Raw genomic sequence first — 114,798 nt, 5'->3', positions numbered from 1 at the left:
CCCTGACCCGGCTCGAACGGGAGTACCTCGACGCGGGATCCGCCCAGGTCAGACGGCGGACCCGGGTCCGCCGCGCGGTCACCGCGACGCTCGCCCTGCTCCTGGCGGTCTCGCTCGGCGCGGTGGCCTTCGCCGAACGGCAGCGCCGTACCGCCGTGGAACAGGGGAACCAGGCGCTGTCCCGGGTGCTGGCGGCGCGGGCCGACGACGTCAGGGCCGACGAGCCCGCGGTCGGCATGCTGCTCAGCGTGGCCGCCTGGCGCACCGCGCGCACCGTGGAGGCGTGGTCGAGCCTGGTCGCGTCCGCGGCCCAGGTCGAGCGGGCCCTCCTGCCCGATCCGGACCAGACCACGGCGGGCGAGCGTATCTGGAGCGGCGACCGCACGACCTACGCGGACGTGTCGCACGACTCGGTGAGGATCGTGAACGCGGAGACGGGACGGCAGGTCGGCGCGTTCGCCCACACCGCCGAGATCCCCGTCCACGCGGCCCTGGACCACCACGGCAGGATGTTCGCGGCCAGGGCGAAGGACGGCATCCGGCTGTGGGACGCCGCCACGGGCAAGCCGGTCGGCGTGCCGTTCGCGCCCGGCTGGTGTCCGGAGAGCTTCAGCCGTTCCGGCGCGCTGGCGGTGCTGACCGCCTGCACGGACCCCGGCCGGTGGCGGCTGTGGGACATGCGGGCGCGCGAGCCGGTCAGGACTTGGAGCGGCGTGACGGCCCTCGTGCCGAGCCCCGACGACCGGCACGTGGTGGTCCAGAGGTTGGACGGCTCGTCCCAGGCGTGGTCACGGCACGGCGGGGCCACCACGACCCTCGCCCGCGGCCGGGTGTCGGCGCCCGACGAGCCGAGCGCCGCCTTCAGCGGCGACGGCAGGCTGCTCGCCGTCGGCGCGGGGGAGTCGGTCCGCCTGCTGCGGGCCGGCAGCTGGAAGCCCGTGCGCGAGGACATCCCGGCACCCCTCGTCGACCTCGCCCTCGACGCCGACGGCGGCTTTCTGGCCGGGGCCGAGGAGACCACGCTCACGCTGTGGCGGGTGGAGGACGGGACGCGGCTGCTGTCCTACCCCACCTCCCCGGTCAGCCGGCGGCAGTTCCCCCAACCGGCCTTCACGGCGGACGGCCGCCGGCTCGTCTTCGACCGCCTCTCCGGCCTCTACGGCACCCTGGTCCTGGACGTCGAGCCGCTGACCCGGCCGCCGTCGCTGCCGGGCACCGGCGACTGCGACCCGGCCGGCGACGGCGAGCGGCTCCTGCTGGTGTGCCCCCGGCCCGAGTCGCGGCGCGTAGAGCTGCTGCGCCTGCCGTACGGCAAGCCCGCGGGTCCGGTGATCGACGTGGGCGAGCTCCAGCCGGAGGCCGAGCTTGAGTCCTGGAGCCGCGCCCTGCTCAGCCGGGACGGCGGCACGCTCCTGCTCGACCTGAACGCCGAGGCGCAGTCGCGGCTGGTGTTCTGGGACCTCGCGCGATGGCGTCCCGGCCGGTCGCTGCGGCTGCCCGGCGCGTCTCCTGAGACGATCGCCGTGAGCACCGACGGCCGCCTGCTCGCGACGGCTTCCGGCTCCCCGCGGGGGCCCGTGGTCGAGCTGTGGGACGTCGCGCGCGGCGTGCGGACGCGCACGTTCGGCCTGACCGACGACGTGGCGCGACAGGAGGACGGGACCCGTGCCGAGCTCGCCGAGTTCAGTCCCGACGGGACCACCCTGGCCGTGCACGCGGGCAACCGCACCGCCCTGCTGCGCCTGGGGACGGGGCAGGTCCTCTGGCTGGACCGCCGCCCCATCCTCGACCTGGCCTTCAGCCCGGACGGCCGCACGCTGGCGACGGCGGGATACGGGCCCGTGGTCCTGTGGGACACGCGCACGGGCCGGCGTGCCGGAAGGCCGCTCGCCGGCGGCGACCGGGTCGTCTTCTCTCCCGACGGCAGGCTCCTGGCCGCCGTCGAGGAGGGCGACTACCGGAAGGCACGCCTGTGGCACCTGGCCTCCGGCCGCCAGCTCGGCCCCGTCGTGGCGAGCCCGGCCGAGTTCACCTCGGCGATCGCCTTCGACGCCCGCGGCGCCTGGCTCACGCTGACGGGACCCTCCAGCGGCGAGCGCGCGACCTTGCTGACCCGGCACGTCGTCGACCCCGACCTGGCCGTGGCCCAGGCGTGCGCTCGCGCGGGCCGCGAGCTGACCCCGGAGGAATGGCGGCGCTACGCTCCCGAGCTCGCTCCGGAACGGCTCTGCGCGCGGCGCTAGGCGGAGCGTCCCGAGCCGTTTCACAAGCCGGGCCTGGTGGGGTACGGCGCCGCGCCGGGTCAGCGCCTCACAGCGCCGGCTTGCCGGGCTTGAAGAGCCAGGCGTCGAACAGCGCGTCGAGCTGCCTGCCGGACACGCGCTCGGCGAGGGCGATGAAGGCGGCCGTGTCGGCGTTGCCGTACCTGTGCTCGGTGGCCCAGGCCTTGAGGATCGCGAAGAACGCGGTGTCACCGACCGCCTCGCGCAGCACGTGCAGGGTCATCGCGCCGCGGTCGTAGACGGGGTCGTGGAAGAGGTTCTCCGGGCCGCCGGGGTCGGCGGTGGGCGTTTGCCAGAAGGCGTCGTCGGCCGGGGTGGCGTAGGCGGCGTCGAAGGAGGCCTGGACGGTGCGGGTGCCGGTCTTCTCCTGCCAGAGCCACTCGCCGTAGGTGGCGAAGCCCTCGTTGAGCCAGATGTCCTGCCAGCGGGCAGGCGTCACCGAGTTGCCGAACCACTGGTGGGCGAGCTCGTGGGCGAGCAGGCGCTCGGAGGGGACGACGGGGTAGATCGGGCGGGTCTGGGTTTCCAGGGCGTAGCCGACGTTCGGCTCGTGGTCGATGATCCCGCCGGTGGAGGAGAAGGGGTAGGGGCCGAAGAGCCCGCTGAAGTAGTCCAGGACGGGGGCGTGGCGCTGGGCGAACGCCGTGGCCTTGTCGGCCAGCTTCGGGTCCACCGCGGTGATGACCCTGAAATTCCCGACCTTCTCGTCCTTGAGGTGGAACTTCCCGATCGAGACCGTGGTGAGGTAGGAGGCCATCGGCTCCCTGGCGTCCCAGACGTACGTCGTGCGCCCGCCGCCCGAGCTCCTGGACGTCAGGTCGCCGTTGGCCACGGCCACCCTGGTGTCGGGGACGGTCACGGTGAAGCGGTAGGTCGCCTTGTCGGTCATGTGGTGGTTGCCGGGGTACCAGGTCATCGCGCCCTGCGGCTCGTTGGCGTTGTAGACGCCGTCGCTGGTGCGGATCCAGCCGTCCCGCGAGCCGTCCGGGTCCACGACGTGGGTCGGCTTGCCGTCGTAGCGGACCACGACCGTGAACGCCTGTCCATTGGGCAGTGCGGTCGCCGGGGTGACGACGAGCTCGGTGCCGCTCTGGGAGAAGGCCGCCGCCGCGCCCTGGACGGTCACGGACCGGACCGTGAGGTCGTCGACGAGGTCGAGGTTGAACCGGCTGAGCTCCTCGGTGGCGCGCGCGTTCATCGTCGCGACGCCGAGGAGCGCGTCGGAGCTGGGGTTGTAGTCGAGCGCCAGGTCGTAGTGGAGGGCGTCGTAGCCGCCGTTGCCCTGGGTGGGGAAGTACGGGTCGCCCGCGCCGGGAGCTCCGGCGGTCGCGGCGGAGGAGGGGACGGCGAGGGTGAGGGTGAGGAGCGTTGCTACGGGGAGCGCCAGGAGTCGCTTCATGCAGGATTTTCGGGCATTTGGTGGAAAGTGTTACGGCATTCCCGATTTTGAGGATGATCGTCGCCGGTTCTCCGTGTGCCGGGCGCCTGCCCGCCCCCGTGAAAGGCAGGCGCCCGGCGCCGATCACTTGACCGAACCGGCCATCATGCCCTGGACGAAGTACCGCTGGAAGGCGAAGAACAGGATCAGCGGGATGATGACCGAGATGAAGGCCCCGGGGGCGAGGATGTCGACGTTGGTGCCGAACTGCCGCATCTCCGACTGCAGCGCCTTGGTCATCGGCTGCGACTCGGTGTTGGCGAACACCAGGGCGATCAGCATGTCGTTCCAGACCCACAGGAACTGGAAGATCCCCAGCGAGGCGATCGCCGGCTTGCCCAGCGGGAAGACGACGGTCGAGAAGATCTTCCACTCGGTGGCCCCGTCCATCCTGGCGGCCTCCAGCAGCGAGGCGGGGATGCCGACGAAGAAGTTGCGGAGCAGGAATATGGCGAACGGCAGGCCGAAGGCGACGTGGAAGAGCACGACGCCGGGGATGGTGCCGAAGATGCCGAGCCCGCCGTACAGGGCGGCGATGGGGATCAGCGCGATCTGGATGGGCACGATGAGCAGGCCGACGACGATGAGGAAGAGCGTGTCGCGGCCCGGGAAGTCGATCCAGGCGAAGGCGTAGGCCGCCATGGCGGCGATGCCGATGACCAGGACCGTCGTGGGCACGGTGATGAACACCGTGTTCCAGAAGGACGCGGTGAAGCCCGTGGCGAGCAGGTTGGAGTAGTTCTCGATGGTCAGCTGGGCGGGCTTGGTGAAGACGGTCCACCAGCCCTCGGCGTTGTTGACGGCCTCGTCGCGGAGGGAGACCACCAGCAGGCCCAGCGTGGGCACCAGCCAGAACAGGCCGATGAGCACCATGACGACCTGGACCACGCCGCTGCCGAGGGCGTCCACCAGCCTGCCGACGACGCCGCGCTTGATCTCGCCCGCGTGCCTGGGCGCGGGCCGGTCGACCGTCGTCGCCGTCATGACGCCTCCTCGGCGGGGCTAGGAGCGATGCTCATGACTGCTCCCTCCTGAACCGGCGGATGTTCATGATCATGAAGGGCAGCACCAGCACGAGCAGGAAGATCGCCAGCGCGCTGCCGAGGCCCTGGTTGTTCCCGCCGCCGAAGGACACGCGCCACATCTCCAGCGCGATCACGTTGGCGTTGGGCTGCACCGAGGGCGGGGCGATGATGAAGACCAGGTCGAAGACCTTGAGCGTGTTGATGATCATCGTGACGAAGACCACCAGCAGGACGGGGGAGAGCAGCGGCACGGTGATCTTGCGGAACACCTGCCACTCGGTCGCCCCGTCGATGCGGGCGGCCTCCAGCGCATCACGCGGGATCGCGGACAGGCCGGCCGCGATGAGCACCATGGCGAAGCCCGCCCACACCCACACGAAGGCTCCGATGATCGCGGGTGTGATGAGCGTGGGGCCCAGCCAGCTCAGGCCGTTGAAGGGCGCCTCGAAGTTCGAGCGCGGCAGCCGTACCTCATAGGGGCCGTTGACGCCCTCGAAGCTGAAGGTGCCGTCCTCGGCGGTCGTGGCGGTGGCCACCACCCTGCCGTTCTGCACGGCCTCCACCGTCATGCCGGGCAGGCCCTTCTCGGTGCCGTCGATCTGGCCGTTGCGCCCGCCGCCGCCGGGGGTGAAGTCGAACCAGACCGTCCCCGAGCCGCCCGGCTTGGCGGGCTGGGCGTTCGGCGGCATGTCGGCGGCCTTGATGCCGACGAGGGGGATCAGCGCCGGCTGGCCGGTGGCGACCACGCCGCCGTCGGCCGCCCTGACCGTGTCGCCCTCCCGGGGCCGGGCGTCGGGGTAGCCCTGGCTGGGGGAGAAGGTGTCGCGCACGGTGGTGAGGATCGCGTTGGCCACGCCCTTGTCCGGGTCCTGCTCGTAGACCAGACGGAAGATGACGCCGGCCGCCATGAGCGAGACGGCCATCGGCATGAACACGATGAGCTTGAAGGCGGTGGCCCACCTGATGCGCTCGGTGAGCACCGCGAAGATCAGTCCCAGCGTGGTGACCAGGATCGGCGCGACGACCACCCAGATGAGGTTGTTGCGGATGGTGGTCAGCGTGCCGGGGTCGGTGAAGATGGTGCCGTAGTTGGCCAGGCCGACGAAGGACTGGCCGGAGGCGTCGAAGAGGCTGCGATACAGGGAGTAGCCGATCGGATAGATCACCCAGACGCCCAGCAGCAGCGCCGCCGGGAGCAGGAAGATCCAGGCGATCATCGGTGAGGGGCCCAGGCGTCCGCGGCGCGTGGCCACCGCCGTCGGGGCGGCGGCCCCGGCCGTCGCGACCTCGGGGGCCGCCTGGGGCGTGCTCGCCGTACCGGATTCGGGGGGTGTGGCGCCGGGGCCCGCGACGGCGGAACCCTCGGCGTCAGAGGAGCGTGACGGTCCGGGAGGGGGCCCGTCGTCGGACGACGGGCCCTGCGGGCCGTTCAACCGTTCGGTCACGGCCGTCCCTTCCTACTCTTTCCAGGCCTTCTTGGCCTCGGATTCCAGGGCCTCCTGGGCCCCCTTGACGTCGGCCGGGTTGCGCAGGAAGTCCTGCAGCACCTTCCACTCGCCCTTGCCGTCGGTGCCGCCGAAGGCGCTGGGCGCGAGGTCCGACATGTCGTAGCGGACCGACTCGCCGGCCGAGATGATCGTCTGGCCGAGCTGCTTGGTCAGCGGGTCGGGGTAGTTGTCGGGCGAGACGTTGCGGTTGGGCGACAGGTAGCCGGGCAGCTTGGCCCAGATCTCGCCGCCCTCCTTGGAGGCCAGGAACTCCAGCAGCGCCATCGCGCCGGGGGTGTCCTTCAGCGCCACGGCGATGTCACCGCCGAGCACGACCGGCGTGGTGTCGCCGACCTTGGGGAACGGGAAGGTCTTGGCGTCCTCGCCCACCTTGGCGCCGGACTCCACCGCCGAGACCGCGACGAAGTCGGCCTCGATCACCATCGCGGCCTTCTTCTGCCCGTAGACCTGGGTCACGCAGGTCGGGAAGTCGGTCTGCAGGGCGCCGGAGGTGCCGCCGTTGATGAACTCCTTCTTGGTGAAGATCTGCGCCATCTTCTCCAGCGCGGTGGTGACCGAGGGGTCGGTCCACGGGATCTCGTGCTTGGAGAGCTGGTCGTACTTCTCCGGCCCCGCGGTGGAGAGGTAGACGTTCTCGAACAGGTCGGTCAGGGTCCAGCCGGAGGCGCCGCAGAAGGAGAACGGCGCGGTGCCGGAGTCGGCGATGGTCTGGGCGGTCTTGAGGAGCTCGTCCCAGTTCGTCGGCGGCTGCACGCCCGCCTCGTCGAAGGCCGGCTGGCGGTACCAGACCAGCGACTTGTGGGCCGCCTTGACCAGCACGCCGTACACCTTGCCGTCGGCGGAGCCCAGCTCCTTCCAGTAGTCGGTGTAGTTGGCGTCGAGCTGCTTGATCACGGCGTCGGACAGCGGCTTGAGCGCGTTCTGGTCGGCGTACTGCTGGACCAGGCCCGGCTGCGGGAGGATCGCGATGTCGGGCGGGCTGCCGCTCTGGATGCGCGGGCCGAGGTAGGCGCCGGTGTCCTCACCGGTGGAGGCGTAGGTGACCTGCGCGCCGGTCTTGTCGGAGAAGGCCTTGAGCACCTTCTCGAAGTTCTGCTGCTCGGCGCCGGTCCACTTGGCTGCCACCTCGATCTTGACGCCCTGGAGGGACTGGCCGCCGGTCGGCGCCGCGCCGGTGGCGGTGGGCTGCCCCGGCGTCGTGGTGGGGGCGTTGCCGCAGGCGGCGATGGCCAGGGCGAGCCCCGCCGCGGTGAGTGCTTTTCTCATGGTGCCTCACTGGTTCACTGGGTTTTCAAGACCTCAGAGAGCTCCGCCGTCAGGGATGCCGCTACGTCGTCTGAGGTGTACGGCGAGGCGAGGGCCTTCGCGACGTTGCTGGCGATCACCAGGCTCAGCTGGTTGTAGTTGGCGTTCGCCGGGCGTCGCTTGGCCGCGAGGATGCTCTCCTTGAGCACGGGCAAATAGGGGAATCTCTTGATGAGGTCGGGATCGTCGTAGAGCTCGCTCCACACGGGCGGGAAGGAGCCCTCGGTCAGCACGCGGCGCTGGTTGTCCAGGCCGGTGAAGTAGTGGATGAACTCCTGCGCGGTCTGCTGGCGCCGCGAGTAGGCGCTGATGGCGAGGTTGACGCCGCCCAGCACGCTGGGCCCTGGCAGCCTGGTCACCGCGAACCTGCCCCGCACCTGGGAGGCGGGGAGCGTCGCGGGGCCGTAGGCGTGCGGCCAGTTGCGCGCGAAGGCCAGCCGTCCCTGCTGGAAGGCCAGGCGCGTCTCCTCTTCCTTGTACGTCAGCGACTCCTTCGGGATCCAGCCCTCCCGCAGGCCCTGGGTGAGGTACCCGAGCGCGGTCTTGGCCTTGTCGAGCTCGAGCGTCACCTGGGTGCCGTCGGGATTGAGGATCTGCCCGCCGGCCGCCTGGACGGCCTCGGAGAAGTTGACGGTCAGACCCTCATAGGCAAGGAACTGCCCCGCATAGCCTCCGATATCGTGCTTCTTGGTTATCTCTAGGGCCTGTTGGCGAAGTTCTGCCCATGACCTGGGCGGCCGCTTGACCAGGTCGGTGCGGTAGTAGAGCAGCCCGGCGTTGCTGGTGTACGGCACCGCCCAGAGCTTGCCCTGGTAGATCGCGGTCTCGACGACGGGCGGCAGGAACCTGTCGAGCGGGAAGGCCCCGCGCTCCAGGGGGATGATCCAGCCGTTGTCGGCGAACTCCGCGGTCCACACGACGTCGAGCCCGAGCACGTCGTAGCGGTCGCTCCTGGCTTGGAGGTTGGCCACCATCTGCGCCCGTTGCTCGTCCGCGGCCTCGGGCAGCTCGAGCAGCGTCACCTTCTCGGCCGGGTGGGCCTGGTTCCAGCGATCCAGCAGGGGTTGCAGGTACGCCGTGGTGTCGCGCCCGGTGGCGAACGTGATCGGCCCGCGTCCCCCGCCGCCCGTGCCGTCGCCGTCTGCGCCGCCGCCCTGTTCGCCCGCCCCCGCGCACCCCGCGGCCACCACCAGGGCGAGAGCCACGGGGAGCAGGCGAAACACCGCGTTACCTCCGTATTACATACGTGTTAGGTAGATGCATTCATGTTATGCACAGCCGTAAACTGGCCGTCAACGGAGGGTGGCGTAACGCCTGCATAACAGGGAGGTGACGGGTGCGGTTTCACCTCCTCGCGCTTCTCGCCAAGGAACCTGCCCACGGCTACGAGCTCAAGCAGGCCCTGGAGCAGACCTTCGGGGCGGCCTACCCCTCCCCGAACATCGGCCAGATATACGTGACGCTGAACCGCCTCACCCAGGACGGCCTGGTCAGGGCGGTCGACGTGGAGCAGTCCAACCGGCCGAACAAGAAGGTGTACTACCTGACGGCCAGGGGCCGCGAGGCGCTGACGACGTGGGTGGAGGAGCCCACCGAGGGGCCGCGGGTCCGCGACGAGTTCTACATGAAGCTGATCCTGGCCCCGCTCACCGGCATCGCCGACCGCATGGCGCTCATCAACCGGCAACGGCGCCACTACCTGGGCCTGATGCGCGAGCTCAACGAGCTGGCCGAGCGCACCGACCAGGCCAACAGGGTGGCGCTGCTGCTCATCGAGGGGGCCATGCTGCACCTGCAGGCCGATCTCGACTGGCTGCAGCGCTGCCAGGAGGAATTGTTGTGAGCGTCGTGCTCAAGGCCGTCAACCTGGTGAAGGTCTACACCGACAGCGGGGTGCCGGTGCACGCCGTACGCGGGGTGGACCTGGAGATCGAGGCGGGCGAGTTCGTGGCGATCATGGGGCCCTCCGGGTCGGGCAAGTCCACGCTCATCCACATGCTGGGCGGCCTGGACGCCCGCACCAGCGGCGAGATCTGGCTGGACGGCAGGCGGGTGGACACGCTCTCGGAGAGCGGCTGGGCGCTGCTGCGGCGCCGCAAGGTCGGCTTCGTCTTCCAGAACTTCAACCTCGTCGCGAACATGACCGTGGCCGACAACGTCGAGCTGCCCGCGCTGCTGGCGGGGGCCTCGCCGCGGGAGGCGCGCGAGCGCCGCGAGGACCTGCTCGCCCGGCTCAACCTCACCGAACGCGCGGACGCGCCGCCCGGGCAACTGTCGGGCGGCGAACAGCAGCGGGTCGCGCTCGCCCGCGCCCTGGCCAACCGCCCCAGCCTGCTGCTGGCCGACGAGCCCACCGGCAACCTCGACAGCCGCAACACGCGCGACGTGCTGCGCCTGCTCGGGGAGGTGCACCGCGACGGGCAGACGATCGTCATGGTCACGCACGACGCGAGGGTCGCGGCGCTCGCCGACCGGGTCGTCTCGCTGCTCGACGGCGAGATCGTCGACGACGGCCGCATCCCGCGCCGCCGCCCGGCCACCGGCACCGCGGGCGAGGTGATCGACCTGCGATGAGCACAGTCCGTGCCGGCAGCCGGTGGATCCGGGCCGACCTGCGGGCCAGGAGGGGGCAGGCCCTGCTGACCGTGCTGGCGGTCGCCGGGATCGTCGCCGCCCTGCTCACCGCGGCCACCCTGCTGGAGGAGGGCACCAACCCGTGGCGCGGCCTGTTCGCCCAGACCAACGGCGCCCACGTCTGGGCCCACACCCGTGACCAGCCCGAGCTCGGCAGGCTTCTCGCGCTCGACGGCGTGGCACGGGCGGCCGGGCCGTACCGCTCGGCGCCGGTCACGGTGGTGCAGGAGGGCAGGAAGGATCCGGCCGCGCTGCGGGCGGTCCCCGCGACGCCGCCCGAGGTCTCCCGGCCCGTGATCGTGGAGGGCCAGTGGCTGAGCACGGCCCAGCCCGACGGCGTGGTCGTCGAGCGCTCCTTCGCCCGCTCCCTCGGCCTGCGCCCCGGCGAGCCGCTGGCCATGAACACGCTGAGCGGCGCCCGCAGGGTCCTGTACGTGCGCGGCATCGCCGACACCGCCGACCAGGGCTTCTACCCGGAGTGGACGCCCGGCCTGGTGTGGGTGCTGCCGGTCACGCTCGACCAGGTGGAGCCCAGCCTCGGCCGCAGCGAGTGGGTGACCGGCCTGCGGCTGAAGGACGAGGACGCCACCCAGGTCGTCGCGCAGCGCGTCGTCGTCACCCTGGACGAGCAGCTGCAGCGCGTCCACACCTGGCGCGAGGTGCGGGCCGCGATGGAGCTGGACAACCGGCTCCTGGGCACGCTGCTGGCGCTCTTCGGCGTGGTCGGCCTGGTCGCGGCGGCGCTCGCGCTGGCCAACGCGGCCGGCGGGCGGGTGCTCGGCCAGCTGCGGGACCTGGCCACCCTGAAGTCGCTCGGCTTCACGCGGCGCCAGGTCGCGTTGCTGCTCATCGTCGAGCACGGGGCGCTGGGGCTGCTCGGCATCGGCCTGGGCACCGTCGGCGGGCTCGGCGTCACGATGGCGGTCTTCGGCTCCACGTCGCTGGCGCCGCTGCCGGTGGTGGCCATCGCCGGGGGGACCGCGCTGGTGGTGCTGGCCGCCGTGGGCCTGCCCGCCTGGCGGGGCGGCCGCACGCCGCCCATCCCCGCCGCCCCGGCCGCGCCGCCGCGGGGGCACCTGTCGCGGCTGGCGAGGCTGGCTTTGCTGGTACGGCTGCCGCCGGCGCTGGTGCTGGGGACACGTGATGCGTTCACCCGGAGGCTTCCGGCGTTCCTGACCGTGTTCGGCCTCGCCGTTCCCATGATGATGATCACGATCGGGCTGGGCGTGTGGGCGACGCTCGACAATTTCCTGAAAAATCCCGCTCAAGTGGGACAAACGGCGAGTTTGATCGTTAAAAAGGGCAAGCTGACGCCCGCCGAGGCCGAGCTCTTCGTCTCCCGCGACCCCGACGTCCGGCACGCCTACCCGGGCAGCACCGTGAACGCGCTCGCCCCCGGCGAGGCCCGCTCGGTGCGGGTGCGGGCCATCGGCACCTCCACCGAGCGCTACCCCTTCCCGGTCGCCGAGGGCCGCATGTACACCCGGCCCGGCGAGGCCGTGGCGGGCCAGGGCCTGCTGGACCTGCTCGGCGTCAGGATCGGCGACCGGGTACGGCTCACCGTCGGCGGCTCGCCGCTCATCGTACGCATCGTCGGCAGGGCGGTGGAGCCCGACCTGGACGGCGAGGTGCTGTCGCTGGGACTGGACAGCCTGGCGGCCAAGGACAGCGTGCCGCCCGGCTTCTACGCGCTCCACCTGCGCGAGGGCGCCGACCCCGACGAGGTGCGGGCGCGCCTGCTCGCGGCCTCGGGCGAGGGGCTGGAGGTCCAGCGGGTCGTCAACCCGGCCGAGCGGCTGACCATCCTGCGCGTGGTCATCGTGGCGCTGATCGCGGTGCTGGCGCTCATCGGGCTGGCGAACCTGCTCACCGCGAGCGCCCTCGGGCTGCGCGACCACGCATCCGACCTGGCGGTGCTCAAGGCCATGGGGCTGACGCCGCGCCAGGTGACGGCGACGCTGGTGACGGCGACGGGACTGCTCGTGGTCCTGGGCGTCTTCCTGGGCACCGCGCTGGGCGCCCTGTTCGTCAGGGGTCTCATCGACCTGCAGGGCCATGCGAGCGGCGTCGGCGCCGGGATCGGCCGCGCGCCGCAGCCGGTGACGCTCGGGCTGGCGGTGCTGGCGGCCGTCGGGGCGGCCCTGGCGGTCGCGCTCATCCCGGCCCGCCGGGCGGCCCGCGTGCCGGTGACGGCCCGCTGACGGCATGGTCCTCCACGAGTGTGGCCAGCCCCAGAGTGCAGTGACTTGAAGACTCACGAGGTGACACGTAGAGATCACATGCGCCTCATCGGTGGATTCTCTAATCTATGACCAGAGGAGGTGGCGATCGTGCATGCGCGCACGGGCGGACCAGGGACTGGCCTGATCAGCGATTTCCGCTATGTCACCCCGCTCTACACCAAGGCCGAGGCAGCCGATCTGATCGGGGTGCCCAGGCAATCGTTCCGCAACTGGGCTGTGGGCTATGCCTACAAGCGGATGGACGGCGTGGTCGTGGCAGCCGAGCCCCTCGTGACGACGGCCGGGGCGAGCGGACCTACCGTGCCATTTGTGGGGCTGGCCGAGGCCTACATGCTGGCGGCATTCCGCAGCGCAGGAGTCCCGATGCGGCGCATCCGGCCCGCGATCCGATGGCTGGAGGAGAACATCGGCCTTGAGCAGGCATTGGCCAGTGAGCGGCTGATGACCGACGGAGCCGAGGTGCTGTGGGATTTCAGGGAACAGACGACCGATCCCGCGGAGCGAGACGCAGTGGACGGGCTCGTCGTGGTGACCAGCGGTCAGCAGGTGTTCCGTCCTGTCGTCCGAAACTACCTTCGGCGGGTCACCTATCAGGACGGATGGATAAAAAGTATCCATCTGCCTAGATATGAGCAGGTGGAGGTCACCGTCGACCCCTGGATCAACGGCGGTCAGCCGACGCTGACACGGCGGGGCATACGTGTTGCCGACGTGTTGAGCCGCTTGGGCGCCGGAGAGGACAGCCGAGATGTCGCCGAGGACTACGACCTCGATCTGAGTGAGGTCGAGGCCCTTCGTCTCCAGGCGGCCTAGAGGAGCTCCATGGCGGGTGAGGCGAAGGAGTCCGGACTAACGTTCTTCCTCGACCGGGGGCTTGGTTCCCGCATTGTGCCGTGTGCCCTGCGAGCTGCTGGGTGGCTTGTCGAAACCATGGACGAACGCTACGGGAAGCTGAATCCCAGCGCGTCGAGGACATTCGATGGATTGAAGAAGCGACCTTACGCGGGGACATCCTGCTGTGTAAGGACCTGGCTGTAACCCGTAATCCTCTCGAGGCGCGGGTGATCTACATGAGTGGTGCCCGGATCTTCGCACTGGCGAATGCCGGCGTCGTGGGTACGGAGATGGCTGAGATCTTCCTCCTGAACGAAGCCAAGATCGTTCATGCTGCCCGCCGGGTCACTGAACCCTTCGTGTTCGCCGTGGGGCGTGACGGTCTACGACGCACCCGTGTGCGCTACCCGATCGAAGGGATGGACTTCTGAGGCGCGAACCGCACGGCCAACGGCTGGCCCCCAAGGAAGATCTCGAGGGGCCAGCCCGCTGACATGAGCGTTACTCCACGTGGAGCTGGGTCCACCGTGGCGGAGTGCCCTCATGCATGAGGTCGACGCACTGGCAGTTGCCACACCCAGGAATCACGGATCCTCCTCGCCTCGGGGAAGAGGGATGTTCCCGGTCGCGGTCGCTCCTACGCTGACCGCGACGGCGCACTGCCGTACCTCGGAGACCGCGGAAACCTCTCACACCCGGCGCAGCGCGAACCAGTAGAACCCGTGCCCCGGCAGGGTCAGCACGTACGGCGCGGCCCCGATCACCGGGAACCGCACCCCGCCGCGGGCCTCCACCGGCGTGAGCCCCTCGAACCGCCGCAGGTCCAGCTCCACCGGCTGCGGGTGCCCCGACAGGTTGTTCACGCACAGCATGATGTCCTCGCCCTGCTCCCGGACGAAGGACAGCACGGCGGGGTTGGACGACCACAGCTCGGTGTAGGCGCCCGTGCCGAACACCGGGTGCTGCCTGCGGATCTGCAGCATGCGCCGCGTGAAGTGCAGCAGCGACGCCTCGCTGCGCAGCTGCGCCTCCACGTTGACCGCGTGGTAGCCGTAGATCGGGTCCATGATGACCGGCAGGTAGAGCCGCCCGGGGTCGGCGGTGGAGAAGCCGGCGTTGCGGTCGGGCGTCCACTGCATGGGCGTGCGCACCGCGTCGCGGTCCTCCAGCCAGATGTTGTCGCCCATGCCGATCTCGTCGCCGTAGTACATGACCGGCGATCCCGGCAGCGACAGCAGCAGGGCCGTGAACAGCTCGATGCGGTCGCGGTCGTTGTCCAGCAGGGGCGCCAGGCGCCGCCGGATGCCGAGGTAGGCGCGCATGCGCGGGTCCTTGGCGTACTCCTTGTGCATGTAGTCGCGCTCTTCCTCGGTGACCGTCTCGAGCGTGAGCTCGTCGTGGTTGCGCAGGAAGATGCCCCACTGGGCCTTCTCGGGGAGCTTGGGGGTGCGCGACATGATCTCCGAGATCGGCTCGCGCGACTGCTTCTTGACCGCCATGTAGATGCGCGGCATGAGCGGGAAGTTGAAGGCCATGTGGCACTCGTCGCCGCCGGTGGTGGGGTCGCCGAAGTACTCCACGACGTCCTCCGGCCAGCCGTTGGCCTCGGCGAGCAGCACCCGGTCGGGGTAGAGGCGGTCGACCTCGGCCCTGACCTTCTTGAGGTAGGCGTGGGTCTCCGGCAGGCCCGCGCACGCCGTGCCCTCGCGCTCGAACAGGTACGGCACCGCGTCCAGGCGGAAGCCGTCGATGCCCAGGTCCAGCCAGAAGCGCAGCACCTCCAGCATGGCCTCCTGCACGGCCGGGTTGTCGTAGTTCAGGTCCGGCTGGTGGTGGAAGAAACGGTGCCAGTAGTACTGCTTGCGCACCGGGTCGTAGGTCCAGTTGGACTCCTCGGCCCCGACGAAGATGATCGGCGCGTCCGGGTAGCCGGTCGGCTCGTCGGCCCAGACGTAGAAGTCGCCGTAGGGGCCCTCGGGGTCGTGCCGGGAGGCCTGGAACCACGGGTGCCGGTCGCTGGTGTGGTTCATCACCAGGTCGGTGATGATGCGGATGCCGCGCTGGTGGGCCTTCTCGACCAGCTCCACGAAGTCCGCCAGGTCGCCGAAGTCCGGCAGGATCTTCATGTAGTCGGAGATGTCGTAGCCGCCGTCGCGCAGCGGCGACTCGTACAGCGGCAGCAGCCACAGGCAGTCGACGCCGAGCCACTGGAGGTAGTCGAGCTTCTCGATCAGGCCGCGAAGGTCGCCGGTGCCGTCTCCGTTGGAGTCCTTGAACCCCCGGACCAGCACCTCGTAGAACACCGCCCGCTTGTACCAGAGCGGGTCCTCCGAGACGAAGGACTCGCTCACCGGATCTGGCGACGGGGATGCGTTGCTCATGTGGACGCTCACAGAAGGAGATGTGGGCAGGACGAAGTCACCGGTTGCACCGGTTTCAGTTGTGTGGTGACCGCGCCGCCTGGAGTCGTCATCCCTGCGATCTCCGTGCCCGTTCCGGGTGTCGCCCGGTTGTTCGCGGCGCTTACGGGCCGAACACTATCAGGCCCCGGGGTATCCGGAACCCAATATCGTCTCGAGCCCGTCATACCCGCGAGACGTGGACGTAACCGGCCGGTTACCCAGCGTTTCCCTCGCTGGATCCGCTCGCGCGGCGCGGCCTGTTCCCTCACCATGGGACCGTGACAACGGGCGAGGAGTTAGGCGGGATCGAGCGGGTCTGGCGGTTGCAGAGCGTCTGGTCACAGGCCGCCAACCGGGCCAAGGCGGCCATCGGCCGCAGCAGGCTGGCCACCCTGGCGCTGGGGGTCGCGGCCGCCGTGCTGAGCGTGGCCGCCGCCCAGGTCAGCGCTGTGAGCTCCGGGGCGGGCCGGGCCATGGCGCTGGCCGCCGCGGTGGCGGTCGGGCTCGGGCCGCTGGCCGCCCGCGGCGCGTCGGCGGCAGCCGTACGGGACCAGACCAGGCTCCGCTCGGTGGCGGAGGCGTTGAAGGCCGACGCCTACACCTACCTCGCGGGGGTGGCGCCGTTCCGCGGGGAGGACCGCGACCGGCTCCTCCTCGACCGCGCCAAGGCGCTCCTGGACAAGGTCGGCGACCTGCGGGAGCACGTGGCCGACGTCGAACCGGCGGACCGGCCGCCGCCGCCCGTCCACGACGTCCCCTCCTACCTGGAGCACCGCGTGGGCGGCCAGATCGACGGCTACTACCGCCCCAAGGCCCGCGAGATGCGCGAGCGCCTGCGTGTGGTCCGGCTGGCGGAGGTGACGCTCGGCGCGGTGGGCGTCGTGCTCGCCGCGGCGGCGGCCGTGCTGGAGATCAGGGGACTGTCCGCCTGGGTGGGCGTGGTCACCACGGTGTCCGGGGCGGTCCTCGCGCACGCCGCGGCCGAACGCCTGGCCTTCCAGCAGATCGAGTACTCCAGGACCGCCGACGAGCTGGAGGACCTGCGGGTGCGGCACCTGACCACTCCCGTCTCGGAAGACGACCTCGTCAGGGACTGCGAGCAGGTCATCTCCATCCAGAACGACGCCTGGATGGCCCGGCTGAGCGGCGCCGAGGAGCGCCAGGAGGGACAGGACGTCCCTTGAAGCCGAAGCTCTTCATCAGCCACAGCGCCAGCAAGGACCCCTACGCCGCGGCGGTCCTGGACGAGCTGACCGAGCTCATGAAGCGCAAGAACTACGACGTCCTGGTGGACAGGGAGCGGCTGCGGGCCGGCGAGCGCTGGGCCGCCTGCATCTACCAGTGGCTCGGCGAGTGCGACGCGGCGGTCGTGTTGCTCAACCGGCGGGCGGTCGAGGCCAGCCCGTGGGTGCAGCGGGAGGTCAACATCCTGCTGTGGCGCCAGGCCCTCGGCTCGCCCGTCTACATCGTGCCCGCGCTGCTCGGCGACCTGACCAGCAAGGACGTCGACATGGGCTTCAGCGAGCTGAAGCCGCTGGAGTTCAGCCGGGTCGACGGCCCCGACCCGGCCGAGCTGGCCAGGCACATCGCCGACCGCTTCGCCGAGGTGCCGACCGCGGCCGTGAGCTGCGACCCGATGCGCGAGTGGATCGAGCGCATCGAGACCTACCTGCGGGAGGTCAAGGACGAGGACCCGCTGGTGGACTCGGCGCGCGCGCTGGGCGTGCCCGAGCCGGACCTGGAGCAGGTCAGGCTGGTGGGCGGCCGGATGTTCCTCGCCCACCAGTTCCTCGCGGGCGACCTGGGCCCCAGGACGGTTCAGGCCCTGTCCAAGCTGACCACGCGCATCCCCTACGGCGACCCGCGCAGGTACCTGGTCAAGGAGGTCATCCCGGTCTGGGTGGACGGCGCGCAGGCGCGCCGCCTCCTGCCCGGCAGGAGCCGGCCGCACCGGCTGGTCATCCTGCTCAACGCGGTCAAGCAGGAGACCGCGGTGGACTACCTGCACCGGGCGACCTGCCTGGCCGCGACCGGCTACGACTTCGTCCAGGTCACGTCGGTGGCGGGGGAGGACCCCGTGACGGAGCTGACCGCCGCCTACGAGCGCGCCGTCGAGGACATGCTGGGCGGTGACCTGGCAGCCTACGGGATGACGCTGGAGACCGTCCCGTGGGACGAGATCGGCAGCCACCTGTTCCTCATCGTCGACCCGGGAAGGGCGCCGATGAAGGCGGTGGCGCAGGCCGTAAGGAACCTGCACGATCGCGCGCCCAGGGTGGTGGTCGTGCTGCTGACCGGGCGCCGGCTGCCGGACGAGCAGGCGGTGCGGGCCCTGGGCCTGGCGGACGCGGCGCGCGTGGACACCGGCCTGGAAGGCGACGCGGAGTTCCTCGGCAGGACCTACGTCAACCAACTGATCGCCCTGGTTAAGGGGAAATGAGATGAACAGCGAGCTCGACGGCGGGACGTCCCGGGTGGCCGACCGGCGCGACGGCCTGGTCTACGTGCTGCCCGACCGGGTGGAGCTGGCCGTTCGCGTGGCGCTGGCGACCGGCCGCCCGCTGCTGCTGCGCGGCGAGCCTGGCTCGGGCAAGTCCTCACTGGCCGCCTACGTCGCCAGGCAACGCGGCTGGCGGTACTACGAGCTCGTGGTCACGTCCAAGACCCAGCCACGCGACCTGCTGTGGTCCTTCGACACCGTCAGGAGGCTCGCCGACGCCCAGGCCGAGACGCTGCTCGGCGACGCCGACTACGTCGAGCCGGGCATGCTGTGGTGGGCCTACGACCCGGACTCGGCCAGGCGGCGCGGCATGCCCGAGGGCCTCACGCCGACCAGGCCGCCGGTGGAGCCCATGGCGGAGGTCAACCGGGACCGCCACGCCAAGCGGTCCGTGCTGCTGATCGACGAGATCGACAAGGCCGACCCCGACGTGCCGAACGGGCTGCTCGTGCCGCTCGGCTCGAACGAGTTCACGGTGGCCGAGACCGGGTTCACGGTGCGGAAGACCGGCTCCCAGCTCGTGGTCATCACCACCAACGAGGAGCGCGAGCTGCCCCAGGCGTTCCTACGCAGGTGCGTGGTGGTCGCGCTGACCGCCCCGGACGAGGACGGGCTGGTCGAGATCGCCAGGCAGCACACGATCGTGGAACGGAAATGGACCAAGCGGGACGCCGAGCTGGCCGCCGCCGTCGCGCACCAGCTCGGCGTCGCCAGGACCGAGGCCCGGCAGCGCGCCCTGCGCCCGCCCAGCACCGCGGAGTTTCTCGACGCCTTCCGCGCCTGCGGCGAGCTCGGCATCGGGGTGGCCGACGAGGCCTGGTCGGACCTGCGGGACTTCGTGCTGCTGAAGCGAGGCGAGGACGTGAGCGCGTGAACTGGCTCGGAGACCTGCTCCGCGCCTGCGCCGCCGTCCCGGAGGCCGACCCGGGCGAGATCGCGGCCCTCCTGGGACTGGCCCGGCACCGCCCGGCGCATCCCCCCGCCGAGGAACCTGCCGGCGCCGCCGAGCGCCCGCCTGGACACGCCGACCTGCCCGGCGACCTGCGCGACCCGCCCCGGCACGCCCCACGTGCCAGGCCCGCGCGCCGCCCCGGCCCGCCCGCGTCGGTGCCCGCCGGGACGCGGCTGCTCCAGCCGGTCACGCACGAGCCGCCGCCGGAGCTGCCCTGGAGTGTCCCGCCGCTGCCGCGGACGGCCCCCGCCCGCCCCGCGCCGCACATGCCGCTGTTCGCCCCGCGCTCGGCGGCCGGGCTGATCCAGGCGCTGGCCGCCCGGCCGGTCCCCGAGGGGCCGGTGGACGTGGTCGCCGCCGTCGAGCGGCTGGCCCGGGGCGAGCCGCTGGAGAGGCTGCCCCGCACGCCGGAGCCGAGCCTGCGGTACGGCGTGCAGCTGCTCATCGACAAGGGGCCCGGCATGCAGCCGTTCGCCCGCGACCAGGCCGAGCTGGCGCGCAGGGTCCAGGCGGTGGTGGGGCGGGAGTCCACACAGGTCAGGTTCTTCGCGTACGCGCCGCTGCGTGGCGCCGGTCCCGGCCCGGTGTGGACCTGGAAACCGTACGTCCCGCCCGACCCCGGCACCCGCGTGATCGTGGTGTCGGACCTGGGCCTGGGCGGCCCGCCGTACGATCCCCGGGTCTCGCGCCGAGAGGAGTGGGAGGCGCTGGCCAAGCTGCTCGCCGAGCATCGCTGCGGCGCCGTGGGGCTGACTCCTTACGGGCCCGGCCGCTGGCCGCGGTGGCTGCGGCAGCTGTTCCCCCTGGTGCAGTGGGACCGCACGGTCACCGCCGCGAAGGCGAGGCCGCGATGACACCCGGCCTGGCCGTCCTCGACGAGCAGCGCGCGGAGGTGCTGGACCTGGCCATGGCGCTCAGCGTGGCCACGAGCATCGAGCCCGAGCTGATCCGCGCCATGCGGCTGATCGTCGTACCCGCCGCCGACGCCGCGGCCGAGGCGGACCTGTGGTGGGGCGACATGGTCGCCGCCCGGCGCCCGGACGCCATCGTGCTGGCTCCCGAACTGCTGCCCGAGCTGCGCCGACGGCTGGCCGCGCGGCTGCGCGAGGCGCCGCCCACCCATCCCCTGCACGGGATCTGGCAGGTGATCGAGCGGGTGCACGCCGGGATCCCGCCCGCGCTCTTCCTGGAGGAGTACGCCACCTGGCTGGCCGTCTCCGGCGGGGAGGCAGGTGTACAGCAGGCGGACCTGCTGCTCAGGCAGGCCCTCCGGGCGCTGGTCGAGGAGGGGCGCACCGGGGTGTCGGACTGGTTCGCGGGGGCCTGGGAGCGGCTGCCGGAGGAGCTTCGCACCCGGCGGACGTCCTGGCAGCTCGCCCAGCTGTCGCCGGACCTGCTGCCGGAGGCCGGGCCGGCGCTGGCGGCGAACATGCCGCACCTGACCGTGGAGGACGCCGCGGTCGTCGTGGAGCCTCTGCCCGACGTGGCCCTGGGCGTCCGGCTGACGGGGGCGGAGCTGGAGCTGGGCGGTCAGGCCGAGCAGGCGGTCCTGGTGCCCGACACCCGTCCGCGGCTACTCGAGGTGCTGGTGCAGGGCCGGCAGCCGCGCCTGGTCGCGGTGCCGGAAGGGGAGACCGTCCGCGTGCGGGCCGGGCGCGGACCGGTGCGGCTGCGGACGGCGCGAGGTGTGGTCTACGAGCTCGGTACGGCGGAGCCTGTGCTGCTGCGCAGGGTGGCGGAGGACCGGCGGCCGTCCCACGACAGGGTCGTGCGGATCTACGGCACGACATGGCTGGGGACCGGCTACCGGGTGGGCACGAACGTCCTGACAGTCGCGCACGCGGTCATGGGCCGGGAGCCGCTGTCGGTCGAGACCGGCGGGACCAGGGCCGCGGCCAGAGTGCTTTGGCGCGACGTGAGGGCCGACGTGGCGGTGCTGGAGGTCTTCGGCGCCGAGGCGGCTCCCCGAGCCGTGCGCTGGGGTGAGTGGTGGGGGTTGCGCGATGCCTATCCCGCCCAGGTCTGGGAGGGGACTTCCGGGGTGCTGAACGCCACCGTCGGCGGAGAGGGCGAGTTGCGGCTGGAGGTGCCCAGCGTGTATCCCGGCATGTCGGGCGCGCCGGTGTTCGCCGGGGATCTGCTGGTCGGCCTCGTCAGGTCCGCGACGGAAGTGGTCCCCCTGCGAGAGGTGACGCAGACCAAACTATTCCGCAGCGCGTTCGGACGGGCACCGCTGGCGAGCGTGGACCTGTGGGAGCTGTTCGGCAGGACGGAGCTCTCGGTGCTGCCCGCCACGCCCGCCGGGCTCCTGGATCCCCATGCCGCGGTCGTCGGGTTCACCGGGCGCGAGTGGGACCTGAGCCTCCTCACCGATTGGTGTGAGAACCCCGACGACTTCGCGGTGCGGCTCCTGGTGGCTCCGGCAGGCGAGGGGAAGACCCGCCTGGGGGCCGAGCTCGTCGCCAGGATGCGCGAGGCGGGATGGGAGGCGGGCTTCCTGGCGGACGCGCCGCCGGAGGAGGCGCTGACCGCGCTCGCGGAGCGCCGCCGCCCCGTGCTGCTGGTGGTCGACCATGCCGAGACGCAGGCCGAACGGGTGGCCGGCCTGCGCGCCCTCGCCCGGCCCGACCGTCCGCCGCTGCGCCTGCTGCTGCTCGCCCGCAGCGCCGGGGAGTGGATCGCCGGACCGGAGTCGATCGAAATCCACCACCTGCAGCCTCTGTACCCGGACCACGCCGCCCGGGCGGGCGCATGGCCGGCGGTCGTGCGCCAGCTCGGCTGGGCGGTCTCGACGCTGCCCGGCTACGACACGGCCGAGGGGTGGGACCGCTTCGTGAGCACCACCGCGGCGGCCGTGCCGGACCTGGCCGACGACGCCTTCGCCAATGCCCTCGTCCTGCAGATGGCCGCCCTCGTGGCGCTCACCGAGCCGTTCCCCCACGACCCGGCGGACGTGGATCCCGCGCTGGACAGCCTCCTGGCCATCGAGGAGGGGTACTGGCTCCAGGCGGCCTCGCGGTTCGGTCTTCCCCTCGACGCGGCCGCCTGCCGGACCTGGGCCGCGTCCGCGGCGCTGTGGGGCGCGCGGAACCAGGAGGAGGCCGGTGCGGTCGTCGACGATCCCTCGGTCGTCGAATGGCTGGCCCACCTGTTCCCGCAGGAGGGCAGGCTGTGGGGACGGCCTCGCCCCGACCAGCTTGCCACGTTGCTGGTCGTGAGCGAGCTCGGGCGGAACGCCGACACCATTCTGTCGCCGCTGGACCGGGTGTCTCCTTGGCAGCTGCACCATGCCGTGACCGTCCTGGCGCGGGCTGCGGGCTCTCATCCGGCGGCCGAGCCGTACCTGAGGCGGGTGGTGGAGCGGAGCCCGTCCGCAGGGGTGCGGGTGGCGCTCGAGATCGAGAACCCCGCCTCGCTGGTCACCTGCCTCTTCCAGCTGATCGAGTCGGCGGAGCTGGACGAGCTGCGCCGCCTGCGTGCCGCGCTCCCGACCCAGACCACCCTCCTGGCGGAGTTCGCGGCCCAGTCGACCTGGGCTCTCGCCGCGGCGCTCATCGACCGCGACCTGGCCGAGGAGCGCCCGGAGCTGGCGTCCGTCCTCAACGACCTGGCCATCCGGCTGGACAAGGTGGGCAGGACGAGCGACGCCGCGAGCGTGGCCACCTTCGCGTTGGAGCTGTACCAGGAGCTCGCGGCGACCGACCCGCTCGGGCACGAGCCCGGCCTGGGCCGTGCCCTGATCAATGCCGCCGCTCGCAGCCAGGACCTGCCCGAGCGGGAACGGGCCGCGGAAGCGGCGGTGGCGCTCTACCGCCGCCTGTCGGCGAGCGATCCGGAGGCCCACCTGCCGGAGCTCGCTCTCGCCCTCCACAACCTGGCCGTCTGCCTCAGCGACGCGGGCAGAGCGGCGGAGGCGTTGGCGGCCGGCCAAGAGGTGCTGGTCCTGCTTCGACGGCTGGCGGAGCAAAGTGACGCCTACCTGCCAGATCTCGCGATGACCCTCAACAACCTCGTGGGCTATCTGAGCGAACTGGACCGCGACGAAGAGTCGCTCATAGCGGCGGCCGAAGCGACGCGCATCTACAGGGAACTGGCCGCGGCCAATCCCGACGCCTACACCGAGCACGCGGCGATCGCGCTCGCGAACCACGCGCGAGTGCTGGCCGACGTCGGCCGCGTAGCCGAAGGCGCGGCAGCCGCGGCGGAGGCCGTCCGCATCATGCGATCGCTCGTGGAAACGGGTCCCGAAGCCCATGCGCCGACCCTGGCTGCCATGCTCCACCTCCTCGCCTATACGCTGACCGAAACCGGCCGCTTCGAAGAGGCTCTGTCGTCCCAGACGGAGGCGGTGACCCTCCTCCGGAGGACGGGTGGACACCGGTCGGCGGCGGACCTGGCCAGCTCGCTCCGTGGCCTGGCCGTGATCCTGCTGGAACTCGGGCGCGGCGAGGAGGCGCTGGAAGCCTCTCAGGAAGCCGTCGCGATGGCACGGGACGGCGACGACCCGGTCGAGCTGGCGGAGGCGTTGTCGGGCCTCGGCGACTGCCTCGGCAGGCTGGGGCGCTTCGAGGAGGCGGCAGAGGCAGCGCACCTGGCGGCGTCGGCATACCGCGAGCCCGCGAAGGACGACCCCGAGCGTTTTCTCGGGCCGCTCATCATGTGCCTGGCGAGCGAAGGCGAGTATCTCAGCCAAGCGGGGCACGCCGGCCGCGCCCGCGAGGCCGACGAGACGGCCAAGACCCTCTACGACAACGCGCCCCAGAACGTGCGGACGCAGGTGCGAGACGTGATGGACGCGATCTTCGCAAGGAGCCCGGAAAGGATCGGCGAGGAGGCCCGGCAGCTCCGCCTCCGCGGATCCCTGGGGTACAGCAACATCATCGGCGATGCATGGTCACAGACCCCGGATGACCCTAGCTGAACGGCGGTGTCAGCCCGTCCGGCTCCATGTCCCGCAACCACGCCCCGAACAGTGTCAGCCCCCGCACCCAGAACCGGTCGTTCCACCCGTGGAAGCGGGCCAGCGCGTCCGGCCCCTCGGCGATGACCGCGTGCAGCTCCTCCGACAGCAGCGGCGGCACGCGCTCGGCCACCACCGACAGCATCGAGTGCGAGTACGCCCGCGCCCGCGCGGCCGTGGAGCGCAGCGGGACCCGGCGCAGCGGCTGCTTGACCACGTTGGTGGACGGCAGGGCCGCCACGCGCGGGTTGGCCGCGTGGAGCAGCTCGCGGTAGAAGCGGCCCTTGTCCTTGCGGGCGACGCCGACCGACAGCGCCGCGTCGAAGAAGTCGGGGTGGATGAACGGCGCGGCGAAGGAGGCCTCCGGGCCGACGAGGTTGACCGCAGAGCGGGCGATGCCGCGCACGGTGCGGGTGTGCAGGACCGACAGCGGCAGCTCGGCCCGGTGGCCGTGGAGCATGGAGGTGGCCTCGGCGAAGGCCGCGCGGACGGTGTCGGCCATCCACTCCAGGGCCTGCGGCGACAGCATCGGCATGGACGGGGCGCCCAGCGACAGCGACTCCAGCAGCGCGGCCGTGCGCTGCTCCTGGGTGGCGGCGGTCAGCGCCGAGCCGCTGACCATGAAGTTCTTCAGCAGCGGGCCGCCCGCCAGGCCGTCGACCAGGATCCTGCCGGCCTTGTGGACCTCCTTGGCGAAGGGCGCGTACCAGGCGTGGTGCGGCGTCAGGTACTCCAGCCGCCGCGCCACCTCCAGGGCGTCGCGCGGGTAGCCGGCGGCGTCCTGGCCGATGATCCGGTGCGGGATCCCCAGCTCGCGGGTGATCGCGCGGGCGAAGGCGATGTCGGTGTCGGTGCCGTCGTCGGGGCTGGTGGTCCACGACTCCACGTCGAAGCCGCGCGCCACCGCCACGCTGGCCAGCAGGCGCGAGTCGTAGCCGCCCGAGACCGGCACGAGCAGCGGCCGCCCCTCGTAGTCCTTGTAGACCTCGTGCAGGATGTCGAGCAGCTCCGCGGCGCTGGTCCAGGCCTCGTACGGCTCCCGCCGCAGCCAGCGGGGCAGCCGCCGCTCCACCGACACGCGCCCGCCTTCGAGCACCAGCGCGCTGGAGCCGGCCAGGCGCCTGATCCGGGTGTACGGCGTGGCGTCGCCGAGCGGGAAGGTCACCTGGATGATCGACGCCCACGCCGTCCAGTCGATCTCGGGCTCCGCCAGCGCCAGCAGCGGCCGGATGAGCGAGGAGAAGTAGACCGCGTCGCCGTGCCGTACGTAGTAGACGTCCACCAGGCCCAGCGCCCCGGCGTGCAGCACGACGCGCGAGGGCGAGCCGATGAGGCCGGGCGTCTCGTGGGTCTCCGCGACCGTGATCCAGTCGTCGATCCAGTCGTCGGACACGGACGGCCTGCGCTCGCCCCAGGCGAAGGCGAACTGCTCGCCGGAGCGGTGGTAGGGCGGCAGCGGCTGGCTGCTGAACAGGGCCGCCTCGGCGGTGCGCAGGGCGGGCCTGGCGCGCGGACCGGCGGCCGTGAGCCGGTCGAGCAGCGCGTCGTCGATCCGGCCGAGGGCGCCGCAGACGTAGGGCCGCACGATGAACTGCACCGAACTGTTTCCCTTCGAGCCGACTTCCCGCAAAGAGTATCCTTCGTGCCCGTGAGCATGGAGCTTGAGAGCACTCGCCGGGCCCTTCGCGAGGCCGTCGCGCAGGCCGAGCACGCGGCCGAGCTGGAGCGGCTGCTGGGCGTCGCCCAGGAGCGCCTGGCCGAGGCCGAGCGGGCCGCCGAGGAGGCCAAGGCGCTCGCGCTCCGGCTCCAGGAGGTCACCGAGGAGCTGGAGCGCGAGCGCCAGGCGGCCGACCGGCTGCGCAAGGAGCTGGCAGAGCAGCGCTACCAGGCCGAGGTCGCGCAGTGGAAGCTGTCCTCGATGAAGGTGGCCCGCTGGACCCGCATCGGCGACGCCATCAAGTCGGGCAAGAGCAACCCGGTGCGGCTGGCCAAGGGCCTGCGCACGGCCGCCAAGCCGGTCAAGCGCCCCGCCGCGCCCAAGCGCAAGCCGATCCCGGTCGCCAGGAAGGACGACCGGCCGGGCGCGGAGTTCCAGGCGACCCGCTCGACCCGGACCGTCGGGGGCGCCTCCTTCCGGCTCAAGCCGTTCCGCATCCCGACCGGGCCCAACACGCGCCCCCACCTGACGGCCGCGGTCATCGCCGACCCGCACGTGGAGGCGCTGCTGCGCTACGAGTGGCGGCAGACCGTCGGCTTCACCCCGCGCGACTTCCACCGGGTGCTGCCCCAGGAGACGCCGCACCTGCTGGTCGTCGAGTCGGTCACCGGGGGGCCCTGGGCGGAGGAGATCGTCGGCGAGCCCGGCGAGGGGCTGCGCGCGCTGCTGGCCTGGTGCGCCGATCGCGGCATCCGCACGGTGTTCTGGCACACCAAGGGCAGCATCGCCGACTACGCCGCGGCGGCCGAGCTGTTCGAGCACCGCTTCACCACCGAGACCGCCTCCGGCTGGCCGCGCCTGCCGTTCGGGATCCAGCCGCGCGTCCACAACCCGCTGCCGCTGTCCGGCGGGCGGATCGACCGGGTGCTCACGCTCGACCAGCTGCTGCCCGAGGGCCTGCCGTACCCCGACGTGCTGACCTCCTACCGCTGGCCGGCGGCCGTCGAGGCGCCGCCTGGCACGCCGCAGTGGCTGCTGGCGGAGATCGCCGCCTGCGGCACGCCCATCGGCCCCGAGCCCGACTCGCGGCGCGCCCACGTGGCGCTGCGGCGCGCCTACGCCTCAGGGACGATGACCGACCGCGTCGACGAGCTGCTGGAGGCGGTCGGCCTGCCCAGCCACCGGGCCACGCTGGATGTGTCGGTCATGATGGTGCTGCCCGACGACTTCGGGACCGCGCTGGCCCAGGTCGCGCGGCAGTCGGGCGTCACGCAGCTGGTGCTGTTCGGCCCGCGCGAGGCGGGGGAGCAGGCGCGCGAGGCGATGCCGGGCGTCGAGGTCGTGTGCCGTGACCGCGACCCGTCGCTCACCACGGGCGCAATGCTCAACCGGGGCCTGGACCTGTGCGAGGCCGACCTCGTGGCGATCATGGACGCGCGCGACGTGTACGGCAGGCACTATCTGTCCGACCTCAGGCGCGCCTTCCTCTACACCACCGCCGACATCGTCGGCAAGGCCGCCTACTACGCCCACCTGCGCGGCCCCATGGCCACGCTGCTCAAGCAGCCGGAGGCCGAGTACTCCTACCTGCCGGAGATCACCGGCGGCACCGTGCTCGCCCGCCGCGGCGCGCTGCGCGAGCTGGGCATCGCCGACCTCACCGACGGCTGGGACCAGGTGCTCATGCGCCAGTGCCGCGCCGACGGCGTCAGGGTCTTCTCCGCCGACCGGTTCGGCTACGTCAAGGTGCGCGAGGAGGACCGCTGGCTGCTGGGCGCCGCCCAGCTGGTGGAGTACGGCTCCGCCGAGCCGTACGCGCTCATCTAGTGCGGCGCCTGGCGGCCCTGCTGGGGGAGCCGCCCGTGCCGGAGGGGACGTGGGCGGAGGAGGCGGTCTACCTGTCCGCGGCCGCGCTGCGCCGCCGGGTCGACCCGCGCGAGCTGGCCGGGCGGATCCCGGGGGCGAGCGTGTTGCCCAACGGCATGCTGCGGATCGTGGTGGAGCGGCCGGGCGAGCTGGTGGAGGAGGTCGAGCCGGTCCGCCCGCCGGACGAGTGGCCGGACCTCCCGCGCACGTGGGACAACCCCGGCTTCGTCGTGAGATACGGGCACGTGCGGGCGTGCTGGACCGAGCGGTGGGCGCGCGACCTCGGCGTACCCGAAGGACCCTTCCTGCCGGAGCTGCTCGACCATCCCCTCGACCGCAAGGTGCTGCGGGTGCTGGCCGAGCTGCCCGCGCGCCGGCTGAGCCGCGACCCCGCCTGGGAGAGCTACCTGGTACGGCTCGCGCTGGCCTACCACGACGCCTTCGAATGCGCCCCGGCCCTGCCGAAGGGGGACGAGGCGATCAAGCCGCTCCACACGGCACGAGTACGGCTCGCGGGCGCCGTGAGCAAAGTCCTTCCTGGTCCGGGCTGGTTGTGATGGAAATCCTTCGGTTTGACCGTCTCGACAGATGGTCACGGTGTCCACGGTTCGCCGCAGGTCGGATAGCCTGCTTCGGGTGAGTCGATTCGCCCATCCCGCCGGGGACCGGCACGCCGAGATGCTGCCCCACGAGCGGCCTCCCCAGCCGCCCGCCGACCTCAACCGGATCAACCCCGCGATCTGGCCCCGAACGTCCGGCCGGGCCGGCGGCGCGCTCACCGTCGGCGGTGTGGACGTCCGCGACCTGGCCCGGGAGTACGGCACGCCGCTGTTCGTGATCGACGAGGAGGACGTGCGCTCGCGGATGCGCGACTACGCCGAGGCGTTCGCGGGATCCGACGTCCACTACGCCGGCAAGGCGTTCCTGTGCAAGGAGATCGTCCGCTGGTTGCGCGACGAGGGCCTGGGGCTGGACGTGGCCAGCGGCGGCGAGCTCGCGGTGGCGCTGAGCGTGGGCTTCCCGCCCGAGCGCGTCACCATGCACGGCAACAACAAGTCCGTCGCGGAGCTGTCCAGGGCGCTGGAGGCGGGCGTGGGCCGCATCGTGGTCGACTCCTTCGAGGAGATCGCCCGCCTGGGCTTCCTCGCCGGCGAGCGCGGCGTGCGCCCCAAGGTCATGATCCGCGTGACCACCGGTGTGGAGGCGCACACCCACGAGTTCATCGCGACCGCGCACGACGACCAGAAGTTCGGCCTGTCGCTCAACTCCGGCGCCGCCGCCGAGGCCGTCCACCGCGTGCTCGCGCTGCCGCAGCTGGAGCTGGTGGGCCTGCACTCCCACATCGGCTCCCAGATCGTCGACACGGCCGGGTTCGAGGTGGCCGCGCGGCGCCTGGCCGCGCTGCTGGTGCAGATCAAGGACGAGCACGGCGTCGTGCTGCCCGAGCTGGACCTGGGCGGCGGGTACGGCATCGCCTACGTCGAGGGCGACGACGCGCCCGACATCAAGGAGATCGCCGACTCGCTGCGGGAGATCGTGGCCAAGGTCTGCACGGACGCGGGCCTGCCCGTGCCGCGCCTGACCGTCGAGCCGGGCCGGGGCATCGTCGGCCCGGGCGGCATCACGCTCTACGAGGTCGGCACCGTCAAGGACGTGGAGCACCTGCGCACCTACGTCAGCGTCGACGGCGGCATGAGCGACAACCTCCGCACCGCCCTGTACGGGGCGGAGTACACCTGCCTGCTGGCCTCCCGCGAGTCCGCGGCCGAGCCGATGCTCAGCCGGGTCGTCGGCAAGCACTGCGAGAGCGGTGACATCGTCGTGCGCGACCACTACCTGCCGGCCGACCTGGCGCCGGGCGACCTGCTGGCGGTGGCCGCCACGGGCGCCTACTGCCGGTCCCTGGCCAGCAACTACAACTACCTGCCCAAGCCTCCCGTCGTGGCGGTGCGCGACGGCCGGGCGCGGGTGATCGTGCGGGGGGAGACCGAAGAGGACCTGTTGAGGGGGCAACTGTGAAACCCTTGAAAGTGGCGCTGCTCGGGTGTGGCGTGGTCGGCTCGCAGGTCATCAGGCTCATGCGCGAGCAGGCCGACGACCTCGCCGCCCGCATCGGCGCCCCGCTGGAGCTGGCGGGCGTGGCCGTGCGCCGCATCGGGCGCAAGCGCGACGTCGAGGTGCCCGCCGACCTGCTCACCACCGACGCCGAGGCGCTGGTCACCCGCGACGACGTCGACATCGTGGTGGAGGTGATCGGCGGCATCGAGCCCGCGCGCACGCTCATCCTGGCCGCGATGGCCAAGGGCAAGGCCGTCGTCACCGCGAACAAGGCGCTGCTGGCCGAGGACGGCGCGACGATCCACGCGGGCGGGGGAGACCTGTACTACGAGGCGAGCGTCGCCGGCGCCATCCCGCTGCTGCGCCCGCTGCGCGAGTCGCTGGCCGGCGACCACGTCAAGCGCGTGCTCGGCATCGTCAACGGCACCACGAACTACATCCTCGACAAGATGGACACCACGGGCATGTCGTTCACCGACGCGCTCGAGGAGGCCCAGTCGCTCGGGTACGCCGAGGCCGACCCGACCGCCGACGTCGAGGGCTTCGACGCCGCCGCCAAGGCCGCGATCCTGGCCTCGCTGGCCTTCCACAGCCGCGTGACGGCCGCCGACGTGCACCGCGAGGGCATCACCGAGATCACCGCGGCCGACGTGGCCAGCGCCAAGGCCATGGGCTATGTGATCAAGCTGCTGGCCATCTGCGCCAAGTCCGACGACGGCCGGTCGATCGGGGTCCGCGTCCACCCGGCGATGATCCCCCGGACGCATCCGCTGGCCGGGGTCCGCGAGGCGTACAACGCGGTCTTCGTCGAGGCCGAGTCGGCCGGGCAGCTGATGTTCTACGGCAAGGGGGCGGGCGGCGCGCCGACCGCCTCGGCGGTGCTCGGCGACATCGTCGCGGTGGCGCGCAACCGCCTGGCCGGCACCCGCGGCCCGGAGGAGTCCACCTACGCGGAGCTGGCCGTCCACCCCATGGGCCAGACGATCACGCGCTGCCACGTGGCGCTGGACGTCGCCGACAAGCCGGGCGTGCTGGCGCGGGTGGCCGAGGAGTTCGCCAAGCACGACGTGTCCATCCAGACCGTCCGCCAGGAGGGCCACGGCGACGACGCCCAGCTGGTCATCGTCACCCACCGGGCCACCGACGCCGCGCTCACCGCGACCATCGAGGGCCTTCGCGAGCTCGACATCGTCAGGGCGGTGGCCAGCGTCATGCGCGTGGAGGGCGACGACTGACCGCTCTCACCCGCGTCTGGCGAGCGCGAGCCGTACGGCTGCCGCCAGCAGCAGGGCCATGGCGGCCAGGACGCCCATGTCCGTCAGCCACGTGGACGCCTTGTGGTCCCACAGGGCGTCCCGCAGCGGTGAGACGTCCACGCGCTGGAGGTCCACGGTGGCGGCGGCAGCGGCGTAACCCCACCGAGTGGGGACGAACCAGGCGATCTGCTCCAGCCCGGCGCGTCCCACCACCTCGATCAGCTTCCCGATGAACACGAACTGGGCCATGATGAGCACCACCATCGCCATCATGGCCTGCTCGTTCGTCGACACCAGGGCGCTGACCAGCAGGCCGAGCACGCTGCATGCGAAGGCGACCAGCGACACGACGGCGACGATCTCGACGGGGCCGAGCACCAGCGGGTCGGCGGGCGGCTTGCGGCCGATCAGGCTGAGCTGCACGAACACCGCCGCCTGCGCCACGTTGACGACGCCGAGGACGAGCAGCTTGGACAGCAGGTAGGCGGCCGGGGACAGGCCGACGGCGCGCTCCCTGCGGTAGATCGGCTTCTCCTTGACGATCTCGCGGATCGCCCCGATGAGCCCCATGAGCGCCGCGCCGAAGATCAGGATGATCAGCAGCGTCCCGGCCTCCTCCGTGCGTCCCTTCGGCACGCCCAGACCGTCGGAGCCCTCGATCACGCGGGTCATGAGGGCGAGCGCGATCGGCAGGCCGATCATCGACAGCGCGGCGAGCCGGTCGGACCTGATCACCGCGGCCATCCGCCGGGCGAGGATCCCGAACTGCCGGGCCAGGCTCTGCTTCGGCGGGGGCGGGGCGGGCGCCGGCTGCGCCACGTGGGCGGCGGACCGCCCGGGGGCGCCGCAGTAGCGGGCGAAGTACGGCGAGCGCCGGAACCGCTCGGCCCACCGGTCGGGTTCCTCGGAGACCATCTTGAACACGTCGGCGTACTCGCTGACGCCGAAGAAGCCCAGCAGCTCCCCGGGCGGGCCGAAGTAGCCGATCTTGCCGCCCCGGCACAGCACCAGCACCCGGTCGCACACGCTCAGGTGCAGCACGCTGTGGGTGACCACCACGACGGTCCTGCCGTCGTCGGCCAGGGCGCGCAGGGTGTTCATGACCTCCTTGTCCAGCGAGGGGTCCAGGCCGGAGGTCGGCTCGTCCAAAACCAGCAGCGAGGGCTTGGTGAGCAGCTCCAGCGCCACGCTCGTGCGCTTGCGCTGGCCGCCGGAGAGCCGGTCCACGCGCAGCCCGCGGCGCTCGTCGAGGTCCAGCTGGCCCAGCACCTCGTCGATGCGCCGCTGCCGTTCGGCGCGCGAGACGTCCTGGGGGAAGCGCAGCGCCGCCGAGTAGGCCAGCGCCCGCTCGACCGTCAGCTCCTTGTGGAGGATGTCGTCCTGGGGGACCAGGCCGATGCGGTGGCGCAGGTCGTCGTAGCAGGCGTACAGGTCGCGGCCCTCGTACAGCACCCGCCCCTCGGTGGCGGGGCGGAAGCCGGTCAGCGCGCCCAGCAGCGTGGACTTGCCCGCGCCCGAGGGGCCCACGACGGCCATCAGGCTGCGGGCGTCCAGCCGCAGGCTGACGCGGTCCAGCAGCACGCTCCGGCCGGCCCGCACGGTGAGCTCCTCGGCGTGCAGCGAGACGGCTCCCGACTCGTCGTGGACGGCGACGCGGTCGCCTAAGAACACCAGCCGGTGGTGGCCTGCCGAGATCGTGTCGCCGGGCCGCAGGGACGCCTCGGCGACGCGGTGGCCGTTGACGTAGGTGCCGTTGCGGCTGCGCAGGTCGCGCACCACGTAGCCGTGGGGCGCGCGGGTCAGCTCGGCGTGGTGGCGGGAGACCAGCAGGTCGTCGGGCAGCGGCAGGTCGTTGCCGGGCGCGCGGCCGACGCGCAGGCGCGCGCCGAGGGGCAGCGTGCGCTGCGGCGGGCCGCTGGGCAGGCCCGGGTGCGTGGGCTTGCCGGTCATCGTGACGGGCATGTCGGGCACCGGGCGCGGCGTGCCAGGTGTGGAGGGTGCAGGGGGCGGCGTGCCGGGCAGGGCGCGCGGCTCCAGGCTGACGAGCGGTCCGTGGTCGGGGCCGCCGAGCCGTACGGCACAGCCCCCGGTCACCTCCACCTCGAAGACGCGGCGCTCGCCCAGGTAGGTGCCGTTACGGCTGCCGAGGTCGCGCAGGAGCCAGCGGCCGCCCTGGAAGAAGATCTCCACATGGTGCCGCGACACGCGGGCGTCGACGATGACCACGTCGCCCTCGCGCCCGATGACCAGACGCTGCCCGGGCGCGAGCTCCACCCGCCCGCCCGGGCTCCCCACCACAAGCCCCGTCATGTGCCGTTCCCCAACGTCGGTGAAGGTTCAGGATGACGGGCCCGGACGCCGGACGAAAGAGGTCAGCCCGATTTTGCGCGCCGCCCGCCGGAACACCGTGCGCTCCCTGCGCACGGCCTCGCGGCGCCAGTTCTCGGCCTTGGCGCGCCACCGCTCGGTGTCGCGCTTGCCCTTGGCCGCCTCGCGCCGCAGCCTGGCCACCTCGGCCTGCAGGGCGGCGTTGCGCTTGCGCAGCCGGGCCAGCTCCTTGTCCTGCGGCGTGGGCTCGGGCTGCCGGCGCCTGCGCGGCGGGTAGACCTTGGGCCGCCTGGCGAAGCCGTAGCCGGGCCCGTCGACCCACTCGACGCCGAACAGCTCGTGCACCACGTCGTCGACGTGCTCGTCCGGCTGGGCCAGGTGCCGTGCGCGGGACAGCGCGGCCGTGCGCTCCAGCCGCGCCGTCATCACCCCCTCGCGGGTCTCCTCCAGCACCGCGCACAGCACGCCGCCGTCGGTCTCCTCCAGCCGCTCCACGAGCCTGGCCACGGTGTCGGCCCCCGCCGTCCACCCGGCCGGGCACCGCAACACGAACGGCGCCACCGCGCCCACCGTGCCCACCGTGCCCGCCCCGCCGGCCTTTCCGGGCAGGGCCTCGCCGGGGAGCGGCTCGTCAGGAGCGGCCAGCCGTACCCGGGGGTCGTGCTCGAAAGCCGCCCTGACCAGCCGCAGGTCCAGGTCCGGGTCCCGCAGCGGCGAGCGCCGCTCGCGGCCCAGCGAGCCCCACGGTCCCACGACCGTCACCCGCAGGTCCGGCACGCTGGAGGCGAGCAGCGAGTCCACCGTCGCCCGCACGTCCTCGTACCCCGCCGCGTGCACCACCGCCTCCACGTACGGCACCAGCCACTGCCGCCCCGGATCGGTCCGCAGGTAGCGCCGGTACGGCACGCGATCGGCCACATAGGGGTCGTTGTGCCGCTTCAGCGCCGGGTAGTCCCGCATCGCGGTCGGCAACCCGACGTGCCAGGCCCGCGCCGCCGGGTCCGGCACGAACACCGCCCCCGCCTGCGTGAGGCGATAGCCCAGCTCCGTGTCCTCCGCCAGCACCAGCGAGACGTCCAGCCCGCCGGCCGCCCGCAGCAACCACGTCGGATACGACGCGCTGGCCCCCACGTGGACGTGCCCCGCCAGCGAGCTGGGCGCTTTGCGCAGCCCGTCGTGGGCCTCGATGAGGGCCTCCGCCCAGTCGTGCCGCTGCGGCGCGAGCCGGAACAGCTCGTCGTACGGCTTGCGCGCGACCTCCTCGGGCGTCGGCAGCGGCGAGTCCGTGAAGTCCAGCCAGCCCAGCACCACCACGTAGTCGGCCTGGTGGTGCCAGCGCAGGTGCGCCTCGACGTGCTGCGGGTGCGGCACGATGTCCGCGTCCAGCACGAGCGTCACCTCGCCCGAGGCCGCGTCGAGCCCCGCCTGCACGGCCCAGGCCCGCCCCCACCCGCCCGACGGCGCCCGCAGCACGGTGACGCCCGCGGGGGCGCGCAGCGGCTGCGGGCTGCCGTCGTCCACGACGACGACCTCGATCAGCTCCCGCGGGTAGGTCTGCGCCGACAGCGCCGCCAGCGTCAGGTCCAGCGTCCGCTGGCAGTCGTGCGCCGGGATCACCACCGAGACCCTCAGCGCGGGCTCCCACGAGCCGAGCTCGGGCACGGGCAGCACCCCGTAGTCGTTGTGCCTGATCCTCATGTGAGCTCCATCAGCCGGCTGGGGTGGAAGCCGCGCCATTGCCGCTTGTTGCGCTGCAGGAACGTGCCGATGGGCTCCTGCCAGGTGTGGTTGGCCGCCGGGCCGCGGCGCAGGATGTAGCCCAGGCCGTGGGTGCGGTAGATCTGCCCGCCCGCGGCCTGCAGCGCCTCCTGGAACTGCGTGTCGACCGACCGGGGCAGCGGGCGGAAGCCGCCGACCGCCTGGAAGGCCGAGCGCTCCACCAGGATCGTGCCGCCCGCCACGAAGCTGGTGATCTGCTCGGTGATCTGCTGCCGGTGCACGGTCACGTCGATGGAGGACAGATAGACGAACTCCGGCACGGTGCCGACGACCTGCGCGCCCGAGTAGGAGTGGGCCAGCAGCAGGTCGGCCAGGAAGTCGGGGCCGTACCAGTCGTCGTCGTCCATCTTCAGCAGGAACGAGCCGGAGGCGCGGGCGGCGGCCTGGTTGAGCACCTCGCCGAAGACCGACCGGCTCTCGAAGACGGTGATGGGCCGCTCGAAGCGCTTGACCGCCTCGGCCACGTCGGGATGCCGGGCCGAGACGCCGTGCAGGGCCAGGACGACCTCCAGCTCGGCGCCGCGCTGCCGCGCGACCTGCTCCAACGCGAAGCCGACCATCTCGGCGCGGCGGGTGGCCAGCAGGACGGAGGTGAGCTGCGGCGTGGGCGGGGGAGCGCCGAGCTGCCGCCAGCGGGCGGCCACGGAGTGCGTGCGCAGGGCCTCGCGGCGCAGCCGGATGCTGTACTCCTCGCGGCGCAGGTCGTCCTCCAGGTCGGGCCCGGAGGTGATCAGCTCGACCAGGGGCTCGCCGAGCGCCCTGGCCCACAGCGGCGCGGAGTCGGCCACCAGCGGCACGCCCGCGGCGGCCAGGCCGGCGAGCACGCGGACGGCGGCCAGCGGCCCGCTGTGGGCGTGCCGCCAGTCGATCCGCACGCCGCGGATCTGCCGCAGCCTGGCCACGTCGGCGTCGGTCACGCCGCCGGACTCGGCGAAGGCGACCACGACCTGCCCGTCCAGGACGACCGCCCAGCGGCCCGCCCGCTCGGCGAGCGAGGCCATGCCGCGGGCCGGGGTGGTGACGAACCCCTGCGGGTTGACCAGCCGCTCGTCGACCGGCGGGATCATCGACGGGTCGCCCAGGACCTCGGGGTCGGCCAGCTCCCTGCCCCCGGGCCGGCCCAGGCTCTCCCAGCTGGCCGCGGCCGGGGTGGGCCGGTCGATGGGGTCCTCCTCCCCGGCGAACTCCGGCTCGCCGGGCACGTCGAGGGTGCGCAGCACCACGTCGCCGCCGGGGGCGCCGACCCGCTCGGGCACGGGCCCGGCGGGCTCGGCGGGGGTGGCGTTGGGGTCGCCCGGCCGCCAGTCGGCCGCGCCCACCCCGGCCAGCGCGGCGGCGGCCGGGACGCCGACGACGTCGAGGCGGTGCCCGGCGAAGGCGCGGGAGGTGGCGGTGAGGAGGCGGCCCGCCGGGGTCGGCTTGGAGAAGACCGCCTCGACCACCCACACGCGCTGGCTGGGCTGGTGGACCCGCAGGTCGGTGAGGGCGCGCCAGCGGTGCGCGGGCGTCGGCGTGGGCACCGGCGCCGGGTGCGCCGGCGGCGTGTCGAGCACCGCGACGACCACGTGGGTGGCCTCCGGGAGCAGCTTGTGGAGGGTCGCGGCGCGCCGCAGGTCGGCCGGGGTCCCGGCGAGCACGAGCACCTCGCGCGCCCGCCCCGCCGACGGGTCCGGCAGCTCGCGGTCCAGGTCGGTGCCGCCCGTGCCCGCCTGGCCGCCGCCTGTGCCCGCCTGGCCGCCGACCTCGACGCCGACGGTGAAGACGCGCGCCTTCGGCAGCCGCGCCAGCAGGTCGGAGACGGCGCTCACCCGACGCTCCTCAGCTGCCGGAACAGGGCCTTCAGCGGGCTGTCCGGCGTGCGGGCCGACAGGCGCTCCAGCTCGGCGCGCAGGCGCTCGATCTCCTTCTGACGCTCGGCGGCCACGGCCCGCCACTTGGCCGGATCGCCCGCCAGCGGCTCGGGCTCGGCGGCGAAGCCGTACTCCTCACCGCTCACCCACATCGAGCCGAACAGCGCGTCCACCACGTCGTCCGGGCGCCCGTCGTGGAAGCGGGCGCGGGCGAACGCGGCGGTGCGCTCCAGCCGCGCGGTCACCACCCCCTCGGGCGTCTCGGCCAGGGCGACGCTGACCAGGCCGAGCGTGTCCGCCTCGGCCAGCCGTACCAGCCGGGCCAGCGTGTCGGCGCCGAGCGACCAGCCGGTGGGCAGGCGCAGCAGGTACGGCGTGGGCGCCACGCTCGCGGGCGGCGACTCGGCGAAGCGGACGCGCGGCTCGTGCGTGTACAGGTGCCGGGTGAGGCGCAGGTCCAGCAGCGGCTCGTCCAGGCACTCGCGCCGCCCGCCGGGCAGCGAGCTCCACGGCCCCACGAGCGTGACGGCCACGTCCGGGACGGTCCCGGCCAGGGCGGAGTCGACGCTGGCCCGGGTCTCCTCGTAGCCGCCCGCCTCGACCACCACCATGACGTACGGCACGAGCCACTGGCGGCGCGGATGGCCGCGCAGCCACCGCAGGTCGGGGATGTAGTCGCCCAGGTAGGACCAGTTGTGCCGGTGCACCTCCTGCTGGCGGCGCATCACGGTGGACTCCCCGACGTGCCAGGCGCGCGCCTCCTCGTCGGGCACGAACACCGCCCCCGCCTGCGCCAGCCGGTAGCCGAGCTCGGTGTCCTCGGCCATGTTGAGCGAGGCGTCCACCCCGCCCGCGGCCCGCAGCAGGGCGGCGCGCACGGACGTGGTCGCACCGGTGTGCAGCAGGTAGGCGCTGCCGCCGGCGTCCCTGAGCCGCCGGGTGGACTCCAGCATGTCGGCGGTGTACCGGGGCTTGACCTCCTCCGGTGTGAGAAACGTCACATCGCCGATGACGACTACATAAGGCGTGAGGTGGTGCCAGCGCATGTGCGCCTCGATGTGGTCCTCGGCCAGCATCATGTCGGAGTCGAGCCAGTGGATCACCTGCCCGGACGCCGCGTCGGCCCCGGCCTGCCGCGCGGCTCCGCGGCCCCAGCCGTTCGCGACGCGCACGACCCTGGCGCCCTCGGCGCGCAGCGGCGGGTCGCTGCCGTCGTCCACGACCACGACCTCCATGAGGTCGCGCGGGTAGGTCTGCTCGGCCAGCGAGGCGAGCGTGCGCTCCAGCCCTTCCTGGCAGTTCCGCGCCGGGATGACCACCGACACGGTCAGCTCCGGCTCCCACGTGCCCAGCGCGGGCGGGTCCAGCGAGCCGTAGTCGTTGTGCCTGATGAGAACGCTCACAGCCGTTCCTTGAGCATGGCGCGCAGTTCCATGGCGTAGACGCGGTCCTCGCCTATGGAGGCGAGGATGGCGCGCAGGTCCTCGTTGCGCTGGGCCGCCGCGTCGGCCATGGCTACTTCGAGCCGGTCCAGCCTGTCCTCCACGCGCTTGAGCGTCTCCTCGTGCCGCTTGGCCCGCAGCTCGGCGCGGTGGGCCTTGGCGTCGAGGCGGCGGGCGAGCATCACGAGGTAGGCGAGGGCGAGCAGCGTCGCGCCGAAGGCGACGGCTTGGCCGTATGAGAGCACGCCGGTGAGGGAGCACACGACGGCGAGCGACGCGAGTGCGGCGAGCGCTCCGACGAATGCGGCCAGTCGGCGGGGCGTGACCATCCGCACAGACCTTTCGGTTGACTCCGGAGGGAAGGGATATTTACACCTTAAACAACTCCAACCTCATACTTCCTCAGAAGACGCTGAAAGCCTCCTGGCAGCTCAGGGCCGGGGAGGGTTCGGGCGTAAGGTAGGCGAGTCCCAGTCAACACGAGGAGCTCACCCCCCATGACCGCGCCTGTTGGCTTCGTCCGCACGCCGGAGAAGGGCATGGCGGCCCTGCGCTGGACGCCCGGCGGATGGCGGGTCGACGGGCGGGCGCCCGACCCGGCGGAGCTGCGGGCGCTGCGCGGCCTGGAGGTCGAGTGGCCCGCCGAGCCCGCGCCCTTGGCGGAGGTCCTGAGCCTGGCCGCCGCGGGCGTGCCGCTGACCGCCGAGACCGCGCCCGCCTGGGTACCCGCCGACCTGGCCGCCCTGCTCACCGACCGCTCCTGGCTCGCGTGCGAGCCGGACGGCACCCTGCGCTGCGTCGCCGACCTGCGCCGCGAGGAGCACAGCGTACGGCTGCGCCGCCTGGCCGCGCCGCCGACCGGCCGGCCCAGGGTCAGCGTGGTGATGGCCACGGTCCGCCCCCACCTGGTCGCCTCCGCGCTGGCGCAGATGGCCCGCCAGAGGCACGTCGAGGTCGAGGCCGTCGTCGCGCTGCACGGCGTGACCCTGGACTCCCGCGCCGCGCCCTTACCGGTGACCTGGGTGGAGGCGCCCGCCGAGCTGCCCTTCGGCGAGGTGCTCAACCTGGCGGCCGAGCGGGCCGCCGGCGACTACGTGACCAAGTGGGACGACGACGATTGGTACGGCCCCGAGCACCTGGCCGACCTGATCAGGGCCATGCGCGCCACCGGCGCGGACATCGTGGGCACCACGGCGGAGTTCTTCTACCTGGAGCGGCTGGACACCACGATCCGGCGGGTCCGCTTCGCCAGCGGCGCCTCCTACCCCAGCGAGGTGTGGGCCGACCACGTGGCGGGCGGCACGATCCTGCTGGCGCGCGACCGGCTGCGCGAGCTCGGCGGCTTCCCGGCCCTGCCCAGGGCGGTGGACAGGCACTTCCTCCAGGCGGCGAGCGAGGCGGGCGCGCGGATCTACCGCACCCACGGGCTCGGCTACGTGCTGCGGCGGGCGGCGGCGGAGGAGCACACCTGGCGGCTGCCGCTGGCGCACTTCCTGCGCGTGCAGGCCAACCAGTGGCACGGCTTCCGGCCCAGCCGGCTGCTGGAGCACGCAGAGCCCGACCGGTCGCCGAATCGGCCGCCAGACCGCGTGCGGGCCAACGACTACCGCACCCTCCGGCCGCCCCGCGGCGACTGGACGCCCACGCTCAGGGTCAGCGTCGTCATCCCCGCCTACGGCGCGCAGGACAAGCTCGACCTGGTCCTGGCGGCGCTGTCCCGGCAGACCTACCCCGCCTCGCTGACCGAGGTGATCGTCGTCGACAACGGCAGCGAGCCGCCGCTGCGCGTGCCGCCGTGGGTCAGGCTCGTGCGGTGCCCGGCGCCGGGCCGGGCCAACGCGCGCAACGCCGGGCTGGCGGCGGCCACCGGCGACGTGATCCACTGGCTCGACTCCGACGTCGTCCTCACCCCCGGCGCCGTCGAGGCGCACATGCGCTGGCACCACGCCGCGCCGTACCTGTCGGTGACCGGCACCATCCGCTTCACCTCCGCCCCGGTGCCCGCCGAGCTGCCGGAGGACCTGGAGGCCGCCTTCGAGCCCGCCGAGCCCCACGGGTGGATCGTCGACCTGCTGGACCGCACCGACGGGCTGACCGGCAGGACCGAGCGGCCCTTCAGCATCCACGTGGGCGGCGCGACGTCCGTCAACGCCGCGCTGCTGCGGGCCGCCGGGCCGATGGACGAGGAGCTCATCCTCGGCCAGGACACCGAGATGGGCTACCGCCTGGCCCAGGCGGGCGCGGTCTTCGTCCCCGAGCCGTCGGCCCGCGCCTACCACCTCGGGTCGACCATGCGCATGCGCGACAAGGCGCCCATCGACCGGGTCAGCCATGCGTTCGTGGCCGACCGCATCCCGACGTACCGGTGGCTGCGCTCGCATCCGGCGCGGCAGTGGAAGGTGCCGTACGTGACGGCCGTCGTGCGGGCCGGGGGCTACGAGGAGACCCGCGCCACGGTCGACGCGCTGCTGGCGGGGACCGTGCCGGACGTGTCGGTGGTGCTGGCGGGGCCGTGGGAGAGCCTGGCGCGCGAGCGCCGCGCGCCGCTGCGCGACCCCGGGCTGGACCTGGTGCTGCTGCGCGGGCACTACGCGCACGAGGGCCGGGTACGGCTGGCGGCCACCGAGGAGGCGGACCCGGCGGTGCCGTACGTGCTGCGGGTGCCGGCCGGGTGGATCCCCGGCGAGGACACCCTGGCGCGGCTGCTCGACCTGGCCCGCGGCCAGGAGCTCGGCATGGTCGCCGTCCTGCTGGAGGAGTCGCCCGTCGTGGCCGCCCGGCTGGAGCGCACGGCCGCCTTCGCCCGCGCCGCGCTGCTGGCCCGCCCCGGCGAGGCGCTGGAGGACGTCGTGGACGACGTGTTCGGGGTGTGCTGGGTCGAGGGCCAGGAGTACGGCTGGGCCCGCGAGGCCGCCCCGCCCACCGGCCGCCGCAGCGCCTACCGCGCCCGCGTCCAGGCCGAGGCCGAGGCGGCGCGCCTGGCCGCCGAGGTCGAGCGCCTGCGCGGCCAGGTCGCCCGGTGGCGCGAGGAGGCCGCGCAGTGGCGGCGCAAGAGCGTGGACCTGCGGCGCGAGGTCGGCGCCTTACGGCGCGAGCTGGGCGCCCTGCGGCGGCCGAGCTGGCGCGGCGTGGCCGCCTCGGTGAAGCAGATGATCCGCCGGGGCGTCCACGGTTAGCATCCGTCGCCATGCCGCACGGATTCCACCACGACGTGCAGCGGGAGTACTTCGAGCAGCCGTGACCCCGGTCAGTTCTGGCGCAGGGCGGAGCGCAGGCGGCCCAGCAGGCCCGGGGCGGGCTCGGCGATGCGGACCGCCGGCTGCGGCTCCCGGGGCTTGGCGGGCTGTTTCGGCGGGGAGGCGGGAGGCCAGTAGCGGTCGGGGGAGGCGTGGCGGACGCCGTGCGTGGCCTCGATCGTGCCGTCGAGGTCGGCGTCGAGATCGGTGGAGCCCAGCAGCAGCGCCCGGCCCAGCGCCGAGGTGCGCTCCAGCCGGGCCGCGCGCCCCTCGGGCAGCTCCACGACCAGCACGCCGCTCAGGTCCTCCTGGATCGTCTCGACCATGCGCTCCAGCGTCACCCGGTGCAGCGGCACCTCCACCGGGCCCCGGTAGCGGAAGGGGATGGGCGCGGGCGTCGGCGCCGCCTCGTCGATCAGCCTCACCCGCTGGTCGTGCAGGTAGAGGTCGCGCAGCCGGCGCAGCTCGAAGTCGGGGTCGTCCAGCACCGGGCGCCGCTCCTCGCCGAGCTTCGACCACGGCCCGACCAGCGTGACCACCACGTCGTGCAGCTTGCCGTCGAGCGCGGCCGACACCGCCTGCCGTACCGTCTCGGCCGGGACGCCCGCGACCTCGTAGACGATCTCGATGTACGGCACCAGCCAGCTGCGCCCGCGCTCCTTGCGCAGGTCGCGGCGCAGCGGCACCCGGTGGGCCAGGTACGGCTCGACCGCCCGCACCGCGCGGTCCCTGTCGCGGTGCTGCGCGGGCAGCCCCAGGTGGACGGCCTGGGCCTGCGGATCGGGGACGAACACCACGCCGTGCATGGCCAGCCGGTAGGCGAACTCGGTGTCCTCGCCGCGCAGCACGGCCGGATCCAGGCCGCCCACCGCGTGGAAGACCTCGCGCCGCAGCGAGACCGTGGGGCCCGTGCACACGTGGTAGGGGTTGCGGCTCCTGCGCAGGCCGTCGGTCTTGGCGATGGTGGCCTCGGTCGAGCTGGGCACCGCCGACTCCAGGTCGAACAGCTCGCCGAGGCTCCCGGCCGCGCGCACCCGCGCGGGCGTCAGCGCGGGCGGCTCGACGAACTTCTTCATGCCGATCCCCACCACGTAGTCGGCCACGTGGTGCCAGCGGGCCAGCGCCTCGATGTGCTCGCGGCAGGCCACCATGTCCGCGTCGAGCCGCTGGATGATCTCGCCGTCGGCCTGCCGTACCCCGGCGTTGACCGCGCAGGAGATGCCCCAGCCGGGCCCGGCCGGCACGATGCGCGTGTTGGCCGGGCGGATCTCCGGCAGCCGCGGCGGCGGATCGCCGCCGTCGTCGACCACCAGCACCTCCAGCAGGTGCGCCGGGTAGGTCTGGGCCGCCAGCGCCGCCAGCACCAGGTCCAGATGCGGCGCGTTCCTGGCCGGGATGACGACGCTCACCGGCAGGCTCGGCGTCCACGCCCCCAGGCGGGGCGGTGTCAGAGGCGAATAGTCGTTCTGCCGCAGCAGCATGGTGATGACCCCCTGCGCAGACCTTAGCGGTAGTTGCTGGGCGTTGCCTGAGGGATGGCTGTGGGAGGGAATGTCCGAGCTGTGGACCGTCCGTCTCGGACCGCGGCCGATGGGCCTACACTCGGTGCCCAACACCGCAGGTAGCATCCTAGGAGACGATCATGGCCAGGGCATGGCGGGGCCTCATCGAGGAGTACCGAGACAGGCTTCCGGTCACCGCGAAGACCCCCGTGGTCACGCTCCTGGAGGGCGGCACGCCGCTGGTCCCCGCCAAGCGCGTCTCGAAGCTCACCGGGTGCGAGGTGTATCTCAAGGTCGAGGGGGCCAACCCCACCGGCAGCTTCAAGGACCGCGGCATGACCGTGGCCATCAGCAAGGCCCTGGAGGAGGGCGCCAAGGCGGTCATCTGCGCCTCGACCGGCAACACCTCCGCCTCGGCCGCCGCCTACGCCGTGCGCGCCGGGCTGACCTGCGCGGTGCTGGTGCCGCGCGGCAAGATCGCGATGGGCAAGCTCGCCCAGGCCCTGGTCCACGGGGCCACGCTGCTGCAGGTCGAGGGCTCCTTCGACGACTGCCTGGAGATGACGCGCAAGCTGTCGGAGAACTACCCGATCGCGCTGGTGAACTCGGTCAACCCGTTCCGCCTGCAGGGGCAGAAGACGGCCGCCTTCGAGATCGTCGACGCGCTCGGCGACGCGCCCGACATCCACTGCATCCCGGTCGGCAACGCGGGCAACATCTCGGCGTACTGGATGGGCTACAAGGAGTACCACGCCGACAAGCTGGCCGCGCGGACCCCGCGCATGTTCGGCTTCCAGGCCTCCGGCGCGGCGCCCATCGTCAAGGGCGCGCCCGTCACCCACCCGCACACCATCGCCACCGCCATCCGCATCGGCAACCCGGCCTCCTGGAAGCTCGCCGAGGCGGCCCGGGACGAGTCCGGCGGGCTCATCGACTCGGTGACCGACCGGCAGATCGCCGCCGCCTACAAGCTGCTGGCCCAGGAGGAGGGCGTGTTCGTCGAGCTCGCCTCGGCCGCGAGCGTCGCCGGGCTGCTGCAGGCCCACTCGCGGGGGCTCCTCCAGGCGGGTCAGCGCATCGTGTGCACGGTGACCGGCAACGGGCTCAAGGACCCCGACTGGGCCATCTCCGGCGCCCCGGCCCCGGTGACCGTCCCCATCGACGTGCACGCCGCCGCGTCGGCCCTGTCGCTGGCGTGACATCGCCGCCCAGCACCGAAGAAGGAGACGAATGACCACCAGCAGGGTCGTCGTGCGCGTCCCGGCCACGTCGGCGAACCTGGGTCCGGGCTTCGACGCCCTCGGCCTGGCCCTGGGCCTGTACGACGAGGTGGAGGCCGAGCTCTTCACTCCCCAGAGCGGTCAGCGGGTCGTCAAGGTGACCGTGGACGGCGAGGGGGCCGGCGAGCTGGACCTGGGGGAGGGGCACCTCATCGTCGAGGCGATGCGCGCGGCCTTCGCCCGGATGGGCGCCCCGCAGCCGGCGGGGATCAGGCTGCACTGCAGGAACGCGATCCCGCACGCCCGCGGCCTGGGCTCCTCTTCGGCGGCCATCTGCGCCGGTCTGCTGGCGGCCGGGGCGTTGGCGCGGCAGCCGTACGCGGCCCTGCCGCATCCGGACGGCCCGCACGCCGAGGCGGCGCTCGGCTCTCAGCGAACACGCGAGCTGTCGGATGACGAGGTGTTCGCCCTGGCCACCGAGATGGAGGGGCATCCCGACAACGTCGCCCCCTGCCTGGCCGGCGGGCTGACCGTCGCGTGGAGCGACCACTCCGGCGCGCCGCGTATGGTGAAGCTGGCGCCGGACCCTCGGGTGCGGCCGGTGGTCCTCGTCCCCGCGTTCCGCCTGTCGACGGAGACGGCGCGAGGGCTGCTGCCGAAGGACGTGCCCCACAAGGACGCGTCGTTCAACGCCGGCCGGTCCGCCCTGCTCGTCGCGGCGCTGACCCAGCGTCCGGAGGCGGGGCTGCTGCTCGCGGCGACCGAGGACCGGCTCCACCAGACCTACCGCGCGCCGGCCATGCCGCAGACGGCCGACCTCGTCGGGCGGCTGCGTGCCAAGGGCGTGGCCGCCGTCGTCTCCGGCGCGGGCCCGACCGTTCTTGCCTTTTCCATGCCGGAAACGCAGGATTTGATCGCGCCCGAAGTGGGTAATGACTGGCACATCCAGCATTTGGACGTCGACCCAGATGGTGCGAGCGTTCGGTTCCCCGAGACACGCTAAATTCTTTCGACCTCCAGGGAATAGCCGTGTGCGCTGGTGATGTTAGGCTGATAGCCGCACCAGATGCCCCCATGACGGGTGCGTGCTTGTCAGCCGGCCATCGCTGCATCATGCTTCACGTCGCGAGGCGTGAGCGGCACGGCTGTCTCCCCGGAACACGTCGCCTCCGATCGGCCCACACCCGGTTGGCCCGACACGAGGCGGCGACGACGGGGCTGCACGGTTCGAACCATCTGGCGACAGCAAATCTGGGGGGTTTTCCATCACGCGCTTCGTCCTGCGGCGCGCGTGGACAAGCCCCTCCCCACAAGTGGCGGTCATCCGCAGCGGTGACCGAAGATCACAGATGTGCACCCCGACCCGGTTTGTCCTGCCGGATCGGCAGCACCTCCGGGACGACCGGTGACAGCAGCCGGCGCCCGACCCCTGGGAAGGACCTTTAGTTGAGCGACACCACCGAACTCCTCTCCGACGCAAGCGCGTCCGGCGACACCCCCACCCGCGCCGCGGCCAAGCCTCGCGCGCGTCGCTCCGGCACCGGCCTGTCCGCCATGGTGCTGCCCGAGCTGCAGAAGATGGCTGCCGAGCTCGGCATCAGCGGGACCGGCCGGATGCGCAAGAGCCAGCTCATCGCCGCGATCCAGGAGAAGACGGGTGAAGGGGCCCCAGCGCCCGCCGAGGCGCCCGCCGCCCCGGCGGCCGAGCCCGCCGAGCGGCCCACCCGCAGCCGCCGGGAACGGTCCCGCGCCAAGAGCGAGGAGGCGACGCCCGCCGCGGTCGCGGCCGAGCCCGCCGCCGCTCCCGCCGCGGCTCCCGCCGAGCCCGTCGCCGCCGAGCCCGCGCCCGCCCCCGTGGCGGAGGCGCCGCCGGTCGTCGAGCAGCAGCCGTCCGACCTCGCCCAGGGTGAGTCCCGCGACCGTGGCGAGAGCCGCCGCGAGCGTCGCAACCGCCGCGAGCGCGGCGAGCGGACCGATCGCGCCGAGCGGGGCGACCAGCAGCAGCGCGGAGCCGAGCGCCAGCAGCCGCAGGCCGCCGACCAGCAGCGCGGCTTCGGCGAGCGGCAGCAGCAGCCCGCCGCCCAGCAGGGCGTCGCCGTGGAGGAGGACGAGCGCGGCGGCCGTGGCCGCCGCGGCCGCTTCCGCGAGCGCAACCGTGGCCGTGGCCGCGACCGCTTCGACAGCAACGAGCCGGTCATCTCCGAGGACGACGTCCTCATCCCGATCGCCGGCATCCTCGACATCCTCGACAACTATGCGTTCGTGCGCACGAGCGGCTACCTGCCCGGCGCCAACGACGTGTACGTCTCGCTCGCGCAGATCCGCCGCCACGGTCTGCGAAAGGGTGACGTCGTCACCGGCGCCGTCCGCCAGCCGCGCGACGGCGAGCGCCGCGAGAAGTTCAACGCCCTGGTCCGCCTCGACACCGTCAACGGCATGGACCCGGAGCAGGCCCGCAACCGGCCCGACTTCAACAAGCTGACGCCGCTGTACCCGCAGGAGCGCCTGCGCCTGGAGACCGAGCCCAACATCCTGACCACGAGGATCATCGACCTCGTGGCGCCCATCGGCAAGGGCCAGCGCGGCCTCATCGTCTCCCCGCCCAAGGCCGGCAAGACGATGGTGCTGCAGGCGATCGCCAACGCGATCACCCGCAACAACCCCGAGTGCCACCTGATGGTCGTGCTCGTGGACGAGCGGCCGGAAGAGGTCACCGACATGCAGCGGTCGGTCAAGGGCGAGGTCATCCACTCGACCTTCGACCGCCCGGCCGAGGACCACACCACGGTCGCCGAGCTGGCCATCGAGCGCGCCAAGCGCCTGGTGGAGCTGGGCCACGACGTGGTCGTGCTGCTCGACTCCATCACCCGCCTGGGCCGCGCCTACAACCTGGCCGCCCCGGCCTCCGGCCGCATCCTGTCCGGCGGTGTCGACTCGACGGCGCTGTACCCGCCGAAGAGGTTCTTCGGCGCCGCGCGCAACATCGAGAACGGCGGCTCGCTGACCATCCTCGCCACCGCGCTGGTGGAGACCGGGTCCAAGATGGACGAGGTCATCTTCGAGGAGTTCAAGGGCACCGGCAACATGGAGCTGCGGCTCAACCGCTCCCTGGCCGACAAGCGCATCTTCCCCGCGGTCGACGTCGATGCGTCGGGCACGCGCAAGGAGGAGATCCTCATGGCCAAGGAGGAGCTGCAGATCGTCTGGAAGCTGCGCCGGGTGCTGCACGCCCTGGAGATGCAGCAGGCGCTGGAGCTGCTCCTGGAGAAGATGAAGGAGACCAAGTCCAACGCCGAGTTCCTGCTCCAGGTCCAGAAGACCACGGTGAGCAACGACCGCGACTAGTTTCCTCCAGCGGTACGGCACGGCGCCCCGGGACCAGGTCCCGGGGCGCCGCTTTCGCATGGGCAGAGCGTGCGCCGCCTCCGGTCCGAGGCGGACCGGCCCTTTCGCGCGAGGCGCCGACGTCGCCGCACTTCAGGCACGCCGGCGCCGCCCCTTTTCGCGCGGGGGTGGGGGTATCCCTACCTCCGAGACACATGGTCGCTCCATTCACCGCGCCGCCCACGCCGGGCACGCTGGAAGGGTGGTGGAGAAGAGACTCGCGGGACCGCTGGGCGTCATCGCGGACCCCACGGCCTGGCGGGCGGCGCCGTACCTGCTGCTGAGCCTCGCCTTCGGCCTCGGCTGGTTCGTGGTCCTGTCCGTCGGGGTGTCCGTGTCGCTGTCGACGGTGATCGTGTGGGTCGGGGTGCCGCTGCTGCTGGCCACGATGCTGCTGTGGCGGGGCGGGGCGATGCTGGAGCGGCGGCTGCTCGGGCTGGCGCTCGGCGTGCGGATCGCCGACCCCTACCGCCCCCGGCCGCCGCGGGGCTTCCTCAAGTGGCTGTTCACCGACCCGGCGACGTGGCGCGACCTGGGCTATCTGCTGCTGCTGTTCCCGCTGAGCCTGGTGGAGTTCACCGCCTCGGTGGTGCTGTGGGCGCTGACGCTGGGGCTGATCGGCGCCCCGCTGCTGTACGGCGCCGGCGCCGAGATCCGGGTCCTGGGCCTGGTCGACGGCTGGCCGGAGGCGCTGGCCTGCTGCCTGGCCGGAGTCGTCATGCTCGTGGTGACGCTGCACGCCGTACGCGGGATGGCCTGGTTGCACGGCTCCCTCGCGACGCTGCTGCTCGGCGGTGCCCTCGACGGCAAGGAGGCGGCCCGGCTGCGCGCCAGCCGCGCCCGCGGGGTGGACGCCGCGGAGATGGAGCGCCGCCGGATCGAACGGGACCTGCACGACGGCGCCCAGCAGCGGCTCCTGGCCGTGGCGGTGGACCTCGGGCGCGCGCAGGCCAAGCTCGACACCGACCCGGAGGCGGCGCGTCGGCTCATCGCGCAGGCCCACAGCGGCGCCAAGGCCGCCATCGCCGAGCTGCGCGACCTGGCCAGGGGCATCCACCCCGCCATCCTCACCGAACGCGGCCTGGACGCCGCCCTGTCGGCGCTGGCCGCCCGCTCGCCCGTCCGCGTCGACGTCTCGGTCGACCTGCCCGAGCGCCCGCCCGCCGCCGTGGAGAGCATCGCCTACTTCATCGTCGCCGAGGGGCTGACCAACATGGCCAAGTACTCGCAGGCGCGCGAGGGCTCCGTGCGGGTCGTCAAGGAGGGCCGCCAGGTAGTGGTCGAGGTCTACGACGACGGGGTGGGCGGCGCGGAGGTACGGCCCGGCGGCGGGCTGGCGGGCCTGGCCGACCGCGCGGCCACCATCGACGGGATCCTCATCCTGCACAGCCCCGTGGGCGGTCCCACGCTGCTGCGTGCCGAGCTGCCCTACGAGTGGTGACCATGCGGGTGGTCATCGCCGAGGACTCCGTGCTGCTGCGCGAGGGCGTGGCCCGGCTGCTGGCCGACGACGGCATCGAGACGGCCGCGACCGTGGGCGACGGCGCCTCGCTGCTCCCGGCGATCGAGTCGACCGGCGCGGACCTGGCGATCGTGGACGTGCGCATGCCGCCCACGCACACCGACGAGGGGCTGCGGGCGGCGCTGGAGGTGCGGGCCGCCCGGCCGGGTTTCCCGGTGCTGGTGCTCTCGCAGTACGTGGAGGAGCGCTACGCGGGCGAGCTGCTCGGGCCGGCGATGGGCTACCTGCTGAAGGAGCGGGTGGCGGACGTGGCCGACTTCCTCGACGCGGTGCGCCAGGTGGCGGCCGGCCGTACGGTGATCGACCCCGAGGTGGTCGCGCAGCTGCTGAGCAGGCAGCGGCGGGGCGCTCCGCTGGACTCGCTGTCGCCCCGGGAGCGGGAGGTGCTGGCGCTGATGGCCGAGGGGCGGTCCAATGCGGCGATCGCCGCGCGGCTGGCGGTGACCGAGGGGGCCGTCGAGAAACACATTTCCGGAATTTTCCAGAAACTTCACCTCGAACCGGCCCCCGACGATCACCGCCGGGTGCTCGCCGTCCTGGCCTACCTGGGCACGGCGAGCACGCGGCTCACCTGACGTCGACGAAGTCGGTGGCCGAGGACTTCTTGGTCTTGCTGGTGCCCGGCACGACGACCTTCCAGTAGCCGTCGGCCTTCTGCTTGACCTTCTTGGCCCACACGCCGGTGGAGGTGGTCTTGGCGAAGCCGTAGAAGACGAAGGACTTGCCGCCCTTCTTCTTGAAGTACAGCTCCAGGACCTTGCCGCCGTAGCCCTTGGTGCCGCGGTAGGCCTTGCCGTACACCTTGAAGGCCTTGCCGCCCTTGACCTTGGCCGGGGCCTTGATCGTCACGCGCGACTTGGCCTTGGGGGCGACGCCGCCCTTGGGGGCCAGGACGGTGAAGTCCATGCCGCGGGCTTCGATCTTCTCGCTGTTCCGCTCGGCGTGGATGACGAGGTACCAGCTGCCCGGCACCGTGTCGTCGGCCATGTAGGCGGTGTAGCGGTAGACGCCGTCGCTCTCCTTGTAGAGCGGGACGCGGATGTTCATCGAGCCGTCGGCGTGGTTGAGGTCGGCGTAGACGTTCTTGGCGTTCTTGACGGTGGCGAAGACGCGGACGGGGACGTCGGTGCCGGTCTTGAGCTGCACCTGGGCGGGGGAGACGCCGCCGGAGACGGCCGAGGTCTTGTCGTCGACCTGCAGGTCGAAGGTCTTCCTGTCCTCGGTGTCGACGCGGAACGCGGTGACGTTCAGCTTCCAGACGCCCGCCTTGTCGGCCTTCGTGATCTTGAAGGAGCCCGTGAACGTCAGGTAGCCGGGGAGGCTGGGAGTGATCGTCGCTGTGGGAGACGCCGACGGCGTGGGATACGGCGTCGGCTTGGGCGGCACAGTGGTGGGAGAGAGCGGGATGCTCGTCTGCGTGGTCTCGCCCGGTTTCTGGAGTGATGCGGAGACTCCGGCCAGATCGTCGTTGGCCTTGTAAGGGGAGTTGATCTTGATGGTGAACGCGACCTCGTTGTCCTTCTCCAGGGGGACGACCAGGTCGGAGGAGCCGAGATCGAGCTCGATCGGGTCGACCGCGGCGCTCAGCGCGGGCATGGACGCGGCCGCGGCGGCGACGAGGCCCGCGCCGCTCACGAAGACCGCCGCTCCGGCGAGGGCGGCGAGCCGAGACCGAAGCCTCTGGACCATGTGGGGTTCCTTTATGTGCGGATGAGGGGAATGGTGCGGTTTGGCGAGCCTATTGTGACGCAAGTGACCCGTCCAGATCATGAAAGCCCGGGAATGTGTCCTGGCCTGGAGTGGTTCAACGATCTGGCACACTGGTAGCTGAACCGTCGCGGTACCGGTTCCCGCCCGTCGAGCGACCCGGCGACCGCATCTCGAAAGGACATCCATGAAGAAGGACATCCACCCCGAGTACCACGTGACGCAGGTCACCTGTGCCTGTGGCAACTCCTTCACCACGCGCAGCACCGCGAAGAACGGCGTGATCCACGCCGACGTGTGCTCGGCCTGCCACCCCTTCTACACCGGCAAGCAGAAGATCCTCGACACCGGCGGCCGCGTGGCGCGCTTCGAGAAGCGGTTCGGCAAGAAGGCTTAGCTTCCACGACGCCGGCCCGGTGGCACAGACGTGCCCCCGGGTCGGCGTTGTTGGTGATGGAGCCCATCGAAGAGCGAAGGACGGCACGGTGAGGGAGTGCCGTCGTCTGGACTGAGGAGTGGTGAGGACGCGAAGCGTCCTCGCCACGACGAGGGAAGACGGCGGCCCCAAGGCGACCGAACCCGCCGAGCGGAGCGAGGCAGGACAACACAGTGAACCTGGACGAGTTGCTCAAGGAGCACGCGGAGCTGGAGACGCAGCTCGCGGATCCCGCCGTGCACGCCGACCAGAACAGGGCGCGCACGCTGGGCAAGCGCTACGCCCAGCTGACGCCCGTCGTCGCCACCTACCGCGAGCTGGAGTCGGCCCGCAACGACCTGGCCACGGCCAGGGAGCTCGCGAGCGAGGACGAGAGCTTCGCCGAGGAGGCCGCCGAGCTGGAGCAGCGCGTCCCCAAGCTGGAGGAGCGGCTCAAGCACCTGCTCATCCCGCGCGATCCCAACGATGACAAGGACATCATCATGGAGATCAAGGCGGGCGAGGGCGGCGAGGAGTCGGCGCTGTTCGCCGGCGACCTGCTCAGGATGTATCTGCGCTTCGCCGAGCGGCAGGGCTGGAAGACCGAGATCATCGACGCGCAGCACTCCGACCTGGGCGGCTACAAGGACGTCACCGTCGCGATCAAGGCGAAGGGCGACGAGGGCGTGTGGAGCCGGCTGAAGTACGAGGGCGGGGTCCACCGCGTGCAGCGCGTGCCCGTCACCGAGTCGCAGGGCCGCATCCACACCAGCGCCGCCGGCGTGCTCGTCTACCCGGAGGCCGAGGAGGTCGACGTCCAGATCGACCCCAACGACCTGCGCATCGACGTCTACCGGTCCAGCGGCCCCGGCGGCCAGTCGGTCAACACCACCGACTCGGCGGTGCGCATCACGCACCTGCCCACGGGCGTGGTCGTCTCGTGCCAGAACGAGAAGAGCCAGCTGCAGAACAAGGAGTCGGCGATGCGCATCCTGCGCGCCCGGCTGCTGGCCATGGCGCAGGAGGAGGCGGAGGCCGCCGCGCAGGCCGAGCGCAAGTCGCAGGTGCGCACGGTCGACCGGAGCGAGCGGATCCGCACCTACAACTTCCCGGAGAACCGCATCTCCGACCACCGGGTCGGGTTCAAGGCCTACAACCTCGACCAGGTGCTCGACGGCGACCTGCACGCCGTCACCCAGGCCCTCATCGACGCCGAGATGGCGGAGAAGCTCGCCGCACACTCATGACATTCCTACTGGACGAGATCGCACACGCCACTGCCCGGCTCGCCGAGGCGGGAGTGCCCTCCCCGCGCACCGACGCGGAGGAGATCGCGGCCTTCGTCCACGGCGTCCGCAGGAGCGAGCTGCACACGGTCAAGGACTCCGACTTCGACGCCCGGTTCTGGGAGGGCGTCGCCCGGCGCGAGGCGCGCGAGCCGCTGCAGCACATCACGGGCAAGGCGTACTTCCGCTACCTGGAGCTGAACGTCGGCCCCGGGGTGTTCGTGCCGCGCCCGGAGACCGAGGTCATGACCGGGTGGGCGATCGAGCGGCTGCGCGAGATGGACGTGGCCGCCCCGGTCGTGGTCGACCTCGGCACGGGCTCGGGCGCCATCGCGCTGTCGATCGCCCAGGAGGTGGCGCTGGCCGAGGTGCACGCCGTGGAGGTGGACCCCGAGGCGTACTCCTGGGCCAAGCGCAACATCACCGAGCTGGGCCAGGGCCGCGTCCACCTGCACCCGGAGGACCTGGCCGACGCGCTGCCCGAGCTCAACGGCAAGGTCGACCTGGTGATCTCCAACCCGCCCTACATCCCGCCGGGCGCGGTGCCGCGCGATCCCGAGGTGCGCGACTACGACCCCAGGCGGGCCCTGTACGGCACGGGCGACGACGGCCTCGGCGAGGTCAGGGCGGTGGAGCGGACGGCGCGGCGGCTGCTCAGGCCGGGCGGCTGGGTGGCCGTCGAGCACGCCGACGACCAGGGCCAGGCCGTCTACCTGCTGTTCCCCGAGTCCAACGGCTGGCAGGACACCCGGCTGCGCCAGGACCTGACGCGCAGAGACCGCTTCGTCACGGCCAGGCTGGGCCAGGACCAGGACTAGGATTTCCGCGTGGCACAACGATTCGACTGCGCTGACCCCGACCAGCGAGCCGCCGGACTGATCGAGGCGGCGGCAGCCGTACGGCGTGGCGAGCTGGTCGTCCTGCCGACCGACACGGTCTACGGCATCGGCGCCGACGCCTTCACCCCGGCGGCGGTGACCGCGTTGCTGGAGGCCAAGGGACGCGGCCGTGACATGCCCTCGCCCGTGCTCGTGGGCACCGTGCGGGCCGCCACCGCGCTGGTGGAGGACCTGGGCCCCTACGGGCAGGACCTCATCGACGCCTTCTGGCCGGGCCCGCTGACGGTCGTGTGCAAGGCCAACCGGGCGCTGTCGTGGGACCTGGGCGACACCAAGGGCACGGTCGCGATCCGCATGCCGTTGCACCCGGTCGCGCTCGAGCTGCTCAAGGAGACCGGCCCGATGGCCGTCTCCAGCGCCAACCGCTCCGGCGCGCCCGCCGCGACGACGGCGCAGGAGGCCGAGGAGCAGCTGGGCGACTCGGTGGCGGTCTACCTCGACGGCGGTCCCTGCGCCGACAACGTCCCCTCCACGATCGTCGACCTGACCACGCCGATCCCGCGGCTGCTGAGGAAGGGCGCCATCCCGGTGGAGAAGCTGCGCGGCATCGTCGGCTACGTGGCCACCGACGCCTGAGGCATACCTTCTGCTTATCCCTCGGGGCCGCGGCCCCGCCCGGCCCCTACCGTGAGGGCGTGGCCAAGTTCGACGGGATGGATCCCAAGCTCGTCCGCGAGCTGCTGGCGGAGGTACGGCACGCGGCGACGCGGATGCGGCAGATCGAGGGGCGCGTCGCCCAGCTGACCGGGGCCGCCGGGGTGGCGGTCCGGACGACGCACCGCCCCTCCCAGGTGGCCGACGCCTGCGACGAGATGGTCCGCGACGTCACGGCCCGGCTGGCGCTGCTGGAGAAGCGGGAGGACGGCCGCGCCACGACGCCGCCCGCCTCCCGCGAGACCCCGCCTGCCGAGACGCCCGCCGACACGTCCGCCGAGACATCCGGCAAGGGCACCCCCAAGGACGAGGCGCCACGGGAGCAGGCTCCCAAGGACGGCGCTCCCAAGGACGGCATTCCGAAGGAGGAGGCGCCCAAGGGCGACCGGGAGGCCGAGGGCACCCCGGACGAGGGCGGGCGCGCGGTTCCCCGGGTGGTCGAGGTCGACGGGGTCAGGATGCTGCAGGTGCCGCTGGACTCGCCCGTCGCCCAGCAGGTCTCCGACCTCGTGGCGCGGGACCCCGAGTCCGTCGACCTGGACGTCCGCGTCGAGGACGGCGAGGTGGTGTCGGTCGAGGTCACCCCGCCCGCCGACGAGGAGGTGGCCCGGACGCTGCGCGACAGCCGCGAGGTCCCGCCCGCCGACATGCCCTCGGCCGAGGACCCCCGGGGCGGGCCGCAGGACGCCGAGCCGGACGGCCGGCCCGGCACGGTCACGGCGACCGCCGGAAATGTGGTGGTGCCGGACGGTGGCGTGGTGGTGTCGGTCGAGGTCACCCCGCCCAGCGACGCCTGGGTCGCCGAGATCCTCAAGAACAGCCGCGACGTGGAGCCGATGGACATGCCGTCGGTGGAGGTGCCCAAGGGGGAGTGGGGCAGTGGCGAGTGGGCGCCCAAGGACGTCAAGCCCGACGGTCCGCCCGGATCCGTCGAGCCCGGAGCACCTGGAGGAACCGCCTAGATGTACGCCGATCCCCCCGCGCCGCAGCCGCGCCAGCCCGGTGAGATGCCACCCAGCGCGGGCACCGCAGGGCCGCTGGACGGGCAGCCGACCGCATGGCGGTTCAACCCCGAGTACGAGCGCCTGGTGACCCTGTGGCAGAGCGTCCTGCCGCTGCTGGAGGAGCTCACGGGCGCGCTGGACAAGGCCTACCAGCTGGCCAGGAGCCCGCAGACGTGGGACGCGCCGGTCGGCTCGCGCTACGTCGAGGACCTCGGGGAGTGGCGCACGCGGCTGCGGCTGTACCGGCAGGCCGTGCTGACCTCCATCAGCGACGAGGCGGCCGACACCCCGCGCTGGGTGCCGGTCACGACGGGCGCGCCGCATGCCTTCTCGTAACCCGGACCTGGGCATACAGTCATGAAGTGCCCTTCTACGGCCCCGACTTCGCCCGGCTCCAGCGCCAGGACCCTGAGGTGGCCAGGATCCTGCTCGACGAGCTGGCGCGGGTGCGCGGCGGGTTGCAGCTCATCGCGAGCGAGAACTTCACCTCGCCCGCCGTGCTGGCCGCGCTCGGCTCCACGCTGACCAACAAGTACGCCGAGGGCTACCCCGGGCGGCGCTACCACGGCGGCTGCGAGGTCGTCGACCGGGCCGAGTACCTGGCGATCGAGCGGGCCAGGGCCCTGTTCGGCGCCGAGCACGCCAACGTCCAGCCGCACTCGGGCGCCAGCGCCAACCTGGCCGCCTATGCCGCGCTCCTCCAGCCGGGCGACACGATGCTGGCCATGGCCCTGGAGCACGGCGGGCACCTCACCCACGGCTCGAAGGTGAACTTCTCCGGCCGGTGGTTCGACGTGGTCGCCTACGGGGTGCGCCGCGACACCGAGCTCATCGACTACGACGAGGTCAGGGACCTGGCGCTGCGGCACCAGCCCAAGGTCGTCGTCTGCGGGGCGACCGCCTACCCGCGCCTGATCGACTTCGCGGTCCTGCGCGACATCGCCGACGAGGTGGGCGCCTGGCTGCTGGCCGACGTGGCGCACACCATCGGGCTCATGGCGGGAGGCGCGATCCCGTCGGCCGTGCCGTACGCGGACGTGGTGACCTTCACCACCCACAAGGCGCTGCGCGGGCCGCGCGGCGGCGCCATCCTGTGCACGGCGGAGCTGGCCAGGCGGATCGACCGGGCGGTGTTCCCCTTCGTCCAGGACGGGCCGCAGATGCACACGATCGCCGCCAAGGCCGTGGCCTTCGGCGAGGCGCTGCGCCCGGAGTTCGCCGCCTACGCGGCCGCCGTGGTGGCCAACTCGCGGGCGTTGTGCGAGGCGCTGGCCGCCGAAGGCATGCGTCCCGTCACCGGGGGTACGGACAACCATCTGGCGCTGTTCGACCTGCGCCCGCTCGGCGTGAGCGGCGCGGAGGCGGAGCACCGCTGCGCGGCGGCCGGCATCACGCTGAACCGGAACGTGATCCCCTACGATCCGGAGCCGCCGTCGGCCACGTCCGGGATCCGGGTGGGGACGCTGTGCGTCACCACGCAGGGCATGGGCCCGGAGGAGATGAAGGAGGTCGGATCGCTGGTGGCGCGGGTGGTGCGCGATCGGGAGAGCGCGGCTGCCGTACGGGCGCGGGTTTCCAGTATGGTAGCCATCCACCAGCCATATCCCAGCGATTTATAAGCCGAGTCTGTGCCGTTTTCCGGTCACAGCGAGCGGGAAGATCGAGGAAACTGGGTCCGTGCGCGAATACCTCTACATGGCGCTTGTCGCGGCGGTGGTGACCTACCTGCTGGTCCCACTGGTCCGCCGCTTCGCCATCCGCATCGGTGCCATGCCGGAGGTGCGAGACCGGGACGTGCACACCACCCCGACACCGCGCCTGGGCGGCCTGGCCATGTACGGCGGGCTGGTCGCGGGGCTGCTGGTGACCGGGCAGCTGGCGCACACCGGGGCCGCGCTGGCCGAGGGGAAGACCGCGCTGGCCCTGATCCTCGCCGGCGCGATCATCGCGTTCACCGGGTTCCTCGACGACTGGTGGGGCATGGACCCGTTCATCAAGATGGGCGGGCAGGTCGCGGCGGCGGGCGTGCTGGTGTACTTCAACCTGCGCCTGACCTACATCCCCCTGCCGCGCAACTGGGGCGAGTCGATGATCATCCTCGACCAGCTCTCCAGCGCGGTCCTGACGATCCTCGTCGTGGTCGTGGTGATCAACGCCGTGAACTTCGTCGACGGCCTCGACGGGCTGGCCGCGGGCATCGTCGCCATCGCGGCCATGGCGACCTGGGCCTACTCGATCCGCCTCGACCAGGTGCTGGAGGACAACCGCATCAACGTCACGGCGGCGATCACCGCCATCCTCATCGGCGTGTGCCTGGGCTTCCTGCCGCACAACTTCCACCCGGCGAAGATCTTCATGGGCGACACCGGCGCCATGCTGCTGGGCCTGGTGCTCGCCACGTCGCTGATCAGCGTGACGCCCGCGGCCGATCCGACGCTGATCCCCGACGACGTCAACAAGTTCGGCGCCCTGGTGCCGCTGCTGGTCCCCCTGTCGGTGCTGGTGCTGCCCCTGGTCGACCTCATCACCGCGGTCGTGCGGCGCACCTCCTATGGCAAGTCGCCCTTCGCGCCCGACCGCGGGCACCTGCACCACCTGCTGATGGACATCGGCCACTCCCACCGCCACACGGTCCTGATCATGTACGCCTGGACCTTCATCTTCGCCTTCGGCCTGGTGGGCATGTCGATGCTGGGCGTTCCGCTGCTGTTCTTCCCCGCCATGATCCTGCTGGCGCTCGGCGTGCTGGTGCTGATGGCGGCGCCGCGGTGGCGCAGCCGTGGGTCGCACGCCTCCGGCCGGCGACGGGTGCCCGACGATGACGACGGGCCGCCCACCGGCCCGATGCCGCCCATCACGGCGGAGTCCTCGGCGCTTCGCTGACCTCCCTCTGACCTCCCTAGAAAAGGCAGGTAAAAGCGGGCATCCCAGAGCTTGTGATATCTTTCACGAGCAGGGGTTCCCAAGCCCAATGGGAAGCAACCGCTCGCTTGACAACCTGTGCTGGAGACCACATGCAGCCCAATGACGTGCGCGTGCTGAAGATGGCGGCGCTGCCCACTCTCGCGGTGGGTGTCGTGGCCGCCGTCGTGGCCGCCGTCGTGGCGGGTGGCAAGGGCGCGCTCGGCGCGGCCCTCGCCGTACTGCTGGTGGGTGTCTTCTTCAGCATCAGCGTGGTGGCCGTCTCCTACGCCTCGCGAGTCTCGCCCCAGATCATGGCGATGGCCGCCGTCGGCAGCTACATCGTCAAGGTCGTCGTCCTGATGATCGTGCTGCGCGCGTTCGGCGACACCACGGCGTGGAACCCCAAGGCCTTCGCCTGGGCCGTGATCGTCTGCACGATCGTGTGGACCGCCGCCGAGGTGCGGGGATTCGTCAAGACGAAGATGCTCTACGTCGACCCCGACGGGAGCAGGCCATGAGCCGCGACGCAGTGACGGGGCTCGATATGACTAGCCCTTCGTCCGCCTGCTATCGTCGGGGCCGCGATGAGCGAACAGGAACGCCGACCGGAAGACGACGGTCGCGACTTCGCCGACGCCGCGTGGTCGGTCCCCAGCTATCTGCTCGCCGGGATGGCTATCTACGGCGGCATCGGGTGGTTGCTCGACCGTTGGCTGGGCACGTCCGCGTTCTTTCTCATAGGCATCGTCCTGGGCACCGTGCTGGCCGGCTACCTGTGCTATCGGAAGTTCGGCCGCTAGCCCAGGCCATCCTTGTGATCACCTACCACCTTGAAGGGAACGCCGCGTGACTGCGCTGACGCTCCTCGCCGCCGATCCGGACAAGTTCACGCCTCCGACCCCCCAGGAGCTGTTCGAGCTCGCGCCGATCGCAGGCATCGGCTGGCTGACCAAGCCCGTCCTGCTGGCGATCCTCAGCTCGATCATCGTGATCGCCTTCTGCTGGAGCGCCTTCTCCAAGCCCAAGCTCGTGCCGCGCGGCATCCAGAACGTCGCCGAGATCGGCTACACCTTCGTGCGTGACCAGGTCGCCCGGCCCTTCCTGGGCAAGGACGCCGACCGGTGGATGGGCCTGCTGCTGACGCTGTTCTTCCTCATCTGGGTCTGGAACCTGATGGGCGTGGTTCCGGTGCTGCAGTTCCCGGTGGCCTCGCACATCGCCTTCCCGGCCATCCTGGCGCTCACGATCTACGTCCTCAAGATCTACCTGGGCATCAAGCACCAGGGAGCGATCGGCTACTTCAAGAACATGATGTTCCCGCCCGGCGTGCCGAAGGCGATGTACATCCTGCTCTCGCCGCTCGAGTTCGCCTCGAACATGATCCTCGCGCCCTTCACCCACGCGGTGCGACTGTTCGCCAACATGTTCGCCGGCCACATGCTGCTGGCCTTCTTCAGCCTCGTGGGCTTCTGGTTCCTGTTCGAGCAGCTCACGCCGCTCGGCGCGCCGATCGGCGTGCTGGGTGTCGTCATGACCATCGTCTTCACCGCCCTGGAGCTGCTGATCCAGTTCCTGCAGGCGTTCCTGTTCGCCATGCTGGCCGCGATGTACATCGGCGGCGCGCTCCACCCGGAGCACTAAGAACCACCTGAACAAGTGTCCAGACCGGTGAGACGACCAACTCACCGGCCGTCCAGAAAAGGAAACACAATGAGCCTTCTCGCTCAGGTCTCCGGCAACGTCACCGCCATCGCCTACGGTCTTGCCGCGATCGGCCCCGGCATCGGCGTGGGCATCATCTTCGGTCAGGGTGTCCAGGCCATCGCCCGCAACCCCGAGGCCTACGGCCTGATCCGCCAGAACATGCTCCTGGGCTTCGTCCTCACCGAGGCCCTCGCCCTGATCGGTCTGGTCGCGCCGTTCATCCTCGCCGGCGTCGGCTCCTGATCCCTCATCGAAGAACCCTGACGAAAGGCTGCACCCATGATTAAGGCAGCTACGCTCCTCGCGGCACAGGAGGGCGAGTACAACCCGCTCCTGCCGCATGCCTACGAGCTCGTCATCGGGACCCTGGCCTTCGCCGTCGTCGCGTTCGTCCTGATCAAGGTCCTCACGCCGCGCATCCAGAAGACGCTGGCCGAGCGGACCGAGGCGATCGAGGGCGGCATCAGGCGTGCGGAGGAGGCCCAGGCCGAGGCTCAGGCGCTGCAGCAGCAGTACCGTGAGCAGCTCGCCGAGGCCCGTCAGGAGGCCGCCCGGCTGCGTGAGGAGGCCCGCGAGCAGGCGGCGCAGCTCAAGGCCGAGCTCCGCGAGGAGGCCCAGGCCGAGGCGCGCCGCATCATCGAGGCCGCCCACGCCCAGATCGAGGCCGACCGGCAGCAGGCCTTCGCCCAGCTGCGCACCGAGATCGGTCGCCTGTCGACCGAGCTGGCCGGCCGCATCGTCGGCGAGTCCCTCGAGGACGAGGCGCGGCAGCGCCGTACGATCGACCGCTTCCTCGACGAGCTGGAGGCCTCCAGCCAGCAGGCGGTGCGGTAGATGCGCGGTCTGAGCAGGAGCTCGCTGGCAGAGGTCGAGGAGCGCTTCAACGCGGCGGCCGGCAGCGCCGACCTCGGCACGCTCTCCGACGAGCTGTTCGCCATCGCGGATCTGCTCGACCGCGAGCACGGCCTGCGCCGGGCGCTGTCGGACGCCGCCCGGCCCGCCGAGCAGAAGGCGCAGGCGCTGCGCGTGCTGCTCGAGGGCAAGGTCGGCGAGGCCGCGCTGGCCACCGCCGAGGCGGCGGTCCGCGCCAAGTGGTCCAGGGCCGGCGACCTGCCCGACGTGCTGGAGCGGCTCGGGGTCGTGGCCGCGAGCGCGGAGGCGGAGAGCCAGGGCACGATCGACGACGTGGAGGACGAGCTCTTCCGCTTCGGCCGCATCGTCGCCGCCAACCCCGACCTGCGCCGCGTGCTGTCCGACCCGGACACGCCCGCCGACCGCAAGGAGCAGCTGCTGCGCTCGCTGCTGGAGGGCAAGGTGGCGCCGTCCACCCTGCGGCTCGTCACGCAGGTGGCGGTGCGTCCCAGAGGGCGTAGCCTGGAGGCAGGGCTGGAGGAGTTCGGACTGCTCGTCGCGGAGCAGCGTCAGCGCCTGGTGGCGGTGGTGCGCAGCGCCGTGGCTCTCACCGAGGAGCAGAAGGAGCGGCTGAGCGCGTGGTTGCGTGCCTCCTACGGCCGTGACGTACACCTGAACGTCGAGGTGGACCCGCGAGTGATCGGTGGATTCTCGGTCCGCATCGGCGACGACGAGATCAACTCTACCGTTGTGGCACGTATCGAAGAAGTCCGCCGCCGGTTGGCCGGCTAGGCGATTTAGGGAGACAGAGAAGAGATGGCGGAGCTGACGATCCGGCCGGACGAGATCCGGGACGCGCTTGAGCGCTTCGTCCAGGCGTACGAACCGGAAGGCGCCGCGCGCGAGGAGATCGGGACCGTCGTCGACTGTGGCGACGGCATCGCCCATGTCTCCGGCCTTCCCTCGACGATGGCGAACGAGCTGCTGGAGTTCGAGGACGGCACGCGCGGCCTGGCGCTGAACCTGGACGTCCGGGAGATCGGTGTCGTGATCCTGGGCGACTTCAGCAGGATCGAGGAGGGCCAGACGGTCCGCCGGACGGGCGAGGTCCTGTCCGTGCCGGTCGGCGACAACTTCCTCGGCCGCGTGGTCGACCCGCTGGGCAAGCCGCTCGACGGCAAGGGCGCCATCGAGGCCGAGGGCCTGCGTGCCCTGGAGCTTCAGGCTCCGTCGGTCGTCCAGCGGCAGCCGGTGAAGGAGCCGCTGCAGACCGGCATCAAGGCGATCGACGCCATGACGCCGATCGGCCGCGGCCAGCGCCAGCTGATCATCGGCGACCGCGGCACCGGCAAGACCGCGATCGCCGTGGACACGATCCTCAACCAGCGCGACAACTGGCTGTCGGGCGACCCGACCAGGCAGGTGCGCTGCATCTACGTCGCGATCGGCCAGAAGGGCTCGACGATCGCGCAGGTCAAGGGCCGCCTGGAGGAGGCGGGCGCGATGGAGTACACCACCATCGTCGCCGCGCCGGCCTCCGACCCGGCCGGTTACAAGTTCCTGGCGCCCTACACCGGCTCGGCCATCGGTCAGCACTGGATGTACCAGGGCAAGCACGTCCTGATCATCTTCGACGACCTGACCAAGCAGGCCGACGCCTACCGCGCGGTCTCGCTGCTGCTGCGCCGTCCCCCGGGCCGCGAGGCCTTCCCCGGCGACGTCTTCTACCTCCACTCCCGCCTGCTGGAGCGGTGCGCGAAGCTGTCGGACGACATGGGCGGTGGCTCCATGACCGGCCTGCCGGTCATCGAGACCAAGGGCAACGACGTGTCGGCCTTCATCCCGACCAACGTCATCTCCATCACCGACGGCCAGTGCTTCCTGGAGACCGACCTGTTCAACGCCGGTGTCCGCCCGGCCATCAACGTCGGTATCTCCGTCTCCCGAGTCGGCGGCTCGGCGCAGATCAAGGCGATGAAGAAGGTCGCCGGCAACCTCAAGCTGTCGCTGTCGCAGTACCGCGACCTGGAGGCCTTCGCCGCCTTCGCCTCCGACCTGGACGCGGCCTCCCGCGCCCAGCTGGAGCGTGGCCAGCGCCTGGTCGAGCTGCTCAAGCAGCCGCAGTACACCCCCTACCCGGTCGAGAAGCAGGTCGTCTCGGTGTGGGCCGGCACCACCGGCGAGCTCGACGACGTCCCGGTCGAGGACGTCCGCCGCTTCGAGGCCGAGTTCCTCGACTACCTCGCCAGCAACAACAAGGGCATCCTCGACGGCATCCGCGAGACCAAGGAGCTGCCGGACGACACGGTGACCGCCCTCAAGGACGCCATCACGGAGTTCAAGAAGGGCTTCACCACCTCCTCCGGCGAGCTGCTGATCCAGGACGAGCCCGTCGCGCCGCTGGGCGCCGACGAGGTCGGCCAGGAGAAGATCAAGAAGGTCGTCCGCCCGGCGGAGAAGAAGTAGGCCATGGGAGCCCAGCTCAGGCTGCTGCGGCGGCGGATCAACTCGGTCAAATCGACCGCGAAGATCACGCGCGCCCAGGAGCTCATCGCCTCTTCGCGGATCGTGCGGGCGCAGCAGCGGATGCAGGCGGCGCTGCCGTACGAGCGCGAGATCACTCGCGCCGTCACCGGCGTCGTCAGCAACACGGTGAGCGTCGACCACCCGCTGACCGTGGCGAAGGAGAACCCCGCCAGGGCGGGCGTGCTCATCGTCACCAGCGACAGCGGCTTCTGCGGCGGCTTCAACGCCAACGTGCTGCGCGAGGCCGAGGCCCTGCGCGGGCTGCTGGAGGGCCGCGGCCTGGATGTCACGCCGTTCGTCACCGGCCGCAAGGGTGTCACCTGGCACACCTTCCGCGGCCGGGACATGGGCGGCCAGTGGACCGGCTTCTCGCGCAAGCCCGCGTACGCCGACGCCAAGGAGATCGCCGACACGCTGATCGGGTCCTTCAAGGACGAGAACGGCATCGACGAGATCCACATCGTCTCCACCGAGTTCGTGTCCATGCTGACGCAGAACGTCGTGGTCAAGCGGATCCTCCCGCTGGAGATCGAGGAGACCGAGGCCACCGACACCAGCACCATCCCGCCGTACTTCGAGTTCGAGCCGAACGCGGACGAGGTGCTGGAGTCGCTGCTGCCGCGCTACGTGGAGTCCCGCATCTTCACCGCGCTGCTGCAGTCGGCCGCCTCGGAGGAGGCAGCGCGCCGCCGCGCGATGAAGTCCGCGACCGACAACGCCAACGAGCTGATCCGGGTCCTGACCCAGGACATGAACCAGGCTCGCCAGGCCGAGATCACCCAGGAAATCAGCGAGATCGTCGGTGGCGCCAACGCGCTGGCTGACGCCGCAGCGGGGAAAGAGTGAAATGACTGCAGAGGCTGTTGAGACTGTAGAGACCCCGGCGGCCGGGGGCACAGGCCGCGTGGCGCGCGTCATCGGCGCCGTCGTCGACGTGGAGTTCCCCGTCGAGGCGATGCCCGACATCTACAACGCGCTCAAGGTCGAGGTCGCCCTCGGCGGCGAGACCAAGACCCTGACCCTCGAGGTCGCCCAGCACCTGGGCGACAACCTCGTCCGCGCCATCTCCATGCAGCCGACCGACGGCCTGGTGCGCGGCGCCGAGGTGACCGACACCGGCGCCCCGATCTCCGTACCGGTCGGCGACGTGGTCAAGGGCCACGTCTGGAACGCGCTGGGCGAGACGCTCGACGTCAAGACCGCGTCGCTCCAGATCACCGAGCGGTGGCCCATCCACCGCCCGGCGCCCGCCTTCGACCAGCTGGAGCCGCGCACCGAGATCCTCGTCACCGGCATCAAGGTCATCGACCTGCTCACGCCGTACGTGCGTGGCGGCAAGATCGGCCTGTTCGGCGGCGCGGGCGTCGGCAAGACGGTTCTGATCCAGGAGATGATCCGCCGCGTCGCCCGCCAGCACAAGGGCACCTCGGTGTTCGCGGGCGTCGGCGAGCGCACCCGTGAGGGCAACGACCTGTGGCTGGAGATGGCCGAGGCCGACGTCCTCAAGGACACCGCGCTGGTGTTCGGCCAGATGGACGAGCCGCCGGGCACCCGTCTGCGCGTCGCCCTGTCCGCGCTGACGATGGCGGAGTACTTCCGCGACGTGCAGAAGCAGGACGTGCTGCTGTTCATCGACAACATCTTCCGCTTCACCCAGGCTGGTTCCGAGGTCTCCACGCTGCTGGGCCGCATGCCCTCCGCCGTGGGTTACCAGCCCACGCTGGCCGACGAGATGGGTGTGCTCCAGGAGCGCATCACCTCGACCCGTGGTCACTCGATCACCTCCATGCAGGCGATCTACGTGCCCGCGGACGACATCACCGACCCGGCGCCGCACAACGCCTTCGCGCACCTCGACGCGACGACCGTGCTCTCGCGGCCGATCTCGGAGAAGGGCATCTACCCGGCGGTGGACCCGCTCGACTCCACCTCGCGCATCCTCGACCCGCAGATCGTGGGCGAGGAGCACTACGCCGTGGCCCAGGAGACGAAGCGGATCCTGCAGCGCTACCGCGAGCTGCAGGACATCATCGCCATCCTCGGCATCGACGAGCTGTCGGAGGAGGACAAGGTCACCGTCAACCGCGCCCGGCGCATCGAGCGGTTCCTGTCCCACCCGATGTACGCCGCCGAGGCGTTCACCGGCCAGCCGGGCGAGTTCGTCCCGCTGGAGGAGACCATCGCCTCCTTCAAGGGTCTGTGCGAGGGCAAGTACGACCACCTGCCCGAGCAGGCGTTCTTCATGGTCGGCGGCATCGAGCAGGCCGAGGCCAAGGCCAGGGAACTCGCCCGCTAACCGGAAGGGAAACCTACGTGGCCAAGCTACGAGTAGGTGTCGTCTCACCAGAGCGTGAGATCTGGTCGGGCGAGGCCGACATGGTGATCGCCAAGACCGTGGAGGGCGAGATCGGCATCCTCCCGCGGCACGCGCCCGTGCTCGGCGTCCTAGTCGAGGGCGGCGTGCTGCGCGTGAAGCGGGAGGGCGAGGACGACCTCGTCGCCGCGGTGCACGGCGGCTTCATCTCCGTCGCCGACAACGAGGTGTCCGTGCTGGCCGAGGTGGCCGAGCTCGGCTCCGAGGTGGACGTGGCGGCCGCGCGCGACGCGCTCGCGCGCGCCCAGGCCTCCATCGAGGCCAACCAGGAGGACGCCGACGCGGCGATCCAGGCCAAGCGCGCCAGGGCCCGCCTGCGGGCGGCCGGCGAAGAGGTATGACCTGACGGCTCACGCGAAAGGGCGGCGATGGGGGCGGCACTGACGATCCTGTCCATTTGTCTGGTGCTCCTGCTGCTCGTCGCCCTCCGCCGTTTCCTGATCTCCCGTGCCTCCGTGCCGTGTCGCCTCAGCGCCGGCACGCGGGGCTGGCGCAGCGGGGTGGCCCGATACTCCGCCGGCGAGCTCCACTGGATCCCCCTGTGGGGGGTACGGCTCAGGCCGCGTCACGCGATCGCGAGGCGCGGCCTGACTGTTTCCGCCCGCCGCCGCATCGAGGGCGGCCTGTGGGCGGTGGACTGCGGCGAGGTGTCGCTGGCGATGAGCGAGGACGCGATGACGGGCTTCCTGGCGTGGCTGGAGTCGGCCCCGCCGTCCTCGCACCTGGACCCCTCCCCGCATCGCTGAATCGCCGGACGTGCATGCAGTGCGCATGTTAGCGTTGAGGTGTGATGGCTGAGACTTTCCAGATCAGGAACGTGCCTCCGGAGCTGCACGCGGCCGTGGCCAAGCGCGCGCGCGAAGAAGGGCTGACGATCTCGGAGTACCTGTTGCGCCGTATCGCGCAAATTGAGGGGAAGCCACCCATCGGCGAGGTACTCAGAGCGGCTCAGGAGAGAATGCGAGGGAAGAAGCGTCCTCGGCCCGGGCTCGCCGCCGAGCTGATCAGGGAGGACCGGGACCGGTGAGCTCGCTGGTCGTGGATGCCTCGGCGGTGGTTGACGCACTGACGGGGGAAGCGGATGACGTCCGAGAGCTGAATCTGCTGCTGAGCAGCGTGCCGTGGATCAGCGCGCCGTTTCTCATCGACTACGAACTGCATGCAGTGCTCCGGAAGATGGCGCTACGCGGGTCGCTGGAGGCGGAGAGCGTAGCGGATGTCTTGGAGCTCTATCGCAGCCTCAGGCTGAGTCATCATGCGGTGACGCCGGAGATGTCGCGCCGCATCTGGGACCTTCGCCATTCGCTGTCGGCCTACGATGCGGCCTACGTAGCGCTCGCGGAGGTGTTGGACGTGCCGCTGGTGACGCACGATCTCCGCCTGGCCAAGGCCGCCCAGGCGCTCGGCACGGTAGAGGTCGAGACCCCCGACCTGAACTAACGGGTGCCGCCGGGCTTCCAGAGGACCTCGGTGCCGTCGTGCGCCACCCGGCACAGGATGAACAGCAGGTCCGACAGGCGGTTCAGGTACTTCGCGGTGAGCGGGTTGACGTCGTCGTGGGCCTGCAGGGCCGCCCACGTCGTGCGCTCGGCTCGCCGTACGGTGACCCGCGCGACGTGCAGCTGGGCGGTGGCGGGGTCGCCGCCGGGCAGGATGAAGCTGCGCAGGGGCTTGAGCCGGGCGTTGAAGCGGTCGCACTGGGACTCCAGCCATTCGATGGAGGACGGCTCGACGCGCAGCGGCGGGAACTCCGGGTCCGGGCGGACGGGCGTGGCCAGGTCCGCGCCGAGGTCGAACAGCTCGTTCTGCACGCGGCCCAGCACCTGGGCGATCTCCGGCGCCAGCGTCCCGAAGGACAACGCCAGCCCGATGTGCGCGTTGGCCTCCTCCACGTCGGCGTAGGCCGCCAGCCGGGGATCGGTCTTCGCCGTCCGGCTCATGTCACCCAGGGCCGTGGTGCCGTCGTCGCCCGTCCTGGTGTAGATCTTGGACAGGACGACGGGATTGTCCTTGTCGGCTCGCGTCATGCCCCCACTCTAGAGTCACGAGATCGCCCCGGCCCCTACAGGGCCAGCCACGCGATGCCCAGCAGGATGGGAATCGCGATCCGCACCCACGGCCATGGCCCCGCCGGCGCGAAGGACAGGCCCCGCCAGCGCAGGACCCCGCCGGCGAGCAGGCCCGCGCCCAGCGCCCACGCCACCGGCGGAAGGATCGACCACGGGCCGACCGCCCATGCCAGGAGCAGCGAGAACAGTCCCCACAGCACCTTGGACGCGGCGGCCGTCAGCTCGTGCGGCCGGCGCCCGAACCACGCCTCCAGTCCTGGGCTGAACGTCAGCACGAGCGTGACGAGCAGCATGAGGATAGGCAGGGAGTCCTCCCGGTCCGACGGGTCGGCGCCCAGCAGCCGCAGGGCCAGCGCGTCGACGCTCGCGTCGGTGTTGCCGAGGACGACCACGCCGCGCCCCGCCGCGCGGTCGAAGCCGGCGAAGCCGCTGAAGCCGCCGGTCCCGCCGTTGTGCCAGGTGACCTGCCTGCCGCCGAAGTCGGTGGTGAACCACCCGTAGCCGACGCGCTGCTTGGGAGTGTCGGCGAAGCGGGGCTCGGCGGCTTCCGCGCCGGGCGCGGAGCCGTCCATCACGGCCTTGACGAGGACCGCGAGATCGCGTGCGGTGGACCAGACGCCGACCCCGGCCGGGTTGTATCCGTGGCCGCGCCAGGGATCCATCGGCATGCCGTTGGCCTTGGACCCGTGGGCGCGACCGGCGGGCAGCGGGTCGCCGGGGCCGAGGACGGCGGTGGCCGACATGCCGAGGGGCTGGAGGATCCGCGTCCGTAACAGCTCGCCGTACGGCACGCCCTGCGATTCGGCGAGCGCCAGCCCGAGCACGGCCATGCCGATGTTGGAGTAGGAGACCTGGCCCCGCTCCGAGGCCGAGGCGCTCGCCGCGTCGGCCAGCAGCTCCCGGGGGCCGGTTCCCCGGTAGGGGTCCAGGCCGGTGAGGTTGAACAGGTAGCTCAGCGCCAGCAGCTTGGGCGTCGTCGGCACGCGCGGCAGCCCGGCGCGGTGGGAGGCCAGCTCGGCGAGCGTGGCGTCGGCGACCTCGCGGTGTTCGAACCGGACCGCGGGCAGCAGCTCGCTGATCTTGGTGCCGGCCGGCACCTTCAGCTCGGCCAGCAGCATGCCGGTCATGGCCTTGGTGATGGAGCCGATCTCGAAGGCCGTGGTCGCCGACACGGGCGAGGAGGCCGGCCCGCCGGTGACGCCGACGCCTGCCAGCCGGATCCGCCCGTTCTCGATCAGGGCCACCGCGAGCCCGCGGTGGGCGCCGCCGTCGGCGGCCTGCCGTACGGCCCGGGCCAGCGCGGCGTCGCCGGTGGTCTCGGGCCCGAGCGACGGGGGCCGGGGGGACAGCAGGAAGGCGACGGCGCTCACCGCGACGACGGCGGCCAGAAGCCGCCACTTCGTTGAAGTTTGTGTCATGTCTATGGTTAGAAGCCAAAAGTTCGAGGACAACGAAGCTACCAGGGGCCTCGGCGGCGTGCGGGAGACCCCTCCACCGCGAGAGAGGCGGCCCTTTCGTGTCGCCGACGTTTCGCCGCCGTTTCCCTTGGCGAACGCCGGTCGGCGTGCCAGCCTTGTGGCGTGCCGCCATCCCGCCGAGCGTTCCTGCTGCTGAGCCTGCTGGGGATGACGGGATGCGCCGCCGAGAGGCCGAACGCGGGCAGGCTGCGGCTGGTGACGGGGACCGCGGGCGGGCTGTACGAAGCGCTGGGCAGCCGGTTCGCCGCCGAGCTGACCGCAAGCGGGCTGACGACCACGGCGATCCCGAGCACGGGCAGCGTCGAGAACCTCACCAAGCTCGCGGACAACCACGCCGACCTCGGGCTCGCGCTGGCCGACAGCGCCGACACGTTCGTCCGCCACCGGCGCCGGCCCGTGGCGGCCCTGGCCAGGATGTACATGAACTACGTGCACCTGGTCGTCACCGCCTCCTCGCCGATCACCAGGGCGAGGGACCTGGCCGGGAAGAAGGTCTCCGTCGGCCTGGAGGGCTCGGGGACGCAGCTCACCGCGCTGCGAGTGCTGGAGATCATGGGGCTTCGGGTCCAGACCCGCAACATGGGCCTGGACGAGTCGCTCGACGCCCTGCAGTCGAAGGCGATCGACGCGGCGTTCTGGTCGGGCGGCGTCCCCACGCCCGCCCTGGCGGCACGGCGCGGCCTGCGGCTGGTGCCCCTGGGCGACGTGGTGGGCCGGCTGCGCAGGACCTACGGCATCGTCTACGAGACGGCTTTGGTGCCCACCGGGGTGTACGGCTCGCCGGAGCCCGTCCAGACGGTGGGCACGCCGAGCTACATGGTGTGCCGCGTCGGGCTCCCGGAGGACGTCGCCTACGACGTCACCAGGGTGCTGTTCGAGAGCCGCGACAAGATCGGCGCGCCCAACGCGCCGGGCATGGTGCTGGCCAGGCGCTACGCCATCGGCACCGGCGTCGTGCCGCTGCACCCGGGGGCGGCCCGCTATTACCGGTCCGTCTACGGCTGAGAGAACTCCACCACCAGGCCACGGGGCTCGGCGGGCAGCAGCCGCAGCGTGCCGCCGCACAGCTGGGCCAGCTCGGCGGCGATCGCCAGCCCGAGGCCGCTGCCCGGCACGTTCGCGTGCTCGGCCGACCGCCAGAACCGGCTGAGCGCGTCGCGCCGCTGCTCCGCGTCGAGTCCCGGCCCGTCGTCCTGGATGCGGAGCGTGCTACCCGACAGCGTCACCGACACGGTCCCGCCCTCCGGGACGAACTTGTGCGCGTTGTCCAGGGCGATGTCGGCGATCCTGATCATCGCCTCCGGCCCGGTCCAGGACGCGGGCAGGTCGGCGGTGAGCGTGAGCCGCTTGGCCGCGTACACCTCGCGCCACGTCCTCAGCCGGGCGGCCAGCTGGGCGGCCACGTCGGTCTTCTTCACCACGCCGACCGCCTCGATCCTCGCGAGGGCGAGCAGGTCGTCCACGAGCTGGGCCAGCCTGGACGCCTCGGCCAGCGCCTCCTCGTACTCCTCCCTGCCCGACTCCTTCAGGTAGGGCTCGAGGTTCTCCATCCGCAGGATCAGCCCGGTCAGCGGGGTGCGCAGCTCGTGCGAGGCGTCGGCCACGAACGCCCGCTGCCGCTCCATCGCGGCGGACACGGCGTCGGCCATCGCGTTGAAGCGCTCCTCCAGCTCGCGCAGCTCGGACGGGCCGGCCTCCGGTACGGCGCGCGTGTCGAGCTTGCCCTCGGCGATCGCCTGCGTCGTGCGGTCGAGCTCGATCACCGGGCGCATGATCCACCGGGTGAGCCGCCTGGCCGCCAGCACGCCGTACCCGAGCGAGATCACCGCGGCCAGCGCCAGCGTTCCCCACACCACGGCGACCTCGCTCCGGGCCTGGGTGGCGGGGGCCTGGAGGAGCACGACGCCGGACAACTGCGAGTCGCTGCCGACCGGTTCGGCGATCAGCACGGTGGCGGGGCCGAAGGGGGTGATGGCGGGCAGGTCCTCGGTCGTCCTACCGGACAGCGCCAGCCGTACGGCCTCGCGGTGGTCGGCGGTCATGACGCCGGCCTGGGCCAGGACGCCGCCCTCGCGGTCGAGGACCCTGACGGCCGCGCCGTACAGCTCGGCGTAGCGGGTGATCTCCTCGGCCAGGGCGGTGGGCTCGCCGTCGCGGACGCTGAGGTCGGCCAGCTCGGCGAAGCGGGTGGCGTCGGCCCGCCGGTCGAGCAGGAGCCGGTTGGTGCGGTGGGTGGAGTAGGCCAGGCCGAGCGGCACCGCCAGCGACGCGATCATGAGCACGATCAGCGTCGTGAAGGTGACGACCAGCCGGCGCCTCACGACACGCCTAGGCGGTATCCGGTGCCTCGGAGCGTCTCCACCAGGCCGGGACGGCCGGTCTTGGCGCGCAGGCCGGCCACGTGCACATCCAGCGAGCGCGAGGCCGACAGCAGCGGGTCGCCCCACACCTCGTCGAGGATCTCCTCGCGGCTGCGCACCACGCCCGGCTGGCGGGCCAGCATCGCCAGCACCTCGAACTCCCGCCGGGTGAGCGTGACCGGCTCGCCCGCCACGCTCACCTGCCTGGCGGCCAGGTCGATGCGCACGTCGCCCACCGTGACCACCTGGTCGGTCCGGGGCAGCGGGCGGGTGCCGCGGCGGACCACCGCCTCCATGCGGGCCAGCAGCTCGCTGGTGCGGAACGGCTTGACCAGGTAGTCGTCGGCCCCGCTGCGCAGGCCGCGCAGGACGTCGCGCTCCTCGGAGCGGGCGGTGAGCACGATGACCGGGACGGTCGACACCCGGCGCAGCCGTCGCAGGAGGTCCACGCCGTCCATGTCGGGCAGGCCCAGGTCCAGCAGGACGAAGTCGGCGTCGCCGGCCAGGCGCAGGGCGTCGGTGGCGCGTGCCACCCGCCGGACCACGATGGCGTGCCGCTGGAGCGCGGTGGTCAGCGCCGCGGCTAACCGATCATCGTCTTCGACCAGAAGAACGCGCACGGAGCCAGTCTAGACACGGGCCGGTCTTCGCTCCGAGGCCCTTCCCGCCGGGCCCCGCTGTTCTCCCTGACCCCCGTGGCGGAGCGGATCGCCGGCGGGACGGGTGGCTCCCCGGGCGTGGGCTCTCTACGATCGACACTCACCAAGCGGTTCTCCGAGAAGCTGTGGAGCCTGCGTGGCCGTCCCTGGCAATGCCTATCCGCCCGAGCTGTCCCGCTTCACCGTGCCCGGCGGGGGCGTGCGCGTGCCGTACGGCGAGGAGCCCGACCAGTACGGCGAGCTGTGGCTGCCGCGGGCCGGCACGCCGCCGCACCCCGTCGTGGTGCTCGTCCACGGCGGCTTCTGGCGCAGCCGCTACCGCCTGGACCTCATGCACGCCCTGGCGCACGACCTGGCCACGGCCGGCTTCGCCGCGTGGAACCTGGAGTACCGCAGGGTCGGCGACCCCGGGGGCGGCCTGCCGGGCACCTTCGCCGACGTCGCGGCCGGGCTGGAGGCGCTGGCGGAGCTGGCCGCCGCGTACCCGCTCGACCTGGCGCGCGTCGGCGTCGTCGGCCACTCGGCCGGCGGCCACCTGGCCGCGTGGCTGCCGGCCAGGACGCGCACGCCGTGGGGCGCCGGCGGGAAGGTGCGGCTGCGCGTCGTCGTCGGGCTCGCGCCCGTCGCGGACCTGCGGCTGGCCCACGCCTGGAGGCTGTCGGACGACGCGGCGGCCGAGCTGGTCGGCGCCACCGCCGAGGAGGCGCCCGAGCTCTACCGGCTGGCCTCCCCGGCGGAGCTGCTGCCGCTGGGCGTGCGGCAGATCCTCGTGCACGGCACCGCCGACGACTCGGTGCCCTACGAGATGAGCGTCCGCTACCACCGGGCGGCGCGGGCGGCGGGCGACGACTGCGAGCTGATCGGCCTGCCGGGCGCCGGCCATTTCGAGGTCATCGACCCGGGCAGCCAGGCGTGGGCGACGACGCGGCGGCGCCTGGCCCAGGCCCTCGGCTGATCCGGGCCCCTGGGGGCGGGGCGGCGTCCATGACAGATGTCATGGGCGAGCTCCGCGCTCCTCATCCCGAACCGCTGACATCGGCGACTACCTGCGAGATCGCGCCTCGACCAGGATCGAGGCCATGAACGCCATCGAGGTCGAGGAGTTGCGCCGCAGCTACGGCGGCTACCAGGCGGTGAGGGGGATTTCGTTCGAGGTGGGCTCGGGGGAGCTGTTCGCGTTGCTCGGGACCAACGGCGCGGGCAAGACCACCACGATGGAGGTCCTGGCGGGGTTCGCCAGGGCAGACGGGGGCCGGGTCCGGGTGCTGGAGCTGGACCCGTATCGCGACCGGCGCGTGCTGCGGCCGCGGATGAGCATCATGCTCCAGGAGGCGGGCTTCTTCGGCGACCTGACCACGGCGGAGACCATCCAGCTGTGGCGGGGCATGTGCGCCGACACCGGCCGCGCCCCGCTGGAGGAGGATCCGCTGGAGCTGGTGGGCCTCACGGCGAGGGCCAGGACGAAGGTCAGGCAGCTGTCGGGCGGCGAGAAGCGCCGCCTGGACCTCGCCATGGCCGTCGTGTCCCGGCCGGAGGTGCTGTTCCTCGACGAGCCCACGACCGGCATGGACCCCGAGGCGCGGCTGGCCACCTGGGAGGTCATCGGCAAGCTCCGCGCCGAGGGCGCCACGATCCTGCTCACCACGCACTACCTGGAGGAGGCCGAGCGGCTCGCCGACCGGCTGGCGATCATGCACGAGGGCGTGATCCACGCCTACGGCACGGTCGAGGACGTCGTGGCCGGGAGCGGCGACCGGATCGCCTTCCGGATCCCGCAGGTGCCGCCTCCGGCCCTGGGCGGCGTCGCGCCGGTGGTCAACGGCAGGCAGGTCGTCTACACGCTCCCGGGCGGGGCGCACGACGCCCTCCGCCGGCTGTTCTCCTGGGCCGACGAGCACGGGGTGGCGCTCGACCGGCTCCAGGTGCGGCCGGGGACGCTGGAGGACGTCTTCCTCGGCGTGGTGAAGGCGGGCAGGCGATGAGGATCGAGATAGGGACCGGGATGGTGAGGACCGAGATCCTGCATGCCGTACGGCTGGCGCGCGTCGACCTGAGGCTGCTGGGACGCAACCAGACGGCGCTGTTCAACGCGATGCTGATGCCGCTGCTGCTCGGCTTCATGTTCGGCATGGGGGCCGAGGGGCCGCAGGGGCTGTTCGTGCTCACCGGCCTGCCGGGGATGATGCTGGTGTTCGCGGTGTTCCTCAACCTCGTGAGCTCCTTCACCAGCAGGCGGGAGGAGCTGGTGCTCAAGCGCCTGCTCGGCGGCCAGCCCTCCCCGGTGGCGATCATGGGGGGTGCCGGGCTCGGCGCGCTGGCGGTCTACGCGGTGCAGCTGGCCGTGCTGGCGGTCTGGATCCACCACAAGACCGGCGAGCTGCCGGTCAACGTCCCCCTGATGATCGTGGCCGCGGTGCTCGGCGTGGCGGTGTTCGAGCCGCTGGCCGCCGCCTTCTCCGGCATCTCGCGCAACGCCGAGCTGGCGCAGCTCGCCGTGACGCCGGTCATCCTGCTGGCCCTGTTCGTCTCGCCGGTCATGGTGCCTCTGGGGGACATGCCCACGCCGATGCGCGTGGCCGCCGAGATCCTGCCGTCCACCCCGATCGTGGGGCTGATGCGGATGGCCTACTCGGGTGTCACTCCGAATGGTGACAAAGTGGATATTGTGCACCAGTGGCTGGCCGCGCTTCCTTCTTTCGGCGCCCTCGTGGCGTGGCTGATCGTCGCGACGCTGCTGGCGAGGTGGCTGTTCCGGTGGGATCCGAGACGCGGATGACCCGGCAGTTCGAGCGGCTCCGGCGGGCGACCCTGTGGTCGGTCGCCGGGGTCGTCGTCATGCCCTGGATGGGCCTGGCGGTCTACCTGACGGACAAGCCGGACAATCTGCTCCTGGGGTTCGCGGTGGCCGTCCCGGCGCTGGCGCTGTTCAGCCATCTCTATGTGCGGGCCGCCAGGGCCGCCGTCGCCGGGCGCGTCGCGATCAGGGAGCTGGCCGCCACCGCGGCCATCGCCGTCGCGCTCATGGTGGTCTTCAACCGGGAGCCGATCCCCATGGGGCTGCTGGGGATCTGCTGGGGGGCGCTGGCCGTGCTGAACACGACCCGCCTCGTCGCCGTCCTCGTCTACCTGGGCACGCTCGCCGTCAGCTACGCGCTGTCGCCCGGCGAGGGCGTGCTGTTCTTCTACGGCGTGGTCGGCGGCATCACCGTGCTGGCCAGCCGGTTCCAGTTCTGGTTCTGGCAGGTGGTGGCGGCCGCCCAGGAGGGCCGCGAGGCGCAGGCCAAGCTGGCGGTCACCGAGGAGCGGCTGCGGTTCTCCCGCGACCTGCACGACGTGGTGGGGCACAGGCTGTCGGCCATCGCGGTCAAGTGCGAGCTCGCCGCCCGGCTGGCCGGAACCGACGCGGCCGCCGCCGAGACGCAGATGAGGGAGGCGCGCGGGCTGGCCAGGGAGGCGTTGCGCGAGATCCGGGAGGTCGTGCAGGGCTACCGCACCGTCGACCTGGCCGCCGAGCTACGCAGCGTGCGGGCCGTGCTGGAGGCCGCCGGCATCGCCTGCCGGCTGCGGCTGCCCGGCCAGGAGCTGCCGCACGAGGTCGGCACGGTGCTGGCCTGGCTGGTGCGCGAGGGCAGCACCAACGTGCTGCGGCACGCCGACGCCACGTGGTGCCGCATCACGGTGGCCGCCGCGCCCGACCGCGTGGAGCTCACGCTGGCCAACGACGGGATGCGGGGTCCGGCCGGCACGGCGGGCAGCGGCGTGATCGGGATGACCGAGCGCGTCACCGCCCTGGGCGGCACGCTGACCGCCGGACCGGGCCCCAGGCCCGGCGAGTACGTCCTGTCGGCCAAGATCCCGTACGGCGGCCCGCCGCGCCGCCCGGAGCACGGTGAGCACGGTGGAGAGGTTGGGTAAGTGATCAGGATCCTGCTCGCCGACGACGAGCACCTGGTGCGGGAGGCCATCGCCACCCTGCTGGGCCTGGAGCCGGACCTGGAGGTGGTCGTCCAGGTCGGCAGGGGGGACGAGGTGGCCGCCGCGGTGGAGCGGCACGGGCCCGACGTGCTCGTCCTCGACATCGAGATGCCCGGCAAGGACGGCATCGCGGTGGCCGAGTCGCTGCCGCCCGGGCACGCCGTCGTCATCCTCACCAGCTTCGGCCGCCCCGGCTACCTGCGCCGGGCGCTGGCGGCCGGGGTGCGTGGCTTCATCCCCAAGGACGCCCCCGCGGCCGAGCTGGCCAACGCGATCAGGAAGGTGCACGCCGGCGGCCGCTACCTCGACCCCGAGCTGGCCGCCTCCGCGATGATGGCCGCGCAGAACCCGCTGACCGAGCGTGAGCGCGACGCCCTGGCGCTGGCCGCCGCCGGTTCGTCGGTCGGCGAGATCGCGCGGGCCATGCACCTGACGGAGGGCACCGTCCGCAACTACCTGTCCAGCGCCATGACCAAGCTGGGCGCGGGCAACCGGATCACGGCGATCCGCATCGCGGCTGACATGGGATGGCTGTAACGGGGTAGCCCTAAGGAAGTAAGTGCACCGCCTGAGGGTGTATGGCTACGCCGCGTGACGACCGCGGCGTAGATGAGGAGGAGGCATGCGAGTTCGCGGTACTCCCGGAGCGCAGGTGGTCGTGATCGGATCGCGGCTCGACGCCGGAACCGTCGCGGGAGTGCGCCAGAGGCTGCACGAGGCGGTCGACTCCGGCGACGGAGATCTGGTGGCAGACCTGTCCGCGGTGGAGATGATCGACGCCACCGGCCTGGGTGTGCTCGTGGGCACGCATCGGCGCGCACTTGGCGCGCATCGCCGCCTCGTGCTCCGCAATGTGCCGCCGCGGGTGATGCGGGTGCTGGCCGTGACCCGGCTGAATCGGGTCCTGTGCGTGGAGGCGTCCGCGGCAGCGGCGGCGTGAGGGCGGTCTCCGGTGGGTTCGGGAGTGCGCCGGAAGCCGATAGACGAGGGGCAGGTGGCGATCAGCCGCTCCTGCCCCTCCCTCATGCCGGGTCGCCGGCCGGCAGGTAGGCCCTGTGGAAGATGTGGACGGCCACCTCGGCGAGCTGCTCCACCGGCGGCGGCGGATCGTTGACGACCCACTCGATGAGCAGCTCCTGGATCGCTCCTATGAGCGCCAGGGCGAGCAGGTGGGGGTTGATGCGAGGGGAAGGCGCGGTGTCCTTCATCGTGTCCTCGATGAGCTGGGCGAAGGCCTCGACGCCGCGTTGCCGGGCGTTGGTGAGGACATGTCCGGACCTGCGCACCTCCAGGTGCAGGATGCGGGCCCGCCTCCGGTCGGAGGTCGCGAACGCCATGTACGCCTCGATGCCCGCCCTGATCTGCTGGTCTATGCCCTCGTCCGAGGCCTCCTGTAAGGCCTGGGACACCACGGCGAGGCTTTCTTCCATGCAGCGGCTGTGGACCGCTTGAAGCAACTCCTCCCTGCTTCCGAAGCACTCGTAGAAGGCGCGGTTGGAGATGCGCGCCTCCGCGCAGAGCCTTTCGATCGTCGTCGCGGCGAAGCCCAGGCTCGCATACAGCGTGTATGCGGCCGACATGAGCCGCTCTCGTCTGTCGGCCAGCCGTTGTTCAGCTGACATGCCCCGGTAGGACCGGTTCATCCGCACCCCGTCCGTCGTGATCGTGGGCCCCCAGAACCCACCATTATCGACGGATGATCCAATTTGGAAAAGACTTACCTTTTCCGGCGGCCGTGGATGAACGTGACCAGCTTCAACAAGCGCTCCATCTCCGCCTCACCGCGGGTGAAACTGGTCAGGTTCATGCCGGGAACGGCGAAGCGCTGCCGCGAGATCGCCTTGGGCCGGGCGAACTCCCGCAGCCCGTCGGCGCCGTGGATGCGGCCGAAGCCGGAGTCGCCGACGCCGCCGAAGGGCAGCGCGGGGATGGCGGCGAAGGAGATCACCGAGTTGATGGCGGTCATGCCGCTGCGCATGAGCCTGGCCAGCTCCGTGGCCCGCCGGGCGTTGCGCGAGAAGATCGTGCCCGCCAGGCCGTACGACGAGGCGTTGGCCAGCTCCAGCGCCTCCTGCGCGTCCCGGGTGCGGCGCACGGTGATGGTCGGCCCGAAGGTCTCCTCGCGCACGGCCGGGGAGTCCTCGGGGACGTCCTCGACGATGACCGGGTCGACGTACGGCGCGCGGACCGACTCCGGGCCGCCCAGCACGACCTTCCCGCTCTTGGCGGCGGCGTCGATGTGCCGCTTGATGACGTCGAGCTGGCCCGGCATGGTGATGGGCCCGTACTGCTCGCCCGCCTTGATCCCCGCCGCCTTCTCGCGCAGCGCCTTCATGAACGGCTCGTACACCGCGTCGACGACGTAGACGCGCTCGACGCCGACGCAGGTCTGCCCGGCGTTGGACATCGCGCCCCACAGGCAGGCGTCGGCCGCGGCCGCCACGTCGGCGTCGGCGTCGACGATGAAGGCGTCCTTGCCGCCGCACTCGGCCACGATGGGCGTGAGGTTCTCCGCGCAGGCGGCCATGACGCGCTTGGCGGTCGCCGTGGACCCGGTGAAGGCGATCTTCTTGACCCGCGGGTCCCCGGCCAGGTGCGCCCCGGTCTCGCCCAGGCCGGTCACCGTCTGGAAGACCGGCTGCTCGGGCACGGACTCGCGGAACAGCTCGGCCAGCCGTACGCCGACACCCGGGGTGTACTCGCTGGGCTTGAAGACCACCGCGTTGCCGGCGGCCAGGGCGTAGCCGATCGAGCCCATCGGGGTGAAGACCGGGTAGTTCCACGGCCCGATGACGCCGACGACGCCCAGCGGGAGGTACTCCAGCGTGGCCGCCATGTTGAGGGTGACCAGGTCGGTGCGGACGCGGCGCGGGCCGAGCACCTTGCGGGCGTTGCGGGCGGCCCAGTCCAGGTGCGTGACGGCCAGGACGATCTCCAGCGCGGCGTCGCCCACCGGCTTGCCCGTCTCCTCGTGGACCAGCCGGGCCAGCGACCGCGCCTCGCGGGTGAGGACGGCCTTGAAGTCCAGCAGCCGCAGCCTGCGCTCGGCCCAGCCGAGGTCCGCCCACCACCGGGCCGCCTCCTCCGCCCTGCCGACGGCCTCGCGCACCTCCTCGGCGGTCTGCTTGGGGTAGCTGCCCACGACCTCGCCGGTCGCCGGGTTCGTCGAATCGAAGGTCGTTGATTCGGAGGTCACCGTCATGCCGTCACGATAATGCCGTAAGGCAACGCTTACTAGAGCAACCCTCTGTCCATGGCCGTGGTGACGGCGGCCGTGCGGTCGGAGACGCCGAGCTTGCCGAAGATCCGCAGCAGGTGGGTCTTGACCGTCGTCTCGCTGATGAACAGCGCCCTGCCGATCTCGCCGTTGCTCATGCCCTTGGCCACCAGCGCCAGCACCTGCGTCTCGCGCGGGGTCAGCGACTCGGCCGCCGGGGCGCGCATGCGGCTGACGAGCCTGGTCGCCACCGAGGGCGACAGCACCGTCTCGCCGCGCACCGCCGCGGAGACCGCGGCCAGCAGGTCGGCCGTGCTGGTGTCCTTCAGCAGGTAACCGGCCGCGCCCGCCTCGACGGCGCGCACGATGTCCTGGTCGGTCTCGTAGGTGGTCAGCACGATCACCCGCGTCTGCGGCCGGTCGGCCAGGATGCGGCCGGTCGCGCTCACCCCGTCGCCGCCCGGCATCCGCAGGTCCATGAGCACCACGTCGGGCCGCAGGTCGCGGGCGCGCACGACCGCCTCGCCGCCCGAGGCGGCCTCGCCCACGACGGTGATGCCCGGGTCGGCCTCCAGCATGCCGCGCAGTCCCTCCCGCACGACGGGATGGTCGTCGACGATCAGCAGGCGGATCACGCGGGCACCTCCACCGTCACCGTAGTCCCTTCCCCCACGGCGCTGCGCACCTGGAGCGTGCCTCCCGCCTGGGCGACCCTGCTCTGCATGGTGCGCAGGCCGAACCCCTCGGTCGCGCCGGGGTCGAACCCCGCGCCGTCGTCGCCGACCTCCAGCCGGACCAGGCGCTCGCCGTACTCCAGCACGACCCGCACCTCGCGGGCGGCGGCGTGCTTGCGCACGTTGGCCAGCCCCTCCTGGAGCGCGCGCACGAGCGCGATGTCGACGCGGGTCGGCAGTGGCCGGGCGGCGCCGCGCACCTCGAAGCCCACGTGCGCGCCCAGTTCCTCGCCGGTCCTGGCCGCGATCCGCCGCATCGCCTCCACCAGCGAGGAGGACTCCAGCGGCGCGGGCGTCAGCGCCGAGATGAGCGCCCGCGCCTCGGCCAGGTTCTCCTTGGCGGTCTGGACGGCCAGCGCCAGGTGCCGCGAGGGATCGGCCTGGGTCTGCGCGGCCTGGATGAGCATGATGATGCTGGAGAACCCCTGGGCCAGCGTGTCGTGGATCTCCCCGGCCAGCCGTTCCCGCTCCTCCTGGGCGCCGCGCTCGGCCGACAGCCGCGCCAGCTCCGCCCTGGTCGCCTCCAGCTGCTCGATCAGCTCGGCCCGCTCCTGGCTCTGCTGGGTGATGCGCTCCACCCAGATGCCGAAGGCGGTGGAGAAGAACACCGCCGTGATGAGGATCACGATCACGTCGAAGAAGGCGCCCACCGGCTCCTCCTCCGACAGGGCCACGAGTGCGGGAGGCAGGCTGAGCGCGACCACCCCGAAGACCGCCCGCCGGGCCGGCAGGACGAAGAACCACTGCGGGCACAGCCCGAACAGCGTGAACGTGGTCTCGGAGAAGTGCAGGACGCCGACGGTGTACAGGACGGTCACCAGCGCCAGGTAGACCAGGCCCGTGCGCCGGTCCTCCCTGGCGATCGCCGGGCGGCCCATGAAGGCGTACAGCGGCAGGATCGCCAGCAGGCAGCAGGCCACGATGGCCTTCTCTCGCGCGGGCAGGTCGCCGAGCAGGGCGAACACGACCGGGACCACCACGGTGACGAGGAGCAGCAGCTCCCAGCCCCACAGCTTCTCCCAGGCGTGCCGCCCGGCCCGGCTCATCCCTCGCGCCGGCTCTTCCAGCGGAACGTCGTCAGGCACAGCACCAATCCTCCGATGATCCACAGTCCCAGGACGAGGGCCACCCGGTCCAGCTCGTAGCCGCCGGACCGTTCCAGCACCGCGCCCGCCTCGCCCAGGAACACCGACCGGAAGCCCTGGCACATCCAGCTCAGCGGGAAGACGTAGCCGACCGTGGCCAGCCAGTCGGGCAGCTGGTTGAAGGGGATGTAGACCCCCGAGACGAACTGCAGCACGATGAACGGCAGCGTGATGACCGCGGAGGCGCTCTTGTCGGACCTGGCCAGGCTGCTGAGGGCGATGCCGAGCAGGCATCCGGCCGTCAGGCCGAGCACGAACACCCAGGCGAAGGTGAGCCAGCCGGCGGCGTCGGAGGGCAGGCGCAGGTCGTACATCGTCACGCCCACCGCCAGCAGCAGCGCGACCTCGACGACGCCGATGACCAGGACGCTGAGGATCTTGCCGAGGAAGTAGGCGGTCCGCGGCATCGGGGTGCCGGACAAGCGCTTGAGCATGCCCTGCTCCCGTTCGATGGCGATGGTGATGCCGAGGTTCTGCATGCTCACGCTCAGCACGCCCGCGCCGATCAGCCCGGCCGTGTAGAGCTGGGAGACGCTGACGCCCTCCATGGTCCCGGCGAAGATCGAGCCGAGTAGCACGAGGAAGACGATGGGGAAGGCGAAGGTGAAGACGACCTGGTCCTTCTCGCGGAAGAAGACCTTCAGCTCGTAGGCGGCCCGGGACAGGCCGATGCTCAGCGTGGACGGCATCGGCGCGGCGACGGTCGTCATACCGCCTCCTCGATCAGGCGCAGGTAGGTGTCCTCCAGGGTGGGGCGGGTCACGGTCAGGCCCGGGATGTCGCCGCCGTAGCGGGCGGTGAGCTCGGCCACGGTCGCGGTGGGGCTGTCGGTGCGCACCTCGCCGTCCGCCCACCTCACGAGGGTCTTGGCCTGGGCACGGCCGCCCAGCGTGGCCGGGTCGCCCTCGCCCACGACCCGGCCTTTGGCGATCACCGCGACGCGGTCGGCCAGGACCTCGGCCTCCTCCAGGTAGTGGGTGGTCAGCACCTTGGTGCCGGGCAGCCGCTTGATGAGGTCCCAGAACCGGCGGCGCGCCTCGGGGTCGAACCCGGTGGTGGGCTCGTCGAGGAAGAGCAGCTCGGGCCGGCCGACCACGGCGAGCGCGACGTCGAGCCGCCGCCGCTGGCCGCCCGAGAGCCGGCTGACGCGCCGGTCCGCGCTCTCGGTCAGGCCGGCCTGCTCGATGACCTCGTCGGGGTCGAGAGGATCGGGGTAGAACCCGGCGAAGTGCCGGACGGCCTCCCGCACGGTCACCTCGGCCACGTCCTGGGCCTCCTGGGGGACGATGCCGATCCTGGCCCGCCATCGCCGGGTGGGCCGCCGCGGGTCCACGCCCAGCACGCGCACCTCGCCGCCGTCCCTGCCGCGGTGCCCCTCCAGGATCTCCACCGTGGTGGACTTGCCGGCTCCGTTCGGGCCGAGGATGGCGAAGGTCTCCCCGGCCCGGATCTCCAGGTCGATGCCGCGCACCGCCTCGACCTGCCCGTAGCGCTTGGTCAGGCCGCGCACGCTCACTGCGATCTCCATGCCTCAACGGTGCCGGGAGGACGGGTGGCGGCGGCACGTGCGACGGATGGACACCGGTGTCCACCGATCGACGGACACCCTTCCGGCGCGCTCCGGGAAACCAGCGGAAATCCACCGGGACTCGATCCCGCCTGCCCATCGTGGGGGCGTGACGTACCGCCTGCTCGACCTCGGCGCGGCGGGACTCGGCCCACCGCCGCGGGCGGCCTCCTAGGCGATGGACGCCAGGACGCTGGGCCGCCACGGCCTGGTCTCCTCGGCCATCGGCCTGGGCACGGCGGCGTTCACCGGCGCCTACGGGCCCGCGGACGCCCGGGAGAGCGTCCGCGTCATCCGCCACGCCCTGGATCTCGGCGTCACCATGCTGGACGCGACCGCGCGGTTTCCCGGCAGCTTCCCCGGCAGCGAGGTCGAGCGGCTGGTGGGCCGGGCCATCGCCGGGCGCCGCGACCGGGTCGTGCTCGCGGCGCTGGCCCGCGCGGACGGGCGGCGGCAGGGCCTGGCCGGGGCGTGCGACGCGGCCTTGCGCCGGTTCGGCGTGGACCACATCGACGTGTACTACCTGGACTGCGCCACGTGGCGGCGGCCGGTCGAGGAGGGCGTCGGCGAGCTCGCCGCCCTGGTCGCGGCCGGGAAGGTCCGGCACATCGGGCTGTCGGAGCCGTCGGCCGAGCAGATCCGGCGCGCCGCCGCCGAGCAGCCGGTCTCGGTGATCGCGTGCGAGTACTCGCTGTGGCGGCGCCAGGCCGAGCTGGACCGCCTGCCCGCCGCGCGGGAGCACCGGATCGGCGTGGTGGCCTGCCGCCCGCTGGGGCGGGGCTTCCTCGCCGGGACCATCCGCTCCGCCGCCCAGCTGGCCGAGGGCGACGTACGGCACGGCGACCCCCGCTTCGAGCCGTACGCGATCGAGCGCGGCCTGCGGGCTCTGCGCCCGGCCGAGGAGACGGCCGCCCGCCTCCACCTGGGCCTGGGCCGCCTGGCCCTGGCGTGGCTGCTGGCGCGGGGCGGGGACGTCGTGCCGATCCCCAGCACCCGCAGCCGGGTCCACCTGGAGATGAACGTCTCCGCGGCGGCCGTCGACGCCGACCTGGCCGGCCTGGACGGCCTGTTCCCGTGGGACTGAGCCCCCTCACGGGTGGGTGGACGGCGGCTTGATGAGGTTCGCCGCCACCGCCTTGTTCACCGCGTCCACCCGCGACACGGCCCCCAGCTTGACGAAGACGTTGCGCAGGTGCCGCTTCACGGTGGCCTCGGTGAGGCCCAGCCGGGTGGCGATCTGCCCGTTGCTCAGCGCCTCGGCCACCAGCTCGAGCACCTGCTGCTCGCGCGCCGACAGCGGGGCCGCGGCGGCGCCCTGCACCTGGGCCAGGCTCTCCCGCGAGACCGCCAGGATCACCCGGTCGTGGTCGGCCCGCGCGGCGTGGACGGCCGCGAGGAGCTCCGCCCGCCGTACGCTCTTGAGCAGGTAGCCGCGGATGTTCTGGGTCAGCAGGCGCTGCACCAGGTACGGCCCGTCGTACATGCTCAGGATGATCACTTGGGAGCGCGGGGAGGCGGCCTGGATCCGGCTGACCGTGGTGGTGACGTCGTCGCCCGGGATCTCCACATCCAGCAGCACGACGTGCGGCTTGTGCCGTTCGGCCAGCGCGACGGCGGCGGCGCTGTCGCCCGCCTGGCCCACCACCGCGATGTCGCCGTCGCCCTCCAGCAGCTCCTGCAGGCCCTCCCTGAACAGGGCGTGATCGTCCACGATGAGGACGGTGGTGCGGTCATCCATCACGACGCTCCGACAGCGGTACGACGAGTTCCATGTGGGTGCCGCGGTCGACCTGCGTCGTCACCGTGACCCGGCCGCCCAGCAGCTCGGCGCGCTCCCGCATGGAGGCCAGGCCCACGCCCGAGGAGTGGCGGACCCGGCTGGGGTCGAACCCGCGCCCGTCGTCCTCCACGGTGGCGTGCAGCTCGTGCGGGGCGATGTCCACGCTGACCAGCAGCATGGAGGGGGAGCCGTGGGTGACGGCGTTGCGCACCGCCTCCCGGATGATCAGGAACGCCTCGTCCCGCACCGCCGGGGAGGCCCACGCCTCGTCGCCGTTGACGCGCAGCCGTACCCGCGTGTCCTTGGGCGCGATCGTGTCCATGAACGTCCTGAGCGCCTGCTCCAGGCTGTGCACCGGCTCGTCCATGCGCAGGTCGGAGGTGATCGAGCGCAGGCTCGCCATGGTGTCCTGGATGGCCTGGTGGGCGACCTCCAGCCGGTGCAGCGCCTTGGCCGGGTCGGTGGACCGGTACCGGTCGACCAGTTCGAGCTGCTGGTGGGCGACGCCGAGCCCGGTGCCGACCCGGTCGTGCAGGTCCCTGGCGATGCGCCGGCGTTCCTCGATGTGCGCGGCGTTGATCTCGTGCAGCAGCCGGGAGGAGTGCGCGAGCGACGCCTCGTGGATGCGCATGACGACGCTTTCGTTGAGCGCCAGGGCCACCAGGCCGAGCAGCTCCGGCGCGGGCTCCCGGCCGCGCACGTGCCGGGTGGCGGCCTCCATCACCACCTCGACCAGCACCGTCGCCGCGCGCAGCGACGCCTGCGGATGTAACCGCCTGGCCGCCCGGTCGGTGCCGATGTCCCAGGCCAGCAGCTTGTAGGCGTCGTCCATGTCGGCACGGCCCGCGCGCACGCCGCGCACGACGTCGGTGATCGTGGAGTCGGCGTGGGCGAGCACCTGGGGCCAGGCCAGCGGATCGCCGACCAGCGGGCTGTGGATGGCCTCCAGCCGGGCCCGGTAGGCGGCCAGGATGGCGGGACGCTCGGCGTCGAGGTGATCGGCCAGGGCATACCGTGACGGCTGGTCGCGGTCGTACACGTGCCCGTCCACGCGGGCCCCTCCCCGTAGAGGTGACAGCCCGAACGTCACACATCATGACCCAAGCTGTCGGGAAGCGGCAACAGAAGGGTCAGATGCGCCGCGTACTGCGTGGCCATGAACCCGCGGTACGGCCGGCGGCTCCCCGGCCCGCTCGCCGCCGCCAGCACCGCCACCCAGACGGCCCCCGCCGACAGGGCGAGGGCGCTCCACGCCAGCCGGGGCAGCAGGCGCGCGCTCACCACGTCGAGGCAGACGGCGAGCGCGCAGGCGGCCACGATGAGGGCGATGCGGGTGCCGGCCTCGCCGTACCTGGCGACCATGCCCCGCCGGCCCGCCGCGGCGTCGCCCTCGGCGTCGGGCAGGTCCTTGGCCGGGGCGCCCACCAGCCCCATCCACAGCGACATGGCCAGGGCGAAGGCCACGACAGGGGAGCGGGCGAGCTCGGCGGGCCCGCCGCCGGCGGCCGTGAAACCGGCCGCGTAGCTCAGCAGCCCGGCCGTGACCGCCGTCGCGGCGCTGGTCAGGGGGCGGCGCTTGAGGAGCAGGGGCGGTGCCGAGTAGGCGTACCCCAGAAGGAGCAGCGCCACGACCATGGCCGCGACCGCCGGGCCGGCCGCCAGCCCCGCCGCGACGGACAACGCCGCCGCGCCGAAGGCCACCCGCGCCGCCGTGGCGGGGGCCAGCCGGCCACTGGCGATGGGCCTGGATGGGTGGTTCACGCGGTCCTCGGCGACGTCGGTCACCCCGTTGAACAGGTAGGCGAAGAACACCGCCGACGCCCAGGCCAGGCCGCCGGCGAGCACGCCCCCGAGGTCGCCGGCGCCGGCCAGCACGGCTCCCGCGCCGAACCTGAGCATGAACACGCCCAGCACGGACGGCCGCGCCTCCAGCAGGCACAGCGCCAGAACGCCGGGCATGGCGCGATTATGGGGGCGCGAGACGAGATGCACCACCCGGATTACACCTTTCGGTGGAGCCGGCGCGGTCTTTGGGGGAGTTCCCATTGTTGGCCCAGGCCGGGGCGAGCTAGCTTCGAGCCGTCCAGATCGACTCGCTGATCCCGCCCGAGAAAGGTGCGCCACCGCATGGCTGAGTCTCAGGCTGGCATGATTCACGACTGGAACACCCCGGCCGACCGGTCCTCCGCCCCGGTGTGGCGGGTGGAGCTCAACGACGAGACCCTGCGCGACGGCCTGCAGAGCCCTTCGGTGCGCCAGCCCACGCTGGCCGAGCGCATGCGGCTGCTGGAGCTGATGGACCGGCTCGGCGTCGACGCCGCGAGCATCGGCATGCCCGCCACCGGCGCCGTCGCCAAACGCATCGCGCTCGAACTGGCCCGCTTCGCGGGCGAGGCGGCCCCGCGGCTGCGCCTGCACTGCGCCGCCAGGACGGTCGTCGCCGACATCCGCCCGATCGCCGACATCAGCCAGGCCGTGGGCCGGCCGGTGGAGGTCATGGCCTTCATCGGCTCCAGCCCGCTGCGCATGCGCGCGGAGGGCTGGTCGCCCTCCCGGGTCGAGCGTGCCGTACGGCAGGCGGTCCACTTCGCCGTCGCCGAGGGCCTGCCGGTCTGCCTGGTCACCGAGGACAGCACCAGGGCCCGCCCGCAGTGGCTGCGCCGGCTGTGCCACGCGGCCCTGGAGGAGGGCGCCACCCGCATCTGCCTGTGCGACACCGTGGGCCACGCCATCCCGTACGGCGCGGCGGCGCTCGTCCGCCACGTGCGCCGGGAGGTGCTCGACGCGGCCGGGTTCGCGCACGTGCCGATCGACTGGCACGGCCACGACGACCGCGGCCTGGCCCTGGCCAACGCGCTGGCGGCGATCGAGGCCGGGGCGTCGCGGGTGCACGGGACGGCGCTCGGCATCGGGGAGCGGTGCGGCAACGTCGCGATGGACCAGCTGCTGGTCAACCTCAGGCTGCTGGGCGACGGCCGCGACCTGGCGGCGCTGGGGGAGTACTGCGCCACCGCCGCGGCGGCCTGCGGCCGGGCCATACCCCCCGACTATCCGGTGGTCGGCCGGGACGCCTTCCGCACCGCCACCGGCGTGCACGCCGCCGCCGTGGCCAAGGCCGAGCTCGCCGGCGACACGCGCCTGGCGGACCTGGTCTACTCCGGCGTCCCCGCCTCGGACTTCGGCCGCGGCCAGCAGATCGGCGTGGGCCCGGCGAGCGGGCGGTGGAACGTCCTGAGCTGGCTGCGCCGCCACGGCCTGCCCGCCGACCCGCCGGTCGTCGAGCGCGTCCTCGCCGCCGCCCGCGCCTCGACGCACGTCCTCACCGACCGCGAGCTGGCCGGGCTCGTGACGGCCGACCCGGCCGCGCAGTCCCGCTGAGTGTGGCATGGAGGTCACCATGGCGACGTTCAAGGTCCTCGGCCCTTTGGAGATCGCCCACGACGGCCGGTCCTGCACGCCGACCCCGCACAAGCTGCGGCAGGTGCTGGCCCTGCTGGTGCTGCGGGCGAACCAGATCGTGCCCACCGACCTGCTGGTCCAGGAGCTGTGGGGCGACGACCCGCCCAAGAGCGCGCAGACCACCCTGCACACCTACGTGTACCAGCTGCGCAAGCTGATGGAACGCGACGGGCTGTGCCGCCGCGGCGAGGAGCCGATCCAGACCAGGCCGCCGGGCTACCTGCTGCGGGCCGGCCAGGCCGACGTCGACGCCTTCGTCTTCGAGCGGCTGGCCCGGCGCGGCAGGCGGCTGCTGGAGGACGGCGACGCCGCGCGGGCGGCCGCCGTGCTCCGCGAGGCGCTGGACCTGTGGAGCGGGCCGGCGCTGGCCGACGTGATCCCCGGGCCGGTGCTGCAGGGCCACGCGGTGGCGCTGGAGGAGGAGCGGGTGCGTGCCCTGGAGCTGCGCATCCAGGCGGACCTGGCGCTGGGCCGGCACCGCGACCTCATCGCCGAGCTGCGGCTCCTGGTCGCCGTCTACCCCTTCAACGAGTGGTTCCACGGGCAGCTCATCACCGCTCTGGGCCGCTCCCACCGGCGCGGCGAGGCGCTGGAGGTCTACCACGCCCTGCGCCGCAGGCTGGATGAGGAGCTGGGGCTGGCCCCCTCGCCGGAGCTGCAGGAGCTGTACCGCGAGCTGCTGTCGGTGGGCGTGCCCGCGCGCAGGGCGTCCTGACGCCCTCGCGCCCGGTTCACGCCTCGAACCGGACGACCCCCCGGCAGGCCGTGCCGTTCTCCGCCGCGAGGGCGCGCGCCCACCCGCCCGGCAGGTCCGCGGCGGGCACGAGGTGGTCCAGCAGCTCGGGGAAGGCCGCCAGGTGGGCCTCGCGCACCGGGACCGAGCCGAGCGCGTCCAGGTCGGCGGCCGACAGCCCGCCCGCTCCCGCGATCTCCACCGGCCCGGCGGGGATGAGGGAGCCGTCCGGCAGCGCCCTGGCGATCCCCTGGACGCCCGCCAGGTGCAGGCCGGTGGGCACCTGGGCGACCCGGTCGGCCACGTCGCGGAACTCCTCGCCGACGCCGAGCGCCGCGACGATGCCGCGTTGCATGGCGGGCAGGTACCCGACCTGGTAGTAGCCGCCGACGCAGCCCAGCCCCCTGGCGAAGGCCAGGACGGCGAAGCACGTGAACAGCGACGGCAGCAGCCGTTGCTCCCGCAGCGCCGGGACCAGCTCGTCGGGGTGGAACTTCCAGGTCAGGCGCCGCCCGCGCTCGTCCACGCCGGTGAGGAGCTCGCCGTCCAGCCGCAGCGGGACGCGGCGGCCCGCCGTACTCAGGCCCCAGAAGAAGACCGTGCCGCGGGACGGCTCGCGCGACCAGCAGGCCGGCGCGCCGTCGAGGCCGTCCAGCAGCGCCTCGCGCACCCGGGGGACGAAGAACAGCTGGTGGACCAGGCTGCCGGGATCCCGCAGGTCCCGGTCCAGCAGGGCCGCGCAGATCGGCTCGATCGCCAGCTGCACGAGCCGGGCCGGCGGGGCGCCGCGGAACATGCGCCGCCACAGGCCGGCGTTGACGCGGATGGCCTGCAGGGCGTGGGCCGGCAGCGAGAGGGTCCGTGCCGAGGCGTACTCGGCGTCGAGGATCTCGGCGGCGCTGCGCTCGCAGAACGCCGTCACCTCCCCGGCCCGCCGCATCCGCCCGAGCCGGGCCCGGGCCCGGGTGACCATCTCCAGGTCGAACGGCTGGGCCGTGAGCACGGTGCGGTGCTTGTCGCGGTTGGGCATGACGGGCAGCCGCTGCGGCACGGCGCCCGCGTCACCGTGCCGCGGATCGTACAGCCGCAGCCCCATGGGGTAGGTCAGGTTGTTCATGCTGACCGAGCCGAAGCCCAGCACCACGACGTTGCGGGGGGCGCCGGGCCGCAGGGCGAACAGCAGCGTCCCCTGGACCGAGTCGGCGAAGGTGTCCACGCCGAAGTGGTTGGACGTCGGCACGATCGGGTGCTCCCGCAGGTCGGCGACGACCTCGCGGGCCACCGCCGGGCCGTACCACAGCGCCGTCTGGTCCGCGACGGCCCGCCAGAGGTCCTCCCTGTCCTGCCACGGGTCCGCTGGCCGGGGCCGCAGCCGGGCCAGCAGGTCGGAGAGAGGGGCGTCGGCGTGGCGGCGCAGGGTGTCGCGGACCAGCGGCGAGTGGCGCGCCGCCAGCCCGAGCAGGTGGGCGCCCAGGCTCATGGCTCGTCTCCAGGGGTCTCATCCGCACGGGTCTCAGCGCCACGGGTACAGCACGACCTTGCCGCACTCGTACCGGCTCTGCAGCTCGAAGGCCTCCGCGATCCGGCCGAGCGGGAAGCGGTGGGTGACGAACCGGTCGATCTGGTCGGGGATCCGGCCGATCATGTGGAGCAGCCTGGAGGCGTCGTTGAGGTTGACGTCCAGGCTGCCCATCAGCGTCACCCCCTTCTGCACCAGATCGTCGTTCACGTGGACCGTGAGCTCGCCCGGCTCGGCCAGGAAGCCGACGGCGCCCAGGCGCCCGACGACGTCGAGGCACAGGCGCTGGTAGTCCGGCTGGCCTGAGCAGTCGATGGCGAAGTCCACGCCGCCGCCGGTGAGCGCCATGATCCGCTCGCGCACGTTCCCCTCGCGCGGGTCCAGGACCACGTCGCAGCCCAGCTCGCGGGCCAGCCGGGCCCGGTACGGCGTGCGCGCCACCCCGATCACGGTGGCGCCGCGGAAGCGGGCGTTGACCACGCCGCCCAGCCCGACCGCGCCGAGCCCGGTGATCAGCACGGTGTGGAAGGCCTCCACGCCCATGCGCTGCATCACGCCGAAGGTGGGACCCAGCCCGCAGCAGGCCATGGCGGCGTGCTCCAGCGGCATCCCGTCGGGCACCTTCACGCACAGCCAGTGGGGCTTGACGGCGTACTGGGCGAAGCCGCACTCGCCGGACTCGCTCTTGCACACCTCGAGCGGGTCCTCGGTGCGGGCGCAGTGCGAGTAGTAGCCGCGGCGGCACAGCTCGCACCGGCCGCACGGGTAGCCGCACAGGGCCACGACCCGGTCGCCCGGCCGCACAGAGGCGCCCTCGGGCGCGTCCACCACCACGCCCGCCATCTCGTGCCCCAGCGAGTCGGGGCGGTTGCGCTCCAGGTAGACCTGGTCCCGGTAGGCGAGGTACTCGTTGCACATCGGCGCCACCTCGACCTTGAGCAGGACGTAGTCCCGCCGGATGACCGGGTCCGGCTTTTCGGCCAGCTCGCACCGGCGCGGGCCGGTGATCCGTACCGTCTTCATCCCGTCTTCAGCGCTCCAGCTCAGTCCAGGTTCAGGTACCGGCCGTCGCCGCCGCGCCGGCGCACGTCCACGGTCACGCAGTGGAAGGACCCGCCGAAGGTGTACACGTGGCGGAAGTCCACGGGGATGCAGCGGAAGCCCCAGTCGGTGAGCAGCTCGATCATGGGCTCCTCCTGGCGTTCGACGACGACGGTCCGCTCGTCCAGGGAGAGCATGTTCATGCTGACCCACGGGCTGCAGAAGTACATGGGCCAGCTCTCCGGCAGGGTGGGCGGCGGGGCCTTGCGGATCTCCCAGTCGCGGAACAGGTCATTGGGCACGTAGCGCTCGGGGTTGACCAGCAGCTTGCCGGGGGCGAGCGGGAGGATGGTGGCGTCGATGTGCATGGCGTGCGGGTCGTTCACCTCGATGGTGTGGACGCGGAAGCCGTCGCCGAGGGCCCGCCGCAGCCACTGGATGCCGAAGTCGTTGGTGACGTGGCTCTGCTGGACCACGATGTCGCGGCCGAAGCGCATGAAGTCCGCGGCGTCGAAGACCGGCTCGAACTCGGTGACCATCCAGCCGCCCGTGTCGCCCTCGTCGTGGCCGGTCGCGAACAGCTCGTCGGTCAGCTGCGGGCGCGGCGCCTGGAGCCAGCGGGCGCCCTGCCGGAAGTAGGACTTGATGAGCGGCCGGAACGCCTCGCCCTCGAAGTAGCGGCACCGCCACGACATCGGGGCCTCGACGATGGTGTCCCCGACGACCATGAGGTGGTCGCGCGGCATGGCCGAATACAGCCCGCCGGCGCTCTTCCAGTGGGGCGTGGCGAACTCGCGGGCGTGGTCGGCGGGCTCGGGCCGCACCACCTTGACGCCCTCGGCCTCCAGTGTCCTGGCCAGGCCGTCGAGCTCCTCCTCTGCGGCGTCGACGAGGTCCTGCGGGAACGGCCGGCCGCCCTGCTCCTGGAAGATCCGCCACGAGGCGGGCGGCATGGTCCCCCGCATGGACTCCTGCCAGGTGGGGAAGACGCCGCCGGCCAGCCGGCCGACCACCACCTCCTCCAGGGGGTCCCACTCGGTGTAGGAGCTGACGACCTTGGAGGGGGCCGGGACTTCCCGCGGGGCGTGGGCGAGCGAGGAGAGGGTCATGTCTCGTGTGCCTTTCTGGGAAGGTCGGGAAGGTCGGGGACGCTGCCGTCAGTGCGGGACCAGCCACGGCACGAAGGGGCAGCTGTCGTGCAGGTCGGTGTTGTCGTCGGTGATGAAGTACTGCCGCCACTCGTCGTCGGACATCTCGTCGAGCTCGCCCATGCTCGGGTGCCGGCCGATCATGTCCCACCGGTCCAGCCGCTCGCGGATCCTGCGCCTGGTGACGTTGCCCGCGGGCGTGCCCACGCCGATGCCGTCGAAGACCCAGCGGGGCTGGAAGGACAGCACCAGGCAGGTGCGGTGCCGCCGCGAGCGGCGCAGCCGGTTGGCGGGCGTCAGGGCGAAGACGAACAGGGAGGTCCCGTGGAAGCAGAACTGCCAGCCGGGGTCCTTCGGGTCGGCCGGCACGTCGTCCGGCCAGGGCCGGTCGTCGTGCCGGTGGAGGTACTGCAGGATCTCCCAGAACCGGCGGTCGTGGTGCCGTGCCGTGACCGGCCGGGCGGGCGGCTCGACGAAGACGATCAGCGGCTGGCGGCGCTCGGGCTCGGTGGCGGCCTTGTCGACGAAGGCGGCCAGGTCGCCCGGCAGCGTGCTCAGGTCGTCGCGGTCCACCCAGGTCATGTGCATGTCGCCGGCCCTGAGCGCGTGCCTGCCGAAGGTGCACGGGTAGCCCGGGTCCAGCAGGTCGCGCCGGAAGTGGTCCAGCGCCTCCCGCAGCCAGGCGGGCCCGACGCTCCAGCCGGGGTCCGGGTTCAGGATCCGGAGCCGCTCAACCGGCCGTTCAGCCGACCCTTCAACCGCCCGTTCAACCGACACGGTGGTCACGCCTTTCTCCTTGTGCGAATCGCTGAGTGCATCGTCGCGGTGGCGCCTGGAGCCGCGGTCGAGCCCGGCTCGGGCGTCACCTGCTGGCCAGTCCGCCCGCGGTCTCGCCGCCGTCGATGACGAAGCTCTGCCCGGTGGCGAACTCCGCCTCCGGGGAGGCCAGGTACGCGGCCAGCGCGGCGATCTCGGCGGGCCGGCCCAGCCGGCCGAGCGGCACCTTCGCGGCGCACGCCGCGAGCGCGGCCGGCGAGTACTCCGCCTCCTGCATCGGCGTCAGCACGTAGCCGGGGCAGATGGCGTTGACCCGCACGTGCGGCGCCAGCTCCAGCGCCATCGTCTTGGTCAGCTCGATGACCCCGGCCTTGCTGGCGTTGTAGGCGGCGTAGTGCGGCATGCCGACCATGCCGCTGACCGAGGCGATGTTGAGGATGACGCCGCCGCGCCCGGCCATGCGCCGCGCCGCCCGCTGGCCGACCAGGAACACGCCGGTGAGGTTGACGTCGAGGGTGCGCTGCCAGTCCTCCAGCGGCAGGTCCAGGAAGGCGCCCCGGATGCTGACGCCGGCGTTGTTGACGGCCACGTCCAGCCCGCCCCACCGCCGGTCGATCTCCTCGAACGCCTCGTCCACCGCCAGGGGGTCGGCCACGTCCCCGGCGAGCCGCAACTCCACGCCCGGTGCGGCCCCGAGCGACGCGAGGGCCTGCTTGTCCCTGTCCAGGACGGCCACGCGGGCGCCGTCGCCGGCGAACCGGCGGGCGATGGCGGCGCCGATGCCGGACGCGCCGCCGGTCACGAGTACCCTTCTCCGTTCAGTCGTCTCAGCCGTCATGGATCGCCTGCCAGGTGTCGGTGTCGAGAGCGCCGGCCGTGCGGGGGTCGTCGAGCAGCCGGCGGTGGGCCTCGGCGTTGTGCCGCCTCACCTGCTCGCGGGCGGCGTGCAGGACGCTGTCCGGGGTCAGGTCGACCAGCCACAGGGGGCGCAGCCGCGCACCGTACAGCGCCTTGGCCTCGATGGACTTGGTGCCCGCGTGCACCCAGCGCAGCCCGAGCTCGGCGGCCAGGTCGAGCTGGCTGAACAGCGTGAGGTTGAAGTACTCGGCCGCCCCGGACAGCCGGGGGTAGTCGAAGCCCGCCCAGCGGAGGAAGACCGCGTCGGTTCCCACGTAGTACAGGCAGAACCCGAGAGGCCGCTCGTCCTCCCGCGACAGGACCGCCACGCGGGCCGCCTCGCCCATGTGGACGGCGTGGCTGCGCAGGGCCCGCCGCTCCTCCTCGGGCTCGGCGTCGACGCCGTGCTTGGCCAGGGTCGCCACCGCCGCGCCGGCCAGGTGGTCGACGCATTCGCCCAGCGCCATGTGCCTGATCTTGTAGCCGGCCTCGTGGAAGACCCGTCGCGCGGCCCGCACCGCGTACCGCCGCTTGCGCGGCAGGTAGTCCGGCCAGCCCTCGACCGCGATCCAGGCGTCGGTCTCCAGCACCACGGGCGGCGCGGTGACGCCCGCCCGGCGCGCCAGCTCCACCTCGGAGGTGGGCAGGTACATCGCCACGCAGGGCCGGTCGCGGGCCCGCGCCCGCAGCCGCTCCACCAGCCCCGGCACGCCCTCGGGCGCGCCGAGGAAGTGGGTCTGGTAGCCCTCGCGGGGCCCGACCAGCAGCCCGGCGGGCGGGGGAGCGGGGAGCCCGCGGGCGGCCAGCTGCCCGCTCCAGTCGTAGGAGGCCAGCCCGGAGGTCCCGGCCACCTCCACGTACGGCACGGCCGCGCCGTCGCCCACCACGGCCTCGCCCGGCCCGCCGTACTCGGCCGCGCAGTACCGCAGCCAGGCGCTGGTCGAGTAGAAGCGCGGACCGGCCAGCTCGTCCCAGGCGGCCTCGGTCAGTCCACCGAACACGGCTCCTCCTCGCCGGCCCGCGGCCGGGCCTGGAAGACCTCGTTGCCCACCGCCCGGATCCGGGTGAAGGCGAACGCCACGCCTCCGGCCACCAGGGCGGCCACCGCGATCACCAGCGCGGCGCGGACGCCGAGCAGCCCGCCGAGCAGCCCGCCGAGCAGCCCGCCCAGCGGGATCGTGCCGAAGACCAGGAAGCGGTAGGTGGCGGTCACCCGGCCCAGCAGCCGCTCGGACACGATGGCGCCGCGCAGGCTCAGGCTGTGGACGTTGAACACCGCCAGGCCCAGGCCGTACAGGAACAGCCCGGCCGCCAGGATCGTGCCCGCCACGAGCTGCGGCCCGTCGGCCGCCGGCACCAGCCCGAGCGCGGCGCACGACAGCAGCATCGACCAGACCAGCGTGCGCCCCACGCCGAGCGAGCGGCCCGCCCGGTTGGCCACCAGCGTGCCCGCGAGCGCCCCCACGCTGCCGACGGCCAGGATCGTGCCGAGCAGGCTGGTCGTCAGCCCCAGGTCGCGCACGCCGTACAGCAGGTAGAGGGTCAGGACGTACTGCTCGAACAGGTTGAACCAGGCCGCGCCCGCGGCCAGCGACCGCAGCCGCGGGTCGCGCACGGTGGCGGCCAGGCCCTCCCGGATCTCGGCCCACGTCGAGCCGCGCCGCTCCGGGGCGGCCGGCGGCGGCTCCCGGTGCCGGATGACCGCCACGCTGGCCGCCGCGACCAGGTACGACACGGCGTTGACCACGATGGACACGGGCGCGGTCAGCCACTGGATGAGCAGCCCGCCCAGCCCGGGGCCGCCGATGGAGGCGATGGAGTAGGTGGCCTCCAGCCGGGAGTTGGCCTCCACGAGCTGGTCCCGCGAGACCAGCGACGGCAGGTAGACCACGTAGGCCACGTCGAAGAAGGCCGTCAGCAGCCCGCTCAGGAACGCGATGCCGTACAGGGCCGGCATGGTCAGCGCGTCCAGCGCGTACAGCAGCGGCACCAGGCCCAGCAGCACGGCGCGGCCGAGGTTGGCCGCGAGCAGCGCGGGACGCTTGCGGTGGGTGTCCAGCCAGACCCCGGCGAACAGCGTGATCAGCAGGACCGGCGCGTACTGCGCCGCGGTGAGCAGGCCCAGCTGCTCGGGCGTGGCACGCAGCGTGATGATGGCGGTCAGCGGCAGCGCGAGGAGCGTGATCTGCGCCCCCACCTGGGACACGGTCTCCCCGCCCCACAGCTTGAGGAAGTCGCCGTGGCGCCACAGGCCGGCGGGACGCGGCGCGTCGGTCATGGCCATCACAGCCCCTGGAAGGCGCCGAGCTTCTGGTGCAGCGCCGCGAGCTTGGGCCGGTAGACCGCGACGTCGGCCGGGTCGGCCGCGTACCACAGGGACCACAGCTCCACGCCCGTGAAGCCGTAGCGCCTCTTGAAGGCGTCGTTGCCCTTGCCGAACTCCAGGCGCTCCCAGCCGCGCTCCGGCCCCATGCGCAGCAGCTCGTACAGCACGAACAGGTACGGGCTGACCTCGCGCACGACCGTGTGGTCCATGCCGCCGGCCCACAGGTACAGGCGCCTGTCGTGCTCCAGCGCGACGAACCCGGCCACGGTCCGGCCGTGCCAGTCCGCGCGCAGCAGCCGCGCGCCGGGGACGCCGAGCACCGCCATGGCGGTGGCCCGGTCGTACAGCACCGGCCAGCCGTGCCGCAGCGCCGAGCCGTTGGCCAGCGCGACGACCTCGTCCACGCGCTCGGGCGCGGGATCGGTCTCCTCCACCAGCCGCACGCCCTTCTCGGTGGCGCGCCGCCACCGCCTGCGCCAGTCGTGGCGCTCGTGCCGGTCCACGTCGCCGACGATCGGATCCCTGCCCGCCCCGATGACCCGGTGGTAGGCCAGGTCGAGCCGGACCATGCCGTCGGGCGGGCGCACCAGCGCCCACTGCAGCGCGGCCTCTAGCGGCAGGTTGAGCACCAGCAGGCCGCAGGTGCCCGCCATCTGCCCGGCCGCGTGGTCCATCAGGGCGGCCACCTCGTCGGGGTGCTCGGCCAGGTAGCCGGGGCCGTACCCGGCGTACAGCGAGCCCGTGGTGAGCACCGGCCGGTCCCAGATCGGCCCGAGACCGGTGTCGATCTCGTAGCCGTGCCAGAACGGCGAGTACTCCAGCCGGTACAGCAGCGGGCGGTGGCAGTCGGCCGGCCGCAGCCGCTCCACGGTGGAGCGGGACCACGCCGCCAGCCATTCGTCGGTGTCGTAGACGGTCCTGTCGGCCACGGTGACCTGCGTCATGGGGTCCTCCACGGTACGGCGGCGCCGAAGTCGGCGAAGGGCTGGCCGTGGAACGCGGCGGCGACCATGGTGCCCATCTCGTAGTGCCAGAACTCCCACGAGTACGGCGCGAAGCCGGCGCCGAGCATCGCCCAGTAGAGCATCCGGCGCAGCCGCCGGCACTCGGATCCGGGGTCGTCCTCGTAGTGGGTCAGCCACGCCTTCTCGTCGAACTGGTCGAAGTCGGCGCCCAGGTCGAGGGGGCGGCCGTCGGTGTCGCACAGCGTGACGTCGACCGCCCCGCCGGTGGCATGCGGCGGGGGAGAGGCCAGGAACTCCTCGCGGGAGGCGGGCGGCAGCGCCAGGTACATCTCCACGGTGGCGTCGTCGTCTGGGTCCGGCAGCGTCCTGCGGAACGCCTCGACGATCTCCGCCTGGGTCTCCAGCGTGCGCAGGCCGTCCCAGACGAGGATGTCGACGCCGTCGGGCAGGGCGGCCGAGGCCCGCCGCAGGCCCTCCAGGACGCGCCGCCTGACGAAGATCCGGTCGCCGGCGGCGGCGATGCCGCGCTGGTGGTAGGCGGGGCTGGCGTGCACGCCCGGCACGCCGGCCACCTCGGCCAGCGGCTCGCCGCACTCCCGCACGCCGATGCCGGGCGGCGGGGACACGGTGGGCTCGATGACGATGGGCCCGTCCAGAGTCGTGATCATGCTTGTCCGCTCCCGAACCACGCCTTCGCGAATCCCTCGTCCAGGTCGGGCGGCAGCTCGACCGGCTCGGCCGGCGCCAGCCCCTCGACGGGGGCGGTGTAGCCCCACGTGTAGGCGCCCGTGTTGGGGATGAGCACCAGGTCGCCCTCGGCCAGCGGCGGCAGCGGGGCCTGCCTGGCGATCACGTCGAAGGAGTCCATCACCGGCCCCAGCACGGCCGCGGGCGTGCGGGCGCCCGGCCGGGTGGCGAACTCCAGCCCCTGTTCGGGCTCGATGAAGGTGGTCTCGAACAGGCCCGCGTAGGAGCTGGCGTCGAGGTGGACCATGCGCCGCCCGGCCACCGCCCGGTCGGCCACCACCCGGCTGAGCATCGCCATGGCGGGCTGGCACAGGTAGCGGCCCGGCTCGCACAGCACGTCCACGCCGGACGGCAGCGCCTTGGCGATCCGCTGGAAGAAGTCCGGATGGTCCCGGTGGAACCGGTCGCGCGAGCCCGGGAAGCCGCCGCCGATGTTCAACGTCGGCACCGCGATGCCCGCCCGGTCGAGCCGCTCGCGCAGCCGCAGCAGCGCCTCGATCCCGCGCAGGTACGGCAGCGCCTGCTCCATGCCCGCGCCCGCGGTGCCCACGAAGAACGACAGCGCCTCCACCTCGATGCCGCGGTCGGCCGCCCGCTTGGCCAGGTCCGCCAGCACCTCGGCAGTGTTGCCGAAGCGCACCACCGAGCGGGTGGACTCGCCGGCGTCCGGCGGCCGCAGCCGCAGGGTGATCTTGACGCCGTCCGGCAGCATGGCCAGCCCGCGGGCGTCGTCCACCACGAACCGGGTGACGCCGCGCGCGAGCACCGCCTCCAGCGTCCGCCGGGCGCAGACCGGGTTGAGGTAGGCGATGCGGCCGGGCGTCACGCCCAGGCCGAGCAGGGTGTCCAGGTGCGCCGGGTTGGTGACGTTGAACTCCTCCACCAGGGGCTCCAGCGCCCGCAGCACCATGGGGTGCGCGTTGGCCTTGGTCGCGTAGGAGACGCGGGCGCCGAGCCCGGCCCGCAGCCCGGCCACCCCGGCGCGCAGCGTCGCGGGCGCGAACAGGAACGCCGGGGTGTCGACCCCCTCGTCGGCCGCCCAGGCGAACACCTGGTCGGCGAGCTGCTGGGAAAGCATGCGCGGCCTCCTCCCCGTGGTCAGCGGTACGCGGGCCCGCGCAGCAGGTAGCCGAGCTCGACGCCGGTCGAGTCGACGCGCGGGTCGGTGGTGGTGAAGGCGGCGACCGTCAGCCCGGCCCGCCGGAACAGCTCGTCCCAGTAGGCCTTCTTGGCCAGCCGCTGCCGGGTGAAGTAGTGGATGAGGAAGTAGGGGTTCCAGAAGGCCCTGGCCAGCCCGTGCCGCATGACGGCGGGGTTGTCGATCTCGTCGCTCACCTCGATGACCACGACGTTGATCAGCGGGAACCTGGCGACGACGCCCCGCAGCAGCTCCAGCACCGCCTCCTCGCCCTCCTGGGCGAGGATCTCCTGCAGCACGTAGCCCAGCACGACGAGGTCGGGCTCGCACCCGGCGGGCGGGTCGCGCAGGAAGTCGGTCGCCGAGGCGTTGACCAGCCGCACGCGGTCGGCCATGCCCGCCTGCTCGACCAGCGCGACCGCGGCCCGGTAGCCGCCCGCGTCCGGCTCGACGCCCCAGGCCCGCAGGCCCGGCATGGTCTTGGCGAACTCGGTGAGGTACAGGGCGTTGCCGCAGCCCAGGTCGAGCAGCTCGCGGGCGGTCACGCCGGCCTTGGCCAGCAGGTCGAGGGTCATGGGCATGCCGTCGTACCTGCTGATCTCGCAGCTGCCGGCGCCGACGTACTCGCCGTCGCGGGTGCAGTCGGGGGCGCCGAGCCTCAGGGCGCCGCCGATCTGCTGGATGGTCGAGGCGTAGCCGCCGATGAGGAAGGTGTACCAGGCGCGGAACTCGTGCAGCTCGCGGGCCTTCGGGGTGAGCGCCACCCGGTCGTCCTCCAGCCGCACGATGCCCTCGTTGGCCAGGTAGAGCAGGAAGCCGCGCAGCCGTCCGGCCTCCATGGCGAGCCGGTCGGCGAGCTGCCGGACCGGCGTGGGCGGCGCGTCGGCGAGCGCGTCGTACAGGCCGGTGTCGAACAGGTGGTGGACGCCGACCGCGAGGAAGTGCTGGCTGATCGGCCGCAGCGCCTCGATGAGCCGCAGCTCGAAGGAGGGATCGACGCCGGCGGTGGCGTGCGTGTGCGTCAGGGTGGTCACGGCGGTCTCCGAGGGGTCAATCGGCGGCCGGGTCGTTCTCACGGGAGAAGTCGCCCCAGCGCAGCAGGTCGTACAGCCGCTTGCCGGTCGAGGGCGGGCTGAAGAAGAACACCGTCCGCTCCCGGCGGCGCAGCAGGCCGTACCGGACGAAGTCGCGCGCGGTGGCGGCCCAGGAGCGGGGCCCGCTCCTCAGCAGCAGCGCGGCGTAGTCGGCGGCGCCGAGCGGCCGCCCGAACCAGTGGTTCAGCGACACCGACGGGGTCAGCGACCGGATGTCGTGCCAGCAGCCCCTGGGCATGAACAGCACATCGCCGGGCCGTACGGTGCCGGCGTAGAACACCGCCCGGCGCAGCCGCGGGAACCTGTCCAGGTCCGGGTTCGCCAGGTCGACCTGGCTGTTGACCAGGTTGTCCGGGAAGGGGTAGACGTCGCGGGCGTGCTTCCACGGCACCAGCACGACGTGCTTGTCGCCCCAGATCTGGCAGAAGAAGTTGTCCTTCAGGTCCGAGTGCAGCATCGACCGGGTGCCCGCCGAGCCGATCCACACCCGGGTGTCGGTCCCGTACGGCTGGCGCCCCGTGAGCGGCTCGAAGTCGTAGTCGGAGGCGGGGAACAGCTCGGCGGCCCGGGTGTAGGCCAGGTAGCACGGCGAGTCCGCCGGCGCGGCGAGCATGGCCGCGACGAACTCGGCGAAGGGCATGGTCCGCTCGTAATCCTTCTGGTCCTGGGGGAACAGCACGCCGCTGGCGGGCAGGTCCATCAGGGCCGTGACGAGCTTGTGGCCGTGCGCCCTGGCCAGGTTCTCCGGCGTCCAGGCGGTCCGCGCCGGCCAGGAGCCGGCGAGGCCGGGGAAGAGCATCGGGCCGGCGCGCTCGGCTATCGCCCGCCGTACCGCCGCGGGCGTCGGGTCGTCGCTGCGAGGCAGCGGCCGCACGTCCAGGCCGGCCGCCCGCAGCGTGTCCGCCAGGTCACCCTGGTGTCGCAGCGAGAGCATGGGTCAGGTCCTTCGCGGGTGTCGCGGATGATGGCGAGCCGGCTGTGCCACCGACTGTGCTGCCGGCTGTGCCGCCGACCGTCTGGTGGGCCGACGCCTGCGGCGACAGGGGCACGGCGCCCACGCAGACCAGGCGCGGCTGCCCGGTGAGCACGTAGCCCGACTCGGTCTCGGTGACGGTCAGGCTCGCGTCGGGCTGGTACCAGCGGCAGCGGTGCGGCCAGAAGGCCGTCGTGCCGCCGGACAGGATGCCGAGCCGCCGCCCCACGTAGGCCATCGCCACGGTGCCCGAGCCGCAGGCCAGCGTCTCGCAGTTGATCGCGCGTTCCCAGGTGCGGTACTCCACCACCCCGTCCCTGATCCGGGCGAAGTTGAGGTGGACGCCCTGCGGGAACAGGTCGCGGTAGGCCTGGTTGACGTGGCTGCCCAGCTGGTGGGCGAGCGCGACGGTGTCCTTGATCGCCGGGCCGTCGGGGCGGCCGATGGCGCCCCTGGCGTCGACGAACAACCGCTCCTCCAGCTCGGGCGGCAGGCCGTGCCCGCTGAACAGCACCAGGTGCGGCTCGCCGGTGAAGGTCAGGTAGCCGCTCAGCTCGGCCACGCCGGGGACCACCAGGCCGGTGATGTGGTCGACGCCGTCGGCGGGCGGGGGGCCGGACCGGGTGATCAGCTCGGCCGGGACGGCGCGCGCCGGGCCCACGTCGACCCAGGTGCGGCCGGTGTCGGGGTCGGCGCCGAGCCGTACCGGGCGGGGCCGGCCGGTCGGGACCTCGGTCAGGACGGTCCACTCGACGCCGCCGTGGGCGCGGTGCAGCGCCGCGGCGGTGGACAGCAGGCCGTTGCCGCACGACAGCGTCTCCGACCCGTCCACCTCGAAGATCCGGAAGACGTAGTCGGCGCCGCCCTGCACCCTGGAGTCCTGCGCCCTGGACAGGTACAGGACGTTGTCGGTGCCGCCGATGCCGAAGTCGCCGTTGAGCGCCCAGCGGGCGAAGGCCGCCCGCTGCGCGTCGTCGGCCAGCGGGGTGCGCGTCTCGTCGACGATGATGAAGGTGTTGCCGAACGAGGTGTACTTCTCGAACAGGACGTCCATCGTCGTGTCACACGGTGGCGGGGACGGGTCCGACGGCCACGGGCAGCCCCACGTCGCTCTGGATCAGCGACTTGACGGCGGCCCTGAGCGGGGTGGAGTCGTCGGGCAGCCGGGTGCCGAAGAGGTTCTCGCAGTGCCGGGCGCGCAGGTCGCGGTCCTTGCCGTGGTACTCCGCGCGGCGGTGCATCATGCGGTGGTTGTCGATCACCGCGACGTCGCCGGCCGACCAGCCGATCTGGATCTCGTTCTCCAGCGCCCACCGCTCGGCGTGCTCGGCCAGCTCCCGCGGCACGGGCGAGCCGTCGCCCAGCGTCATGCCGTAGAAGGTCTGCTCGGTCAGCGCTTGGAGCATGGTGTTGCTGAAGCTCTCCTCGCCGCCCGGCGTCCTGACCACGATCGGCGCCTCGTAGCAGGTGTACAGCGTGCCGTCGGGCAGGAACCGGTGGGTGAAGCCGGGCAGGGAGTCCAGCACCTGCGCGACCTGCTCGGCCGTGGCGTCGCCGACGGCCTTCTGCCAGGTCTCCTGCGCCCAGTGCCGCTCGAAGCGCAGCGTGTTGGCGCGGCAGAACTCCCGCCACCGCGGGCTCATCTCCTTCAGCAGCCGCACGCCGTCGACCGCGCCGGTCGGGGCGCCGCCGTCGCTGCCCTCGAACAGGCACAGGAACCAGATGGCGTCGGGCCGGTAGGGGTTGTAGGCGTCCTCGGCGTGGAAGCCCAGCGCCTCACCGCCCTCCGGGTAGTGGACGTGCCGGGCGCCGGCGCAGGTGCCGAACCGCTTGGTGAAGTCCTCGAACTCCGCCAGCGTGGGCTGGAAGCCGGTGAAGTACACGTAGCCGCCCTGGCGCAGGAGATCGACCACGACGCGCGGCTCGATCTGGGCCAGGCGCTCGCCGGGGTCGGCGTGGATCTCGGAGCCGATGGTGTTCGACTGGATCTTCATGCTCCCAGCCTCGGCCCCGGCGCTGGAGTCCCGATCCAGCCGGGGTGGGGCCCGGCTAGAAGAGCGTCGGGTTCTCCGGCTCGATGCCGCGCAGCGCGTTGTAGTCGAGGGTCACGCACTCGATGCCCCGGTCCAGGGCGAGCGTGCGGGCCTGCGGCTTGATCTCCTGGGCGGCGAAGATCCCGCGGACCGGCGCGAGCAGCGGGTCGCGGTTGAGCAGCTCCAGGTAGCGGGTCAGCTGCTCGACCCCGTCGATCTCGCCGCGCCGCTTGATCTCCACGGCCACGGTCGCCCCGGTGTGGTCGCGGCACAGGATGTCCACCGGCCCGATCGCCGTCATGTGCTCGCGCCGGATCAGCGTCCAGCCGTCGCCGAGGGTGGTGATGTGCTCGGCCAGCAGCTCCTGCAGGTGCGCCTCGACGCCGTCCTTGACCAGCCCCGGGTCGACGCCCAGCTCGTGGCTGGAGTCGTGGAGGATCTCCGCCATCGTCAGCACCAGCTTCTCGCCGGTCTTGCCGTGCGTGACCGTCCAGGTCCCGCCGTCCTCCACCAGCTTGCAGGGCGGGTTCATCCAGTTGAGCGGCTTGTACGCGCGGTCGTCGGCGTGGATGGACACGCTGCCGTCGGCCTTGATGAGGACGAGCCTGGGCGCCATCGGCAGGTGCGCCGTGAGCCGCCCGATGTAATCCACGCTGCAGCGCGCGATGACCAACCGCATGACCGCTCACCCTACCGGCTCTGGAAAACTGGACGCATGGCGTTGGAGATGGTGGGAGTCGTCGGACTCGGCACGATGGGAGCGGGAATCGCGGAGGTGTTCGCCCGGGCCGGGCTGCGCGTGATCGGCGTCGAGGCGGACGCCGACTCGCTGGCCAGAGGGCGCAGGCACCTGGAGGGATCGACCCAGCGGGCGGTCGACAGGGGCAAGCTCAGCGGCGAGGAGCGCGCCGCCGTCCTCGGCCGCATCACGCTCACCACCTCGCGCGACGACCTCGGCGAGGCCGACCTCGTCATCGAGGCCATCCCCGAGATCATGGCGCTGAAGAAGGCGCTGTTCGCCGACCTCGACCGCATCTGCAAGCCGGCCGCCGTGCTGGCCACGAACACCTCCTCGCTCAGCGTCACCGAGCTCGCCGCGTCCACCGGGCGGCCGCAGAACGTCGTCGGCCTGCACTTCTTCAACCCGGCGCCGGTGATGAGGCTGGTCGAGGTGGTGCACACCGTCGTCACCGACCCCGCGCTCGTCCCCGAGCTCGCCGAGCTGGCCCGGCGGCTGGGCAAGACGCCGGTGACCGTGGGGGACCGGGCCGGGTTCGTCGTCAACCGGCTGCTCCTGCCGTACCTGAACCACGCGGTCAACCTGCTCGACCAGGGCGTGGCCACCCGCGACGCCATCGACCAGGCCATGCGGGCGGGCGCGGGGCTGCCCATGGGTCCCTTCGCCCTGCTCGACCTCATCGGCCTGGACACCTCCTACGAGATCATGGGCGTGCTGTTCGACGAGACGCGCTCGGCCCGCCACGCCCCCGCGCCCGTGCTGCGCGAGCTGGTGGCCGCCGGGCTGCTGGGCCGCAAGAGCGGGCGCGGCTTCCACGGCGAGGAGCCGCCGCCGTCCGAGCCGGACAAGTCCACCGTGCGCACCTTCGCCGCCCAGGGCCCCGGGGCGGAGGAGCTGGCCGCCCGGCTGGTCGAGGTCGGCTTCAAGGAGTCCTCCGACGACCCCGACGTGGTGCTCCACCTGGGCGACCGGCCCGTCGTCGAGCACGCCGTACGGCTCGCGCGCCCCGAACGGCTCGTCGGCGTGCACCTGGTGGGAGGGAAGGTCGCCGAGCTGGCCGCCACCGCGCTGACCTCCACCGAGGCGCTGCTGGCCGCCAAGGACCTGGTCAAGGTCCTCAAGCTCATCCCGGTGCCGTGCCGCGACCGCGCGGGGTTCGTCGTGGACGCGCTGCTGCTGCCGTACCTCAACGACGCCGTGCGCATGCACGAGTCGGGCTACGCCTCCATCGACGACATCGACACGGCCATGAAGCTCGGCTGCGGCTATCCGGCCGGGCCGTTCGAGACCATCGAGGCGTTGGGCCTGGAGGCCATGCGCGACGGGCTGCGCGCCCTGTACGCCGAGTACCGCGACCCGGCCTTCGCCCCGGCCCCGCTGCTCGACCAGCTCGTCACCGCGGGCGTCCGCGCCTTCCCCCGCTGAGCCGGTGATGAGCCCGCGCCGCTTCCGCCGCAAGGACTCCGCGCGTCCCCTCGGCGTCCCGTCCGGCATGGACCGGGTCGAGGAGTGGCCCGACGGGGAGTGGAAGGTCCGCATGCTGTCGGGGGCCACCTCCGCCAAGCCGTACCGGTGCCCGGGCTGCGACCAGGAGATCCGCCCCGGGCTGCCGCACGTGGTGGCCTGGCCGAACTGGAGCGGGGGCGACGAGGAGCGGCGGCACTGGCACACGGCATGCTGGCGCAAGCGACTGGACCGCGGCCCCGGCCGCACGCGCTACTGAAAGGCTGACAGATATGGAGATCCGTGCCGCCACGGTGCTGCCCGCCCGCAGGGAGCCGATCGAGCTGCACACCGCCGACGGCCTGACGCTCGTGGGGGAGCTGGCGCTGCCCGCCGACAGGCCGCCGGTGGCGACGCTGGTCACCCTGCACCCGCTGCCGACGCACGGCGGGTTCATGGACAGCCACGTGTACAAGAAGGCCGCCAACCGGCTGCCCGCGCTGGCCGACCTGGCGGTGCTGCGCTTCAACACGCGGGGCACGTCGTCGGAGCGTGGCACCTCGGAGGGGAACTTCGACGGGGGCGAGGGGGAGCGCTACGACGTCGCGGCGGCGCTGGAGTACGCCGAGTACCACGACCTGCCGCACGTGTGGGTGGTCGGCTGGTCCTTCGGCACCGAGCTGGCGCTCAAGTGGGCGCACGACCCGGTGGTGGAGGGCGCCATCCTGCTGTCGCCGCCGCTGCACCGGGCGACGGACGAGGACCTGGACGCCTGGGCCCGCTTCGGGCGGCCGTTGACGGTGCTGGTGCCGGAGTTCGACGACTACCTGCGGCCGGAGGAGGCGCGCCGCCGCTTCGCGCGGGTCCCGCAGGCCGAGGTGATCGGCGTGGACGGGGCCAAGCACCTGTGGGTGGGGGAGCCGTACGTGCGCATCGTGCTCAACGAGATCGTCAAGCGGGTGAACCCGGCGGCCCACCCCTTGCCGACCGAGGTGTAACGGCTGCCCTTGGTCCCGCATGTGGACGGCGGGAAGTCGGGCGGCGGCGGGCGTGGCCCACGGCGAGAGTCCCTCTCTAGAATATCGTTCTATGCATGCTTTCGATCTCACCGGCAGGAAGGCGCTCGTCACCGGAGCGTCACGAGGCATAGGACGAGCCATCGCGATCGCCTACGCGGAGGCGGGCGCCGACGTGGCGCTGGTGTCCCGGTCGGCCGAGGCGCTGGCCGAGGTCGCCAAGGAGGTCGAGGGGCACGGCAGGCGGGCCGCCGTGATCCCCGCCGACCTCAGCGACCGGGACGCCGCCGCGCAGGCCGTAAGGCACGGCATCGACGCCCTCGGCCACCTCGACATCGTCGTCAACAACGCGGGCGGGTCGAACTTCATGGTCGAGTTCAAGGACCTGCGCCTGTCCGGGTGGGACAAGCTCATGCGCCTGAACCTCGACTCCGCGATGGCCGTGTGCCACGCGGTCGCCCCTCACCTGCTGGAGCGCGGCAAGGGCTCGGTGATCAACGTGGCCTCGGTCGGCGGGCTCGGCGCGGCGCCGTTCCTGGCCCCCTACGGCGCGGCCAAGGCGGCCCTGATCTCCCTGACGAAGTCCCTGGCCGTGGAGTGGGGCGCGATGGGCGTGCGCGTGAACGCCCTGTGCCCGGGCTGGACCGCCACGGACCTGAACCGCAACCTGTGGGAGGACGAGGAGACCAGCCGGCGGACGATCGGCAACGTGCCGCTGCGGCGCTGGGGCACGGCCGAGGAGATGGCCCATCCCGCGGTGTTCCTGGCCGGCGACGCCTCGGCGTACATGACGGGCCAGGTCCTCGTCGTCGACGGCGGGTTGTCGACAGCCTGATACCGGCATTTCGGTAGGTGACCAAAGCATCCAACCGGGCCAACCGCGTTACGGTGTCCTCCGTGCAGCTCTACACGAGATCAGCCGGGAGCGGCCTCCCGGTCGTCCTGCTCCATGCGTTCCCGCTGTCCTCGGCCATGTGGCTCGCCCAGCGCGAGGGTCTGGCCTCGACCTGCCGGGTGATCACGCCCGACCTGCGCGGCTTCGGCGGGTCGCAACTGGGCGACGACGAGCCCTCCATCGACCTCATGGCCGACGACGTGGCCCGGGTGCTCGACGCCGAGGGCGTCGAGGCGGCGGTGGTCGGCGGCCAGTCCATGGGCGGGTACGTGACGATGGCGATGTGCCGCCGGCACCCCGACCGGCTGCTGGGCGTGGTGCTGGCCGACACCAAGGCGAGCGCGGACACCCCGGCGGCCCGCGAGAACCGCGAGCGCATCGCCCGCGAGGTGCTGGAGAGCGGCACCGAGGTGCTGATCAGGGAAACGCTGCCGACGCTGGTCGGCACGACGACCAAGGAGCGCAGGGCCATGGTCTACGGCCGGGTCCGCGAGCTGGTCAGGTCCGCGCCGCCCAAGGCTGTCGCGTGGGCGCAGCGCGCGATGGCGGCCCGGCCCGACTCGTTCGAGACGCTGGCCGCGCTCAAGGTCCCGGCCCTGGTCGTGGTGGGCGAGGAGGACGAGCTGTCGCCGCTGTCCGACGCCGAGGCGATGGCGCACGCCGTACCCGAGGGCGGGCTGACGGTCATCGAGAAGGCCGGTCACCTCAGCGCGGTCGAGCAGCCCGAGGCGTTCAACGCCGCCGTGGCGGCGTTCGTCAAGACGCTGCCTGGCGGGGGTGGACCACCTCGCGGATGATCAGCGCGATCGCGGCGGCGACGGGGATGGCCAGCAGCGCGCCGACGATGCCGAGGAGCGCGCCGCCGAAGAGCGCGGCGATCACCGTCACCGCCGGGGTCACGTCGACCGAGCGCTTCATGACGCGCGGGTAGATGAGGTAGTTCTCCACCTGCTGGTAGACGAGGAAGAACACCGCGCAGGCGATGCCCAGCGGCACCGACTGCAGGAAGGCCACGGCGGAGACCACCACGGCGCCGATCGTGGCGCCGACCAGCGGGATGAGGTCCAGGACCGCGATGACCATGGCCAGGGCGAGCGCGTAGCGCACGTCCGCGATGGTCAGGAACAGCCAGCTCACCACGCCCGCGATGACCGAGATCAGCACGTTGCCGGCCACGTAGCCGCCGATGCCGTCGAGGATCTGCTCGCTGATGGCCTTCGTGCGTGGGCGGCGCGAGGCGGGCACCATCTTGAGCAGGTACTCCTTGGTGGAGTGCAGGGAGCCGAGGAAGTACAGCATCAGCACCAGCAGCGTCACCCCGGTGAAGACCCCGTCGAGGACCACCAGCCCCGCGCCGACGACGCCGCTGGCCATGGCGGGGCCGAGCGTGCCGGTCACGAACTCGGCCAGCTTGGGGAGGATCTGGTAGTCCGCGTCGAGCTGGCGCAGCGTCGGGTTGTTGACCAGCTCGGTGAAGTAGCCGGGCAGCGCCGAGACGAACTCGGCCAGCTCCCTGCTGACCGGCGGCACGATCGCCACGCCGAACAGCGCGAACACCACGATGACGGCGGCGAAGACGATCGAGATGGCCGCCCGCCGCCGCAGGCCGCGCCGCTGGAGCGCCTCCACGGCCGGGTTCAGGCCCACGGCCAGGAACATGGCGACCGCGACCAGGATGATCACGCTGAGCGAGCGGACGACCATCTGCGCGATGGCGATCGCCGTCAGCACGCCCAGCCCGCCGGTGAGCCCGAAGAGGAACGGGCCGCGGACCAGCGGTTTGCCCGGCATGCCGTACCGCGGGGCCGCTTCGCCGGCCTGCCCTTCGTCGTTGGCCTGCGCCTCGTCGTTGGCCTGCCCTTCGTCGTTGGCCTGCGCCGTGTCCTCGGTGCGGGGCGTGTCCTCGGCGGGCTCGGTGGCGGCCGGGGCGGGTCGGCCGGCGGCCGAGTCGGTGACGGACACGGGAAGCTCCTGGGGCGAACGCGGGCGAAAGCCGTACCTCATGACCTCATGCGAAAGGAGAGCCTAGCGAACCGCTAGGCTCTCCTTTCGCTTCCGTCACAGGCGTTGCCAGAGGGCGGGGACGTTGGGCGGCTCCCAGCCCGGCTGAGCGGTGTGCGGCTGGCGGCACTGGTAGGAGACGCCCTGGTAGGTGACGCGGTCACCGGCGGCGTACGCGGTGCCCGCCTGCCAGGCCGGGTGGCTGCCGGTCGGGGTCACGGTCGGTGTGGCCGTCGGGGTCACGGTCGGTGTGGCCGTGGGCGTGGGCGTGGCGGTCGGCGTGACAGTCGGTGTGGCCGTGGGGGTGGCGGTCGGCGTGGCGGTCGGCGTGGCCGTGGGCGTCGGGGTGCCGCCGCCCGAGCAGGCGCCCAGGTCCCTCCACACCTCGCTGGTGCCCGGCTCGTTGTTCTGCGTCCACCACCTGGCCTCCCACGTGCGGCCCTTGTGGGAGACCCGCTGCCCGCCCGTGTAGATCTTGCCGGACTCCCACGCGGGCTCGGTGCAGGTGCCGCCGGTGGGCGTCACCGTGGGCGAGGGCGAGGGGGTCGGATCGACGATCCCGCCGCCCCGCGCGAGGTCCTGGGCCAGGCCGTACGTCTTGCCGCCGAAGGTGACGGTGAAGTTGTTCGGCCCGGGCGCGGGCAGGTAGTAGACGTAGTCCATGGTCACCGACGCGCCGGGAGCCAGCGACTGCCAGCTCGGCAGCTTGACCGACACGCGGTGGTAGTCGCCCTTCAGCCCGCCGATGTTGCCGGCGGCGGTGTGCTCGCTGCTGATCACCCTGAGCCCGAAGCCGGACTGGTCCTTGGCGTTGTTCGGCGAGGAGGTCGCGTAGTCCCACTGGAACTCCGTGCCGCCTGGCAGTGTGACCGTCGACCGGTTGGTGATCTTGAGTTTGGGGCTGATCGGGTAGTTGCTGTCGCCGACCGGGAACTGCGTGGCCTCGACCGTGATGTCCAGCTTCTCGGCCGGGAGGGCGACCTTGGACCGGGTCGCGACGTACGGCGAGGCCGTCTTCAGCGTGTCGTCGAGCAGCGTCGTCAGCGTGTCGCCCATGAAGTACTCGCTGCCGGTCCACTCGTAGTCGCCGGCCAGCTCCCAGATCATCACGCCGCCCAGGCCCTTGTCCTTGACGTACTCGGCCTTCGCCTTGAGCGACTGCTCGTCCTCGGTGGACAGGAACACCTTCTTGCCGGCGTTCCACAGCCAGGGCGCGACCAGCGTGCTGTCGTAGTGGCGCGTGTAGGTGCCGGTGATCCGCTCGGTGACGCCGTAGGCGCTCAGGTAGGAGCCGTTGATGCCCTTCTCGAGGTTCTTGGCGTGCCACATCGGGTTGGACCCGGCGCCGACCTCCTTGCCGTTCTCCTTGTCGTGCCACAGGTTGTCGATGCCCATGGCACCGTCGCCGCAGGTGGTCAGCCCGATCGGGCAACTGGTGCCCCTGGAGGTGCCCCACAGGCCGTTCGTGCCGCCGGTGACGTTGCGCCAGCCGCGCGTGTAGTACGGCACGCCGATGTTGACGCGGCCGGGCGGCATCGCGCCGCGGAAGTAGTGGTAGGCCCAGTCGGTGTTGAGGTAGCCGATGCCGCCGTACTGCGCGGTGGTGTAGACGCCCCACTTGGCCAGCTCGGCGTCCTTGCCGTCGTCGTAGAGGGCGGCGTTGGGGCCGACGAACTCGTTCCAGGCGCCGTGCAGGTCGTAGGACATGATGTTGACATAGTCGAGGTACTGGGCGACCTGGAAGGTCTCCATGCCGCGCAGCAGGTAGCCGGAGGCCGGGACGGCGGCGGTCAGCAGGTAGTACTTGCCGTCGGCCGCCGAGGCGCGGTCGAGCTTCTCGCGCAGCGTCTTCATCAGCGCCACGTAGCCCTGCATCAGCTTGGCGCGCCGCGCGTTGGCGATCTGCCAGTCCAGCGGGTTGCCCGCGTCCTTCATGCTCGTGGGGTACTCGTAGTCGATGTCGACCCCGTTGAAGCCGTACTTCCTGATGAAGGCGACGGCCGAGTCGGCGAACGTGTCGATCGACGCCTGGCTGTCGGTCATCGTGTAAAAGCCGCCGGAGGCCACCCGGTTGCCGTCGGCGTCGAAGTACCCTCCGGTCTCCGCCCAGCCGCCCACGCTGATCAGGGTCTTGACGTGCGGGTGGGCCTTCTTGAGCGTGGTGAGCGCGTTGAAGTGCCCCTTGTACGGCAGAGCCGGGTCGTTGCCGGGGAAGTCCATGCCGGTGGCGGGGTTGTCCGGCGAGTCGGCGCCCACCGACAGCTTGTTGTCGGCCCCGACGTGGGCGAAGGCGTAGTTGATGTGCGTGATCTTCGACCAGGGGATGTCCTTGGCCAGGTAGGCGGGCTGGCCGTTCCTGCCGTGCCGCCAGCCGGTGAAGTAGCCGATGACCCGGCGCGGATGGGCGTCGCCCATCTTCTCCCGGCCGCTGTCGTCGTAGGCGGCGCAGTAGGGGACGTCCACGCCGGGCGTGCGGTACAGGCCGTCGGGACGGCAGGACTCGTGGTCGGCGGCCGCGGCGGCCGTGCCGATGAGCCCCGCCGCGAGGAGTGCCAGGCTCGTCGCGGCAGCGCCGAGCGCCAGGCGCACATGGTTGGGCATTGTCGCCGTCCTGGGGGGTGAGAGGCGTTCCTGATCGGGAAGGTAGGCGGTCTCACCAGGCGGGTCAATGCTTTCTTTTAGGAAAGTTTCCAAATAGTTGTGCCACCTGACGGCCGGTTGCCGATCAGCCGCCCGTGGCGGTGGTCAGCGTCATGAACTCCCCTCGCGACCGGGGGTCGTCGCGGAGCGTCCCGAGCAGGCGCGAGGTGACGGTCCGCGCGCCGACGGCCTGCACCCCGCGCAACGACATGCACAGGTGCTCCGCCTCGAGGACGACACCGACGCCCTTGGGGCGCAAGGTCTGTTCCAGGAAATCGGCGATCTGGGCGGTCAGGCGTTCCTGGACCTGCGTGTCACGGGCGAAGTGGTGGACCACGCGGGCCAGCTTCGACAGCCCCACGATGCGGTCGCCGGGCAGGTAGCCGACGTGGGCCACGCCGGAGAAGGGCAGGAGGTGGTGCTCGCACAGGGACGAGAACGGGATGCGCCTGACGAGCACGAGCTCGTCGTAGCCCTCGTCGTTGGGGAAGGTCGTCAGCTGGAACGGCGCCGGGGTCAGCATCTGCGCCAGGGCGGTGGCCACGCGCCGCGGGGTGTCGCGCAGGTGCGGCGAGTACGGGTCGCGGCCGAGGGCATGCAGCAGGTCCGTCACCGCCCGCTGGGCCGCCAGAAGGTCGATCACCGGCGAGTCCCCGGCGATGCGGGCCAGGGCGAGTTCCTCGACGGCGTCGTCGGCGTCCCATGTCAGCGCGGTCATCTGTGTCTCCTCGGGGGAGTTTTCGCCAACTATCGTGCTCAATATTCGCGTACCCGGCAAATTAAGTCAACATTTATTGGCTAAAATGACCGGCCCCGGCCACGGTGGGCCCGCCCGGCCCCGCGGCGATGCGGCCCCGGCGCGCCGTACGCCGAAAAGCCCGGCGACCACGCGGTCGCCGGGCTTTCCCAGCCGTCGATCAGCCCCCTGCGACAGGGCTACTCCTGCCACCACTCGGCGTCGTCGTCGTCCGCCTTGGACTCCTCCTTCGTGGCGGTGGCCGCGGGCGCCGGAACGGCCGCGGGAGCCGGGGTGGGGGCCGCTGCCGCCACGGGCTGCGGCCGGTCGTTGGCCGGAGCGATCGCGGGCTTGGGCGCCGGGGCGGCCACGGGCGCGGGCTCGGGGTCCATGCCGGGCAGCGCCGTACCGCCGAGCAGCTGGCGCAGCTGGGCGAGGTGACTGGTGATGCTGTCGCGCTGGCGGGTCAGCTCGTCGACCTGGCGCTGCATCTGGGTGCGGATCCGCTCCGCCTCCGCCTTGGCCTCGCTGACGATGTGCTCGGCGCTGGCCTTGGCCTCGGCCACGACCTGCTCGGCGGTCTGCTTGGCGTTGGCGACCATCTGCTTGGCGTGGGCGTCGGCCTCGCGCCGGGTCTGCTCGGCCTGCTGGGTGGCCTTGGCGGCGCGGGACTCGGCGGTCGCGGCGCGCTGCTCGGCCTCGGCGACCAGCTTCTGGGTGTTGGCCTGCGCGGTGGCGTGGCGCTCGGCCTCCTGGCGCTCGGCCTCCTCGCGGCGGGCGGCCAGCTGGATCTCGAACTCGGCCTCGTCCTGGGCCCGCTTGGCCTCGGACTCCTCCAGGATCCGCTGGGCCTGGGCGCGCATCTCGTCGGCCTGGCGCTTGGCGGTGGTGAGGACCTCGTCGCGCTCCCGCTTGGTCGAGGCGCGCAGCTGGGCGACCTCGCGCTCGGTGGTGGTGCGCAGCTTGGCGATCTCGCGCTCGGCGTCGGCGCGCTTCTCGGCCACCTCGTGGTCGGCGGCGGCGCGCAGCTTGGCGACCTCGCGCTCGGTGATCGCGGTCAGCTCGTCGGCCTCGCGGCGGGCCGTGGAGCGGACCTCCTCGGCCTCGCGCTCGGCGGTCGTGCGCAGCTCCTCGGCCTCCCTGGCGGCCTTGGCGCGGGTCTCGGCCGCCTCGCTCTCCGCCGCGGCCCGCAGGTCGGCGGCCTCCACCTTGGCGGCCGCCTTGATCTCGTTGGCCTCGGACCTGGCGGCCTGGACGAGCTCGGTGGCCTGCTCCTCGGCCAGGCGCAGCAGCTGCTCGATCCGGGCGCCCAGGCCGGAGTACGTGGGCCGCTCCTGCTCCTGCAACTGGCGCTGGGAGTCGGCCAGCTCGCGCTGGAGCGCCGCGACCTGGTCGCGGGCCTGGCGCAGCTCGGTGTCGAGCTGCTTGAGGTGGTCGTGGACCTGGTGCCTGTCGTAGCCCCGGAGCACCACGTCGAACTCGCGAGCGGGGGCGTCCTCGAAGAAGTTGTTGAGCTGGGCGTCGATGTCGGACTGCATGGAGGCTCGATCCTGGGTTGTCGAGACGGCTACACGTGCCGGACGGGGGGTTCGGGGGCATCCGAGCCAGGAGCCGGTGGCTCGGCGGCCAGGCTCCATGTCCGGTGGAAGGCCAGCGTACTCCGGTGTTGCCGCCTTGGTGGCCCCGTCCGACGACCCGTTACTTATGAACGTTATTTACGTTTTGCGGCCTGTACGAGCTCGGTGAGCATTCCTCCCACGTCCTTGGGGTGGAGGAAGGCGATCGAGGAGCCCATCGACCCGTGTCGCGGCTGCTCGTCGAGGAGCCTGACGCCCTTCTCGGCGATCCGGCCCATGGCGTCGGACACATCACCTACCCCGAAGGCCACATGATGCACACCCTCACCGCGCCTGGCCAGGAACCTGCCGACCGGCGAGTCGGGGGAGAGCGGCTCCAGAAGCTGGATGTAGGAGTCTCCCGCCACCC

Annotated in this window: 104 protein-coding genes (2 of these 104 cut by a window edge); 57 read left to right on the top strand and 47 right to left on the bottom strand. The window is 72.3% G+C overall.

Features of this window, described 5'->3' with window-relative positions; all coding sequences use genetic code 11:
* Positions 1-2,243, top strand: the 3' portion of a protein-coding gene (locus BSB02_RS43055; protein ID WP_143590944.1) for a protein kinase domain-containing protein. Its footprint begins 1,336 nt before the window's first position; 2,243 of the gene's 3,579 nt are visible here — the last part of the coding sequence; the start codon falls outside the window, past its left edge; its stop codon occupies positions 2,241-2,243.
* Positions 2,244-2,310: 67 nt separating this feature from the next.
* On the opposite strand, the gene BSB02_RS20910 is transcribed toward BSB02_RS43055, so the two are convergent.
* The 5 genes from BSB02_RS20910 to BSB02_RS20890 form a co-directional block, all read right to left on the bottom strand.
* Positions 2,311-3,681 carry a M1 family metallopeptidase gene (locus BSB02_RS20910; protein ID WP_084960897.1) on the bottom strand — a complete coding sequence of 457 codons (1,371 nt, stop codon included), beginning with the start codon at positions 3,679-3,681 and terminating at the stop codon, positions 2,311-2,313.
* A gap of 123 nt (positions 3,682-3,804) precedes the next feature.
* Positions 3,805-4,704 carry a carbohydrate ABC transporter permease gene (locus BSB02_RS20905; protein WP_084960895.1) on the bottom strand — a complete coding sequence of 300 codons (900 nt, stop codon included), beginning with the start codon at positions 4,702-4,704 and terminating at the stop codon, positions 3,805-3,807.
* Between the two features lie 31 nt (positions 4,705-4,735).
* Positions 4,736-6,190 carry an ABC transporter permease gene (locus BSB02_RS20900; protein WP_420855873.1) on the bottom strand — a complete coding sequence of 485 codons (1,455 nt, stop codon included), beginning with the start codon at positions 6,188-6,190 and terminating at the stop codon, positions 4,736-4,738.
* A gap of 12 nt (positions 6,191-6,202) precedes the next feature.
* Entirely contained in the window at positions 6,203-7,519 is a 1,317-nt protein-coding gene (locus BSB02_RS20895; RefSeq protein WP_084960892.1) for an ABC transporter substrate-binding protein, read from the bottom strand.
* 14 nt (positions 7,520-7,533) lie between these two features.
* The gene (locus tag BSB02_RS20890; RefSeq protein ID WP_143590942.1) at positions 7,534-8,763 is read right to left on the bottom strand and encodes an ABC transporter substrate-binding protein; all 1,230 of its coding nucleotides are present in this window, start codon (positions 8,761-8,763) and stop codon (positions 7,534-7,536) included.
* A gap of 131 nt (positions 8,764-8,894) precedes the next feature.
* On the opposite strand from BSB02_RS20890, the gene BSB02_RS20885 reads away from it, so the two are divergent.
* The 5 genes from BSB02_RS20885 (at position 8,895) to BSB02_RS42385 (ending at position 13,700) form a co-directional block, all read left to right on the top strand.
* Positions 8,895-9,401: a PadR family transcriptional regulator gene (locus BSB02_RS20885; protein ID WP_084960888.1), complete on the top strand. Its 507-nt coding sequence runs from the start codon at positions 8,895-8,897 to the stop codon at positions 9,399-9,401.
* Positions 9,398-10,132, top strand: a complete 735-nt coding sequence (locus BSB02_RS20880; RefSeq protein ID WP_084960886.1) for an ABC transporter ATP-binding protein — start codon at positions 9,398-9,400, stop codon at positions 10,130-10,132. The genes BSB02_RS20885 and BSB02_RS20880 overlap by 4 nt, the downstream gene beginning before the upstream one ends.
* Entirely contained in the window at positions 10,129-12,393 is a 2,265-nt protein-coding gene (locus BSB02_RS20875) for an FtsX-like permease family protein (RefSeq protein WP_084960885.1), read from the top strand. Before BSB02_RS20880 ends, BSB02_RS20875 begins: the two co-directional genes overlap by 4 nt.
* Positions 12,394-12,513: 120 nt before the next feature.
* Positions 12,514-13,248 carry a DUF433 domain-containing protein gene (locus BSB02_RS20870; RefSeq protein WP_084960883.1) on the top strand — a complete coding sequence of 245 codons (735 nt, stop codon included), beginning with the start codon at positions 12,514-12,516 and terminating at the stop codon, positions 13,246-13,248.
* 248 nt (positions 13,249-13,496) lie between these two features.
* Positions 13,497-13,700, top strand: a complete 204-nt coding sequence (locus BSB02_RS42385) for a hypothetical protein (RefSeq protein WP_084960881.1) — start codon at positions 13,497-13,499, stop codon at positions 13,698-13,700.
* Between the two features lie 258 nt (positions 13,701-13,958).
* Here BSB02_RS42385 and treS read toward each other — a convergent pair whose 3' ends face one another.
* A complete protein-coding gene (treS, locus tag BSB02_RS20860) occupies positions 13,959-15,650 on the bottom strand; it encodes a maltose alpha-D-glucosyltransferase (protein ID WP_084960879.1) in 1,692 nt (563 codons plus the stop codon).
* Between the two features lie 299 nt (positions 15,651-15,949).
* Between treS and BSB02_RS20855 the strand changes: the two genes are divergently transcribed.
* The 5 genes from BSB02_RS20855 to BSB02_RS20825 are packed head-to-tail and all read left to right on the top strand — an operon-like array spanning position 15,950 to position 24,044.
* Positions 15,950-16,855: a DUF4231 domain-containing protein gene (locus BSB02_RS20855; protein WP_084960877.1), complete on the top strand. Its 906-nt coding sequence runs from the start codon at positions 15,950-15,952 to the stop codon at positions 16,853-16,855.
* Positions 16,852-18,111, top strand: coding sequence for a toll/interleukin-1 receptor domain-containing protein (locus tag BSB02_RS40665; protein ID WP_158088688.1), 1,260 nt, complete (start codon positions 16,852-16,854; stop codon positions 18,109-18,111). The genes BSB02_RS20855 and BSB02_RS40665 overlap by 4 nt, the downstream gene beginning before the upstream one ends.
* Before the next feature lies 1 nt (position 18,112).
* Positions 18,113-19,045 (top strand): AAA family ATPase, encoded by a 933-nt coding sequence (locus BSB02_RS20835; protein ID WP_084960872.1) that lies wholly within the window; start codon positions 18,113-18,115, stop codon positions 19,043-19,045.
* Complete coding sequence (locus BSB02_RS20830; RefSeq protein ID WP_084960870.1) at positions 19,042-19,977, top strand: hypothetical protein; 936 nt, start codon at positions 19,042-19,044, stop codon at positions 19,975-19,977. Before BSB02_RS20835 ends, BSB02_RS20830 begins: the two co-directional genes overlap by 4 nt.
* Positions 19,974-24,044 carry a tetratricopeptide repeat protein gene (locus tag BSB02_RS20825; RefSeq protein WP_084960868.1) on the top strand — a complete coding sequence of 1,357 codons (4,071 nt, stop codon included), beginning with the start codon at positions 19,974-19,976 and terminating at the stop codon, positions 24,042-24,044. The genes BSB02_RS20830 and BSB02_RS20825 overlap by 4 nt, the downstream gene beginning before the upstream one ends.
* Here the strand turns inward: BSB02_RS20825 and BSB02_RS20820 are convergent.
* Positions 24,037-25,680 carry an asparagine synthetase B family protein gene (locus tag BSB02_RS20820; RefSeq protein WP_084960866.1) on the bottom strand — a complete coding sequence of 548 codons (1,644 nt, stop codon included), beginning with the start codon at positions 25,678-25,680 and terminating at the stop codon, positions 24,037-24,039. The genes BSB02_RS20825 and BSB02_RS20820 overlap by 8 nt on opposite strands.
* Positions 25,681-25,737: 57 nt before the next feature.
* Here BSB02_RS20820 and BSB02_RS20815 point away from each other — a divergent pair, with 57 nt between their 5' ends.
* The 4 genes from BSB02_RS20815 (at position 25,738) to BSB02_RS20800 (ending at position 30,899) form a co-directional block, all read left to right on the top strand.
* Positions 25,738-27,567: a hypothetical protein gene (locus BSB02_RS20815; protein ID WP_084960865.1), complete on the top strand. Its 1,830-nt coding sequence runs from the start codon at positions 25,738-25,740 to the stop codon at positions 27,565-27,567.
* Complete coding sequence (locus BSB02_RS20810; protein ID WP_084960863.1) at positions 27,567-28,163, top strand: DALR anticodon-binding domain-containing protein; 597 nt, start codon at positions 27,567-27,569, stop codon at positions 28,161-28,163. Before BSB02_RS20815 ends, BSB02_RS20810 begins: the two co-directional genes overlap by 1 nt.
* 79 nt (positions 28,164-28,242) lie before the next feature.
* On the top strand, positions 28,243-29,625 hold the full coding sequence (gene lysA / locus BSB02_RS20805; RefSeq protein WP_084960861.1) for a diaminopimelate decarboxylase: 1,383 nt from the start codon (positions 28,243-28,245) through the stop codon (positions 29,623-29,625).
* Positions 29,622-30,899: a homoserine dehydrogenase gene (locus tag BSB02_RS20800; protein WP_084960859.1), complete on the top strand. Its 1,278-nt coding sequence runs from the start codon at positions 29,622-29,624 to the stop codon at positions 30,897-30,899. Before lysA ends, BSB02_RS20800 begins: the two co-directional genes overlap by 4 nt.
* A gap of 6 nt (positions 30,900-30,905) precedes the next feature.
* Here the strand turns inward: BSB02_RS20800 and BSB02_RS20795 are convergent, their stop codons facing one another.
* The 5 genes from BSB02_RS20795 to BSB02_RS40660 are packed head-to-tail and all read right to left on the bottom strand — an operon-like array spanning position 30,906 to position 38,648.
* Positions 30,906-33,230, bottom strand: a complete 2,325-nt coding sequence (locus BSB02_RS20795) for an FHA domain-containing protein (RefSeq protein ID WP_084960857.1) — start codon at positions 33,228-33,230, stop codon at positions 30,906-30,908.
* Between the two features lie 27 nt (positions 33,231-33,257).
* Complete coding sequence (locus BSB02_RS20790) at positions 33,258-34,946, bottom strand: glycosyltransferase (protein ID WP_084960855.1); 1,689 nt, start codon at positions 34,944-34,946, stop codon at positions 33,258-33,260.
* Positions 34,943-36,835: a glycosyltransferase gene (locus BSB02_RS43050; protein WP_084960853.1), complete on the bottom strand. Its 1,893-nt coding sequence runs from the start codon at positions 36,833-36,835 to the stop codon at positions 34,943-34,945. The genes BSB02_RS20790 and BSB02_RS43050 overlap by 4 nt, the downstream gene beginning before the upstream one ends.
* Positions 36,832-38,280 (bottom strand): glycosyltransferase family 2 protein, encoded by a 1,449-nt coding sequence (locus tag BSB02_RS20780; RefSeq protein ID WP_158088687.1) that lies wholly within the window; start codon positions 38,278-38,280, stop codon positions 36,832-36,834. Before BSB02_RS20780 ends, BSB02_RS43050 begins: the two co-directional genes overlap by 4 nt.
* The gene (locus tag BSB02_RS40660; protein ID WP_158088686.1) at positions 38,277-38,648 is read right to left on the bottom strand and encodes a hypothetical protein; all 372 of its coding nucleotides are present in this window, start codon (positions 38,646-38,648) and stop codon (positions 38,277-38,279) included. Before BSB02_RS40660 ends, BSB02_RS20780 begins: the two co-directional genes overlap by 4 nt.
* Before the next feature lie 168 nt (positions 38,649-38,816).
* Here BSB02_RS40660 and BSB02_RS42370 point away from each other — a divergent pair, with 168 nt between their 5' ends.
* Positions 38,817-41,495, top strand: a complete 2,679-nt coding sequence (locus tag BSB02_RS42370) for a glycosyltransferase (RefSeq protein WP_240506550.1) — start codon at positions 38,817-38,819, stop codon at positions 41,493-41,495.
* Between the two features lie 71 nt (positions 41,496-41,566).
* Here BSB02_RS42370 and BSB02_RS20765 read toward each other — a convergent pair whose 3' ends face one another.
* The gene (locus BSB02_RS20765) at positions 41,567-43,036 is read right to left on the bottom strand and encodes a glycosyltransferase (RefSeq protein WP_084960849.1); all 1,470 of its coding nucleotides are present in this window, start codon (positions 43,034-43,036) and stop codon (positions 41,567-41,569) included.
* A 161-nt stretch (positions 43,037-43,197) separates the two neighbouring features.
* On the opposite strand from BSB02_RS20765, the gene thrC reads away from it, so the two are divergent.
* The 5 genes from thrC (at position 43,198) to BSB02_RS20740 (ending at position 49,758) form a co-directional block, all read left to right on the top strand.
* Complete coding sequence (gene thrC, locus BSB02_RS20760) at positions 43,198-44,256, top strand: threonine synthase (RefSeq protein ID WP_084960847.1); 1,059 nt, start codon at positions 43,198-43,200, stop codon at positions 44,254-44,256.
* A gap of 31 nt (positions 44,257-44,287) precedes the next feature.
* Positions 44,288-45,280 (top strand): homoserine kinase, encoded by a 993-nt coding sequence (locus tag BSB02_RS20755; RefSeq protein WP_084960845.1) that lies wholly within the window; start codon positions 44,288-44,290, stop codon positions 45,278-45,280.
* Positions 45,281-45,723: 443 nt separating this feature from the next.
* Positions 45,724-47,622: a transcription termination factor Rho gene (gene rho / locus BSB02_RS20750; RefSeq protein WP_084960843.1), complete on the top strand. Its 1,899-nt coding sequence runs from the start codon at positions 45,724-45,726 to the stop codon at positions 47,620-47,622.
* Positions 47,623-47,863: 241 nt separating this feature from the next.
* Positions 47,864-49,102: a sensor histidine kinase gene (locus BSB02_RS20745; RefSeq protein ID WP_240506549.1), complete on the top strand. Its 1,239-nt coding sequence runs from the start codon at positions 47,864-47,866 to the stop codon at positions 49,100-49,102.
* Positions 49,103-49,104: 2 nt separating this feature from the next.
* Positions 49,105-49,758, top strand: coding sequence for a response regulator transcription factor (locus BSB02_RS20740; protein WP_084960838.1), 654 nt, complete (start codon positions 49,105-49,107; stop codon positions 49,756-49,758).
* On the opposite strand, the gene BSB02_RS20735 is transcribed toward BSB02_RS20740, so the two are convergent.
* Positions 49,751-50,872, bottom strand: coding sequence for a hypothetical protein (locus BSB02_RS20735; RefSeq protein WP_084960837.1), 1,122 nt, complete (start codon positions 50,870-50,872; stop codon positions 49,751-49,753). The genes BSB02_RS20740 and BSB02_RS20735 overlap by 8 nt on opposite strands.
* A 205-nt stretch (positions 50,873-51,077) precedes the next feature.
* On the opposite strand from BSB02_RS20735, the gene rpmE reads away from it, so the two are divergent.
* From rpmE to BSB02_RS20630, 21 genes are all read left to right on the top strand, one after another.
* Positions 51,078-51,287 carry a 50S ribosomal protein L31 gene (rpmE, locus tag BSB02_RS20730; protein ID WP_084960835.1) on the top strand — a complete coding sequence of 70 codons (210 nt, stop codon included), beginning with the start codon at positions 51,078-51,080 and terminating at the stop codon, positions 51,285-51,287.
* Positions 51,288-51,499: 212 nt separating this feature from the next.
* On the top strand, positions 51,500-52,552 hold the full coding sequence (gene prfA, locus BSB02_RS20725; RefSeq protein ID WP_084960833.1) for a peptide chain release factor 1: 1,053 nt from the start codon (positions 51,500-51,502) through the stop codon (positions 52,550-52,552).
* Positions 52,549-53,409: a peptide chain release factor N(5)-glutamine methyltransferase gene (gene prmC / locus BSB02_RS20720; protein WP_084960831.1), complete on the top strand. Its 861-nt coding sequence runs from the start codon at positions 52,549-52,551 to the stop codon at positions 53,407-53,409. The genes prfA and prmC overlap by 4 nt, the downstream gene beginning before the upstream one ends.
* 9 nt (positions 53,410-53,418) lie before the next feature.
* The gene (locus BSB02_RS20715; RefSeq protein WP_084960829.1) at positions 53,419-54,066 is read left to right on the top strand and encodes an L-threonylcarbamoyladenylate synthase; all 648 of its coding nucleotides are present in this window, start codon (positions 53,419-53,421) and stop codon (positions 54,064-54,066) included.
* Between the two features lie 59 nt (positions 54,067-54,125).
* On the top strand, positions 54,126-55,106 hold the full coding sequence (locus tag BSB02_RS20710) for a hypothetical protein (protein ID WP_084960827.1): 981 nt from the start codon (positions 54,126-54,128) through the stop codon (positions 55,104-55,106).
* Positions 55,107-55,484 (top strand): hypothetical protein, encoded by a 378-nt coding sequence (locus tag BSB02_RS20705; protein WP_084960825.1) that lies wholly within the window; start codon positions 55,107-55,109, stop codon positions 55,482-55,484.
* A gap of 26 nt (positions 55,485-55,510) precedes the next feature.
* Positions 55,511-56,767, top strand: coding sequence for a serine hydroxymethyltransferase (locus BSB02_RS20700; RefSeq protein WP_084960823.1), 1,257 nt, complete (start codon positions 55,511-55,513; stop codon positions 56,765-56,767).
* Between the two features lie 58 nt (positions 56,768-56,825).
* A complete protein-coding gene (locus BSB02_RS20695; RefSeq protein WP_084960822.1) occupies positions 56,826-58,031 on the top strand; it encodes a glycosyltransferase family 4 protein in 1,206 nt (401 codons plus the stop codon).
* A gap of 131 nt (positions 58,032-58,162) precedes the next feature.
* On the top strand, positions 58,163-58,570 hold the full coding sequence (locus BSB02_RS20690) for a Cg1360 family ATP-synthase-associated protein (RefSeq protein WP_084960820.1): 408 nt from the start codon (positions 58,163-58,165) through the stop codon (positions 58,568-58,570).
* A 66-nt stretch (positions 58,571-58,636) separates the two neighbouring features.
* Positions 58,637-58,852: an AtpZ/AtpI family protein gene (locus BSB02_RS20685; protein WP_084960818.1), complete on the top strand. Its 216-nt coding sequence runs from the start codon at positions 58,637-58,639 to the stop codon at positions 58,850-58,852.
* Between the two features lie 46 nt (positions 58,853-58,898).
* On the top strand, positions 58,899-59,693 hold the full coding sequence (gene atpB, locus BSB02_RS20680; RefSeq protein WP_084960817.1) for a F0F1 ATP synthase subunit A: 795 nt from the start codon (positions 58,899-58,901) through the stop codon (positions 59,691-59,693).
* Between the two features lie 69 nt (positions 59,694-59,762).
* Positions 59,763-59,999 (top strand): ATP synthase F0 subunit C, encoded by a 237-nt coding sequence (atpE, locus tag BSB02_RS20675; RefSeq protein WP_084960815.1) that lies wholly within the window; start codon positions 59,763-59,765, stop codon positions 59,997-59,999.
* Between the two features lie 36 nt (positions 60,000-60,035).
* Complete coding sequence (locus BSB02_RS20670; RefSeq protein WP_084960813.1) at positions 60,036-60,590, top strand: F0F1 ATP synthase subunit B; 555 nt, start codon at positions 60,036-60,038, stop codon at positions 60,588-60,590.
* A complete protein-coding gene (locus tag BSB02_RS20665) occupies positions 60,591-61,400 on the top strand; it encodes a F0F1 ATP synthase subunit delta (protein WP_084960812.1) in 810 nt (269 codons plus the stop codon).
* Positions 61,401-61,424: 24 nt separating this feature from the next.
* Entirely contained in the window at positions 61,425-63,074 is a 1,650-nt protein-coding gene (gene atpA, locus BSB02_RS20660) for a F0F1 ATP synthase subunit alpha (RefSeq protein ID WP_084960811.1), read from the top strand.
* Between the two features lie 3 nt (positions 63,075-63,077).
* Positions 63,078-63,980: a F0F1 ATP synthase subunit gamma gene (locus BSB02_RS20655; protein ID WP_084960810.1), complete on the top strand. Its 903-nt coding sequence runs from the start codon at positions 63,078-63,080 to the stop codon at positions 63,978-63,980.
* A gap of 1 nt (position 63,981) precedes the next feature.
* Positions 63,982-65,430, top strand: coding sequence for a F0F1 ATP synthase subunit beta (gene atpD, locus BSB02_RS20650; RefSeq protein ID WP_084960808.1), 1,449 nt, complete (start codon positions 63,982-63,984; stop codon positions 65,428-65,430).
* 17 nt (positions 65,431-65,447) lie between these two features.
* Positions 65,448-65,849 (top strand): F0F1 ATP synthase subunit epsilon, encoded by a 402-nt coding sequence (locus BSB02_RS20645; protein WP_084960806.1) that lies wholly within the window; start codon positions 65,448-65,450, stop codon positions 65,847-65,849.
* 27 nt (positions 65,850-65,876) lie between these two features.
* Entirely contained in the window at positions 65,877-66,254 is a 378-nt protein-coding gene (locus tag BSB02_RS20640) for a DUF2550 family protein (protein WP_084960804.1), read from the top strand.
* 44 nt (positions 66,255-66,298) lie between these two features.
* On the top strand, positions 66,299-66,535 hold the full coding sequence (locus BSB02_RS20635; RefSeq protein ID WP_084960801.1) for a hypothetical protein: 237 nt from the start codon (positions 66,299-66,301) through the stop codon (positions 66,533-66,535).
* Positions 66,532-66,948, top strand: coding sequence for a type II toxin-antitoxin system VapC family toxin (locus BSB02_RS20630; RefSeq protein WP_084960799.1), 417 nt, complete (start codon positions 66,532-66,534; stop codon positions 66,946-66,948). The genes BSB02_RS20635 and BSB02_RS20630 overlap by 4 nt, the downstream gene beginning before the upstream one ends.
* On the opposite strand, the gene BSB02_RS20625 is transcribed toward BSB02_RS20630, so the two are convergent.
* Together BSB02_RS20625 and BSB02_RS20620 are read right to left on the bottom strand one after the other, a co-directional pair.
* Positions 66,945-67,535, bottom strand: a complete 591-nt coding sequence (locus BSB02_RS20625; protein ID WP_084960797.1) for a cob(I)yrinic acid a,c-diamide adenosyltransferase — start codon at positions 67,533-67,535, stop codon at positions 66,945-66,947. The two genes, BSB02_RS20630 and BSB02_RS20625, sit on opposite strands and share 4 nt — an antisense overlap.
* A gap of 35 nt (positions 67,536-67,570) precedes the next feature.
* On the bottom strand, positions 67,571-68,995 hold the full coding sequence (locus BSB02_RS20620) for a serine hydrolase domain-containing protein (RefSeq protein WP_084960795.1): 1,425 nt from the start codon (positions 68,993-68,995) through the stop codon (positions 67,571-67,573).
* A 162-nt stretch (positions 68,996-69,157) separates the two neighbouring features.
* Between BSB02_RS20620 and BSB02_RS20615 the strand changes: the two genes are divergently transcribed.
* The gene (locus BSB02_RS20615) at positions 69,158-70,060 is read left to right on the top strand and encodes a TAXI family TRAP transporter solute-binding subunit (protein ID WP_206184801.1); all 903 of its coding nucleotides are present in this window, start codon (positions 69,158-69,160) and stop codon (positions 70,058-70,060) included.
* Here the strand turns inward: BSB02_RS20615 and BSB02_RS20610 are convergent.
* Together BSB02_RS20610 and BSB02_RS20605 are read right to left on the bottom strand one after the other, a co-directional pair.
* Positions 70,051-71,376, bottom strand: a complete 1,326-nt coding sequence (locus BSB02_RS20610; protein WP_143590940.1) for a sensor histidine kinase — start codon at positions 71,374-71,376, stop codon at positions 70,051-70,053. The two genes, BSB02_RS20615 and BSB02_RS20610, sit on opposite strands and share 10 nt — an antisense overlap.
* Complete coding sequence (locus BSB02_RS20605; protein ID WP_084960791.1) at positions 71,373-72,035, bottom strand: response regulator transcription factor; 663 nt, start codon at positions 72,033-72,035, stop codon at positions 71,373-71,375. Before BSB02_RS20605 ends, BSB02_RS20610 begins: the two co-directional genes overlap by 4 nt.
* Before the next feature lie 175 nt (positions 72,036-72,210).
* Here BSB02_RS20605 and BSB02_RS20600 point away from each other — a divergent pair, with 175 nt between their 5' ends.
* From BSB02_RS20600 to BSB02_RS20575, 6 genes are all read left to right on the top strand, one after another.
* On the top strand, positions 72,211-73,029 hold the full coding sequence (locus tag BSB02_RS20600) for an alpha/beta hydrolase (RefSeq protein ID WP_206184800.1): 819 nt from the start codon (positions 72,211-72,213) through the stop codon (positions 73,027-73,029).
* A gap of 124 nt (positions 73,030-73,153) precedes the next feature.
* Positions 73,154-74,056, top strand: a complete 903-nt coding sequence (locus BSB02_RS20595) for an ABC transporter ATP-binding protein (protein ID WP_084960789.1) — start codon at positions 73,154-73,156, stop codon at positions 74,054-74,056.
* Between the two features lie 20 nt (positions 74,057-74,076).
* Complete coding sequence (locus BSB02_RS20590) at positions 74,077-74,850, top strand: ABC transporter permease (RefSeq protein WP_206184799.1); 774 nt, start codon at positions 74,077-74,079, stop codon at positions 74,848-74,850.
* On the top strand, positions 74,829-75,989 hold the full coding sequence (locus BSB02_RS20585) for a sensor histidine kinase (protein WP_143590938.1): 1,161 nt from the start codon (positions 74,829-74,831) through the stop codon (positions 75,987-75,989). Before BSB02_RS20590 ends, BSB02_RS20585 begins: the two co-directional genes overlap by 22 nt.
* Positions 75,990-76,586, top strand: a complete 597-nt coding sequence (locus BSB02_RS20580) for a response regulator transcription factor (protein ID WP_084960783.1) — start codon at positions 75,990-75,992, stop codon at positions 76,584-76,586. It abuts the gene before it with no gap.
* Positions 76,587-76,671: 85 nt separating this feature from the next.
* Positions 76,672-76,989, top strand: a complete 318-nt coding sequence (locus BSB02_RS20575) for an STAS domain-containing protein (protein ID WP_084960782.1) — start codon at positions 76,672-76,674, stop codon at positions 76,987-76,989.
* An 82-nt stretch (positions 76,990-77,071) separates the two neighbouring features.
* Here BSB02_RS20575 and BSB02_RS20570 read toward each other — a convergent pair whose 3' ends face one another.
* The 6 genes from BSB02_RS20570 to BSB02_RS20545 form a co-directional block, all read right to left on the bottom strand.
* A complete protein-coding gene (locus BSB02_RS20570) occupies positions 77,072-77,671 on the bottom strand; it encodes a TetR/AcrR family transcriptional regulator (RefSeq protein ID WP_084960780.1) in 600 nt (199 codons plus the stop codon).
* 95 nt (positions 77,672-77,766) lie between these two features.
* Positions 77,767-79,251, bottom strand: a complete 1,485-nt coding sequence (locus BSB02_RS20565) for an aldehyde dehydrogenase family protein (protein WP_084960778.1) — start codon at positions 79,249-79,251, stop codon at positions 77,767-77,769.
* Between the two features lie 32 nt (positions 79,252-79,283).
* Complete coding sequence (locus tag BSB02_RS20560; RefSeq protein WP_084960776.1) at positions 79,284-79,901, bottom strand: response regulator; 618 nt, start codon at positions 79,899-79,901, stop codon at positions 79,284-79,286.
* Complete coding sequence (locus BSB02_RS20555; protein ID WP_143590936.1) at positions 79,898-81,085, bottom strand: sensor histidine kinase; 1,188 nt, start codon at positions 81,083-81,085, stop codon at positions 79,898-79,900. The genes BSB02_RS20560 and BSB02_RS20555 overlap by 4 nt, the downstream gene beginning before the upstream one ends.
* Positions 81,043-81,855, bottom strand: a complete 813-nt coding sequence (locus BSB02_RS20550) for an ABC transporter permease (protein WP_084960773.1) — start codon at positions 81,853-81,855, stop codon at positions 81,043-81,045. Before BSB02_RS20550 ends, BSB02_RS20555 begins: the two co-directional genes overlap by 43 nt.
* Entirely contained in the window at positions 81,852-82,673 is an 822-nt protein-coding gene (locus BSB02_RS20545; RefSeq protein WP_084960771.1) for an ABC transporter ATP-binding protein, read from the bottom strand. Before BSB02_RS20545 ends, BSB02_RS20550 begins: the two co-directional genes overlap by 4 nt.
* 217 nt (positions 82,674-82,890) lie before the next feature.
* Here BSB02_RS20545 and BSB02_RS20540 point away from each other — a divergent pair, with 217 nt between their 5' ends.
* On the top strand, positions 82,891-83,796 hold the full coding sequence (locus BSB02_RS20540; RefSeq protein ID WP_084960769.1) for an aldo/keto reductase: 906 nt from the start codon (positions 82,891-82,893) through the stop codon (positions 83,794-83,796).
* 6 nt (positions 83,797-83,802) lie between these two features.
* Here the strand turns inward: BSB02_RS20540 and BSB02_RS20535 are convergent, their stop codons facing one another.
* From BSB02_RS20535 to BSB02_RS20525, 3 genes are read right to left on the bottom strand one after another with little or no spacing between them, the layout of a single operon-like run.
* Positions 83,803-84,450, bottom strand: coding sequence for a response regulator (locus BSB02_RS20535; RefSeq protein WP_084960767.1), 648 nt, complete (start codon positions 84,448-84,450; stop codon positions 83,803-83,805).
* On the bottom strand, positions 84,443-85,543 hold the full coding sequence (locus BSB02_RS20530; protein WP_084960764.1) for a sensor histidine kinase: 1,101 nt from the start codon (positions 85,541-85,543) through the stop codon (positions 84,443-84,445). Before BSB02_RS20530 ends, BSB02_RS20535 begins: the two co-directional genes overlap by 8 nt.
* A gap of 35 nt (positions 85,544-85,578) precedes the next feature.
* On the bottom strand, positions 85,579-86,451 hold the full coding sequence (locus BSB02_RS20525) for a UbiA family prenyltransferase (protein ID WP_158088684.1): 873 nt from the start codon (positions 86,449-86,451) through the stop codon (positions 85,579-85,581).
* A 168-nt stretch (positions 86,452-86,619) separates the two neighbouring features.
* On the opposite strand from BSB02_RS20525, the gene BSB02_RS20520 reads away from it, so the two are divergent.
* Entirely contained in the window at positions 86,620-87,870 is a 1,251-nt protein-coding gene (locus tag BSB02_RS20520) for a LeuA family protein (RefSeq protein ID WP_084960760.1), read from the top strand.
* 19 nt (positions 87,871-87,889) lie between these two features.
* Positions 87,890-88,666 carry an AfsR/SARP family transcriptional regulator gene (locus BSB02_RS20515; protein ID WP_084961150.1) on the top strand — a complete coding sequence of 259 codons (777 nt, stop codon included), beginning with the start codon at positions 87,890-87,892 and terminating at the stop codon, positions 88,664-88,666.
* A gap of 16 nt (positions 88,667-88,682) precedes the next feature.
* Here BSB02_RS20515 and BSB02_RS20510 read toward each other — a convergent pair whose 3' ends face one another.
* The 15 genes from BSB02_RS20510 to nucS form a co-directional block, all read right to left on the bottom strand.
* A complete protein-coding gene (locus BSB02_RS20510; RefSeq protein ID WP_084960758.1) occupies positions 88,683-90,164 on the bottom strand; it encodes a hypothetical protein in 1,482 nt (493 codons plus the stop codon).
* Positions 90,165-90,197: 33 nt separating this feature from the next.
* Positions 90,198-91,226 carry a zinc-dependent alcohol dehydrogenase gene (locus BSB02_RS20505; protein ID WP_084960756.1) on the bottom strand — a complete coding sequence of 343 codons (1,029 nt, stop codon included), beginning with the start codon at positions 91,224-91,226 and terminating at the stop codon, positions 90,198-90,200.
* A 20-nt stretch (positions 91,227-91,246) separates the two neighbouring features.
* Positions 91,247-92,353 (bottom strand): amidinotransferase, encoded by a 1,107-nt coding sequence (locus BSB02_RS20500; RefSeq protein ID WP_084960754.1) that lies wholly within the window; start codon positions 92,351-92,353, stop codon positions 91,247-91,249.
* Between the two features lie 48 nt (positions 92,354-92,401).
* Positions 92,402-93,178, bottom strand: coding sequence for a YqcI/YcgG family protein (locus tag BSB02_RS20495; RefSeq protein ID WP_084960752.1), 777 nt, complete (start codon positions 93,176-93,178; stop codon positions 92,402-92,404).
* A gap of 76 nt (positions 93,179-93,254) precedes the next feature.
* Positions 93,255-94,007, bottom strand: a complete 753-nt coding sequence (locus BSB02_RS20490) for an SDR family NAD(P)-dependent oxidoreductase (protein WP_084960750.1) — start codon at positions 94,005-94,007, stop codon at positions 93,255-93,257.
* Complete coding sequence (locus tag BSB02_RS20485) at positions 93,997-95,067, bottom strand: hypothetical protein (RefSeq protein WP_084960748.1); 1,071 nt, start codon at positions 95,065-95,067, stop codon at positions 93,997-93,999. Before BSB02_RS20485 ends, BSB02_RS20490 begins: the two co-directional genes overlap by 11 nt.
* Positions 95,052-96,350 carry an MFS transporter gene (locus BSB02_RS20480; RefSeq protein WP_084960746.1) on the bottom strand — a complete coding sequence of 433 codons (1,299 nt, stop codon included), beginning with the start codon at positions 96,348-96,350 and terminating at the stop codon, positions 95,052-95,054. The genes BSB02_RS20485 and BSB02_RS20480 overlap by 16 nt, the downstream gene beginning before the upstream one ends.
* Entirely contained in the window at positions 96,350-97,336 is a 987-nt protein-coding gene (locus BSB02_RS20475; RefSeq protein ID WP_084960744.1) for a GNAT family N-acetyltransferase, read from the bottom strand. The genes BSB02_RS20480 and BSB02_RS20475 overlap by 1 nt, the downstream gene beginning before the upstream one ends.
* A complete protein-coding gene (locus BSB02_RS20470) occupies positions 97,333-98,025 on the bottom strand; it encodes a M15 family metallopeptidase (protein ID WP_084960742.1) in 693 nt (230 codons plus the stop codon). Before BSB02_RS20470 ends, BSB02_RS20475 begins: the two co-directional genes overlap by 4 nt.
* Positions 98,022-99,182: a type III PLP-dependent enzyme domain-containing protein gene (locus BSB02_RS20465; protein WP_084960739.1), complete on the bottom strand. Its 1,161-nt coding sequence runs from the start codon at positions 99,180-99,182 to the stop codon at positions 98,022-98,024. The genes BSB02_RS20470 and BSB02_RS20465 overlap by 4 nt, the downstream gene beginning before the upstream one ends.
* 20 nt (positions 99,183-99,202) lie before the next feature.
* Complete coding sequence (locus tag BSB02_RS20460) at positions 99,203-100,276, bottom strand: hypothetical protein (RefSeq protein WP_084960737.1); 1,074 nt, start codon at positions 100,274-100,276, stop codon at positions 99,203-99,205.
* A 16-nt stretch (positions 100,277-100,292) separates the two neighbouring features.
* Positions 100,293-101,270 carry a cupin-like domain-containing protein gene (locus BSB02_RS20455; protein ID WP_084960735.1) on the bottom strand — a complete coding sequence of 326 codons (978 nt, stop codon included), beginning with the start codon at positions 101,268-101,270 and terminating at the stop codon, positions 100,293-100,295.
* The gene (locus tag BSB02_RS20450; protein ID WP_084960733.1) at positions 101,245-102,363 is read right to left on the bottom strand and encodes a diaminopimelate epimerase; all 1,119 of its coding nucleotides are present in this window, start codon (positions 102,361-102,363) and stop codon (positions 101,245-101,247) included. Before BSB02_RS20450 ends, BSB02_RS20455 begins: the two co-directional genes overlap by 26 nt.
* 7 nt (positions 102,364-102,370) lie before the next feature.
* Positions 102,371-103,303, bottom strand: coding sequence for a TauD/TfdA family dioxygenase (locus BSB02_RS20445; RefSeq protein ID WP_084960731.1), 933 nt, complete (start codon positions 103,301-103,303; stop codon positions 102,371-102,373).
* 55 nt (positions 103,304-103,358) lie between these two features.
* Complete coding sequence (gene nucS / locus BSB02_RS20440) at positions 103,359-104,021, bottom strand: endonuclease NucS (RefSeq protein ID WP_084960729.1); 663 nt, start codon at positions 104,019-104,021, stop codon at positions 103,359-103,361.
* Positions 104,022-104,057: 36 nt separating this feature from the next.
* Between nucS and BSB02_RS20435 the strand changes: the two genes are divergently transcribed.
* The 5 genes from BSB02_RS20435 to BSB02_RS20415 all read left to right on the top strand — a co-directional run bounded on the left by BSB02_RS20435 (position 104,058) and on the right by BSB02_RS20415 (position 108,232).
* Positions 104,058-105,506 (top strand): 3-hydroxybutyryl-CoA dehydrogenase, encoded by a 1,449-nt coding sequence (locus BSB02_RS20435; RefSeq protein WP_084960726.1) that lies wholly within the window; start codon positions 104,058-104,060, stop codon positions 105,504-105,506.
* 7 nt (positions 105,507-105,513) lie between these two features.
* Positions 105,514-105,804, top strand: a complete 291-nt coding sequence (locus tag BSB02_RS20430; protein ID WP_084960725.1) for an ATP/GTP-binding protein — start codon at positions 105,514-105,516, stop codon at positions 105,802-105,804.
* A 13-nt stretch (positions 105,805-105,817) separates the two neighbouring features.
* A complete protein-coding gene (locus tag BSB02_RS20425; protein ID WP_084960723.1) occupies positions 105,818-106,522 on the top strand; it encodes an alpha/beta hydrolase in 705 nt (234 codons plus the stop codon).
* Positions 106,523-106,613: 91 nt separating this feature from the next.
* Positions 106,614-107,375 (top strand): SDR family NAD(P)-dependent oxidoreductase, encoded by a 762-nt coding sequence (locus BSB02_RS20420; RefSeq protein ID WP_084960721.1) that lies wholly within the window; start codon positions 106,614-106,616, stop codon positions 107,373-107,375.
* Between the two features lie 62 nt (positions 107,376-107,437).
* Positions 107,438-108,232 (top strand): alpha/beta fold hydrolase, encoded by a 795-nt coding sequence (locus BSB02_RS20415; protein ID WP_084961146.1) that lies wholly within the window; start codon positions 107,438-107,440, stop codon positions 108,230-108,232.
* Here BSB02_RS20415 and BSB02_RS20410 read toward each other — a convergent pair.
* The 5 genes from BSB02_RS20410 to mce form a co-directional block, all read right to left on the bottom strand.
* Complete coding sequence (locus BSB02_RS20410; protein WP_240506547.1) at positions 108,192-109,397, bottom strand: AI-2E family transporter; 1,206 nt, start codon at positions 109,395-109,397, stop codon at positions 108,192-108,194. The genes BSB02_RS20415 and BSB02_RS20410 overlap by 41 nt on opposite strands.
* Before the next feature lie 96 nt (positions 109,398-109,493).
* Positions 109,494-112,037: a chitinase C-terminal domain-containing protein gene (locus BSB02_RS20405; RefSeq protein ID WP_084960719.1), complete on the bottom strand. Its 2,544-nt coding sequence runs from the start codon at positions 112,035-112,037 to the stop codon at positions 109,494-109,496.
* A gap of 124 nt (positions 112,038-112,161) precedes the next feature.
* Complete coding sequence (gene folE / locus BSB02_RS20400) at positions 112,162-112,794, bottom strand: GTP cyclohydrolase I FolE (protein ID WP_084960716.1); 633 nt, start codon at positions 112,792-112,794, stop codon at positions 112,162-112,164.
* Positions 112,795-113,012: 218 nt separating this feature from the next.
* Positions 113,013-114,350: a DivIVA domain-containing protein gene (locus BSB02_RS20395; protein WP_084960714.1), complete on the bottom strand. Its 1,338-nt coding sequence runs from the start codon at positions 114,348-114,350 to the stop codon at positions 113,013-113,015.
* Positions 114,351-114,523: 173 nt separating this feature from the next.
* Positions 114,524-114,798: the 3' portion of a methylmalonyl-CoA epimerase gene (mce, locus tag BSB02_RS20390; protein WP_084960712.1), read on the bottom strand. The gene runs 139 nt beyond the window's last position; the window shows 275 of its 414 coding nt (coding positions 140-414); its start codon lies off the right edge, out of view; the stop codon is at positions 114,524-114,526.

Source organism: Thermoactinospora rubra, assembly GCF_002093975.1.
Classification (GTDB): domain Bacteria; phylum Actinomycetota; class Actinomycetes; order Streptosporangiales; family Streptosporangiaceae; genus Nonomuraea; species Nonomuraea rubra_A.
Note: the sequence above shows the minus strand (reverse complement) of the source record. Positions and strands in the feature narration are given on the sequence as shown.

Bases quoted from the DNA above. Each gene is read 5' to 3' on its own strand.
- nucS (WP_084960729.1), bottom strand. From the start codon at position 104,021: ATGCGGTTGGTCATCGCGCGCTGCAGCGTGGATTACATCGGGCGGCTC.
- BSB02_RS20620 (WP_084960795.1), bottom strand. From the start codon at position 68,995: ATGACACAAACTTCAACGAAGTGGCGGCTTCTGGCCGCCGTCGTCGCG.
- treS (WP_084960879.1), bottom strand. From the start codon at position 15,650: ATGAGCAACGCATCCCCGTCGCCAGATCCGGTGAGCGAGTCCTTCGTC.
- BSB02_RS20435 (WP_084960726.1), top strand. From the start codon at position 104,058: ATGGCGTTGGAGATGGTGGGAGTCGTCGGACTCGGCACGATGGGAGCG.
- BSB02_RS20790 (WP_084960855.1), bottom strand. From the start codon at position 34,946: ATGAGGATCAGGCACAACGACTACGGGGTGCTGCCCGTGCCCGAGCTC.
- BSB02_RS20690 (WP_084960820.1), top strand. From the start codon at position 58,163: ATGCAGCCCAATGACGTGCGCGTGCTGAAGATGGCGGCGCTGCCCACT.
- BSB02_RS20405 (WP_084960719.1), bottom strand. From the start codon at position 112,037: ATGCCCAACCATGTGCGCCTGGCGCTCGGCGCTGCCGCGACGAGCCTG.
- BSB02_RS20625 (WP_084960797.1), bottom strand. From the start codon at position 67,535: ATGACGCGAGCCGACAAGGACAATCCCGTCGTCCTGTCCAAGATCTAC.
- BSB02_RS20550 (WP_084960773.1), bottom strand. From the start codon at position 81,855: ATGACGACCGTCGCCGCGCCGATGCCGTCCACGCTGAGCATCGGCCTG.
- BSB02_RS20450 (WP_084960733.1), bottom strand. From the start codon at position 102,363: ATGGACGTCCTGTTCGAGAAGTACACCTCGTTCGGCAACACCTTCATC.
- BSB02_RS20735 (WP_084960837.1), bottom strand. From the start codon at position 50,872: ATGGTCCAGAGGCTTCGGTCTCGGCTCGCCGCCCTCGCCGGAGCGGCG.
- thrC (WP_084960847.1), top strand. From the start codon at position 43,198: ATGGCCAGGGCATGGCGGGGCCTCATCGAGGAGTACCGAGACAGGCTT.
- BSB02_RS20665 (WP_084960812.1), top strand. From the start codon at position 60,591: ATGCGCGGTCTGAGCAGGAGCTCGCTGGCAGAGGTCGAGGAGCGCTTC.
- BSB02_RS20575 (WP_084960782.1), top strand. From the start codon at position 76,672: ATGCGAGTTCGCGGTACTCCCGGAGCGCAGGTGGTCGTGATCGGATCG.
- BSB02_RS20595 (WP_084960789.1), top strand. From the start codon at position 73,154: ATGAACGCCATCGAGGTCGAGGAGTTGCGCCGCAGCTACGGCGGCTAC.
- BSB02_RS20540 (WP_084960769.1), top strand. From the start codon at position 82,891: ATGGACGCCAGGACGCTGGGCCGCCACGGCCTGGTCTCCTCGGCCATC.
- BSB02_RS20545 (WP_084960771.1), bottom strand. From the start codon at position 82,673: ATGGAGATCGCAGTGAGCGTGCGCGGCCTGACCAAGCGCTACGGGCAG.
- BSB02_RS20705 (WP_084960825.1), top strand. From the start codon at position 55,107: ATGTACGCCGATCCCCCCGCGCCGCAGCCGCGCCAGCCCGGTGAGATG.
- BSB02_RS20895 (WP_084960892.1), bottom strand. From the start codon at position 7,519: ATGAGAAAAGCACTCACCGCGGCGGGGCTCGCCCTGGCCATCGCCGCC.
- atpA (WP_084960811.1), top strand. From the start codon at position 61,425: ATGGCGGAGCTGACGATCCGGCCGGACGAGATCCGGGACGCGCTTGAG.
- BSB02_RS20825 (WP_084960868.1), top strand. From the start codon at position 19,974: ATGACACCCGGCCTGGCCGTCCTCGACGAGCAGCGCGCGGAGGTGCTG.
- BSB02_RS20835 (WP_084960872.1), top strand. From the start codon at position 18,113: ATGAACAGCGAGCTCGACGGCGGGACGTCCCGGGTGGCCGACCGGCGC.
- BSB02_RS20470 (WP_084960742.1), bottom strand. From the start codon at position 98,025: ATGATCACGACTCTGGACGGGCCCATCGTCATCGAGCCCACCGTGTCC.
- folE (WP_084960716.1), bottom strand. From the start codon at position 112,794: ATGACCGCGCTGACATGGGACGCCGACGACGCCGTCGAGGAACTCGCC.
- BSB02_RS42370 (WP_240506550.1), top strand. From the start codon at position 38,817: ATGACCGCGCCTGTTGGCTTCGTCCGCACGCCGGAGAAGGGCATGGCG.
- prmC (WP_084960831.1), top strand. From the start codon at position 52,549: ATGACATTCCTACTGGACGAGATCGCACACGCCACTGCCCGGCTCGCC.
- BSB02_RS20515 (WP_084961150.1), top strand. From the start codon at position 87,890: ATGGCGACGTTCAAGGTCCTCGGCCCTTTGGAGATCGCCCACGACGGC.
- BSB02_RS20505 (WP_084960756.1), bottom strand. From the start codon at position 91,226: ATGAAGACGGTACGGATCACCGGCCCGCGCCGGTGCGAGCTGGCCGAA.
- BSB02_RS20755 (WP_084960845.1), top strand. From the start codon at position 44,288: ATGACCACCAGCAGGGTCGTCGTGCGCGTCCCGGCCACGTCGGCGAAC.
- BSB02_RS20395 (WP_084960714.1), bottom strand. From the start codon at position 114,350: ATGCAGTCCGACATCGACGCCCAGCTCAACAACTTCTTCGAGGACGCC.
- atpD (WP_084960808.1), top strand. From the start codon at position 63,982: ATGACTGCAGAGGCTGTTGAGACTGTAGAGACCCCGGCGGCCGGGGGC.
- BSB02_RS20420 (WP_084960721.1), top strand. From the start codon at position 106,614: ATGCATGCTTTCGATCTCACCGGCAGGAAGGCGCTCGTCACCGGAGCG.
- BSB02_RS20465 (WP_084960739.1), bottom strand. From the start codon at position 99,182: ATGCTTTCCCAGCAGCTCGCCGACCAGGTGTTCGCCTGGGCGGCCGAC.
- BSB02_RS20480 (WP_084960746.1), bottom strand. From the start codon at position 96,350: ATGGCCATGACCGACGCGCCGCGTCCCGCCGGCCTGTGGCGCCACGGC.
- BSB02_RS20535 (WP_084960767.1), bottom strand. From the start codon at position 84,450: ATGGATGACCGCACCACCGTCCTCATCGTGGACGATCACGCCCTGTTC.
- BSB02_RS20565 (WP_084960778.1), bottom strand. From the start codon at position 79,251: ATGACGGTGACCTCCGAATCAACGACCTTCGATTCGACGAACCCGGCG.
- BSB02_RS20670 (WP_084960813.1), top strand. From the start codon at position 60,036: ATGATTAAGGCAGCTACGCTCCTCGCGGCACAGGAGGGCGAGTACAAC.
- BSB02_RS20740 (WP_084960838.1), top strand. From the start codon at position 49,105: ATGCGGGTGGTCATCGCCGAGGACTCCGTGCTGCTGCGCGAGGGCGTG.
- BSB02_RS20910 (WP_084960897.1), bottom strand. From the start codon at position 3,681: ATGAAGCGACTCCTGGCGCTCCCCGTAGCAACGCTCCTCACCCTCACC.
- BSB02_RS20475 (WP_084960744.1), bottom strand. From the start codon at position 97,336: ATGACGCAGGTCACCGTGGCCGACAGGACCGTCTACGACACCGACGAA.
- BSB02_RS20430 (WP_084960725.1), top strand. From the start codon at position 105,514: ATGAGCCCGCGCCGCTTCCGCCGCAAGGACTCCGCGCGTCCCCTCGGC.
- BSB02_RS20490 (WP_084960750.1), bottom strand. From the start codon at position 94,007: ATGACGGCTGAGACGACTGAACGGAGAAGGGTACTCGTGACCGGCGGC.
- BSB02_RS20635 (WP_084960801.1), top strand. From the start codon at position 66,299: ATGGCTGAGACTTTCCAGATCAGGAACGTGCCTCCGGAGCTGCACGCG.
- BSB02_RS20905 (WP_084960895.1), bottom strand. From the start codon at position 4,704: ATGACGGCGACGACGGTCGACCGGCCCGCGCCCAGGCACGCGGGCGAG.
- BSB02_RS20795 (WP_084960857.1), bottom strand. From the start codon at position 33,230: ATGACGGGGCTTGTGGTGGGGAGCCCGGGCGGGCGGGTGGAGCTCGCG.
- BSB02_RS20685 (WP_084960818.1), top strand. From the start codon at position 58,637: ATGAGCGAACAGGAACGCCGACCGGAAGACGACGGTCGCGACTTCGCC.
- BSB02_RS20590 (WP_206184799.1), top strand. From the start codon at position 74,077: ATGGTGAGGACCGAGATCCTGCATGCCGTACGGCTGGCGCGCGTCGAC.
- BSB02_RS20510 (WP_084960758.1), bottom strand. From the start codon at position 90,164: ATGAGCCTGGGCGCCCACCTGCTCGGGCTGGCGGCGCGCCACTCGCCG.
- BSB02_RS20425 (WP_084960723.1), top strand. From the start codon at position 105,818: ATGGAGATCCGTGCCGCCACGGTGCTGCCCGCCCGCAGGGAGCCGATC.
- BSB02_RS20640 (WP_084960804.1), top strand. From the start codon at position 65,877: ATGGGGGCGGCACTGACGATCCTGTCCATTTGTCTGGTGCTCCTGCTG.
- BSB02_RS20815 (WP_084960865.1), top strand. From the start codon at position 25,738: ATGGAGCTTGAGAGCACTCGCCGGGCCCTTCGCGAGGCCGTCGCGCAG.
- BSB02_RS20520 (WP_084960760.1), top strand. From the start codon at position 86,620: ATGGCTGAGTCTCAGGCTGGCATGATTCACGACTGGAACACCCCGGCC.
- BSB02_RS20875 (WP_084960885.1), top strand. From the start codon at position 10,129: ATGAGCACAGTCCGTGCCGGCAGCCGGTGGATCCGGGCCGACCTGCGG.
- BSB02_RS20445 (WP_084960731.1), bottom strand. From the start codon at position 103,303: ATGAAGATCCAGTCGAACACCATCGGCTCCGAGATCCACGCCGACCCC.
- BSB02_RS40660 (WP_158088686.1), bottom strand. From the start codon at position 38,648: ATGGTCACGCCCCGCCGACTGGCCGCATTCGTCGGAGCGCTCGCCGCA.
- BSB02_RS20765 (WP_084960849.1), bottom strand. From the start codon at position 43,036: ATGCTGCTGCGGCAGAACGACTATTCGCCTCTGACACCGCCCCGCCTG.
- BSB02_RS20455 (WP_084960735.1), bottom strand. From the start codon at position 101,270: ATGCTCTCGCTGCGACACCAGGGTGACCTGGCGGACACGCTGCGGGCG.
- BSB02_RS20500 (WP_084960754.1), bottom strand. From the start codon at position 92,353: ATGACCCTCTCCTCGCTCGCCCACGCCCCGCGGGAAGTCCCGGCCCCC.
- BSB02_RS20655 (WP_084960810.1), top strand. From the start codon at position 63,078: ATGGGAGCCCAGCTCAGGCTGCTGCGGCGGCGGATCAACTCGGTCAAA.
- rpmE (WP_084960835.1), top strand. From the start codon at position 51,078: ATGAAGAAGGACATCCACCCCGAGTACCACGTGACGCAGGTCACCTGT.
- BSB02_RS20570 (WP_084960780.1), bottom strand. From the start codon at position 77,671: ATGTCAGCTGAACAACGGCTGGCCGACAGACGAGAGCGGCTCATGTCG.
- BSB02_RS20525 (WP_158088684.1), bottom strand. From the start codon at position 86,451: ATGCCCGGCGTTCTGGCGCTGTGCCTGCTGGAGGCGCGGCCGTCCGTG.
- atpE (WP_084960815.1), top strand. From the start codon at position 59,763: ATGAGCCTTCTCGCTCAGGTCTCCGGCAACGTCACCGCCATCGCCTAC.